Raw genomic sequence first — 108,996 nt, 5'->3', positions numbered from 1 at the left:
TACCCGTACTCGCCGCGCGCCGTGTACGACGGCGTCGCGGAGTACTCGATCTACGTCGCACCCGACGCGCACGGGCGCGGGGTCGGGTCGGCGCTGCTCGGCGCGCTGCTCGACCGCGCACGGGCCGCGGGGCTGCACAAGGTCACGAGCCGCGTCTTCCCCGAGAACGCCGCGAGCCTGGCGCTCGCCGCTCGACACGGGTTCGAGGTGGTCGGCACGCACCGCTCGCACGCGCGGCTCGACGGCGTGTGGCGCGACGTCGTCACGGTGGAGGTGCTGCTGCTCTGAGCGCGCACCTCCACGGTCCGGACGGTGACCATCGGTCGCGCGCGGACGCGCGGCGCGGCACGCTCACCCGCATGACGACACCCATGGTGCTGCCCGACGGCGAGCCGGCCGCCGGGCCCTGGACCCCCGTCCCGGTCGCGACGCTCGCGCAGCGGCTGCTCGAGGGCGCGCCGCGCGGCGACGACGGCGGCTGGGGCGACCGGCCGTGGGTCGTCGCCGTCGACGGCCGCAGCGGGAGCGGCAAGTCGACGCTCGCGCAGAGCCTGCTGCCGCACCTCGCCCCCGCCGTCGTCGTGCACACGGACGACCTCGCGTGGCACGAGCCGATGTTCGGCTGGGCGCACCTGCTGGTCGAGGGCGTGCTGGAACCTGCCCTGCGCGGGGAGGACGTGTCCTTCCGGCCCCCCGCGTGGGAGGAGCGCGGCCGCGAGGGCGTCGTCGACGTCCCCGTCGGGCTGCGCGCGGTCGTGGTTGAGGGGGCCGGGGCGAACCAGCGCCGCTTCGCGCACCTCGTCGACCGGACCGTGTGGGTCCAGTCCGACCACGCGCTCGCCGAGCAGCGCGGCATCGCGCGCGACGTCGAGCAGGGCGTGAACGGCGACGCCGAGGAGTCGCGGCGCTTCTGGCACGAGTGGATGGCGCACGAGCTGCCGTTCTTCGCCGACGAGCAGCCGTGGACGCGTGCCGACGCGGTCGTGGCCGGGACGCCCACGGTCGCGCTCGCCGAGGGCGAGGTCGCGGTGGCCGAGGGGCCGCTCGGCCGCTGAGGCCCGGCCGGCGCCGTCCCCTCAGCCCGACCGCCGCCACGGGTGCTCCGCCCAGTCGACGACGCGCAGCGGGACGACGAGCACGGGCCGGTGCTGGTGGTGGGTCAGCCGCACGGCGACCGATCCCTCGACGGCCTCCCGCAGGCGCGCACCCGCCCCGGGCGCCCTCGTGCCGATCACGAACCCCGCAGCGTCGACGGCCCGCGCGAGGTGCGTGAGGGCCCGGTCGGGTCGCCCGGCGAGGTAGCGGAAGTGCCACGGCACCCCCGAGTCGGCCAGCACGCGCGCGAGGGACGCCTCGATGTCGCGCTGGGTGTCCTCCCACAGCGTCGCGTCGCCCCCGTCGGGGTCGACGTCGTCGTGCCAGACGCTCCCGTCCGGGTACTCCTCGCGCGTGTAGCGGGCCGGGTCCACGTACGCGAGGTAGAGCTCGGTCGCCCCGGTCGCAGCGGCCCACGCGGCCGCCGTCAGCGGGACGAGCTCGGGCTGACGGGGCACGACGCCGACGACGAGCGGATGACCGCGCAGCGGGACGATCCGCTCGCGTGCGGGCTGCGGGACGACGTGCGTGGGCATCGGGGACCTCGCCCTCGTCAGGGTGCGTCCTCCGACGGTACGCCGGTCCTCAGCGACCCGTCAGCCACATGGCGCCGACGCCCGCAGATGCCGCCGCGACGCACGTCACGAGCGTGCCGAGGGCGTTGAGGACCGCCCAGCGCACCTCGCCGGCCTGGACGAGCCGGACCGTCTCGACCATCGCCGTCGAGAACGTCGTGTACCCGCCGCAGAACCCGGTCGCCGCGGCCGTGAAGGCGAGCGACCCCAGCCCGTGGAACAGGTGCGCACCCGTCAGCAGGCCCAGCAGGAGCGAGCCCGTCACGTTGACGACCACGGTCGCCACCGGCAGCGCACCGCGAGCGCGGCTGCGCACCAGGCCGTCGACGACGAACCGGGTCGCCGCACCGAGGCCGCCGAGCAGCGCGACCAGCGCGACGGTCACCGCGCACCCCCACGGGGCGTCGTCGTCCGCGGCAGGTCCGTCCGGCGGGCGTCGCGGCGTCCACCGCGTCGCGCGCCGACGACGACGCCGGCCAGCGCAGCCGAGGCGCCCGCGATCACGCTCACGACGCCGTACGCGAGCCCGAGGCCGATGCGGCCGTCCACGACGAGCCGCTCGACCTCGATCGCGAGGGTGCTGAACGTCGTGAAGCCCCCCAGCAGCCCGGTCCCGAGCGCGAGCCGCAGCCGACGCGCCCCGTCGGACTCCGGCCCCCGCCGGACGAGCGCCTCGAGCAGCACGCCGAGCAGGAACGCGCCGACCAGGTTCTCGACGAACGTCGCGGTCGGCCAGCCGTCGGTCGGCCCGACCCAGGTGCTCACGCCGTAGCGCGCCGCCGAGCCGACGGCACCGCCCGCCGCGACGAGCGCCACGAGGCCTGGCCGCAGGTGGGGCGGGCGGCGGGACGTCTCGCTGCTCATGCCGTCCTCTCCCGCGCTGACCGGGACAGGGTAGCGATCCGGGGCTCCGTTTCGGGTCGGGCCGGGGTCGGGCCGGGGTCGGGCGCGTCGCGTCAGGCGGGGCAGCACTCCGGCTGCAGGAGCTCGTCCGCCGCGCGCCGCAGCCGCGCGGCGACCGACGCGAGCGGCGCGGGGCGGACGGCGGCGGCCGACGTCCGGTGCGGCGCACGCCGCGCGGCGGGGCGTGTGGCGGCGACCTCGGCGAGGTCACGCGCGCGGACGTGGTGGAGCGGGAGGTAGGTCTCGGGGTGCATCGGTGCTCCTCGGTGGTGGCGGGGGACGGCGAGCGGTGCGCGGGCCGACCGGCTCGCCGCGGGCCTCTCGGGCGACTGATTCATCGACGTCTGTCGATGGGATGATCCTGGACCGCTCATCGACGATTGTCAATACTCTGTCGTCGGCCGTCGGTGCGGCGCCAGCGATGCACCACCGGCACCGCCCACACCATGACGAGCACGCTCGTGACGGCCCCGACGGCAGGGCCGGTCGCCTCCGTCGCCGCCGTGAGGTTGAAGGCGGTGTGCCACGCGGCGACCAGCAGGACGCTGCCCCGGCCCTCGACGTACAGGTGCGTCAGGACGACGGACCCCGCCACGAGCCCGACCAGCCACCCCAGCGCCAGCGGCCCCATCCCCCGGAAGCGGTCGACGACGAGGAAGAGCGGCGCGTGCCACCCCGCCCACACCGCCGCGACGACGAGCGCGGTGCGCGTCGGCGCGTGGTCGCGCAGCAGCCGGTCGGCCGCGAACCCGCGCCAGCCGGTCTCCTCGCCGAACCCGTTGACCACGAGCGCGACGGCGACCACCCCGAGCGGCCCGATCGCGCCGACGCCGGTGTACCGCGCCAGGTCCGACGGCGCGGGCACGTCGTCGGCGGTCAGCAGCGGGACGACGAACGCCAGGGTCGCGAGCGCGGCGGTCGCGACCACGACGAGCCACCAGCGCCACCCGACGCGCCACCGCACGACGCGCCGCCCGAGCGCCCGCAGCCCCGCGCGGCCGTCGGCGAGCCCGGTGACCGCGACCGCGGCGACGGCGGGCCCGAGCAGACCCGGCAGGTGCGTGGGCCACGGCACGCCGGGGCGCGAGACCGCGCCGACGACGACCATCGGGACCCACCACGCCCACGACACGGCGTACGCGAGCACCACGAACGCCGCGACCGGCCGACGGCGCACGAACGACCTGGTCGCGGCCGTCGTCGTCCGACCGCGGCCGACGGACGGACCACGCGTCGCCACCGGCCACCTCCTCCGGCCCCACCACCACGGTCGCCCCGCCTGGGCCCGCGGACGAGAGTCGGAGGTCCTGACGGGCGCGTGCCCGCGCCCAGGCGTGGAAGGCTGGGACGCCGGGCTCGAGCCCGGCGAGCACGCCGACGCGGAGGGATACCGGTGGACCGAGCAGCACGGGGCGCGCGATGAGCGTCCCCGACGCCGCCGTCCACATCGACGGCGGCGACCTCGGCTGCTGGCGGCTCCTGCTCATCCTCCGCGACCGCGCGGCCGAGCTGCCGGCCGGGACGGTCGTGCACCTCACGACGAGCGACCCCGTCGCACCGATCGACCTGCCGGCGTGGTGCCGGCTCACGGGGCACGAGTACCTCGGTCAGGTGGGGACCGACGGCGACCGCGCGACCTATGCCGTGCGCACCGCCGCGACCCCGGTGCCGACGCGGCCCGACGCGCCGTGGAAGGTCGACGGCTGACGCGACCGGGCCCCGGCGAGCGGCCCGTCGGTCAGCGGTCGCGGACGAGCGTCAGCCCCCAGCGCCCGCAGCGCACTCGCGGTCGGCCGACGCCTCGAACGTCGGCACGGGGCGCGCCTCGGCCTCCTCGGCGGTCGTCGCGAGCCCGTTGCGTCCGATGTCCTCGATGAGCCAGTCCATCTCGTCGATCTCACGGCGCTGCGCCTCGCTGATGGATGCGGCGAGCTCGCAGACCCGCACGTCCTGGATCGAGGCCCGCTCCGAGCGCGTGATCGCGAGCGAGTGGTGCGGGATCATCGCGCTCATCCACGACGTGTCCCCGACCGTCGTCTGGCTGCGGTCCAGGTAGACGCCGCCCGCGAGCAGCAGCAGGCTCCCGACGACGAGGGCGGCGTTCGCCTTCGCGCTCTTGTACATCGTGAGCATCCAGGCCAGCATCACGAGCCCCATGGCGCCGCCCATGGTCAGCGCCATGAACAGGCGGCTCTGGCTGAACCGGACGTGGCTCCACTCCCACGAGCCGACGAACATGGTCCAGTACATGACGACCATGCCCGTGAGGATCATCGCGACGAAGCGCAGGTACATGCCCTTCCCGTGACCGCCGCCGTGCTGGTCGCCGTGCTCACCGCCGTGCTCACCGCCGTGCTCACCGCCGTGCTCACCGCCGTGCTCACCGCCGTGCTGGTCAGCACGCTGGTCGACGCGCCCCTCGCGTCCGTCCGCCATCGGTCGGCCCTCCCCTTCGCTCGTCGCGGTCGCCGCCGGCCCGCGCCCGGGTGGGGCGCCGTGCAGTCGACCGCTCTCGACGCTAGGCACGACGTCGCGGGGGGCGCACGTCGGGAGGGGGGCCCCGGCGATGAAGGTTCGATGAAGGGGACACCCGTCCCGCGTCAGCCGTCGGCGCCGGGGACCTTGTCGGTGACGTCGTCGTACGCCGCCGCGGCCGGCAGCTCGTCGGGCGCGTACACGAGGCGCAGGACTCCGGTGGGGAACGCCTCCGAGCTCACGAGGCGCAGCGGGTAGACGTCACCCTCGTCGAAGAGCCGCTCGCCGTGCCGCGCCGCGACCGGGTGGACGAGGAGCCGCAGCTCGTCGAGGAGCCGCGCCGCGAGCAGCTGCCGGACCACGGAGATCGAGCCGGCGACGAGGATCTTGTCGACGCCCGGCTCGGCCGCGACGGCGCGCACCGCGTCGAGGAGGTCGCCCTCGACACGCTCCACGTTGCGCCACCCGAGGTCCTGGTCGCCGCGCGTCGCGACCAGCTTGCGCACGTCACCGAGCTGCGCGGCGAAGGTCGCGTCCTCACCGCCCGCGGCCTCCCGGTCGGGCCACGCCCCCGCGAAGCTGTCGTAGGTCACGCGCCCCAGGAGCAGGACGTCGACGTCCTCGTAGTCCTCGCCGACGGCGGCGCCCATGCGGTCGTCGAAGTAGGGGAAGTGCCACGCGGGGTCGATCTCGGCGACGCCGTCGAGCGAGATGAACAGGGTCGAGACGATCGTGGCCATGTCTGCCTCCGTGGTCGGGAGCCCGCGTTCCGCGGGGGGTCTGCTGCATCAGACCAGCCCGGCGCCGAGAAGTCATCGCGCGTCGACGGCAGCGGTGACGACGCCGTCGACGCGGGCTTCACGGAGCCTTCATCCGACCTCGACCCGCGCTCGACGCGGCCGCGCGACGCTGGGTGCAGGACCCCGACCGGGGTCCGGTGCGCCGCACGAGGAGGCCGACCATGTCGTGGTGCCTGGGGTACGGGACCGGCGGCTGGCTCATGATGGGCACGAGCCTCGTCGTCCTCGCGCTCGCCGTCTGGGCGGTGGCCCGCCTCTTCCCGGGCGCACCTCCGCCGCCCCTGTCGCCCGACCCGATGGCCGTGCTCGACGCACGGCTCGCGTCCGGGGACATCGACCTGGACACCCACCGCACGCTGCGGGACGAGCTCGCGGGCCGCGCCACGGGCCGGCCGGGCGGTTACGGCGCAGGTGCGGGGGCGGTCTGAGGCTCAGGCGGCAGGGAGGACGAGCGTGAAGGTCGCGCCCCGCCCGGGACCGTCGCTCGCCGCGACGAGCGTCCCGCCGTGCGCGCGCGCCAGCGCGAGGCTGATCGCCAGGCCGATCCCGGACCCGCCGCGTCCGCGGTCCCGGGCGGTGTCGGCGCGGTAGAAGCGCTCGAGCACGTGCGGGAGGTGCTCCGGCGCGATGCCCTCGCCGGTGTCGGCGACCTCGAGCGCGACGCCGTCGTCGCTCCGCCGCGCCGCGAGGGTCACGACGCCGCCCGCGGGCGTGTGCCGCAGGGCGTTCGTCAGGAGGTTGTCGAGCACCTGCGCGATGCGGGTCCGGTCGACGCGGAGGGCCGGCAGGTCGTCGTCGACCCGCACCTCGACCGTGACGCCCGCGGCCGCCGCGCGTTCGCGCACCGCACCCTCGGCCGCGGCGAGCAGCTCGGCGGGCGCGACGGGCGCGCGGTCGAGGACGATGTCCCCGGCCTCGGCGCGGGTCACGGCGGCGAGGTCCTCCGCGAGCCGCGTGAGCCGCGCGGCCTGGTCGAGCAGCACCTCGACCGTCGCCGGGTCGAGGTCCTGCACGCCGTCCTCGACCGCCTCGAGGTAGCCGACGATCGTCGCGACGGGCGTCCGCACCTCGTGCGCGACGTCGGCGAGCAGGCGCGCCCGCAGGCGGTCGGCCTCGCGGAGGCGCGCGGCCATGCCGTTGAAGGAGTCGGCGAGCTCGTCGAACTCCGAGCCGAGGCCGGGCGGCGGGACGCGGGACTCGTACGCACCGGAGCCGATGCGCGCCGCCGCGGCCGAGACCGCCCCGAGCGACCGGCCGATGCGGCGCGTGAGCACCACGCTGACCGCGGCGGAGGCGGCCGCGGCCGCGCCGAGCGCGAGAGCCAGGGACACGGTGCTCGCGTCGACGAAGGCCTGCTCGGCGTGCACGACGACGGCGTCATCCTCCTCCGCGCCCGCCCGGAGCATGTGCTCGTGGAACAGCCCCGGCCCGACGGCCGCCGCGACGAGCCACGCGGTGACGCCCCCGGTGACCAGCACGGCGCCGAGCGCCACCAGGAGGCGCGCGCCGAGCCCCCAGTCCGCCGCGGGCCGGTCCGCGCTCACGCGCCCGTGCCGATCCGGTAGCCGACCCCCCGGACGGTCCGCACGTAGCGCTGCGCGTCGACCGTGTCGCCGAGCTTCTGGCGCACGTGCAGGACGTGGACGTCGACGAGGTGCTCGTCGCCCACCCAGCCCGGTCCCCACACCGCGTCGATGAGCGCGCGTCGGCTGAACACGCGCCCCGGCCGCCCTGCGAGCGTCGCGAGCACGTCGAACTCGGTCCGCGTCAGGGGCACCGCACGGTCGCCGAGGTGCACGTCCCGCGCGTCGACGTCGATCCGCAGGTCGCCTACCTCGAGCAGCTGCGCGGCAGGGACGGCCGCCGCACCCACCGTCGGGGCCCGGCGCGGACGGCGCATGAGCGCCGCGACGCGCGCCATGAGCTCGCGCGGGCTGAACGGCTTGGTCATGTAGTCGTCGGCGCCGACCGACAGGCCGATCAGGGTGTCCACCTCCTCGGCGCGCGCGGTGAGCATCACGACGTAGCAGTCGGAGAACGTCCGCAGCCGGCGGCACACCTCGACGCCGTCCAGGCCCGGGAGCCCCAGGTCGAGCACGACGACGTCCGGGTCGACCTCGCGCAGCACCTCGACCGCCTCGGCACCGTGGTGGCAGACGGTCGTCGCGTAGCCGTCGCGCTCGAGGTAGCCGGCGACGAGTCGCGCGAGCGGCTGCTCGTCGTCGACGACGACGGCGCGACGTGCCGCCCCGTCCGTGCCGGCGGGTGGGGCTGCGGGTGCGGTGCTCACGGGTCCATCTTGGGTGACCCGGGCCGGTGCGGAGCCGGACGCCGCGGGCTTCATCGAACCTTGACCGGACGTCGGTCGTCGCTTCGGGGCGCACTGCCGAACCTGTGGTGTCAGCCCAGCCGAGGAGCGCCCGATGCCCACCCCGCCCGTCGTCACCGTCGTGCAGTCCCCCGCGTGCCACTTCTGCCACGACGCGGAGCAGGCGCTCGCCGACCTCGCCCGCGAGGTGCCGCTCAGCATCCGCCTGGTCGATGTCGGGACCGACGAGGGTCGTGCGCTCGTCGCCGAGCACCGGCCCGCGATGAACCCGCTCGTCCTGCTCGACGGCGACTTCTTCTCCTCGGGCCGGCTCCCGCGCCGCAAGCTCGCCAAGGCGCTCGCCGCCCGCACGGCGACGACGGCGGTCGGTGCCTGATGGGCAGCGAGCTGCTCGCCACCGGCAGCATCCTCGCCGCGTTCTTCGCGGGGGGTGTCGCGCTCTTCGCGCCCTGCTGCATCGTGTTCCTCGCGCCGTCGTACCTCGCGGGTGCGGTGAAGAACGCGCGCTGGCGGCTCCTGCCGCTGACGTTCGTGTTCGCCGCGGGGCTCGCGGTGGTGCTCGTCCCGATCACGCTCGGGATGGGGCTGCTGGCCGGCGCGATCGCCCGCTACCACGCGCCCCTGTACTGGGCGGGCGGGCTCCTCATGATCGCCCTCGCCGGCCTCGCGCTCTCGGGACGCATGTGGTCGCTGCCGTCGTTCGTGCGCGCGCCCGACACCACGCGCGGCGACACCGCGAGCTTCTTCGCCCTCGGCGTCTTCTCGGGCATCGCGTCGTCGTGCTGTGCGCCCGTGCTCGCCGGCGTCATGACGCTGTCGGTGCTGTCCGGCTCGGCGGTCGGCGGTCTCGCGCTGGGGCTCGCGTACGTGTTCGGCATGGTGTTCCCGCTCTTCGTCATGGCGCTCGTGTGGGACCGCGCGCGGCTCGGCGAGCGCGGCCTGCTCCGCGCCAGGCCGGTCCGTCTCGGCGTCGCCGGCCGGACGCTCGTGACCAACACGGTCAACGTGGCGGTCGCGGTGGGCTTCGCGATCATGGGCGTCGCCGTCATCGCGCTCGCCGGCAGCACCGACATGACGGGCGGCAGCGCGTTCCAGGACTCCGCGAGCCGCGCGCTGACGGACGTGTTCGCTGGCGTCCAGGACGTCCTCGCCCCCGTGCCCGAGCCGCTCCAGGCCGTGGCGCTGCTCGTGGTCGCAGCGGTCTTCGTCCTGGCGACCCTCGTCGACCGCCGCCGGCCGGGAGGTGGCGCGGCCGCGGCACGGACCACGACGGCCACGACGGCCACGACGGCCACCACCGACACGACGTCGGCTCCGACCGACGACGCACCGACCCCCTCCTGCCACGCCACCCCGCGCACGGAAGAGACGACGTCATGACCTCCGGATCCGCCACCCGCCGCCTCGCCGCGCAGGAGCCCGCCGCGCCCCCACCCGCTCCCGACGGACGGCGCCAGCGCCTCGGCGCGGTCGCGTGGCTCGTCGGCCTCGTCGTCGTCGGCGTCCTCGTCGCCGTCGGGCTCCTCACCTCACGCCCGACGACGACCGAGGCCACGGGCCGGGCCCCCGACTTCACGCTCCCCACGTCCGAGGGAGGGACCGTCTCGCTCTCGGACTTCCGCGGCGAGCCCGTCGTCCTCTACTTCAACGAGGGCGCCGGCTGCGACTCGTGCCTGGTCCAGATGGCCGAGATCGAGAAGGACCCGGCGTTCGCCGAGGCCGGGATCACCGTGCTGCCGATCGTCATGAACACCGCGGACCAGATCAACGCCGACCGCGAGCGCCTGGGCGTCGAGGCGCCGTTCCTGCTCGACGACGGCACGGTCTCCGAGGCGTACGGGACGCTCGGCACGGGCATGCACGAGGGGCTGCCGGGTCACGGCTTCGTGCTCGTCGACCCCGACGGCGACCAGCTCTGGCAGGGCAGCTACCCGTCGATGTGGCTCGCCCCGTCCGCCCTCCTCGAGGAGGTCACCAGCCGGCTCTGACCACCGACCCCACCGTTCGACCACCCCGACCGAGGAGTGCACCATGGGCTGTTGCCGCGACACGACGAGCGCGACCACGCAGACCAGCGACACCACGACGACCACGTCCGACGGCTGCTGCGGCGCAGGCGCGACGCGCACCGACGGCTGCTGCTCCACCACCGCGGCACCCTGACACCGGACCGGCCGGTGCCGTGGACTCACGGCACCGGCCGCGCACCCACCACCTCCTGGGAGAACCACATGACGACCACCACCCGCCGACGGCTCGCCGCGACCGCGAGCGCCCTGGCGCTGGCCGCCACCCTGACCGCCTGCGCGGGCGACGCCGACGAGGCGCCCGCGTCGACGTCCTCGTCGCAGGACGCGCAGGCCGGCTCGGACGCCGCGGCGACCGAGCACAACGACGCGGACACCCAGTTCGCGCAGATGATGATCATCCACCACGAGGGTGCGGTCGAGATGGCCGACCTCGCGGTCGAGCGGGCGGAGTCGCCCGACGTCGTCGCCCTGGCCGAGCGGATCTCGGCCGCGCAGGGCCCCGAGATCGAGCTCATGTCCGACTGGCTCGACGCGTGGGGCGAGGACCCGGCGGGCGACGCCGACATGTCCGGCATGGACCACGGCGGCATGGACATGGAGGGCATGGACCAGGACGAGGCCATGGGCTCCCTGTCCGAGCTCGAGGGCACCGACTTCGACCGGAGCTTCCTCGACCTCATGGCCGCGCACCACCGTGGCGCGATCGAGATGGCGGAGGAGCACCTCGAGGATGGCGTCAACCCCGAGGCGCTCGAGCTGAGCGAGACGATCATCGAGGACCAGAGGGCGGAGATCGCCGAGATGGAGGAGATGCTCGAGGGCCTGTGACCGCGCGCTCACCCGGAGCAGCACGGAGGGCCGCCGCGATCCGCGGCGGCCCTCCGTGCGTCGTCGAGCGGCGCCGTCGTCGTCGGCCTCAGCGGGCCGCGACGCGGGCGGGGTCCAGGTCGAGCCGGCGCAGGAGCTGCGCGTTGAGCGCGACGACGACGGTCGAGGCGCTCATGAGCACCGCACCCACCGCGGGCGAGAGCACGAACCCGGCCCATGCGAGGACGCCCGCCGCGAGCGGGATCGCCACGAGGTTGTAGCCCGTGGCCCAGGCGAGGTTCTGCCACATCTTGCGATAGGACGCCCGCGACAGCTCGATCGCCGCGACGACCCCGCGCGGGTCGTCCGACGCGAGCACGACGCCCGCCGACTCGACCGCGACGTCCGTGCCCGCCCCGATCGCGATGCCGACGTCGGCCGCCGCGAGGGCCGGGCTGTCGTTGAGGCCGTCGCCCACGGCGGCGACACGACGGCCGCGCGCCTGGAGCTCGGCGACCTTCGCGTGCTTGTCGGCCGGCAGGACCTGCGCGAACACCTCGTCGATCCCCAGGTCGGCCGCGACCGCCTCGGCGACGTTGCGCGCGTCGCCCGTGACCATCGCGACCTGGACGCCGCGACGACGCAGGGCCGCGACGGCCTCGCGCGACTCGGGACGGATGGCGTCCTGCACCGCGAGCGCACCGACCACCGCACCGTCGCGCACGACGTGCAGCACCGACGCGCCCCGGGCGGCCCACGGGGCGGTCACGACGTCGAGCGCCTCCGGTGCCGCGACCCCGAGCTCGGCGAGCAGGGCGGGCCCGCCGACGTGCACGGTGCGGCCCTCGACCTCGGCGCGCACACCACGCCCCGCGAGGGTCTCCAGACCCGTCGCGACCGGGTGGGCGACGCGCTCGCCGGCCCGGACGACGGCCCGCGCGACCGGGTGCTCGCTGTCCGCCTCGACCGCGGCCGCGAGACCCAGGACGACGTCGTCGTCCCAGCCGTCCGCGCCCGCGACGTCGGTGACCGTCGGGCGGCCGACCGTGAGGGTGCCGGTCTTGTCGAACAGGACCGTGTCGACCGTGCGCATGCGCTCGAGGGCGAGGCGGTCCTTGACCAGCAGCCCGGCGCGCGCGGCGCGCTCGGTCGAGATCGCGATGACGAGCGGGATGGCGAGGCCGAGCGCGTGGGGGCACGCGATCACGAGGACCGTCACGGTGCGCTCGACGGCGTCGGGCATGTCACCGAGGGCGGCCCACGCGGCGAACGTGAGCACTCCGGCCGCGAGCGCGAACCAGAACAGGAAGCCCGCAGCGCGGTCCGCGAGCGCCTGCGCGCGTGACGCCGACGCCTGCGCGTCCGCGACCAGGCGCTGGATGCCCGCGAGCGCGGTGTCGGCGCCGATCGCCGTCACGCGCACGCGCAGCGTCGAGTCGGTCGAGACGGTGCCGCCGACCACGGTGTCGCCGACCGCCCGGCGGACGGCCTTGGACTCGCCCGTGATCATCGCCTCGTCGACGTGCGCGCTGCCGTCGACGACGACGCCGTCGGCGGGGACCCGGCCACCGGCCCGGACCAGGACGACGTCGCCCGTGCGGAGCCGGTCGAGCGGCACCTCGGTCGTGCCGCCGTCGGTGACCACCTCGGCGAGGTCGGGCAGGAGGGCGGCGAGCGCGTCGAGCGCACCGGACGCGGCGCCGAGCGCACGCATCTCGAGCCAGTGCCCGAGCAGCATGATCACGACGAGGAGCGCGAGCTCCCACCAGAAGTCGAGGCCGGTGGCCGCGCCGAGCGTGGTCGCCCACGAGGCGAGGAACGCGACGGTGATCGCGAGCGAGACGAGGAGCATCATCCCGGGGCGGCGGGACCGCGCCTCGACGAGCGCGCCCGTGAGGAAGGGCCACCCGCCGTAGAGGTAGACCACGGTCCCGAGCACGGGTGACACCCACGTCGAGCCGGGGAACGCGGGCGGCACGTAGCCGAGGAGGTGGGCGAACATCTCGCTGAACAGGACGACCGGGACCGCGAGCACGAGGCTCAGCCAGAACCGGTCGCGGAAGCGCGCCGCGTGGTCCCCGTGACCCGCGTTGCCGTGACCCGCGTGCTGGACAGCGGCGCCGTGGCCTCCGTGGCCTCCGTGGTCACCGTGGTCGCCGTGGCCTCCGTGCGGCGCCGCCTCGGCGGCTCGCGGGCCGCGCTGCTCGGCCGCCCGGCCCGTGTGCTCGGTGTGGTGGCTCATCGTCCTCAGCTCCTCTCGGATACCCCGCCGGGGTATGTCGTGCTGAACACCGCCGCCCGCCCGACGCTTCCCGATCGCACGCGCCTTCATCGAGTCTTCATCGACCCGGCCCGTCGGCCGTCGGCGCCGCGGAACCACGGTGGACTCGCATGGCGGATACCCCCGGGGGTATCGTCGTACCGCAGCCGACGACACGGCGCGCACCCACCCACCCCCAGCGACCCCCGGAGGCCCGCCCCATGCCCACCCCCGACACGACCCTCCTCGGCCGCCTGCGCCGGCTCCTCGGCCGCGGTGACGACGACGGCGGCCTGCCGACGACGGTCGACGCAGCCCGCGCGATCGAGCTGGTCCGTGACGGCGCGGCGCTGATCGACGTCCGCGAGCGCAGCGAGTGGAAGACGGGGCACGCGCCGCAGGCGGTCCACGCGCCGCTCGGCGAGCTCGACAAGGCGTCGCGCCGCCTGCGCGCCGAGACGCCCGTCGTCGTCATGTGCGCGTCCGGGATGCGCTCGCGCACCGCAGCCAAGCAGCTGCGCGCCGCGGGCTTCCAGGCGACGAGCCTCTCGGGCGGCATCGGCGCCTGGCAGGCCGCCGGCGGCACCGTCCGCCGCTGACCCGCACCCCACACCACCTACCCCCGCACCCCCACCCACACCCCCACCCGCACCCCACCCGCACCCCCGCTCCGTCGAGATCAGGGTTCGCGTCGGCGAGTCGCGCGACTCGCCGACGCGAACTCTTACCTCGACCAGGGGGGACCCGAGACCCCGCGCGGAATACCGCCGCCAGCCGTACGTTGTATACCCCGGAGGGTATTCAACGACCGAGAGGAACCCATGGCCACCACCACCCTGACCGGCGCGACGTTCATGCAGACCGTCGAGGAGAACGACATCGTCCTCGTCGACTTCTGGGCCGCGTGGTGCGGCCCGTGCCGCATGTTCGCGCCCGTGTTCGAGAAGGCGTCCGAGATGCACCCCGACGTCGTCTTCGGCAAGGTCGACACCGAGGCCGAGCAGGCCCTGTCCGCGCAGGCCGGCATCTCGTCCATCCCGACCCTCATGGTCTTCCGCGAGGGCGTCATGGTCTACAACGAGCCGGGTGCGCTGCCCGCGCAGGCCCTCGAGCAGATCATCACCGCGGTCAAGGAGCTCGACATGGACGACGTCCGCCGCCAGATCGCCGAGCACGAGACGCAGCACGCGGGGCACTGACACCACCCGACGCACGCCACGGAAGGACCGACCATGACGTACGGCATCTCGACCACCGTCGACCGACCCTTCGAGGCGACCCTCGCCGCGGTGCGTGAGGCGCTCGGGACGCAGGGCTTCGGCGTCCTCACCGAGTTCGACCTCGCCGCGACGCTCAAGGCGAAGCTCGACGTGGACGTCGCTCCTCAGGTCGTGCTCGGGGCCTGCAACCCGCCGCTCGCGCACCGCGCCCTCCAGGCGGAGGCGAGCATCGGGCTGCTGCTGCCCTGCAACGTCGTCGTGCGCGCGCTGGACGACGGGCGCACGATCGTGGAGGCGCTCGACCCGGACGTCATGGTCGGCGTCACCGGCAACGACGGGCTCGCCGGCGTCGCGCAGGACGCCGGCACCCGGCTCCGCGCCGCGCTCGACCAGCTCACCGCGCACTGACGCACCACCCGTCGACGACGCAGGGAGGCAGACGATGAGCGAGCAGCACCCGCAGGCGACGACCGCGACACCCGGTGACCGGGTCCGCGCGCACACCGACGACGAGGTCCAGGCGGAGATCGACCGCACGGCGGCCGACCGCGTGGCCCACCTCGCCGGCGCCCCCCGCGCCGACCTGGACGAGCACCTCGCGCAGCTGGACCGCGAGTGGGACGTCGAGCGCGCCCTCGAGGTGAACGCCTCGACGCTCATCCTGGTGTCGACCCTCACGGCGGCGGTCCGGACGCGCAGCTGGTGGCTCGTCCCGCCGGCCGTCGTCGCCGGCTTCCTCCTCCAGCACGGCCTCCAGGGCTGGTGCCCGCCGCTGCCGGTGCTGCGCCGGCTCGGCTTCCGCACGCAGCGCGAGATCGACGCCGAGCGCACGCAGCTCCGCCTGCTCCGCGGCGACCTCCGCTCGCCGTCCGACGTCCCGACGGCCTGACGGCTTGACGGTCCTGCAGGACCCGACGCCCCGCCACCGTGCGCGCCCCCGGCGCGCGCACGGGGCGTCCCGGGCGGACGATGACGGCATGACGCACGGACCGACCGACTGGGTGAGCGGCGAGCGCGTGTTCGGACCGCCCGGCGGGACGCTCGACGTCGACTGGCTCGTGCCCGCCGTCCTCGAGGGCGTGCCGACCGCGACACCCGACCAGGCGCGCGCCGCCCTCGCGGCGGCGTGGGACGCGGCGCAGGGCGGTCCTGCCCCGCAGGCGTCCGAGGTACAGCGGCGCGCGGACGCCGTCGTGCGCGAGGCGGTCGAGGGCTACCGCCCGTAGCGGCTCCACGGCCCGCGGTCCCCCGCGGGCGTCACGCGAGCCCGTGCGCCACGGCGCTGCGTCGCTCCTGCTCGCGCCACTGGCCGAAGCGCGGCAGGTAGCGGTCCCAGTCGACCGCGTGCGCGTCCATCTCCGGGCCGTCGATGCACGCGTGCCGCCGCTCCCGGACGCCGTCGACGACGACGGGGACCATGCACGCGCCGCACATGCCCGTCCCGTCGACCATGACGGAGTTGAGGCTCGCGACGCACGGGGCGCCGTACCGCCGGGTCAGGTCGGCGACCGCACGCATCATGCGCGGCGGGCCGACCGTGACGACCTCGGCCACACGACGCCCCGAGCCGGTCCGAGCGGCCTCGAGGACGCCCTCGAGCGGGCCGGTCACGGGTCCGGCGACCCCCGCGCTCCCGTCGTCGGTCGCCCACACGACGTCGAACCGGCCCGGGGCACCCGCACCGAGCAGCGCGACGCGCTCGTCGGGCCGGTCCCAGAACACGTGCGCGGCGTCGCGGAACCCCGCGACGAGCGTGACGTGGTTGCCAGCCCGCAGGTGCTCGCGCGCGATGGGGTACGCGGGCGGCAGCCCGAGCCCGCCCGCGACGAGCACGACCGTCGTGTCGTCGTCGTGCCGCTCCACGCGGCTCGGGCACCCGAGCGGGCCGGCGACGCCCGCGAGCGCCGCGCCGACCGCCGTCGCGACGAGTCCCGCCGTGCTCGTGCCCACGCCCTGCACGACGAGGGTCACCGTCCCGGCCGTCGCGTCCCAGTCGGCGAGCGTCAGCGGGACGAGCTCGCCGTCGGGCTGCGGAAGGACCCGCACGAACTGCCCCGCCCGCGCCGCCCGCGCCACGAGCGGTGCCCGCACCTCGAGCTCGACGATGCCGGGCGCGAGGTCGGTGCGCGCGACCAGGGTCGGCGCGACGGACGCGAGGTCGGTGAACCGCCGCGCCGACGCGACCGCGCGCCGCACCGCGTCCGCGTCGAGGTCCACAGCGGCGGCGATCTCGCGCGCCGCGGCCCGCCCGTCCCCCGCGGCGTTGATCGCCGTCGACCCGCCGCGGGTCGCGTCGCCCCCGCTGTAGACGCCGGGCAGCGTCGTCTCCTGCGACCCCGCGCGGTCGAGGTCGATCGTGCCGTGACGCGACGTGTGCAGCCGCGGCTCGGAGCCCGTGAGCACCGGGTTGGCGGCGTTGCCGAGCGCCATGACGACGAGGTCCGCGGCGACCGTCTCGGTGCGGCCGGTCGGGACGGGACGACGACGGCCGGACGCGTCGGGCTCGCCGAGCTCCATGACGTCGAGCGTCGCCGCGGTCACGCGCCCCGTGGCCGGGTCGCCCACGAGCTCCGTCGGCGACCTCAGCGGCAGCAGCCGGACGCCCTCCTCGAGCGCGTGCTCGAGCTCCTCGACTCGTGCGGGCATCTCGGCGCGCGTGCGCCGGTACACGACCGTCACGTCGCCGCCCATGCGGCGCGCGGTGCGGGCGGCGTCCATCGCGGTGTTCCCGCCGCCGACGACGAGCACGTGCCGGCCGGCGACGTCGGGCACGGGTGTCTCGTGCCCGTCCCGCAGCCCCTGCATGAGGTTGACCCGCGTGAGCAGCTCGTTCGCGGACATGACGTCGAGCAGGTCCTCCCCCGGGATCCCCATGAAGCGCGGCAGGCCCGCACCCGTCCCGACGAACACGCGCCAGAACCCCGCGTCACGCAGCCCCTGCACGGTCACGGTCCGCCCGACGACGACGTCCTGCACGAACCGCCCGCCGAGCAGCCGGATCCGCTCGACGACGTCGTCGACCAGGTCCTTCGGCAGCCGGAACTCGGGGATGCCGTACCGCAGCACGCCGCCGAGCGCCGGGAACGCCTCGAGCACCGTCACGGGGAACCCGGCGGCCGCGAGCAGGTAGGCGTTGATCAGCCCCGACGGGCCCGAGCCGACTATGGCGACCGGCGGCCGGGTCGCGACCACCCACGGGTCGGGTGCGCCCGCGAGCGTCCGCGCGGCACGTCCAGGGTCGACGACGCGCGCCCGGTCGGGCAGGTAGCGCTCGACCTGACCCACCGACATCGGCGTCTTGAGCAGGCACACGCCCTGGCACTGCTTCTCCTGCGGGCACACGCGGCCCGTCACGCCGGGCAGCGGGTTGCACTCCTCGAGGAGGCCGAGCGCGTCGTCGAACCGGCCCGTGCCGACCAGCTCCAGCACCTCGGGGATGCGGACGCGCACGGGGCAGCCCCCGGTGCGCTCGTCGGTGCCCGCGACGAGCGCACCCAGCTCGCACGGCCGCTCGGCGCACTGCTTGTCGCGCAGCACCTCGAGCCAGACGAGAAGGTCCACCTCGGCGAGCGTGAACCCCTGCCCGAGGTACCCGAGGAAGCCCTGGTCGACGACGCCGAAGTCCGCCGACCGGTCCTCGGCGGCGCGGACGTACGGCGGGATGCGGCGCGCCGCGGGCCAGCCCTCCGACAGCCCCGCGAGCATCGGGTACCGGTCGGACAGGTGCCGGTCGACGCCGCGCACGAACAGCCGCTTCTTCCCCAGCGGCAGGTCCCACAGGAACCGCATGAGCACCGTGCTCGCGTCGTCCTGCCGCAGCAGACCCGCCCACAGCGCCCGGACGAACGCCTCGCTCAGCTCGGGCTGGTGGAACTCCCACGCGACGGCGTGCATCCCGTCCGCGACGAACAGGTCGCGGAACGCCCCGGGCTCCGCGGCGAGGCGCCGTCGGACGAGCTCGGCCTGGGACTCCGTCGCCGTGCTCATCGGGGTGCTCATCGGATGATCTCCGCATCGCACGTCGCCTTCACGCGCGCGATCCGCCGCGCCACGTCGGGCGTGACCTCGAGGTGGTCGAGCGCCCCGGGACGCAGGCGCGCGACCGAGCGCACCTCGCCGTCGACGACGGCGGTGACGCGCTCGAAGAGCTGCGGGAGCTCCTGGTAGCACGTGCCGCAGTCGTTGCACAGGGCCTGGTCCGCGGGGTCCAGCCGGATCGGCGCCTCGTCGACGGCGACCGCCGGCGCCGGGGCGACGAGCCCGTCGGGCGAACCGACCCCGCCCGCGTGCAGGGCGGGGCCGACGGTGGCACCGCCGGGGACGAGGCCCGGCACGACGCCGGACACCCCGCCGGACACCCCGCCCGACACCCCGCCCGACGCCGTGGGCGCACCGCTCGCGACGGCGAGGTCCGCCATGACGCGCGCCATGTCGTCGAGGGACGTCTCACGCAGGCGGGCGGCCTCCTCGTAGCGCGCGGTGAGCGCGTCGACCTCCTCGCGGTGACGCGCGGTGAGCGCGACGACGTGCCGGCCCGCGAGGTGCTGCAGCAGGTGCCAGTGCCGACGCCGGTCCTCGACGAGCGCGACGACCTGCGGCGAGCACGCGACCCGGACGAGGTGCCGCTCGGCGTCGGTCGCGAGCACGACGGGGACGCGACCCTCGCGCGCCTCGGCGGTCAGCTCGACGTACTCCTCGACCGGGACCGCCGCGTCGGCCTCGTCGGCGCGCAGCGGGCGGAACTGCTTGCGGAACCGCCCCTCACCGAGGGCGAAGTGCGCGGGCGTGAGGGTCGTCGTGAGCACCTGCGGCGCGCCCGCGTCGTCGACGTACGCGAGCGTCGTCGTCGTCCACGTGCTGTCGACGTCGGGGTTGCCGTCGAGCGAGAGGCGCTCGGCGAGCGTCTCGCCCTGGCGCGGGTCGTGCACGAGGACCGGGCTCATCCGGCTCTCGACCGCGAGCCGGGACCGCGCGTGGGACTGGTCCTCGGCGACGCCGTTCTCGGTGCCGCACGGCGTGTAGACGTCCATCACGGCGGGTCCGGGGTGCTCGATCATCCGCAGGGCGGTGCGCAGGAAGTGACCGTGCAGCGCCGTCGCGGTGACGCACGCGAAGACGTCGGGGTGCAGCGCGGCGAGCAGCGCGAGCTCCTTGCGGCGCTCGGACTTGCCGAGGTGCGCGCGCCCCACCCGCGCGAGGTCGGCGTCCTGGCCCGTGAAGCTCGCCGTCGACGCCTGGCCGCCCGTGTTCGAGTAGGCGCCCGTGTCGAGCACCAGCATCTTGACCGGCGTGCCGCCGGTGAGGACGCGCGACATCGCGCCGAAGCCGATGTCGTAGCTCGCGCCGTCGCCACCGACGGTGAGGACGGTCGGCAGCAGCCCGAGCTCGTCGTCGGTGAAGTCGCGCCACGAGAGCGTGCGCAGCGCCGGGCCGTGCACCGCGGGGTCGTACGCGTCGTCGAGCTCGAGGCGCGCCTCGCGCAGCGCGCGCACCTCGGGGACGACGTGCGCCGCGATCCCCTCGAAGAGCCCCGCGGCGAGCGGCTGCGCGTCCTGGAACAGGCTGTTGACCCACGGGTCGAGGTACGGCGTGAACGGCAGCGTCGACGCGTAGACGCTGCTGCAGCCGGTCGAGTTGGCGACCACGGTGGGCGCCGGCCCGTGGCCCGTCGGCCCGCCCTCGTCGAGGTACAGGCGGCGCTCGAGCTCGGCCGTCACCGCGGCGAGGTGCGCGCGCCGCTCGTCGTCGTCCGCGAGCGCGTCCCGCTTGGCGGCGAGGCGCGTCAGGAGGTCGGTGAGCTCGTGCGTGCGCGCGACGCGGCGCTGGTCGCCCAGCGCGCGGCTCAGCGACGTGACGAGCCGGATCGCGGTGACCTCGCCGCACCCGCGGCACGCGCCGTGCCCGCCCGTGGTCGCGTAGTAGCACGTGTGGTCGAGGACGACGCGCTTGAGGTCGCCGTCGGACGTCGTCGCGCCGTCGAGGAACCTGCGCGGCGTGTTCGGCAGGTGCGTCATGGTCTCGAAGCGGTCCTCGAGCATCGTGAGGAGGTCGGGCATCTGGTCCTGCGCGCCGAGCGCACCCGGGCCGCACACCTCGACGCACTGCAGGCAGCCCGTGCACTTCCACGGGTCGACCGTCGCGGCGAACAGCCCGCCCGTGCCCGGCGTCGTCCGCTCGGGGGCGTCGAAGAAGGGACGCGTGCGCGCGACGGGGTACGCCGCGACCGCCCCGACGACGGCACCGACGAGCCGGGCGGTGGTGGGCGACGGCGCGTCGAGCACGGACGCCGCGTCCGCGACGACGTCGGCGAACGGCCGCTCGGTCCGGTCACCGCGGTACAGCTCGCGCACGCGCGCGGACCACGTCGGCACCTGGGCGCGCAGCGCGTCGCGCTGCGGCTCGGTCGCGTCGACCCGCGCGATCGCGGTGAGCAGGAGGTCGTGGACCTCGTGCACCGTGTTCGGGATCGCGACGTCGGGGCAGACGAGCGCGCACTCGAGGCAGCCCGTGCAGCTCGTCGGGTCGAACACCGGCACGGTCCGCCGGAACACGCCCTTGTCGCGCGCGGCCCCCGTGCCGACGGGCATGAACATCCCGGTCCCGGGCAGGACCGGCGCCTCGCCGATCGTCCCCTCGCGGAACGGGCGCCCGACGACGTCGTCGAAGTACCCCGGGTCGAACAGCGCGCTCGGGCGCGGGTCGGCCACCGCCGGGCACATCGACGCCGACAACGCAGCGGTCCGCGTGCGCGGCCGCGCCGGCTCGGACTCGACCGCGAGGAACGCCGGGTCGTCGTACTCGACGGGGACCGTCGCGGCGGCGCCGTCGCGGATCACGGCCGTGTTCGCCTCGACGACCGCGTCGCCCTTCGCGCCGAACTTCGCGACGATCCGCTCGCGCACCCGCTCGAGGACCACCTCGGGGCTCGCGCCACCGGACACCCGGTCGACGTGACCGACGACGGCGCCGATGAACGCCATCCCCATCATGCGCGTCTCGAGCTCGGGCGTGGGGGCGTGCCGCGTCGCGACGGCGAACGCGTCGACGACGAGGAAGCGGATCCGGCGCTCGCGGATGGTCCGTCGCGCGTACGCCGGCAGGTCGCGCCAGACGGCGAGCGGCGGCAGGTCCGACTGGAGCAGGAACGTGCCGCCCGGGACCAGGCCCTTGAGCGGGTTCGTGTGGACGAACGCCTTGTGGTCCGGCGAGACGACGACCTCGACGTCCTCGAGCTCGGCGTTGGTCAGCAGGACCGGCTCGGGGCTCAGCGTGATCGAGAAGCTCGTCGGCGCACCGCTCTTCTCCGACCCGTACTTCGGCGCGGCCTTCGGGTGCATGCCGAGCAGCCCGGAGAGCAGCTGCGTGAGCAGCTTGCCGGTCGCGACCGTGCCGTAGCCGCCCACGGAGTGGAACCGCACGCGCAACGCCGACGGCGGCAGGAGCGGCGGGTTGGGCTCGGTCGTGAGCGCCATCGCCTCCGTCTCCGGGTAGGCGTCGCGCAGGCGCTCCTGGAGCTCGGCGACGTGCGGCGGCGGGTCGGTCGAGAAGAGCTGCGAGCCGAGGTAGAGGAGCGGCGGGGTCCCGCCCGCGGCCATGCGGCGGACCATCGCGATCGTGTGCCGCGGCTGGAGGTCGTGCCCGCCGAGCCCGAAGATCGCCGTCGTCAGGCGCGGGGAGAGGTGCGCGCGGAAGAGCGCCTGCGTGACGAGCCGCGTGAGCGCGGTGTCCTCCGAGCGCTCGAGCACCGTGACGGCGGTCGCACCGCGCAGCGCCTCGACCACCTCGTCCTCGGGGAACGGCTGGAGGAGCTTCACGGACACGACGCGCACGCGCAGGCCCCGGGCCTCGAGGTGGGGCAGCACCGCGCGGACGTCGTCGGTCACGGAGCCCATGCCGACGACGGCGAGGTCGGCGTCGTCGGGACCGTAGGTGCGGACGGGCGCGTAGGTGCGGCCGGTGAGCGCGGTGTACTCGGCCATCGCCTGCCGGACGAGCCGCGGGACCTCGCTCGCGAAGTGCGTGCGGTGGTCGACGGCACCGGCCTGGAAGTCCGGCTGGTTCTGCACGGGACCCGTGACGCCCGGGTCGTGGACGTCGACGAGCGCGGGCACGAGCTGGCGGGTCCCCTTGCGCCACGCCCCGCGCCACTGGCGACGCCAGGGCCCCCGGAGCTCCTCGGGCAGCCAGCGGCCCGTGTCGTCGGCCAGGGCGCCGTCGTCGTCGGCCTCGACCGCGTCGGCCGCAGCCGCGAGGTGCCCGCGGAGCGCGGAGAGGTCGGCGGGCGGGACGTCGTCGGCGTGCCGGTCGAGGAACCGCTCGAGCTGGAACACGCGGCCGCGCGCGCCGAGCAGGACCTCCTGCGCGACGGTCGGCGCCGGGATGCGGCCCGCGGGGTCACCCAGGTACTCCTTGAGCAGCTCGGGCTCGGGCAGGCGCACCTCGCTCATGACGTGGCTCGTCGCGAACCCGTCCATGGCGTTGGCGACGGGCACGAGCGACAGCGACGACGTGCGGTACGCGATCGCGGCGAGGTCGGCGGCCTCCTGCGGGTCGGAGCCGAAGAGGATCGTGTAGCCGGCCGGCAGGAGCGCGTACACGTCGTCGTGCCCGGCCATCACGTTGAGCGAGTGCCGCGACACGACGCGCGCCGCGACCTGCAGGACGAAGCCGCCGATCTTCTTGCCGACCGTGACGACGTGCGACTCCATCGCGTAGAGCACGCCCTGGCTCGACGACGCGTTGGACACGAAGTGCCCGCCGGTCAGCGCCGCACCGAGCGCGCCGCTCTGCGCGGAGTGCTCACCCTCGGCCTCGACGAAGAACGGGTGGCGGCCCCACACGTTCAGGGCGCCCTCGGCGCGCGCGGCCTCGAACAGCTCGGCGATCTCGGTCGACGGCGTGATCGGGTAGCCGATGACACCTCCGCAGACCTGCGTCATGACGTGCGCGACGGCGCCGTTGCCGTGCACGACGGTCGGCACGCCCGGGTAGCGCGGTGGGGCGGCTCCGGGCGCCGGTGCGGACGGCTCCGGCGCGTGCGCCGGGTCGTTGGTCAGGACCTGCGCGCGCTGTGTCATCGCCGACCTCGTCATCGCGACCACGCCCCCGAGGGACACCTGCAGGCTAGGTCCGCGATCGGCGTCGGGGATGCGGCTTTGGTCCCGGTTCGGGCGGGCTGGGGTGCGGCCGGACCCCGACGAACGACGAAGGACCCGGCCCCACGGGGTCCGGGTCCTTCGGCTCGACGTCCGTGGACGTCGGGTGGCGGTAGCGGTGGGATTTGAACCCACGGTGGACTTTCACCCACACACGCTTTCGAGGCGTGCTCCTTAGGCCGCTCGGACACGCTACCTCGCCCGTGAGGATAGCCGGTCGGCACGCCGCGCTCCCAATCGGGCAGCGCAGGGGCCCCGGTGACCCTCGTCACCGGACCCCCGCAGGGCCCGGCGACCTCCAGGATCGGGACGTACCGTGACCCGGTGACCGCCCCCTCCTCGCGTCCTCCCGCGGCGCCACCGACGGTCACCCCGCGCACGATCACCCCGCGCTTCGACCCGCCGTCGACCCCCGCCCTGGAGCTCGACGAGGGCCTTCCCGCCGCCGTGGAGCTGCTGCGCGGACGGCGGGTCGCCGTCATCACGGGTGCGGGCGTCTCGACCGACTCGGGCATCCCGGACTACCGCGGGCCGGACTCCCCGCCCCGTCGGCCGATGACCTACCAGCAGTTCGTGTCGGACCCCGACTTCCGCCGCACGTACTGGGCGCGCAACCACGTCGGCTGGCGGTACGTGCACCGCACGCAGCCCAACGCCGGGCACCGGGCGCTCGCGCGGCTCGAGCACGCGGGCGTCGTCGTCGGCGTCGTCACGCAGAACGTCGACCGGCTGCACCACCTGGCGGGGAGCCGGCGCGTCATCGACCTGCACGGCACCTACGCCGACGTGGTGTGCCTCGACTGCGGGCACCGGGTCACGCGGGACACGCTCGCGCAGCGGCTCGAGGCGCTCAACCCGGGCTTCGTCGAGGCGGTCGGCGCGGTCGCCGACGTCGAGATCGCGCCCGACGCCGACGCGGTCATCGAGTCGACGCAGGGCTTCGTCGTGGCCGACTGCGACGTGTGCGGCGGGATGCTCAAGCCCGAGATCGTCTACTTCGGCGAGTCCGTGCCGCGCGAGCGGGTCGACCGGGCGTTCGCGCTGGTCGACGACGCCGACGCGCTCCTCGTCGCCGGGTCGTCGCTCGCGGTCATGTCGGGCTTCCGGTTCGTCCGGCACGTCGCCCGGTCCGGCCGACCCGTCGTCGTCGTCAACCGCGGCGCGACGCGTGGGGACGCGCTCGCGACGCTGCGGGTCCACGCGGGCACGTCCGAGACGCTCACCGCGCTCGCCGACGCCCTCGCGCCGGCCTGACGCGACCGGTCAGCCGGGGAACCCGAAGCAGGGGAAGAACTCCTCGACCCCGGGGCGAGGCACCTCGATGCAGTGCGACCGCGTCGCTCAGTCGTCGGCGTTGCGCAGCAGGAACTCCATGTCGGGGTCCCGGCCCATCGCGGGGTCCGCGGGCGGCCCGACGACCTGGGTCGCGACGGTGTCCGCGATCTCGACACGCTCAGGGAGCTGCGTGAAGTCGCGGGTCTCGGGGTCCCTGCCCACGCGGTCGTCCATCGCGGTCTCCACTCGGCTGGTCCCTGGCCTGCTCGCGCCGTGCTCGCGCCCGTGCTCGTGCCCTGCTCGTGCCCTGCTCGTGCCCACCGTAGGCCCGGTGCGGTGCTCGCGTCACCGGTCGCCGGACCGCCCTGCACCGGCCTCGGCCATCACCTCGACGCGGTTCCCGGCGGCGTCCACGGCGTGGAACCGCTCGTACCCCGGGAAGGTGTGCCTCTCCGTGGTGTCCACGACGAAGCCGAGGTCGCGCAGCCGCCGCGCGATGTCCTCGAGCTCCTGGACGTGGTCCACGACCAGTGCCGGGTGGGCGCGGCGCCCGGGTGTGGCGGGCACGTCGACGCCGACGTGGATCTCGGCCGCGACGACGCGGCCACCCGCACGGTCGTCGGCATACGACCGGAACCAGCAGCCGCCCCGACCCGCGAGCAGTGGCGGCTTGTCGACCTCGACCATCCCGAGCCCCTCGCCGTAGAAGCGGCGGGCGTCGTCCTCACCGCCGCGCGGGCAGCCAACCTGGACGTGGTGCAGACGCATGCGCCGGAGCGTCCGGTGCCGAGCGCGACGACGTCAAGCCCGCCCCTGCGCTGACGCCCCCCAGCCGGTTCACTGGGGCGGTGACCTTCGCGCCGATGCCCGACCAGCTCGCGACCGAGCGGTTCCTCCTCACGCGCGAGCGCGCGACGGACGCCGACTGGCTTGCCGAGCTCTTCACGACGCGCGGCACGGGTGTCGTGACGCCCGCGATGGCGCAGGAACGCATCGCGGGGATGCACGCCCTCACGCGCGACCACGGGATCGGCGCGTACGTCCTGCGGCCGCGCGACGGCGGACCTCCCGCGGGGTACGCCGCGATCGTCGTCGGGCGCGGGACCGTGGAGGAGCCCGAGCTCGCGTACGAGCTCCTCCCCGAGGCGCGCGGCCGCGGCTACGCGACCGAGGCGGCCCGCTGCGTGCTCGGCGCGGCGTTCGCGACGGGCCGCGAGCGCATCTGGGCGACCGTCCGGACGTGGAACACGCCGTCGCTGCGCGTGCTCGAGAAGCTGGGCGGCTTCCGCGTCGACCGCGAGACCACGGACGACGACGGGGTCGTGCGGTGGCACGTCCGCGAGGAGCGCACCGTCAGCCCGTGATCGCGGCGCCCAGCAGCGAGAGCCCGCCCACGCCCGCGAGCGCGAGCACCATGGCGCGCACGACGGCGGGGCCGATCCGGCGGACGAACGGCCAGGCGAGCCCGCCGCCGACGACGAGGCCGACGCCCGCGCCGACGAGCGGCGCACCGCCCGCCGAGGGCAGGCCGATCACCGCGAGCGTGACGACGTTGAGCGGCAGCGAGTACGCCTGCATCGTCGCGGTGCTGACGCGCGGCGACCACGACCGGTGCGCGACGAACAGCGCGATGGGCGGCCCGCTGGTCCCGGCGAGGACGTTGAGGACGCCGCTCGCTGCACCGGCCGCGACCGGCCCCGCCGGGCCCTCGACCCACGCCGCGCGCAGGCCAGACGCGAGCAGCGCCACGCCGGCGAGGACCGCGACCCCCGCGGCGCCCGTGACCCACGCGGTACCCATGCGCCCCGTGACGAACGCGGCGGGTGCCACGAGCAGGGCGGCCGGGACGAGGAGCCGCAGCGTGTCGCCCCACCGGACCGAGGACCACGTCGCCGCGAGCAGCACGGCGTTGAGCAGCAGCCCGAGCGCGATCGTGAGTCGGACGCCCTCGGTCGGCCCGAGCACGAGCACCAGGAAGGGTCCCGCGAGCATCGCGAAGCCCATGCCGCTGAGCACCTGCGCCCCGGACGCGGCGGCCACGCCGACCGCCACGAGCACGGCCGGGCCGAGGATCTCCGTCGTCACGCCGCGCAGTCTCCCAGGCCGACCTCCGGACCCGGCCCGGCGGCGGGCAGGCGAGCCGGGCCGGTCGGGTGACGACCGGGCCTCGGGTCAGCCGTCGACGACGGGCAGCTCCAGCGGCAGCCCGAACCGCGTGAACAGCTCCTTGTCGAACCACACCGTCACCGCGGCCACGCCGTCGGGCGTGACCTCGAGGTGCTGGAGCTGGAAGGCACGGTGCACGCCGTCCACCTTGTCCCGCATGTAGAGCGCCAGGACCGGCGCCCCGTTGGCCGACGTGGCCAGAAACCGCTGGTCGCCCGCGGCCTCGGCCGGGCAGTGCCGGCGGATGAGCGCGCCCACGTCCTCCGCGCCGCGGTACCACTCCTCGAACGGCGGCATCTGCCACGTCACGTCCGCCGCGAGCAGCGAGACGATCCGGTCGACGTCGTACTCCTCGAACGCCTTGACGTACTCGGCGAGGAGCGTGCGCAGGCGCGGGTCGTCGTCGGGCAGGGTGGGCACCGCGTCGGCGTCGAGCGACGCGAGGTGCGCGCGGGCGCGCTGGAGCGCGCTGTTGACCGAGGCGACGGTCGTGCCCAGGGTCGCCGCGACCTCCGACGCCTGCCAGCACAGGACGTCCCGGAGGACGAGCACGGCGCGCTGCTGCGCGGTGAGGTGCTGGAGCGCCGCGACGAAGGCGAGGCGGACGCTGTCGCGCGACGTCGCGACGTCGCCCGGGTCGGGCGGCGCCTCGCCCCACACGACCCGGTCGGGCAGCGGCTCGAGCCACGGCACGTCGTCCCGCGTGCGGAGCTCGGCGTTCGGGTTGCCGGGAGGGGCGCCGAGCCCGGTCGGCAGGGGGCGCCGCGACCGGCCCTCGAGCGCCGTGAGGCACGCGTTGGTCGCGATGCGGTACATCCACGTCCGCACCGACGAACGTGCCTCGAAGCGGTCGAACGACCGCCATGCGCGCAGGTAGGTCTCCTGCACGAGGTCCTCGGCGTCCTGGAGCGAACCCATCATCCGGTAGCAGTGGGCGACGAGCTCACGACGCAGGGGCTGGACCAGCTCTTGAAACGTGGTCTCGGTCACAGTCGTGGTCACCCGGCGACCGTACTCCCGCGCACCGACACGGCGGGAGGGCCGGACCCGAAGACGCCCCTGACCTGCGGCGGGGCCGGCCACCGATGAGTTCCGGCGCGCCGCCGGGTCGGTACGGACGAGAGCACGAGCCGGGACCGCCCGGCCCCGACCCCGAGGAGACCACCCGTGGAGCGCATGATCTTCGTCAACCTGCCGGTCCGTGACCTGCAGGAGTCCCTCGCCTTCTACACCGGGCTCGGCTTCACGGTGAACGAGCAGTACTCCGACGAGAACGCCGCGTGCATCGTCGTGTCCGACACGATCTGCGTGATGCTCCTCGTCCACGCGCGCTTCGCCGACTTCCTCGTCGGCACCCAGATCACCGACGCGCGCACCCACACGCAGGTGCTCAACGCCCTCACCGCGTCGAGCCGTGACGAGGTCGACCGGTTCGTGGAGAACGCGGTTGCGCACGGCGGGAAGGCGCGCACGCCCATCCGTGAGGGCGGCATGTACGGCCACAGCGTGACCGACCCCGACGGCCACGTCTGGGAGATCTTCCACATGGCCGACCCCACCGCGAACTGACCCGCACCGTCCGCACACCCCGGTCCGCCCGGACCGGCCACACCACCCCTTGCCGACCGTCCGGCCGGCGACCCACCCGAGGAGTCCCGATGACGACGTTCGCCCCGTGCCTCTGGTTCGACGACCAGGCCGAGCAGGCCGCCGAGCTCTACTGCTCGCTCTTCCCCAACTCGCGCATCGTGAGCACGGTCCGCTACCCCGAGGGCACCCCGGGCCAGGCGGGCAGCGTGATGCTCGTGACCTTCGAGATCGACGGTTTCCAGGTCCAGGCGCTCAACGGCGGGCCGAGCTTCACGTTCAGCCCGGCCGTCTCGCTGGTCGCGACGGTCGCCGACCAGGAGGAGCTCGACCGCGTCTGGGACGGCCTCCTCGCCGACGGCGGCGAGCCGTCGCAGTGCGGCTGGCTCACGGACCGGTTCGGCTTCTCGTGGCAGGTCGTCCCGCAGGGGATGGAGGAGATGGCTTCCGACCCGGAGCGCTACGGACGCGCGATGCGCGCCGTGATGGGCATGGTCAAGCTCGACATCGCCGCGATCGAGGCCGCGGCCGACGGGCGCGTGCCGGCCTGACGGCGGCGCACGGCCGGAGCGGCGGCGGGGCGCTCAGTCGCCCCCGCCGCCGTCTCCCCCGTCACCGTCCCCCCAGCCGCCCGTCCCTCCCTCACCGCTCGAGTCACCCCTCTGGCGCGCGTCGAGGGCGGCACCCAGCGCGAGGCCGACCGCGATCCCCATCGCCATGAACGCCACGTTGTCGAGCGCGACCCCCAGCGCCGCGCCGACGCCGACGCCCACCGCGAGCCCGGCGCCGATCGGTGCACCCGCCTGCTGACTGCCTCGTCCACCCATGCCCTCGACGGTAGGGGCGGCGCCGTCGCGGCGGATCGGCCGCCCGACGGAACCTCCGGCTCCGCCCCGAGGACCACCCGCGCGGCGTCACCACCGTCCGTGTGCCTCCGCGTGCGGCGATGTGCCACCCGGGCGGGACCCGGGCCACGATGGGGCGGTGACCGAGCACACGCCGAGCGACGAGCTGTCCGCGGACGACCACCTCCGGGGCGGAGCACCGGTCCGGGACGACGGCGGGACGCCGCCCCCGCCGGACTGGAACCCGCGGGGGCCGCGGGTCCGGCGCGACCCCGTCGCGGCGTACGACGAGCTGCGGTCCCGGTGTCCCGTCGCGCACGGCCCGGACGGCGCGTGGACCGTCTTCTCGCACCACGACGTCATGGCCGTCGCGCTCGACCACACGACGTACTCCAACGCGGTGTCGCGCCACCTGCAGGTCCCCAACGGCATGGACGGCGCCGAGCACTCCGCGTACCGCGCCGTCGTCGACCGGTACTTCACGCCCGAGCGGGTGCGCGCGGCCGAGCCCGTGATCCGTCGCGTCGCGACCGAGCTCGTGGCCGCGGTCGACGTGCCCGGGCCGGTCGACGCCGTCACCGTGGGCGCGCGCTTCGCGGTCCGGGCGCAGAGCGCGTGGCTGGGCTGGCCGACGTCGCTCGAGGAGGAGCTGCTCGACTGGGTCGAGGACAACCGGTCCGCGACCCGCTCGCGCGACCGCGCTCGCACCGCCGCCGTCGCGCAGCGCTTCACCGCGATCATCCGGTCCCTCACGGACGCGCGCCGTGACGCGGGCGACGACGCCCCCGACGACGTGACGACCGAGCTGGTGCGCGACCGCGTCGACGGCCGGCCGCTCACGGACGAGGAGATCGTGTCGGTCCTGCGCAACTGGACCGGCGGCGACCTCGCGTCGATGGCCCTGTGCGCCGGCGTCGTGCTCACCTACCTCGCGGACCACCCGGACCTCCAGGCGCGGTTGCGCGCCGGCGTCCCGGACCGCGAGCTCGACCGCGTGCTCGACGAGATCCTGCGGATCGACGACCCCTTCGTCAGCAACCGCCGCATCGCGACCGAGCCCGTCACGCTCGGCGGGCGGCACGTCGCCGCGGGCGACCAGGTCATCGTCAACTGGACCGCCGCGAACCGGGACCCGCGCGTCTTCGGCGACCCGGACGCGTTCGACCCCGAGGCGAACGCGCCGTACAACCTGGTCTGGGGCATCGGGAAGCACGTCTGCCCGGGCCGACCGCTCGCGACGCTCGAGCTGCGTGCGCTCACGCGCGCGGTCCTCGCGGCGACGACCGCGGTCGAGCCCGACCCGGACCGTCCCCGCGAGCGCGAGCGTCCGCCCGCGGGCGGCTTCGTCTCCGCGCCCCTGCTGCTGCGCTGAGCCGGGCGTCGGCCGCCCCGCACGCGCGGCCGGGCTACGCCTCGCGCCGCTCGCCGAAGAAGTCCGTCAGCAGCGTCGCGCACTCGTCCTCGAGCACGCCGCCGACCACCTCGACGCGGTGGTTGAGGCGCCGGTCGCGCACGAGGTCGTGCACCGAGCCCGTCGCACCCGCCTTCGGGTCCCACGCCCCGAGCACCAGCCGCGGGATCCGCGCGAGCACGATCGCACCCGCGCACATCGCGCACGGCTCGAGCGTGACGACGAGCGTGCAGTCGTCGAGCCGCCACCGCCCGAGCGCCCGGGCCGCGTCGCGCAGCGCGAGCACCTCGGCGTGCGCGGTGGGGTCTGCCGTGGCCTCGCGCGCGTTGTGCCCCCGCCCGACGACGGCGCCGCCCGGCCCGACGACGACGGCGCCGACGGGCACGTCCTCGGTCGCGAGCGCGAGGCGCCCCTCGGCGATCGCCTCACGCATGAGGCGGGCGTCGTCCTCGCGCACGCGGTCCTCCAGGTCGTCGGGTGGGTCGCGCCCACGATCGCAGACCGCGAGCGGTCCGGGCGCCCGCCGTCGCGTGCCCGCCGCCTACGCGCTCGGCGGCGCGTGCCGACGCATCTCGGCCGCGAGCGCGGGGTTGCGCGCCTCGAGGTGCGCCGTGACGGTCTCGCGCACGTCGGCGGGCTTGTTCTGGCTGAGCTTGGCGCGCGCGTCGAACCGGTCGACCCGGATCCGCAGGCCGACGGTCCCCTTCGCGACGCGCCGGGTCCCGGCCTCGTCGTCGGCGAGCGAGCGACCGTGCGGGTGGTGCTGCTCGAAGTGGTCGGTCAGACGCGACAGGACGGCGTAGTTCTCCTCCTCGTCGAGGATCTCCGGCGTCCCGTACAGGTGCGCGGTCACGTGGTTCCAGGTCGGGATGACGTCGCCCGGCGCGTACCAGCTGGGCGACACGTAGTCGTGCGGTCCCTGGACAATGACGAGCACCTCGTGGCGGCCGAGCTCGTGCAGCTCGTCGTCGGGCCGACCGACGTGGCTGAGCACCACGATGCCCTCGGCCTCCTCGTCGAGCAGGACGGGGTAGTGCGAGGCGACCAGGCCGTTCGCCGTCGCGCTGACGAACGTCGCCCACGGGTGCTCGCGGACGAGCCGCTTGACCTCCTCCGGGTCCGTCATCAGGTACCGCGGCGTGTGACGCATCGGGCGCTCCTCGTGTCCGGCGCCGCGTTCGGGCGACCTCGACCAGGCTGCCACGACGCGGGCCGGGCGCGCCGACGACGTGCACGCGTCTCGTCAGCGCCACACGAGCAGTCGCAGGATGATCTCGCCCTCGGGGTCGAGGTCGCCCCGCGGCACGAACCCGAGGCGCGCGTAGAAGCCGGCCGGGCTCCCGTCTCCCGGGACGTGGCTCGTGAGGAGCTCGGTCCCGCCGTGCTCGCGCACGATCTCGACGACCTGGCGCACGACCTCCCGCCCGTAGCCGCGTCCCTGGGACCTGTGGTCGACGAGGAGCTTCCACAGGAACCAGGGACCGTTGATGTCGGGCGGCCGCGGGGCGACGTCCCAGCTGAGCATGACGAACCCGACCGGGTCGTCGTCGTCGTACACGGCGCGGTACCAGGGGTTGCCCTCGGGGTGGTCGGCCGCCTCGTCGAGCGAGTCCTCGACGGACGTGACGAAGCGCTCCTGGTCCGGCGTCGTGCGCAGCGCGAGGACCGCCGCGCGGTTGTCGTCGGTGATCTCCCGCAGGGTGACCGTCACGCCGTCACGGTAGGTCGCCGTCCGCCGCCTCGACCACCCTTTGACTTCAAGTACTTGAAGTTCGTGCTCTCGGTGCCCGAGAGCCTCGATCCGGCCGCGGCCGCGCCGCTGCTGTGCGCGGGCATCACGACCTACGCGCCCCTCCGGAAGTGGGGCGCGGGGCCGGGCCGCACGGTCGCCGTCGTCGGGCTCGGCGGGCTCGGCCACATGGCCGTCAAGATCGCCCACGCGCTGGGCGCCGAGGTCACCGTCCTGTCGCAGTCGCTCAAGAAGCAGGAGGACGGGCTGCGCCTCGGGGCTGACCACTACTTCGCGACGTCGGACCCCACGACGTTCGAGCGCCTCGCCGGCACCTTCGACCTCGTCGTCAACACCGTGAGCGCGCCGATCGACGTCGACGCGCACCTCGGCCTGCTGGCGGTGGACGGCACGCTCGTCAACGTCGGCGCCCCCGCCGAGCCGCTCAGCCTCAACGTGTTCTCGCTGATCGGCGGGCGCCGGTCGTACGCGGGCTCGATGATCGGCGGCATCGCGACGACGCAGGAGATGCTCGACTTCTGCGCCGAGCACGGCATCGGCGCAGAAGTCGAGGTCATCCCGGCCGACCGGATCAACGAGGCGTACGAGCGCGTGCTCGCCTCGGACGTGCGCTACCGGTTCGTGATCGACGCCTCGACGTTCGCGTGAGCCGGACGGTGCGGGGTCGCTGAGGCGGCCCCGCACCGTGGGTCGTCGGCACCGTGGGCACCGGCAGTGCCGTGGGCCCCGTGGGACCGGGCGCGCCCCGACCCCTCGTGCGGTGTCGGCGCCCCGCAGTAGCGTCCGGCCATGGCGGCTGACCCGATCGACCCGGCGGCCCTCACCTGGCTGCTCGACACCGACCCCGCCCTGCGCTGGCAGGTCGAGCGCGACCTCGCGGACGCGCCCGAGGACGTCTGGCGCGCGACACGGGCGCGCGTCGCGACCGAAGGCTTCGGCGCCCGCCTGCTGGCGCTGCAGGACGACGACGGCCAGTGGGCGGGCGGCGCGTACTTCCCCGTCGGGTTCACGGGTCCCGAGCCCGCCGACGGCGACGGCCAGCCGTGGACGGCGACCACGTGGTCGCTCAACGACCTGCGCGAGTGGGGCGTCGACGCGTCGGTCCTCGGCGACACGGCCGAGCGACTCGCACGGAGCAGCCGCTGGGAGTACGACGACCTGCCCTACTGGGACGGCGAGGTCGACGCGTGCATCAACGCGTACACACTCGCCAACGGCGCCTGGCTCGGCGCCGACGTGTCGGGGCTGGGCCGCTGGTTCGTCGAGCACCGCCAGCCCGACGGCGGGTGGAACTGCGAGTGGGTCGAGGGGTCGACGCGCTCGTCGTTCCACTCGACCCTCAACGCCGTCCGCGGCCTGCTCTGGCACGAGGTGGCGACCGGCGGGTCGGACGAGCTGCGCGCGGCGCGGCACGCGGGCGAGGAGTACCTGCTCGAGCGCCGTCTGCTGCACCGCCTGTCCACCGGCGATCTCGTCGGCCCGTGGGCCACGCACCTGGCGTACCCGTTCCGCTGGGTGTACAGCGCCCTCAAGGCGCTCGACCACCTGCGCGCGGCCTCGCTGCACGACGGGACACCCCCGGACCCGCGCTGCGCCGAGGCGGTCGAGTCGGTCCGCGCAGCCCGGCGCCCGGACGGCACATGGGTCCAGGAGCGACGTCACGCCGGACGGGCGTGGTTCGAGGTCGACGTCCCGCCCGGTGAGCCGTCGCCGTGGCTCACCTTCCACGCGGCGCGCGTCCTGCGCTGGTGGGACGACGCGGCGTAGGGCCCGGTCCGGCACGCCGCCCAGCCGGTACCGTGCAGCCATGCGCCTGCACGTCGCCGACCACCCGCTCGTCGCCCACAAGCTCACCGTGCTGCGGGACGTCCGCACGCAGTCGCCGACCTTCCGGCTGCTGGTCGACGAGCTCGTGACGCTCCTCGCGTACGAGGCCACGCGCGACGTGCACACCGTGCCCGTCGAGATCGACACCCCGGTCGCCCGGACGACCGGCACGCACCTCGCGGACCCGCGCCCGCTCGTCGTCCCGATCCTGCGCGCAGGACTGGGGATGCTCGAGGGCATGACGCGCCTGCTCCCGACGGCCGAGGTCGGCTTCCTCGGGCTCCAGCGCGACGAGGAGACGCTGCAGGCCATCACGTACGCGAACCGGCTCCCCGAGGACCTCTCGGGCCGCCAGTGCTTCGTCCTCGACCCGATGCTCGCGACCGGCGGCACGCTCGTGGCGAGCATCGACTACCTGTTCGAGCGCGGCGCGCGCGACGTCACGTGCATCTGCCTGCTGGCAGCGCCCGAGGGCCTCAAGGTCGTCGAGGACCACGTGGGCGACCGTGCCGACGTGACCGTCGTCGTCGCCGCCGTCGACGAGCGCCTCAACGAGAAGGCGTACATCGTCCCGGGCCTCGGCGACGCGGGCGACCGCCTCTACGGCCTGGTCTGACCCCGGCGGGTCACGGCGCCGCCCGGCCGTCCAGGGGCGCCGTCGGACCCGGGGGCACCGCCGCGCCCCCGTAGACTCGCGGCCATGGTCAAGGCGGTCGTCCCTGCTCGCGGGATGCGAGACATCCTCCCCAAGGACAAGGCGAAGCGGGACGCGATCCTCGACACGATCCGCGCGACCTACCGCCGCAACGGGTTCACCGAGATCGAGACGCCGGCCATCGAGCCGCTCTCCCGCCTGCGGTCCAACCAGGGTGGCGAGAACGAGTCGATGCTCTTCGAGATCCTGCGCCGCGGTCTCGACCCCAAGGAACCCGTCGCACCCGCGGACGCGACGGACCTCGCCCTCCGCTACGACCTGACGGTCCCCCTCACGCGCTTCTACGCGTCGCACGCCGCGGAGCTGCCCAGCGTGTTCCGGTCGCTGCAGATCGGGTCCGTCTGGCGTGCCGAGCGCCCGCAGAAGGGTCGCTTCCGCCAGTTCACGCAGTGCGACATCGACGTGATCGGCGAGGCGGGGATCCTCGCCGAGGTCGACCTGCTGGTCTCGACGCTCCAGGCCTTCGACGCGCTCGGCATGGGCGACGACGTGACGCTCCTGGTGAACGACCGACGCGTCCTGCAGGACCTGCTCGAGGCCGCGGGCGTCGAGGCGGCGTCGGTCCCCGAGACGCTCATCGCGCTCGACAAGCTCGACAAGATCGGCCCCGACGGCGTCGCGGCCGAGGTCTCGCGCAAGGGCCTCGCCGACGACGACGTCGTGCGCCGCCTGCTCGACACGATCACGGCCCTGCAGGACCAGGCGGGCCCCGAGGACGCGCCGCTGCGGACCGGTCGGGTCGACGTCGGCGGGACCGAGGTCGGCCTGTACGACCTGCCTGCCATCGTCGCGGCCGTCGTGGCGGTCCTGCCCGACGCGCGCGTGGCGTTCGACGCGTCGCTCGTGCGCGGCATGGGCTACTACACGGGCCCGATCTTCGAGATCCGCCACACCGCCGGCTCGGGCTCGGTCGCGGGCGGCGGCCGGTACGACGCCGTCGTCGGCAAGTGGCTCGGCCGCGACGTCCCGGCGTGCGGGTTCTCGATCGGGTTCGAGCGGATCATCGACCTGCTGCCCGACCCGGTCGCCGCGGCCCGCCGGATCGCCCTCCTGCACGGCGACGCCGACCCCGCCGAGCTGCTGCGCCTGCGCGAGGGCCTCCAGGCCGACGGCGCGTCGGTCACGCTCGTCCGGCCGCCGCGCAAGGTGAGCGGGACGTTCTTCGACGGGCTCGTGGCCCAGGGCTTCACCCACGTAGCGGACGCGCGGCCGGGGCAGGACCCGCACGCGCTCCGCGAGCTCTCGCGTCCCTGAGGACGGTTTCGGGAGTCGACGTCCCCGAGCCGTGCCCGATGCGTGGGTCCTGACTGTCGTCGGGCTCACGCGTGCCGACCGCTGGACCTGCGGATACCGTGATCACAACCCCGGGTGACGACGGTCAGCGCAGGTCAGCGCTCCGTCCGAGTGAATCTCGTCTCAGATGGCGAGATTCCGCGGCATTCACAGTTGGCGATCTCCACCCCGACGGTCACACTCTCACTATGACTGCTGTCCCGGTGACTGTGACTGACGCCCCGGCGTCAGCGGTGCCGCGGCAGCGCCCTGACGAGCGCCCCGGCCTGGTCGTGCACGTGGCCGCGGCGCCCGGGTCCGGCGAGGCCGGCCGCGAGGCCCTCGTCGAGCTCGCGGCCCGGATCGACCGGCTCGTCGCCGACGCCGGGCCGCTCGTCACCGCCCGACCGCTCCTCGCGGTCTCCCCGTCGAGCCGCGTCCGCGGCGCCGTCGCCCGCCTGGGCGCTGAGATCTCGTCCGTGCACGCCTCGATGACCGCCCTCGAGCGGGCCGGCGCCGTGTGGGGCCAGACGCCGGCCGTGGTCGACGACGAGTCGGCGCCGGCCGTCGTCGTCGACACGGTGGCCCGCGACGTGACGGTCGACGGAGAGTCCGTCGCGTTGACCTTCAAGGAGTTCGCCCTCCTCGAGTACCTCCTGCGCCGGCCCAACCGGGCCGTGGACCGCGCGGAGCTGCTGCACGAGGTGTGGCACAAGAACGTGACGGCAGGCACGACACGGACCATCGACGTCCACGTGCGGCGACTGCGGGAGAAGCTGGGGGGCTGCCTGCGGATCGTCACCGTCCGGGGTGTGGGGTACCGATGGGACCTCACACCCGACATCGTCCTCGTCGGCTCGGGGGATGCCGACTGAGGACGCGTGCTGCCGGGCCGCGTGAGGCCAGGGGGGCTCCGCTCCGCGGCCCGGCAGTGCCTCCCCCACCCACCCCCTCGTCGAGATGAGGGTTCGCGTCGGCGAGTCGCGCGACTCGCAGACACGAAGGCTGATCTCGGCGGAGCGCTGAGGCCGCCGCGTGGCGGGCCCAAGATGTGGGATGCGGGCGACTCGACACGCCCACATGTTGTGGTCACCTGCCCGACGAGCCACTAGGGTCGTGCTCGCCGACGGTTCACCCGGGTCGCCCCGGGTGAGGCAAGAGGGAACCCGGTGGGAATCCGGGACTGCCCCGCAGCGGTGAGTGGGAACGACAGCCGTCATGAAGCACTGGGCCTCGGCCCGGGAAGCGACGGCCGGTAGGACGCCGCACGCGAGAGCGTGCGGAGTGCCCACGAGTCCGAAGACCTGCCGTCGGTACGCGCACCGCCGGTGCGCGTCGGTTCCGGAGCCTCTCGGGAGGGCTCGGCGGCCATGCGCCCGCGCGCACCCGTCGACCCAGGGCTCCGCAGCCCTCAGGCCGACCGGGAGTCCCGCGACCATGACCCTCACCGCCCCCTCACCCACCAGCGCACCAGGCGCCGACGACGCCGTCGTCCCCGTGCGCCGCGTCCACGTCACCAAGCGCGACGGGACGCAGGAGCCGTACGACGCCGACCGCATCAACCGCGCGATCGAGCGCGCCGCCGTCGGCCTGCCGGACCAGATCTCCAAGGTCACGCAGATCGCGTCCGAGCTCGCCATCACGCTGTTCGACGGGATCACGACCGAGCAGCTCGACGAGGCCGCCGTCGCCGTCGCGGTCCAGAACGTCAAGGACGACCCCGACTTCGACACGATCGCCGCGCGCCTGCTGCGCAAGGTGATCTACAAGCGCGTGCTCGGCGGCTACGAGACCGACCTCGAGCTCGCGCTGCTGCACCAGGCGCGCTTCCCGGGGTACGTGCGCGACGCCGTCGAGGACGGGTTGCTCGACCCGCGGCTCGTGACGCACTTCGACCTCGACGCCCTCGCCGCGGCGCTCGACCACCACCACGACGAGCGGCTGCGGTACATCGGCACCGTCACCATGCGGAACCGCTACATGATCAACGACCGGCACGGCCGGCCGCTCGAGGTGCCGCAGTACTTCTGGATGCGGGTCGCGATGGGACTGTCGCTCAACGAGGAGCGACCGACCGAGCAGGCGGTCGAGTTCTACCGCCGCATCGCCCGGCTCGAGTACCTGCCGGCCGGGTCGACGCTCGTCAACGCCGGGACCTCGTACCCGCAGCTGTCGAACTGCTTCGTCATGCAGATGGACGACGACATCGAGCACATCGCGACGTCGGTGCGGAACGTCATGTGGCTCACCAAGGGGACGGGTGGGATCGGGCTGTCGGTGACGAAGCTGAGGTCCGAGGGATCCCCCATCCGCTCCAACAACACGACCTCGACCGGGCCCATCCCGTTCATGCACACCATCGACTCGACGCTGCGCGCGGTGTCCCGCGGCGGCAAGAAGTTCGGCGCGCTGTGCTTCTACATGGAGAACTGGCACCTCGACTTCCCGCAGTTCCTCGACCTGCGCCAGAACTCGGGCGACCCGTACCGCCGCACGCGCACCGCGAACACCGCGGTGTGGATCTCCGACGAGTTCATGAAGCGCGTCGCGGCCGACGACGACTGGTACCTGTTCGACCCCGCGGACACGCCCGACCTCGTCGAGCTCGTGGGCAGCGCGTTCTCCGCGCGCTACGCCGAGTACGTCGCCGACGCGCAGGCCGGCCGCATCCGCCGCTTCCGGCGCATGAAGGCGCGCGAGCAGTGGACGGCGATGCTCATCTCGCTGCAGACGACGTCGCACCCGTGGCTCACGTGGAAGGACTCGATCAACGCGCGGGCGCTCAACGACAACACGGGCACGATCCACCTGTCGAACCTCTGCACGGAGATCTGCCTGCCGCAGGACCGCGACACCATCGCCGTCTGCAACCTCGCGTCGATCAACCTCGCGGCGCACCTCGTCGACGGCGAGCTCGACTGGGACCGCATGCGCGCGTCGGTGCGCCTCGCGGTGCGGCAGCTCGACAACCTCGTCGACATCACGCTCTCCTCGGTCGACGAGTCCGAGCGCGCGAACCGGGCCAACCGTGCCGTTGGCCTGGGGGTGATGGGCTTCACGGACGTCACCGAGCGGCTCGGGTACGCCTACGAGTCCGAGGAGGCGTACGAGCTCATCGACCGCGTCGTCGAGTTCATCAGCTACCACGCGATCGACGCGAGCGCCGACCTCGCACGCGAGCGCGGCCCGTACGCGAACTTCGCGGGCTCCGGCTGGTCGAAGGGCCTCGTGCCGATCGACACGCTCGACCGCCTCGAGGCCGACCGCGGCGTGCCCGTGCAGGTCGACCGGACCGTGCGGCTCGACTGGGACGTGCTGCGCGAGAAGGTTGCGGGCGGCATGCGCAACGCGACGCTCATGGCGATCGCGCCGACGGCGTCGATCGGGCTCGTCGCGGGTACGACGCCGGGCCTCGACCCGCAGTTCTCGCAGATCTTCAGCCGCGCGACGTCGTCGGGGAAGTTCCTCGAGGTCAACCGGAACCTCGTGCACGACCTGCAGCGCCTCGGCATCTGGGAGGACGTGCGCGACGACCTGCTCGCCGCCCAGGGCGACCTCTCGGCGGTGCCCGGCGTGCCCGAGCACCTGCGGGCCGTCTACCGGACGAGCTTCGACCTGTCGCCGTACGCGTTCGTCGAGGTTGCGGCCCGTGCGCAGAAGTGGATCGACCAGGCCATCTCGCGGAACATCTACCTCGCGTCGCGCGACGTCGGCGAGATGGCGGCGCTGTACCAGGCGGCCTGGGAGCGCGGCGTCAAGACGACGTACTACCTGCACATGAAGCCCCGGCACACGGCCGAGCAGTCGACCGTGCGGGTCAACAAGGCCGAGGTGCGGCCGGGTGCGGGTGTCGGCGGGGCGGGTGGTGCGGCGAGCGCGCCCACGACGACGCCGCGGCGCGGGTTCGGGTTCGCGTCGGCCGCTCCGACGACGGCGACGCCGGTCGCGACGGTGCGACCGTCCGGGGTGGACGGGGGCCCGGCCCCTGCACTGGTGCCGACCACGTCCGGCGCGCCGGCCGCGCCCAGCGCACCGTCGGTGGGCGCCACCGCTCCCGCGCGCGGTGGCTTCGGCTTCGGACGCGTGGCGTCGCCGTCGGCGGTCGCGCAGGAGGCGGCGCCGTCGACCACCCAGCCGGATGACGCGCCGTCGTCGGCCGTCGTGCCGGACGTCGTGCTCGAGGTGACCGACGTGACCGACGTCGTCGACGGGGTCGCGTGCCCGGTCGACCCCATGGAGCGGCTGCAGTGCGAGTCCTGCCAGTGACGGCACGCGCGACCGCACCCCGCCCGACCACTCTCCCCACGACGCAGGAGGACCAGCCATGACCAGCACGACCGCACGCACGTCGATCCTCGGCACCGGCATCTCCGAGGGACTGCTCCTCAAGCCCGTCCGCTACCAGTGGGCGATGGACCTGTACGACCAGGCCGTCGCGAACACGTGGTTCCCGAACGAGATCCAGCTCGGTGAGGACCTCGCCGACTTCTCGCGCATGACGGACGAGGAGAAGCACGCCGTCACGTTCCTGATGTCGTACTTCAACCCGAACGAGCTGCTCGTCAACAAGGCGCTCGCGTTCGGCGTCTACCCGTACATCAACGCTCCCGAGGCGCACCTGTACCTCGCGAAGCAGATGTGGGAGGAGGCCAACCACTGCATGTCGTTCGAGTACGTCCTCGAGACGTTCCCGATCGACCGCGCCGAGGCGTACGACTCGCACGTGACCGTGCCGTCGATGGCCGCGAAGGAGGAGTTCGAGGTCCACTACATCCGGCGGATGACGGAGCAGACGCTCGACATCACGACCACCGAGGGGAAGCGCGACTTCGTCCGGAACCTCGTCGCGTACAACATCATCCTCGAGGGGATCTGGTTCTACTCCGGGTTCATGGTCGCGCTGAGCTTCCGGCAGCGGAACCTGCTGCGGAACTTCGGGTCGCTCATCGACTGGATCGTCCGGGACGAGTCCCTGCACCTGAAGTTCGGGATCAACCTCATCCTCACGGTGCTCGAGGAGAACGAGGACCTGCAGACGCCCGAGTTCGCCGACGAGATCCGGCAGATGGTCCTCGACGCGGTCGCGATGGAGGAGGCGTACAACCACGACCTGCTGCCGCACGGGATCCTCGGCCTCAACGCCGACTACGTGAACCAGTACGTCAGGTACCTCGCCGACCGGCGCCTGGAGGAGCTCGGCTTCGAGCCGCATTACCGGGTGAGCAACCCGGCCAAGTGGATGGCCGCGGCGAACGACACGCTCCAGCTGGTCAACTTCTTCGAGGCGACCAACACGAGCTACGAGGTCAACGCGAGCGCGTCGACGGCCCGCTGACAGGCGGGCCCGCGAAGGCGCGGGAGGCGGGGCGCGGAACCTCGGAGGCGCGGGAGGCGGGGCGCGGAACCTCGGAGGCGCGGGGCCGCGGCGCGCGGAGGCGCGGAGGCGCGGGCCCGGGCGGTCGGTCGACTGCCCGGGCCCCTGCTCGTCGGCCCGCTCGTGCGGAGCCCGTCGACCGGAACTCGACCGACGGACTCCGCAGAGCGTCGACTGGCGGCCGCGCCGGCTAGGTGAAGGGTTCGGGGCGCCACGCGGACCGAACCCTTCACACAGCGGGGGCCGCGCCGCACCTGGGTCCGGCGATCTATTGACTTTCGATAGAGAGCGAGTGAGACTCGATGGGCACGAGGTGCTCCGCCGATGCGCCGGGCACCACGGGCGGCTCGGTCCCGACCGGGGCCGCCGCCCATCGCACCGAGTCACAGGAGCCCCCATGCGTCACGCCGATCCCGAGGAGCTGCGCCGCCTCGTCGACGAGCCCGCGGCCGTCCCCGACGAGCGGCGTGCGCACGTCGCGTCCTGCGATGCGTGCCTGGACGCGCTCGCCGCCGTGCGGGCGCCGGTCAGCGGGACACGTGGCGCCGGTCCCGCGATCCGCGCCTCCGCCGCCGGATCCCCCACCGTCACGTCCGACGCCACCCGGCCGCCCGCCGCCGGATCGCCCACCGTCGCGTCCGACGCCACCCAGCCACCCGCCGCCGGGTTCCCCACCCCCACGGCGCCTGCCACCGCTGCCCACCCGTCCGACGCCGGACCCGTCATCCGCACGCCGGACGCCGCCGCCTCCCGCCCGATCGGCCCCGCCACCTCGACCGCCGCACGACCGCACCGCACCGCGCGCCGCCGACCGGCCGCCCTCCTCCGCCGTCCCGCGTTCGCCGTCGTCGCCGTCGCGGGCGTCCTCGCCGGAGCGGGCACCGCCGCCGCGAACGGGTGGGTGCCGATGTTCCGGACCGAGCAGGTCGCGCCGCTCAGCGTCACCCCCGAGGACCTGGTCGCGCTGCCGGACCTGAGCGCGTACGGCGACCTCGAGGTCACCGAGCCGGACGTGCGCGACGCCACCGACGCGTCCGCCGCCGCCGACCGGACCGGGCTGGCCGTCCCGACGGTGACCGACCTCCCGCGCGGCGTCCAGGGCGAGCCCGACCACCGCACCGTCGGCGAGGTGCGCGCGACGTTCACCTTCTCGGCCGACCACGCCGCCCGTGCGACCCGCGCCGCCACCGACGACGACGTGACGCTGCCGCCCCCTCCGCCGGGGCTCGACGGCAGCCGAGTCGAGCTCGTCGCGGGCCCCGGGTGGGCGCAGGTGTGGGCCGACGACGGCACGCCGACGCTCGTCGTCGCGCGCGCGGTGGCGCCCACGGCGTCGTCGGACGGCGTCGCGCTCGAGGTCGCGCGCGACTACCTGCTCTCCCTGCCGGGCCTGCCCGACGACGTCGCCGCCCAGCTGCGCACGTTCGCCGCGGACGGCTCGACGCTGCCGATCCCGGTGCCGGCCGACGAGGTCGTGACGTCCGCGACCGACGTCGACGGAGCACCGGCGACCCTCCTCGAGTCCCGGGACCGCACGGTCGCGGCGGTCGTCTGGGTCGACGACGGCGTGGTCACCGTCGTCGGCGGCCCGCTCGACGCGGACGAGGTCCTCGCTGTCGCGCGGGACCTCGGGTGAGCGCGGCACCGCAGAGCGCGGGGCCGCAGAGCGCGGGGCCGCAGAGCGCGGTGCCGCAGCCGGCGACGCCTCCCCCGGGCACATCGCCCGACGACGCACCCGCCGCGCGGCGGACGGCGGCCGAGCTCGTGGCGGCCCTCCCGCCGTCGCCCGCGATCTGGTGCTCGGGGCTACGCAAGTCGTTCGGCCGGCGGCCCGCGGTGCAGGACGTGTCGTTCGAGGTGGGCCGCGGCGAGGTCGTCGGCCTGCTGGGACCCAACGGCGCGGGCAAGACGACGGTGATCAAGATGCTGCTGGGGCTCGTCCGGCCCGACGGCGGCGAGTCCATGCTGCTCGGCCGACCGACGACCGACCCGGCGGCCCGCGCCCGGGTGGGCTACCTGCCCGAGCTGTTCCGCTACCAGCCGTGGCTCACGGCGGCCGAGGTCATGGCGTTCCACGTGCGGCTCGCACAGGTCGACGTCGCCGAGCGCGAGCGGCTCGACCGGCTCGCGCTCGTGGGGCTCGCCGGGCGGGCGGACGACCGCGTGGGCGGGTTCTCGAAGGGCATGCAGCAGCGCCTCGGGCTCGCCGTCGCGCTCGTCGTGCGCCCGCAGCTGGTGGTCCTCGACGAGCCGACCAGCGCGCTGGACCCGCTCGGCCGCGCGGACGTCCGCGACATCGTGCTCGACCTGAGGGCGCACGGCGTCGCGGTCCTGCTCAACTCGCACCTCATCGGTGAGGTCGAGCGCGTGTGCGACCGCGTCGTCATCCTCGACGGCGGGCGGGTCGCTGCGTCGGGCTCGCTCGCGGAGCTGCTCGGCCAGCGCGAGGTGCGGCTGCGGCTGAGCGGGGTCACGGCCGACGTCGCCGCGCGGCTCGCGGCGACGGGCTCCGTCCGAGAGGCCGACGGCTGGTACACGCTCTCGCTCCCCGCCGACGACGCCGCGGTCCCGCTCACGGACCCGGCCGACGACGCCGCGGTCCCGCTCACCGACCCCGTCCCCGACCTCGTCCGCGACCTCGTGCGTCTCGGCGCACGGGTTCACGCGGTCGAGCCGGGGCGCATCACGCTCGAGGACCGCCTGCTCGGCATCCTCCGGTCCGGCCACGGAGGCGACGCATGAACGCGCTGGGCACGACGACGGGCGGCGTCGCGGGCGACGGGGTCAGCCCGGACCTCGGCTCGCGCACCCCGAACCCCCTCCGCACGGTCGGGACGATCGCCGCCCTCACGCTCCGCGAGGCGTCCCGGCGCCGCGTCCTGCTCGCGCTCGCCGCGCTGACCGTCGTCCTGCTCGCGCTCAGCGCGTGGGGCTTCTCGCGGCTCGCGGCCGAGGCCGGCCCGGACACCCTGACCAGCGGCGAGGCACGACTGACCGCGTCGATCATGCTGAACCTGGTGATGTTCGGGTTCAGCCTCATCGCCGCGCTCGGGACGGCGTTCCTCGCGGGACCGACGCTCGCGGGTGAGACCGAGTCCGGGATCGCGCTCTCCGTGCTGGCCCGACCGGTCCGGCGGTGGGCGTTCCTGCTCGGCAAGTGGCTCGGGCTCGTCGGGTTCGGGTCCGGGTTCGTCGTCGTCGCCGGGCTCGCCCAGTGCCTCGTCGTGCAGGCGACGGTCGGCTACTGGCCGCCCCGGCCCGCCGTCGCGCTCGCGTTGCTCGCCGCGCAGACGGTCGCGCTGCTCACGCTCGCGCTGCTGCTGTCGACGCTCGTGTCGCCGATGGCGTCGGGCGTCGTCGCGGTCGGCCTGTTCGGCGCGACGTGGATCGCGGGCGTCGTCGCCGGGATCGGCGAGTCGCTCGGCAACGACGCCGTCGCGCGCGTCGGGCCGATCTCCCGGATGCTCCTGCCGACCGACGGGCTGTGGCGCGGCGCGATGCACGCGTTCCAGGACCCGTCGGCGTTCCTGCGGCTCGGGGGCGAGGAGGCCGCGGCCTTCCCGTTCCTCGGCGCAGCGCCGCTGACGTGGACCTACCTGGTCTGGGCGGCGGTGTGGGTCGCGATGATCTGGGCGCTCGCCGCGGTGTCGTTCGGGCGGCGGGACCTGTAGGAGGCGGGCCGGTGGATCGCGGTCCGTCGCGACGGGAGACGGCGGATCCGCCGAGCCGCGAGGGCCTGGACGCCGGGTCGCGCCCGCCCTACCGTCAGGAACGCACGAGCACATGACCAGCAGGGGGCCACCATGGACATGCTCAGCGGCTCGGCGATCGCCTCAGCCGAGCTCACCGACTGGCGCAAGCTCGCCCAGGGCCTGCACGCCCGGTACCTCGTCGACGACTTCGGTGCCGCCGCTCGATTCGTCGCCGCGATCGGCGAGGCGGGCGACGCGCTCGGCCACCACCCGACCGTGTCGATCGGTCGGAACCACGTCGACCTCAAGCTCGTGAGCCCCGACGCGGTCTACCGCGAGGACCAGACCACCGAGCACGTCGTCGAGTGGGTCACCCAGAAGGACGTCGACGTGGCCCGACGCATCACCGAGGTCGCCGCCGAGCACGGGCTCACCGCGGACCCGTCCTCGGTCAGCGTCGTCGAGCTCGGCCTGGACACGACCAGCTCCTCGACGATCGCTCCCGTGTGGGCGGCGCTGCTCACGGGCGACCCCGCCTCGCAGGGCCGCGGGTCCCCCAGCGACGAGGTCCGGGACGCCACCGGGCGGGTGCCGAACCTCTGGTTCGGCGACGCCGCCGACGACGACGCCGCGACCGCACGTCAGCGGTTCCACGTCGAGGTCTACGTCCCGGCAGAGGTCGCCGAGGGGCGCATCGCCGCTGCCGTCGCCGCGGGCGGGACCGTCGTCGACGACAGCGAGTCGCCGTCGCTCACCGTGATCGCGGACCAGGACGGGAACACGGGCGTCGTCTGCGTCGCCTGAGACCGCGGCGCGGCGCCTACGTGACGTCGACGTTCCTCAGCGCAGCACGGCCCAGATCAGCAGCATCGTCACGAGGAACCCGACGACGTAGTTGGCGCCGAGGAACTGCCGCCAGCCGCGGTTCGCCGTTTCGGCCGTCTCGTCGGTGATCCCGCGGAACTGCCAGACGATCGCCAGGTACGGCAGCACGAGCAGCGCCGCGAGCGGCCCGGGCCACGGGACCGCGAGCATGAGCAGGCCCCCGACGGCGTACGCCGCGAACGCGAACCACACCGTCGGCCGCGCACCGAGCACCGTCGCGACCGACCCGATGCCCGCGGCGCGGTCGGCGACGACGTCCTGCACCGCGCCGAACGCCTGGCTCGCCATGCCCCACAGGAAGAACCCGGCGAGCACCCACCACGCGCCCGCGCCGATCCCGTTCCCGGCGAGCACGAGCCCGTACAGCGCGGGCGAGACGAAGTGCGTGCTCGACGTCATCGAGTCCAGCACCGGCCGCTCCTTGAACCGGAGCCGCGGCGCGGAGTAGGCGACGACCGCGAAGAGCGAGAACGCGAGCACGAGCCACGACAGCGGGTCACCCACGGCGACGAGGTACGCCACGAACGGCACCGGCAGCAGGGTCGACGCGAGGAGCGTCGTGCGGTGCAGCCGCCGGTCGAGCAGCGCACCCTCGACGCCGCCCTTGCGCGGGTTCTTCAGGTCCGACTCGTAGTCGAAGACGTCGTTGATCCCGTACATCAGCAGGTTGTACGGGACGAGGAAGAACAGGACCCCGACGACGAACGTCAGGTCGACCTCGCGCGTGCTCATGAGGTACGCCGCGCCGAACGGGTACGCGGTGTTGACCCAGCTCAGCGGCCGCGAGCTCAGCGTGAGCTCCCGGATGACCGCCCCGGCGGACCGTCGACCCGCGCCGGCACCCGGCCCTGTGCCCGCACCCATCTCCGCCCCCGTACCCTCGCCCGTGCCGGCCGCCGTCGTCATCGTCCGCTCCGTCCGTCGTCCGGCCCCATGCTGCCGCCTCCGGCACCGCGCGGGTGCCGCATCCGCGCCGCCGCACCCGCCGAGCCCGCCGCGTCGTCGTCGGCCGCACGACGGCGCCGCCCGAGCAGCACCCACAACGCGGGCAGGAGCAGCACCGCGAGGACCGTGTACGCGAAGTCCTCGACCGGGGCGACGCCCACCTGCGGGCCGAGCCGCTGCGCGTCGTCGTACGCGACGAGCCCGACCCGGATCATCACGTTGTCGAACACCGCCGTGAGCGCGAGCATCACCGCCGCCGTCACGGCGAGGGGCCCCCACGCGGGACGCCCCGTCCGTCGGCGCGCGACGGCGAGCACCGCCACCGCGCCCAGCAGGAACGGCACGTTGAGCAGCGCGTACGTCACCGGACACCGCCCGCGGACGGCGACCCGGCCGACCCGGCCGGCCCCGCCGACGACGACGGCGAGTCCCTCCGACCCGCGTGCGCCTCGGCGACCCGCCGCGCCCCGGCCCACACGTTCATGGTCAGGTACGACAGCAGCACGAGGAAGAAGACCTCCTCGACGGGCAGCTCGGGCGCGAGCTGGACCCCCGTCATGTACCGCGTCTCGCCGCGGAAGAACACGCCGAGCCCGATCCCGAGCAGGTCCCACACGAGGAACGTCCCGACGCCGACGGCGAGGACGACCGCGGCGCGGCGCGCGTCGTCGAAGAAGAACAGCGCGAACCGCCGGTCGAGCACGACCATGCCGGTGATCGACACCGCGAGCGCGGCGAGGTAGAGCAGACCGGTCATGCGCGTCGGGCGCCCGGGGCCGCCCCTGGGCCCGTCCCCGCGCCCGTCCCCGTGCCCGGGTCAGTCCCCGCGCCCGTCCCGGCCTGCGGCTCCGGCAGCGGCCCGGCGGACGTGTCGCCGCGGAGCCGCTTGAGGACCAGCTCGGCGCTGATGAGGCACATCGGCAGCCCGATGCCGGGGATCGTCGTCCCGCCCGCGTGCAGCAGCCCGGCGACCTTGCGGGACGCGTTGCCCGCCCGGAACATCGCGCTCTGCGCGAGCGTGTGCGCGGGCCCGAGCGCGGTGCCGTGCCACGTGCGCAGGTCCTCCGCGAAGTCGGCGGGGCCGACGGTCCGCCGCACGACGACGCGCTCGGCGAGGTCGGGCACACCCGCCCACCGCGCGACCTGCCCGATCGCTGCGTCCGCGACGGCCTCGACCCACGGGTCGCCCGCACGGTCCACCGCGCCACGCCCGAGCCGCGGGTCCGCGGGCACCGGCACGAGGACGAACAGGTTCTCGTCGCCCTCGGGTGCGACGCCCGGGTCCGTCGCGCTCGGCCGGCACACGTACAGCGACGCGGGGCTCGGGAACGGCACGTCCGGCCCGCCCGACGGCGTGTGCCGCGTCCCCCTCGGGAAGATCGCGTCGAACCCGTGCTGCCAGTCCTCGGTGAAGAACAGCGAGTGGTGCTCGAGCTCGGGCAGCCGTCCGCGCACGCCGAGGTAGACGAGCACCGCGCTCGGGCCGGGCAGGCGGCGCCGCCACCAGCGCGGCGAGTGGTCCCGCAGGTGCGCGGGCAGCAGGCGCGTCTCCGCCTGGTGCAGGTCGACGGCGCTGACGACGACGTCGGCCGGGAGGGTCGTGACCGTCCCGTCGGCCTCGCGGACCCGGACGCCCGTCGCCCGCGCGACCGGTCGGCGCAGCGCCGCCCGCCCTGCGCGACGCAGCGGGCGCAGCCGGTCGGCCGAGCCCGACGACGACGCACCGGCCGCGTCGTCGTCGAGCGGCTCGGTCTCGATCCGCACGACGTCGGCGCGCGTCCGGACGTCGACCCCGTTCTTCTCCGCGAGCGCCCGGATCCGCTCGATGAGCTCGGCGAACCCGCCCTGCGGGTAGAGCACGCCGTCGGCGAGGTCGAGGTGGCTCATCAGGTGGTACATCGACGGCGTGATGCGGGGCGCCGAGCCGAGGAACACCGCGGGGTACCCGAGCACCTGGCGCAGCCGCCGGTCGGCGAACCGCTCGCCCACGTGGTCCTCGAGCGAGCGCGTGAGCAGGCGCGCGAGCCGCGGCAGACGCGCGACGACGTCCGGGCGCATCAGCGGCAGGAGCGACGCGAAGGTCGTGTAGAGGAAGTACCGCGTCGCCATGTCGTACGTGTCGGCCGCGACGCGCAGGTACTCGCGCAGCCGCTCGCCCGCACCCGGCTCGACCTCCTCGAACAGCGCCACCGACCCCTCGAGGTCCGAGCGCACGTCGAGCGGCGGCTCCGACTCGAAGAACACCCGGTAGCCGGGGTCGAGGCGCACGAGGTCGAGCTCGGCGTCGGCGCTCGTGCCGAGCAGCCGGAAGAAGTGGTCGAACACCTCGGGCATGAGGTACCAGGACGGGCCGGTGTCGAACGCGAACCCGTCGGAGCGCCACAGCCCGGCGCGCCCGCCCACCTGGTCGCGCGCCTCGAGCAGCGTGACCTCGTACCCCTCGGCGCCGAGCAGCGCGGCCGTCGCAAGCCCCGCGATCCCCCCGCCGACGACGACGGCGCGCCGCCCGTCCGAGCCGGCACGGCCCCTCGCGTCCCTCGTCGTGCCGCTCATCGCACGCCCACCCGGCCGCGCAGCGCACGTGCCGTGACGCGGACCTTCGCCGTCGTCGGGACGCTGACGCGCGTGTGCATGAGGTCCTCCGCGGGGGTCGCGCCGAGGCGGCGCGTGAGCTCGGCGAACAGCTCGCACGCGACGGCGACCGCGCGCGCCGCACCCGGCGGGAGCCGGTCGATCGCCGCACGCGCGACACGCAGGTCCGCCGCGATGTCGTCGAGCACGGCGGCCTTGTCGGCCTCGGTGACGTGGTGCGGGTCGACGCCGACGAAGTAGCTGCGCCCCAGCCGGTCGGAGTCGTCGGCGATGTCCCGCAGGAAGTTGATCTTCTGGAACGCCGCGCCGAGCGCCTGCGCCCCGGGGGCGAGCTCGGCGTAGCGCTCGTCGCGCCGTGCGGCCGGCTCGGCCCGCAGGAACACCCGCAGGCACATGAGGCCGACGACCTCGGCCGAGCCGTAGACGTACCGCCGGAAGCTGTCCTCGTCGTGCACGCTCGTGTCGAGGTCCATCCGCATCGACGCGAAGAACGGGCGCGTCAGGTCCGTCGAGATCCCGGACCGCCGGGCGGTGAGCGCGAACGCGTGCACCAGCACGTTGGTGCTGTACCCGCTCGCCATCGCGGACTCGGTCTCGCGCTCGAGCGCATCGAGGCGCTCCCGTGCCGAGGCGACGTCGCCGCCCGCCTCGTCCGTCGCGCCGTCGACGACCTCGTCGGCGAGCCGGACCAGGGCGTACACGTTGCGGATCTCGCTGCGCTGCGCGGCGGGCAGCAGCCGGGTCGCGAGGCCGAAGCTCGTCGAGTACTCGCGCACCACGAGGTCCGCGGCCCCCTCGGCGACGGCGTCGTAGAGGCTCAGGCGGCTGCGCACCGGACCGCCTCCACGTGACCGACGACGTCGTCGAGCGCGCCCGTGACGCGGTCGGCGATCGTGCGCACGAACGCGCACAGGTCCGGACCGAGGACGTCCTCGTCGCAGCGGCTCGCGACCTCGGCGAGATCGGCCCGGACGTGCTGCTCGACGAGGCCCGGGGCGGCCGATCCGGCGAGCGCCGCGCGGATCGCGTCGGCGCGGGCGCGGTCGAGCTCCGGGTCGCCGAAGCCGTCGGCGACGTCCGCCCACACGGGCAGCGCCTGCGCGTGGAGGATCAGCGCGGTGTGCTTGCCCTCGCGCAGGTCGCTGATGTTGCTCTTGCCGATGCTCTCCTCGGGCGCGAACACCCCGAGCAGGTCGTCGACGAGCTGGAACGCCCGGCCGAGCAGGCGGCCGACGTGGTCGAGCTCGGCCTGCGTGCGCTGCGACGCCCCCGCGAGGATCGCACCCGCGCGCAGCGGCGCGCGGAACGAGTACATCGCGGTCTTCGACTCGCACACGAGCAGGGCCTGGTCGAGCGTCGGGACGCGCAGCCCCAGCCCGTAGGCGGTGTCGGCGAGCTCGCCGCCCGCGGAGACGAGGAGCGTCTCGTCGAGCAGGTCGAGCAGCTGCTCCCGCCGTGCGGGGACGACGTCGACGCCCGCGACGAGGCGGTGCGCCCGGCTCAGCGCGAGGTCGCCCGCGAGGACCGCGGCCGCCTCGGACCACTCCTGAGCGGGCGCCGGCTCCGAGCCGCCCGCGACCGACGTCGCGCGCATCGTCGCGGCGAGGTTCGGCTCGCCCCGGCGCACCCAGTCGTGGTCGATCAGGTCGTCGTGGACGAGGAACGCGGTGTGCAGCAGCTCGAAGCCGGCGGCGACGGCGACCGCGGCGTCGTCGTGCGAGCCCGAGAGCGCGGCGTGCGTGCCGAGCACGATCGCCGAGCGGAACCGCTTGCCGCCGCGCACGCTGCGGGCCAGCTCGGACCACACGAGCCCGTACTCGGGGCCGAACGCGAGCGCGTGCCCACGGGCCTGCTCGAGCACGCGCGCGAGCAGCGCGTCGACCGCCCGCTGGTCCTGCGCCGCGCGCAGCCAGCGGGGCTGCTCGTCGCCGACGACGGGCGCCGGACCGGTGAACGTGAGGGTCATGCACCGACCTCCGCGAGGAGCGGGAGGCCGGCGGCGTGCTGCACGAGCCACGGGCTCAGCGCGAACGGCATCGCACGGACCGCGTCGCGCAGCTGCGCGGGCGTGACCCACGCGAGGTCCATGACCTCGTCCGGGTTGGGACGGACGGGCGAGAGAGCGCGCGCGGTGAAGACCGGGCAGATCTCGTTCTCGACGACGCCCGAGGCGTCGACGGCGCGGTAGCGGAAGTCCGGCACGACCACCTCGACGTCCGCGACCTCGACGCCGAGCTCGAACCGGCTGCGGCGGAGGATCGCGTCCTCGAACGACTCGTCGGGGCCCGGGTGCCCGCACACCGAGTTGGTCCACACGCCCGGCCAGGTCCGCTTGGCGAGCGCGCGGCGCGTCACCAGGACGCGTCCGTCGTCGCCGAGCAGGTGGCACGAGAAGGCGAGGTGCAGCGGCGTCGTGGCCGTGTGCACCGTCGCCTTGTCGGCGGTGCCCGTCCGGGTGCCGTCGTCGGCGAGGAGGACGACGGTCTCTGACGAGGTCATGGAAGGCCTTCCGGACGGATCGGGCACATGCTCAGCATGCTGAGCGTATGCGAGAGCAGGCGCGAGCGCCCTTCCCAACACTCGTACCGTGGGGACCATCGTGGGGCATCGACGCGGATCCGTCGACACCCTGCGGTCTCGGCCGCCGGCCGGGTGACCCGACCTGCCCCGTCCCGCCCCGTTCGAGGAGCACGCCACCCGATGCCGCCGCCCTCCCCCGCCCGGCCGACGCTGAGCGTCGTCGTGCCCGTGCTCGACGACGCACCCGCCCTCCGGCGGTGCCTCGCCGCGCTCGACGCCCAGTCGCTCGCGCCCCTCGAGGTCGTCGTCGTCGACAACGGGTGCCGCGACGGCAGCGTCGCGGTGGCGCTCGAGCACGGCGCACGCGTCGTCGTCGAACCGCTGCGCGGCATCCCGGCCGCGGCCGCCACGGGCTACGACGCGGCGACCGGCGACGTCGTCGTCCGGTGCGACGCGGACACCGTCGCGCCGCCGGACTGGCTCGAGCGGATCGCGGACGCGTTCGCGGACGACCCCGACCTCGACGCGCTCACGGGCGACGGCGACTTCTACGACCTCGGCGCCGCCGGACCGCTCCTCGCACGGCTTTACCTCGGCGCGTACTACGCCTCGATGCACGGCGCGCTCGCGCACCCCCCGCTCTGGGGGTCGAACATGGCCGTGCGCCGCAGCGCGTGGCTCGCCGTCCGCGACCGGGTCGTGCGCACCGACGCCGAGCTGCACGACGACGTCGACCTCGCGTTCTGCCTCGGCCCGATGGCCCGGATCCGGCGCGACCGGTCGCTGCGGGTCGGCGTGTCCGGGCGCTCGCTGCGCGGTGCCGGGCAGGTCCGACGGCGGTTCGTGCGCGGTCTGCGCACCGTCGCGGTGCACCGGCCGACGACGCCCGCGTGGCGGCGGTGGGAGGCGCGCTGGCGCGGGACAGGACCGGCCGCCGTGCGCCCGGGCCTGCCGAGCGGCGGCGAGTCCGGCTGACCGCGGGCCGGGCTCGGCCGACGGGGTGCCGTGCGGCCCGCGGCGACCTACCGTGACGGCCATGCGCATCGTCATCGCCGGCGGCCACGGCCAGATCGCCCTCCGACTCACCCGGCTCCTGCACGAGCGGGGCGACGAGGTGGTCGGCCTCGTGCGCAACCCCGCCCACATCGGCGACGTCGAGCACGCGGGCGGGCAGGCGGCGGTGATCGACCTCGAGCACGCCGACGTGGGTGAGCTCGTCCCCGTGCTCGACGGCGCCGACGCCGTGGTCTTCGCCGCCGGCGCGGGTCCGGGCTCGGGTGCGGCCCGCAAGGACTCCGTCGACCGCGGCGCCGCCGTCCTCCTCGCCGACGCGGCCGAGGGCGCGGGCGTGAGCCGCTACGTGCTCGTCTCGTCGATGGGTGCGGACGACCCGACGCAGGCCGACGACGACGTCTTCCGCGCCTACCTCGAGGCCAAGGCCGCCGCCGAGGACGACGTGCGCGCACGCGACCTCGACTGGACCGTCCTGCGTCCGGGCGGTCTCACGGACGAGCCGGGCACCGGCCTCGTGCGGCTCGAGCCGCGCGTCGAGCGGGGCAGCGTGAGCCGCGACGACGTCGCCCGGACCGTCGTCGCGCTGCTCGACGAGGCCGCGACCGTGGGGCTCACGCTCGAGCTCGTCGCGGGCGAGGACCTGATCGACGCGGCCGTGCAGGCCGCCGGGCGCGGCGAACCGGGCGACGGAGGGCTCGACGCGCTCTGACGGCCCCGGTCCGGTGGCGGCAGCGGTCGCCGCCGCAGCGGCCGGTCGCGTCGAGCGGCGCGAGCTGGTCGAGCGGCGCCAGCGGGGCGAGCGAGGCGAGCGGGCTCAGTCGCGCAGGTGGATGACCGACGCGGCGTCGCGCTGACCCGTCAGGTTGTCCGCCGTCAGGCGACCCCACGCGAGCGCGAAGCCGGCTCGCACGGTGACCGGGACCGACAGCGTCGCTGTCTCCCCCGCGTCGAGACGCGGCAGCTCGCACACCACCGACGGCCCCTGCCTGCGGCACGTCCACCCGCCGGCGGGTTGGACGCCCGTCCACGCGGCGCCGAGGTCCTGGATGCGCACCTCGAGGCCGCGGACCGGAACCGACGGGCCGGCGGTCACGACCCAGCGCAGCTGCGCGGCCGACGGGTCCTCGGCCGACACCGAGGCGCCGACGATCGCGGCGCTCGCCGCGACGACCCGCACCGACACGGTGCGCTCGACCTGCTCGACGCCCGGGCCCCGCACGGTCACGACGACCGGCACGTCCTCGAGCGCCGCGCGCGCGAGCAGCTCCATCTCGACGTCGACCGAGCCGCCCGCGGGGACGGTCCCGACCGGGCACTCGACGTCGGCGTTCGTCCCCGGACGTGCCGCGCACGAGCCGCCCTCGACGAAAGCGATGCCGGGCGGGAGGTCGACGTCGACCGTCACGTCCTCCGCGTCGGCGTCACCCGTCCCGGCGACGCGGACGTCGAGCCGGCCCGGCGTGCCGCGCTCGAGGTCCAGCGACGCGGGCACGGTGAGGTCGAGCCGCGCGACGGCGGGGTCCGTCGGGTCGGTGGGGTCCGTCGGGTCGGTCGGGTCCGGGTCGGACGGGTCAGTGGGATCGGTGGGGTCCGGGTCCGAGGGGTCGGTCGGATCGGTGGGGTCCGGGTCCGACGGGTCGGTCGGGTCGGTCGGATCGGTGGGGTCCGGGTCCGACGGGTGAGTGGGATCGGTCGGATCGGCGGGGTCCGGGTCCGACGGATCCGGGTCCGCCGGATCCGGGTCCGCCGGGTCCGGGTCCGCCGGGTCCGTCGGGTCCGTCGGGTCGGTCGGCTCCGGGTCCGGCGTGCGCGTCGGCACGGGGACGTCGGCCGTCGCGGTCGCGCGCGTCGTCGGTCCGGTGACCTCGACGCCGAGCGTCACCACGTCGTCGTCGGCGAACTGCCCCGCGGGGACACGCACCGGGAGGACGAGGTCGGTCGTGGCGCCCGGTCCCACCAGGACGGACGTGCGCACCGACCCCGGGGCGGCGTCGGACCACCCGTCCGGCAGAGGTCGCTCGGCCTGGAGCGGCGCGGGTACCGCGACGACGACCTCGAACGTCGCCGTCGTCGCCCCCGCGTTGGTGACGTGGACGCCGACCGGCCGCGAACGACCGGGCTCGACGTCGCCCGGGGTGACGGTCGTCGTGACCGCCGGGACCGAGGGTGCGGAGCGGATCGTGAGCGGTGCGCCGACGTCGGCGGCACCGAGCCGCACCCGCACGTCGGCCGCGCGGTCGACGTCGCGCAGGCCCGTCCCCGCGGTGGCGGTCACCGCCAGCGGGGCCTCGGCACCCGGGAGGAGGGCGTCGAGCTCGCACACGAGCTCGCCGAGCGTCGCCGTGCAGCGCCAGGGCTCGCCGACGGTCACGCCGACGTCCGCGGGGAGGACCCCCGTGGTGACGCTGGCGACGACGTCGCGTGCCGTGGTCGCACCGTCGTTGGCGACGTCGAAGACGAGCGTCGCGTCGACCGGTCGTGCGGTGTCGGCGACGAGCTCGGTCGCGTCCGCGGGGCCGGCGACGACGGCGGCCGGGGCCGAGCGGACGGTCACGGGGAGGTCGGTCGTCGCGGTCGACCCGGCGAGCGCGACGTGCAGCGCCGTGCTCACGTCGACGTCGACGAGGCCCGAGCCGGCCGCGACGTCGGGCGCGGCAGCGACGAGGTCGAGCACGAGCGGGACGGTCGCGCCGGGGGCGAGCCCGGGGAGCGCGCAGTCGAGCCGACCGGGCTCGGAGTCGCGGCACACCCACGCGTCGCCCGTCACGTCGCGCGCCTCGACGCCGTCGGGCAGGTCCGCCGTCACGACCTGCGCCACGACGCCGCGCGCGGTCGTGCCGCCCGCGTTGCCGACGGGGACCTCGACCCGGCGCACGACGTCGGCGCCGACCTCGCCCTGGAGGACCGCTCCCGGCGTCGTGCCGAGGGTGAGCACCGCGGGGCGCGATCGGAGCGTCCCGCCCAGGGACTGCGGAACGGACGGCTCCGTGACGCCGGGCGCCCACGTGCGCACCTGGACGGGCACATCACGCGACCCGTCGAGGTCGGCGTCGACGACGAGGCGCGCGGTCAGCGTGCTCGTGGCACCGGCGGCGAGACCGTCGAGCGTGCACGCGCCGACGACGGCGGACTCGGCCGCGCACGTCCAGCGGCCCGTGCCCGTCGCGGCCGGCGCCGAGGCACCCGGGCCCGCGGTGGGCGACGTGAGCGCCTCGAGCTCCCACTCGACGTCGTCGGCGAAGAGCAGCTCCGACCGCACCTCGCCCGCGTCGCGCGTGCCCGTGTTCGTGACCTGGACGGTCATGAGGGTCGGCACGCCGACCTCGAGCGCGAGGTCGGCCGGGGGCGTCACGACGAGCGAGACGACGCCCGGGTCCGTCGGGTCGATTGGGTCGGGGTCGGTCGGGTCCGGGTCGGTCGGGTCCGGGTCGGTCGGGTCGGTCGGGTCGGTCGGGTCGGGGTCCGTGGGGTCGGCCGGGTCGGGATCGCCGGGGTCGGCGGGGTCCGTCGGGTCCGGGTCGGTCGGGTCCGGGTCCGTCGGTCCGGGGTCCGCCGGGTCCGCCGGGTCCGCGGGCGTCGTCGGGCCGGTCGGCTCCGGGTCCGCGTCGGACACACCCGGGGCCGTCGTGCTGCCCGGCTGCGTGCGCGGCTCGTCGGTCGACGCCGACCCGGCCGCGGCGTCGTCGGCGGGCGGCTCGGGGGCCGCCACGACGGGCGGCTCGTCGGTGTCGTCGCTGCCGGGGCCGCCGTCGTCGCCCGAGCCCTCGGAGCCGCCGTCGTCGCCGGGCGAGCCCTCTGCGCCGCCGTCGTCGCCGGAGGCGTCGCCGTCGGACCCGCCAGGGACCTGCTCGGCCGTCGCCGCGGGCGGGTCGGACGTGAAGACGCCGAGCGACCCGGCCACCCCCACCGCGCCGACCACGACCACGCCTGCCGCGACCGCGGCCAGGACGCCCGCGGGCACGCTCGCGAGCGCAGCGAGCACGCCCGCGCCGGCCGAGGCGCCGGCAGCCGCCGTCGCACCCGCCGTCGCTCCCGTCGCGGCGACAGCACCGGTCGACGCCGTCGACGCCGCGCCCGCGACCTGCGCCGCGGCGGCCTCCTGGGCCGCGTGGACGCCGATCGCGGACGCACCGCCCACCGCCGCGACGCCGGCCGCCGTCGAGGCGGCGAGACCCAGGCCGGAGCCCGTCGCGGTTCCGGCCGCGCTGCCCGCGCCGACCGTCGCACCCGCACCCGAGGCACCGGCACCCGCGCCCACGGCCGAGCCGGAACCCGCGGCCGAGCCGGCGGCGCCGGCGCCCGAGCCCGCGCCCGTTCCCGATCCAGCCGCACCCGAGCCGGCGGCACCGGTCGCCCCGGCCCCCGCCGCAGCCCCTGCCGCAGCGGCGCCCACGGCACCGCCGAAGCCGACGCCGTGCAGCACCGCCCACGAGACCGCGCCGAGCACGAACGGCGCGACGACGGCGCGCATGCCGTGGCTGACGTCGCCGAGCTCGAGGACGAGCCCGCGGCACCGGCCGCACTCGTCGAGGTGGGACTCGACAAGGGCCGTCTCGCGCTTGGCGAGACCACCGCGCACGTAGGCGCCGAGCTTCGCGTTGACGATCGTGCAGGCCTCGTCGAGGGGGGCGGCGAGGTGCTGCTGGAGGTACGCCTGCCGCAGGCCCTCCCGCGCGCGGTACGCGAGCGCGGCGACGCCGTTGGCCGTGAGGCCCAGGACGGGCGCGATCTCGGCCGGGCTCATGCTCTCGACCTCGGTGTACCAGAGCACCGCCTGCCAGCGCTCCGGTAGCGACCGGTAGGCCTGGGAGACGACGCCGCGCTCGAAGTCCTCCATCGCGGGGGTCTCGGTCGACTCGCCCGCGCCGAAGGCCGCCTCGAACGTCGCGACGTCGTCGGTCGGCTGGGTGCGACGCACCGACTCGATGCGCTGCATCGCCGTGCGGCGCAGCACCGTGAACAGGTAGGCCCGGAAGGCGACGTCGGGCCCGCCGCCCGAGCGGATCGCGCCGAACACGCGTGAGAACGCGTCGGAGACCGCGTCCTCGGCGTCGGCGGCGGAGTTGCTGTACTGGCGCGCGACGGCGCGGGCAGCGGGCGCGTGGCGCTCGTAGAGCACGCCGAAGGCCGCCGTGTCCCCCGCCCGGACCGCGGTGATGATCTCCGCGTCGCTCGCGAGGTCCCAGCTGCTCCCCAGGGTGGTCATGCCACCTCCGCGTCTCCGGCCGAGCGGCGTCCCGCCCGGCACGTGCCCGTCGATCGGGCCCTGTCAGCACTCATCGGCTTTTTCACCCGCAACCTGAAGTGTCGAAGTCGCGTCATGACCTGGGGGCTGCTCCCTCTCATCGGGCATGAGGACCGAGATGCCGCTGACGCCGGCCGTCGCGCTGCGTGAGCAGTGGCGCGCGCGGACCGTCGAGCACGTGTGGCTCCGGCCCGGCGACTGGTACCACCCGGCCGTCGACGCCCTCACCGAGGCTCTCACGACCGGCTTCGCCGCGGCGCCCGCGGCGTTCCGTCTGGGCGAGATGCGCGGGTCGACGGGCGTGGGCATCGCCGAGGCGCTCGACGACCTCGCGATCGTCTACGAGCTGTCGGGCGTCGAGCCGCCGCTCGAGGTGGTCCGCGCGCTCTGCGAGGGCTGGGCGGCCGCGATCGAGAGCGTGCCGGTGTCGGCGGGCTGCATCGACCCCGAGTCGGGCCTGCCGACCGTCGACTACCTGTCCGTGCGCCTCATGGAGACGTACGGCACGGCTCGCCGGCACGCGCACCACGCGTTCACGACCCACTGCCTCGTGCTCGTCGACGTCGCCGTCGGGGACATCCACCCGTGGCGCCGCGCGGCGCGCTCGGCCGCGATGGGCCGCGCGCTCACCGCGGCGCTGCCGACGGGCCACCCGATGGCGTCCCTCGGGGGCGGCGCGTTCGCCGTGCTCATGGCGCGCGACTGGGACCTCGGCGAGACCGTGCGCGTGCTGCGCGACGAGGTCGACCTCCAGGCGGCCGAGCTGCAGATCGGCGAGCTGCTCCGGCAGCCGCCGCGGATCTGGATCGAACCCCTCCCGGAGACCCATGACCGGGCGGTGGAGCTGCTCGAGCAGCTGCGTCGCTGACCCCCCTCGCGACACGGCAGCCCCTCCACCACCCCGCGACGGCGCCGCACCGTTCCCCTGCGGCGCGGCGCCGTCGCGATCCCCCTCCTGCGGGTCCCGCGCGCCCTCTCGCGGGCCCTCTCGCGCGCCCTCCCGCACGCCCTCCCGCACGCCCTCTCGCGGGCCCTCCCCTCCCGCCCCGCGCGTCCCCGCCCGTCGAGATCAGACTTGGCGTCGGCGTGTCGCGCGACTCGCCGACGCGAACCCTGATCTCGACGTGGGGGCGGGCTCGGGTGCGGCGGTCCTCGCGGTGTCGAGTTGCCGCGTGCGGCGTCGGCGGCGAAGGATCGCCCGGTGACCACCCACGAGGACGCCCTCACCCCCGCCGACGCCGCCCCGACCGACGCCGACGTGGCGGCCGACCCGCACGTCTGGCTCGAAGACGTCGAGGGCGACGCGCAGCTCGCGTGGGTCCGCGAGCGCAACGACGAGGCGCTCGCGGCGCTCGGCGGCGACCTGCTCGACACCATCCGGGGCGAGGTCCTCGAGGTCCTCGACTCGCGCGACCGCATCCCGGTCGTGTCGCAGGCCGGGGACCGGCTCTACAACTTCTGGCAGGACGCCGATCACGAGCGCGGCGTGTGGCGCCGCACGACGCTCGAGAGCTACCGCACCGACGACCCGGAGTGGGAGGTGCTCCTCGACCTCGACGCGCTGTCCGAGGCCGAGGGCGTCCAGTGGGTGTGGCACGGCGCGAGCATCCTGCGCCCCGACCTGCGCCGCGCGCTCGTCAACCTCTCCCGCGGCGGGTCCGACGCGGACACCACGCGCGAGCTCGACCTCACGACGCTCACGTGGGTCGAGGACGGGTTCGTCCGGCCCGAGGCGAAGGGCGGCGTCTCGTGGGTCGACGAGTCGACGACGTTCGTCGCGACCGACACGGGCGAGGGCTCGACGACGTCGTCGGGGTACCCCCGTCAGGTGCGGCGCTGGCGGCGCGGGACGGCCCTGACCGACGCACCCGTCGTCTTCGAGGGCGAGGTCGAGGACCTCTCGGTGTCCGCGTTCCACGACCGGACCCCCGGCTTCGAGCGCGACCTCGTCGTGCGCGCGACGGACTTCTACCACCAGGAGGTCTTCCTCCTCGGCGCCGACGACTCGCTGACACGCATCGACGTGCCGACGAGCGCGGAGGTCGGCGTGCACCGCGAGTGGCTGCTCGTGGAGCTGCGCGAGGAGTGGGCGCCCGACGGCGGCCCCGTGCACCCCGCGGGTGCGCTGCTCGCCGTCCGGCTCGACGACTTCCTCGCGGGCGACCGGTCGTTCGAGGTGCTGTTCGCGCCGACGCCGACGTCGTCCCTCGCGGGCGCCACCTGGACCCGCTCGCACCTCGCGCTGACGGTGCTGGAGGACGTCACCGACCGCGTGCAGGTCCTCACGCCCGGGCCGGACGGGTGGACCCGCGTCGACGTCGCGCCGGCCGACCTCGGCGCACCGGACCTCACGACCGTCGCGCTGCGCGCGGTCGACGCCGACGAGTCCGACGACGTGTGGTTCACCGTCACGGGCTTCCTGACGCCGTCGACGTTCGGCCGCGCGACGCTCTCCGCCGACGGCGTCGTCGCGCAGGAGCACCTCAAGGCGGCGCCGTCGTTCTTCGACGCGTCGACGCACGAGGTCAGCCAGCACATGGTCACGTCCGACGACGGCACGCGCGTGCCGTACTTCCTCGTCCGGCCGCGCGACGCGGCGGGTCCCGTCCCGACGCTGCTGTACGGGTACGGCGGGTTCGAGATCTCGCTGCGGCCGTCGTACTCGGGGACGCTCGGGCGCGCGTGGCTCGCGCGGGGCGGGGCGTACGCGCTCGCGAACATCCGCGGCGGCGGCGAGTACGGGCCGCGCTGGCACCAGACCGCACTGCGCGAGAACCGGCACCGCGCGTACGAGGACTTCGCCGCCGTCGCGCGCGACCTCGTCGGGCGGGGCGTCACGACGCCCGAGCGGCTCGGCGCGCAGGGCGGCAGCAACGGCGGCCTGCTCATGGGCAACATGTACGTCCGGTACCCCGAGCTCTTCGGCGCGATCGTGTGCCAGGTGCCGCTGCTGGACATGCGCCGCTACAGCCGGCTGCTCGCGGGGGCCTCGTGGGTCGCGGAGTACGGCGACCCGGACGTCCCGGCCGACTGGGAGTTCCTCCGGCGGTACTCGCCCTACCAGCTCGTGCGCGACGAGGCCGACCACCCGCCGCTGCTGCTCACCACGTCGACGCGCGACGACCGCGTCCACCCCGGTCACGCGCGCAAGATGGCGGCGCTGCTGCGCGACCTGGGCAAGGACGTGACGTCGTACGAGAACATCGAGGGCGGCCACGGCGGGGCGTCGACGAACGCGCAGGCGGCGCTCATGTCGGCGCTCGCGTACACGTTCCTCTGGCAGCGGCTGCGCTGACGCCCGGGGCCGGGTCGCGGCGGCCGGGACCCGCGCCGGGTGGATCGACCCGCGCATGCCGCGGGCGGACCCACCCACCGGCGGCTGCCGCGGCCCGGCGCGTCAGTCGCGCGCGGCGGAGGGGCGCCAGACGACGAGCGCGCCCGTGCTCGTGATGCGCGCGGGGCGGTGCCCGCGGGGGACGGCGACGACGTCGCCCTGGGGGCCCGCGGTGAACACGCGGCGACCGGGCTCGGCGACGGCCCGGAGCAGGTCGACCTGCTGACGGAGCCGCTCGACCTCGTTCTCGAGCGCGAGGATCCGCTTGATGCCCTGGAGGTTGATGCCTTCGTCCTGGGACAGCCGCTGGACCTCGCGGAGCCGCGCGATGTCGCGCAGCGAGTAGCGGCGGCCGCGTCCCCGGGTGCGCTGGGGGGACACGAGGCCGAGCCGGTCGTACTGACGCAGCGTCTGGGGGTGCATGCCGGCGAGCTCGGCCGCCGCCGAGATCGTGAAGACGGGTGCGTCCTCGGGTCCTGCCACGACTGCCTCCCTCCGTGCGTCGGACCCCGCCCGGTGCCTCAGCGCCGCGCGGGGCCGTGCGTCACTGTCCGGCGCGCGCCCGCAGCTCCGAGCGGACGTCGCCGTCCTCGGTCGCCCTCGCGAAGGCCTCGACGGCCTTGCGCGCGTCGCCCGACAGCCGCTGCGGGACCGCGACCTGCACGGTGACGAGCAGGTCGCCCGTGCCCTGCGGCGTCGTGATGCCCTTGCCGCGCACGCGCAGCGTGCGGCCCGACGGCGTGCCCTCGGGCACCTTGACCTTGACCGTGCCGCCGTCGAGCGTCGGCACGTCGACCTGCGCGCCGAGCACCGCCTCGGGGAACGTCACGGGCAGCGTCATGCGCAGGTCCTTGCCGTCGGTCGCGAAGACCGGGTGCGGCTCCACGTGCACCGTGATGAGCAGGTCGCCCGCGGGACCGCCGCCCTCGCCGGGCCGCCCCTTGCCGCGCAGCCGGATCTTCTGGCCGTCGCGCACGCCCGCGGGGATGCGGGCCGTGACCTTGCGGCCCTCGACGGTGAGCGTGACGGTCGAGCCCTGGACGGCCTGGCGGAACGGGAGCGTCGTCGTCGCCGCGAGGTCCGCGCCGGCCTGCGGGCCGCGCTGGAACCCGCCGCCGAACAGCCCGCCGAGGATGTCCTCGAAGCCGCCGCCCGCACCGGCGCCCGCGCCCGGCGTCGAGTAGCGGACGCGGGGCCCGCCCGCGCGGCCGGCGCCCGCCGTGGGACCGCCCGCACCGGCGCCGAAGAGCCCGCCGAACAGGTCCTCGAACGCGGCGCCGCCCGCGGCCGACCCGGGCCCGCCCGGCGCGGAGAACCGCGCGCCGCCGCCCGCCATGGCGCGGATCGCGTCGTACTGCTGGCGCTGCTCGGGGTCCGACAGGACCGCGTAGGCCTCGCCGACCTCCTTGAAGCGCGACTCGGCGGCCGCGTCCCCGGGGTTGTGGTCGGGGTGCAGCGTGCGCGCCAGCTTCCGGTACGCCTTCTTGATCGCCGCGGCGTCGGCGTTCTTCGGGACGCCGAGGATCGCGTAGAAGTCCTTCTCGAACCAGTCCTGACCGGTCATCGCCTACCCCCTTCCCTGCTCGTCGTCGTCATGCCTGCCTGCGTGTGCGGGGCGCCCGCGCGTCGCCGGTCCGGGCGGCCGGCGGGCGCCCCGCCGCGTCACTGGGGCTCGGCGACGGCGACGCGCGCCGCGCGGACGACCCGCTCGCCCACCCGGTGCCCCGGCTGGAGCACCTGGACGACCGTCGGCTCGGTGACGTCGTCGGAGTGCGCGTGCATGAGCGCCTCGTGGACGTTCGGGTCGAACGGCTCGCCCGCCGCGCCGTAGCGCTGCCAGCCGAACCGGCCGAGCGCCGTCTCGAGCTTCTCGGCGATCGCGGCGAACGGGCCGTCGGCCAGCTCGCCGTGCTGCCGCGCGAGCTCGACGTCGTCGAGCACGCCCATGAGCGCCTCGACGACGCCGACGACCGTCTGGTCGCGCGCGACGTCGCGGTCCCGGTCGACCCGGCGGCGGTAGTTGACGTACTCCGCCTGGAGCCGCTGGAGGTCGGCGAGCCGCTCGTCGGCGAGCGCACGCGCCTGCGCGAGCTCGTCGTCGGCACCCGACGGCGCGGACGCGTCCCCGGCACCCGCTGCGCTCGGCCCGGCGGCGGGGGCGTCACCCTCCGCCGTCCCGGCCGCGGCGTCGGCACGGGCCTGGCCCTCGGTCTCCGGGTCCCGCACGGCACCCGTCAGCGGGTCGATGCGTCGCTTGTCGGTGAACCGGGGGCGGGTCTCGTCGTCGCCGCCGGACCCGGTCCCCGTACCGATGGGGTGGTCGGTCACTTGGTCTCGTCCTCGTCCACGATCTCGGCGTCGACGACGTCGTCGTCGGCGGCGGCACCCTGGGCCTGGCCGTCACCGGCCGCGCCCGCCGCGCCGGCACCGGGGGCGCCGGCGGCACCCTCGTTGTCGGCCTTGTAGATCGCCTCGCCGATCTTCTGGCTCACGGTCACGAGCGCCGACTGCTTGGCCTTGACGGCCTCGACGTCGTCGCCCTCGAGCGCCGTGCGGAGCTCGCCGAGCGCCGTGTTCACCTCGGTCTTGACGTCGTCCGGGACCTTGTCGCCGTTCTCCGCCAGGACCTTCTCGGTCGAGTAGACGAGCGCCTCGGCCTGGTTGCGCGTCTCGGCGTCCTCGCGGCGCTTCTTGTCCTCCTGCGCGTGCTCCTCGGCCTCGCGCACCATGCGCTCGATGTCCTCCTTGGGGAGGGCCGAGCCGCCGGTGATCGTCATCGACTGCTCCTTGCCCGTTCCGCGGTCCTTCGCGGACACGTGCACGATGCCGTTCGCGTCGATGTCGAACGTGACCTCGATCTGCGGGACGCCGCGCGGCGCCGGCGCGATGCCGGTCAGCTCGAACGTGCCCAGCGGCTTGTTGTCCCGCGCGAACTCTCGCTCGCCCTGGAACACCTGGATGAGGACGGACGGCTGGTTGTCCTCGGCCGTGGAGAAGATCTCGCTGCGCTTGGTCGGGATGGCCGTGTTGCGCTCGATGAGCTTGGTCATCACGCCGCCCTTGGTCTCGATGCCGAGGCTCAGCGGGGTGACGTCGATGAGCAGCACGTCCTTGCGCTCACCCTTGATGACGCCAGCCTGGAGGGCGGCGCCGACGGCGACGACCTCGTCCGGGTTGACGCCCTTGTTGGGCTCCTTGCCGCCGGTGAGCTCGCGCACGACGTCGGCCACGGCCGGCATGCGGGTCGAGCCGCCGACGAGGACGACGTGGTCGATGTCGTTCACCGAGATGCCCGCGTCGCGGATGACGGCGTGGAACGGCGCCTTGGTCCGGTCGATGAGGTCCTGCGTCATCTGCTGGAACTGGGCGCGCGTGAGCTTGGTGTCCAGGTGGACGGGGCCGTTCTCGCTCATCGAGAGGTACTGCATGGAGATCGTGGTGCTCGTCGCGGACGAGAGCTCCTTCTTCGCCTGCTCGGCGGCCTCACGGAGGCGCTGGAGCGCGATGCGGTCCTTGGCGAGGTCGACGCCCGCGGTGTTCTTGACCTCCTTGATGAGGTGCTCGACGATCCGCTGGTCCCAGTCGTCGCCGCCGAGGTGGTTGTCGCCGGAGGTCGCGCGCACCTGGATGGTCGAGAACTGGTCCTCGTCCTTGCCCACCTCGAGGAGGGACACGTCGAACGTGCCGCCGCCGAGGTCGAAGACGAGGATGAGCTCGTCCTCCTTGCCGCGCTCGAGTCCGTAGGCCAGGGCGGCCGCGGTCGGCTCGTTGACGATGCGCAGGACGTTCAGGCCCGCGATCTGGCCGGCGTCCTTGGTCGCCTGGCGCTGCGCGTCGTTGAAGTACGCGGGGACGGTGATGACCGCGTCGGTGACGGGCTCGCCCAGGTACTCCTCGGCGTCGCGCTTGAGCTTGCCGAGGACCCGCGCGGAGATCTCCTGCGCGGAGTAGGACTTGTCGTCGATCTGCTGCTTCCAGTCCGTGCCGATGTGGCGCTTGACGGAGGAGATCGTGCGGTCGACGTTGGTGACGGCCTGGCGCTTCGCGACCTCGCCGACGAGCACCTCACCCGTCTTCGAGAACGCGACGACGGACGGGGTAGTGCGAGCGCCCTCGGCGTTCGCGATGACCGTGGGCTCGCCACCCTCGAGGACGGCGACGACGGAGTTGGTGGTGCCGAGGTCGATGCCGACAGCTCGTGCCATGTGTGGGTGCCTCTTCCTTCGCTTGGTTGAGCCTGCTGCACTCAAGTCTGCGCGGCGCACCTCGACGATGCAACTTCAGACGGCCGAACTTGAGTCCACATGGCTCAACTCCCGGCCGGGGCGGGTTGTTCCTGGCCGTCGCGGCATCGCAGGCCGCACCCGGTCTACCGTGGTCGACGTGGATGGCTTCTGGGAGTTCGCGGCCTCGTACTGGTGGCTGGTCTTCCCCCTCCTCGGCGTCCTCGGTGGTGCCACCGAGGGCTTCGAGCGATGGGACAAGCGCCGCCGCAAGCACAAGCTCGAGCTCGCGCGCATCAAGTACGGCGCCGGCGCCGGTCCCGTACCTGGTGCGGGCACGACCGCGCCGACCGTCCGGGGGAGGGCCCACAGGGCCGACGTCGACCGGGTGGTCGCCGAGCACGACGCCGTCCACCGGCGATGGCTCGCGTACGAGCTGGACGTCGACAAGCTCATCGACTTCCCGATGATGAGCGACATGCGCGAGCCGCTCGTCGTCGACTTCCACCGCGCCAAGCGGCACGCCGACGGGCTGCGCCCCGCCCGCGCCGACGACGTCGAGGACCTGGTCCGCCTCGACGCGTACCGGAGCTCCGTCGAGGAGCTCGCGCTCGCCTTCGAGGTCGCCGGGCGGGAGGCCCGACGCCGCCGCGCGTCGACCTTCACCGCGTCGGAACGGCAGGCGCTCACGAAGGCCAAGCAGCTCATCGCGATCGCCGAGGACCGCGGCGCGTCCGCCAGCGAGCGCCATACCGCGTACCGCCTCGCCATGCGGGAGCTCGAAGGCCTCGTCGCCGTCCCCGAGGGGGCGACGACGGCGCTCGAGCAGCGGATCGCCGGCGAGATCGAGCAGGGCTCCCACCCTCCCGCCACGGAGCGCGACCCGGCCTGACCGCCACCGTCGGGCTCACCGCAGCAGGGCGAGGTCCCGCCGCACGTAGCGCAGGTGCGCCCACTCCTCCTCGAGGATCACGCGGACGCAGTCGCCGACGGTGGGGTGCCAGTCGCCCCCGCCCCACGGGTCGTCGCGCTCCTCCGCGAGCAGCTCCGACGTCGCCGTGGCCAGGAAGTCGGTCACCATGTGCTGGCGGTCGGCCCGGACCGCGAGGACCTCCTCGTAGGGCGGCGGGTTGTCGCGGAAGACCGGCATGTCGAAGCCCATCTCGGCCGCACCGGTGAAGATCTGGCCGATCTCGTGGAACGGCTGCTCGACCCGCAGGATCCCGCCCCGGAGCCAGGCGTCGGTGGCCAGGACGAGGTGCCGCAGCGTCTGCGCCAGGGACCACTCGTCCTCGACGTGCGCGTCGACCAGCTCCGGCGGCGTGCCCTCCACCGTCGTCGCCCATGCGTCCTGGACCGCGACCCACCCCGCGCGCAGGCCCTCGGGCGCCTCGGCCTTCTGCAGCTCGCGCCCGGGGAACTGCCGGTTCAGCTCGGCGTCGACGAGCGGCACGACGTCGACCCCGTTGACGACGAGGCTGCCGAAGAAGAGGTCGTGGCTGTCGAGGTCGAGCCCGTCGACGTCGACGCCGCGCATCGTCACGCCGCTGAGGTCGGAGAACCGCAGCGTGGCGCCCCTGAAGCTCGCCCTCACGAAGGTCGCGCCCTCGAACTCCTTGGTGCGGGAGTAGGTCGTCATCGCCGGTCTCCACCCTGTCGTCCACGCCGGCGGCAGCCGGGAGCGGGCGACGGACCCGCCGCCCCCCAACCTGCTCCTGCCGGGGCCGTGTGTGAAGTCCCGCCGGGCGACGAGCCCGGCTCACACCGTCCGACGTGCTGCACAGATGCGGTCGACGACGTCTCCCCTGCGCAGATCGCCCACGACCCGCCGGCACCGGTGACCACCACGCCTTGCCATCCAGCCCGGGAGGGCGCACGCTCGCACAGCACGGCCGGAGGCGGCATCCGCCCTCGTCGGCCGTCCAGGAGAGGCACCGCCATGACGGACTCGACCCCATCCATGATCGCCTCGGGCGTCCCCTACGAGGTGACCGACGTCGAGGGCCACACCCCGGCGTCGCTCGACGAGTTCACCGGCCAGGTCACGATGCACGCCCACGGCCCCACGGGCGACCACGAGGTCGCCGGCTCCGGGCAGGACGAGCACGACGGCACCGTCCGCGTGCACGAGAAGGACCACCACGGGACGGGCAAGGACGTCCGCGTCTGGACCGTCAGCCCCGCAGCGGACGGCGAGGGCTTCGACGCCGAGAGCTGACGGCCGGGGCCCGCGACGCTGCAGGAGGGCTACCCGACCGCCTCGAGCAGCGCGACGAGCGGCAGGGGCAACCGGTCGCGCTCGGCGGCGGCCACGACCAGCAGCCTCGCGTAGCGCAGCTTGCGGCTCCCGCCGCTGCCGAGGAACCGCCGCAGCTGCTCGTCGGCCGCCCTCCCGCGCCACGCGGGCTGGTCCTGGAGCGACCGGAACGCCCGCAGGTCGCCCTCCGCGGCGAGCAGGGGCAGGGCCTCGTGCGCCCCGACGGCACGGACGAGCTCGTCCTCGAGGTCCTCGTCGCACACGAAGAAGCCCAGACGCTCGAGGTCGGGCCGGTCCCGGACGGCACCGAGGCCCGCGGCCTCGAGCGCGCGGCCGACGACGCCCTCCTCGCGACGGTCGCACAGCCCGACCACCCGGACGGCCCGCGCGGCCGAGGGGCGGCCCGGGGCGAGCGTCCGCAGGACCCGGCCCACGGCGTGCGCGCCGCCCACCGGCACCACGACGACTCCCTCGGCGTCGAGGTCGAGACCGCGCACCTGCGCGGCCGTCTCGACGGCGATCTGGTCGCTGATGCCCTCGACGAGGACGAGCGTCGCGGCGCCGTCGGCCCGCGCGAGCGCGTGCAGCGCCGCCCGGACGGGCGCGTCCGGGCCGCTCTCGTACCCCTCCGGCACGCGCCGCGCGCGAGGGCTGCGCTCCGTCACGCCTCCGGTCTACCGCGTGGACGCCAGTGGGGGCACCCGGCCCGCCGGTCACGACGGCGCACGACCCGAGTTCCGCCGGTGCCGACCGTCTGGCATCCTGCGAGGGCTGTCCCGCCGGCCACCCGAGGTGTCATGACGTCCACCGCGATCGATCCCGACGGCGTGCTCGCGATGAGCGCCGCCACCCTGCTGGTCTCGGCGAGCCTCGACGAGGCCGCCACCGACCTCCAGCGCGAGATCGACGACGTGGCGCACCTGGTGACGGGCGCACCGTTCGTGCGGAACCAGGTGCGCGCCCGCGCCGGTGACCTGGCCGAGCTCGCGGGGTGGGCACGTGAGCTGGTCCTGCGGTTCGTGGACCACGAGCGCCCGATCAGCGAGCTGCTCACGGCCGGCTACTGGCTGCCGGACTTCTCCAAGCTGGGTTGGGACAGGTCGCAGAGCGCCGGCGACAACGTGGACCGGACCGCCAGGTCCGACGAGTTCGGGGCCTTCGTGCTCGGCACGAGCGGCGCGCTGCTCGAGCGCTACCGCCGCTTCTCGCTCGCGGTCCCCCGCCCCGGCGCGACCCTCCCGTCGCTCGACCTGCCCGCACCCGACGACATCGTGCGCGGGACGCCCGTCGTGCGGCGGCCGTCCGGTCTCCTGGTCATCCAGGGCTCGGCCGCCGACCCCCACGTGGGGCGCCTCGCGAGCGCCGCCGACAGCCCCGCGTTCTACCCGCGTGACCGACCGACGTTCGTCACCGACCCGGACCTCGGCCGCCCGCCCACGTGGGCCCGCACCGGTGGTCGGGCACTCGGCGTCCTCGGCTCAGGCCTGACCCTCTACGACTCCTACATGAGCCAGTGGGAGCACGACGCGAAGTACCACCCCGAGTGGGGCACCGGCGAGCGCGTCGCGAGCGCCGCGTACAACACCGTGACCGAGGGCGGTGGCGCGGTCGCGGGCGGGATCGTCGGCGCGCAGATCGGCGCGACCGTCGGGTCGTTCGTGCCGATCCCGGTGGTCGGCACCGTCGGCGGCGCGCTGATCGGCGGCGCGGTCGGCTCGTTCGTCGGCAGCAAGGTGGGCAAGGCGACCGGCAGGCTCCTCGAGGAGGCCGTCTCCGAGGTCGGCGACACGGTGAAGGACGCATGGAACTCGCTGTTCGGCTGAGCCTCCAGCCCCTCCCGGACCCGTCGGCGGCCCCGCCCACGGGCGGCCTCGTCGTCGGCGCGATCGCGAGCCTCGTACTGCTGGCCCTCGGCCTGGCCCACTACGCCGGACGGTTCCGCACCCTCGCCGAGGTGTGGATCCTCGGACCGACCGTCGTCCTCGCGTGCGCGTGGCTCGGGGCCGGCGGCCTGCTGGCGACGATCGGTGCCGCACTCGCGGGCCAGGACGACGCCGTGCTCGTCCTCCTCGGCGCGGTCGCCGTCGTCCTGGCGCTGGTGGCGTGGGTCGTGGGGATCGTCGGGATCTTCTGGTTGCCTCGGGCGTTGCAGCCGCGGTGGTTCGTCGAGCAGGTCGAGCGCGACCCCGCGCGGATGCGCGGCGGGCGCATGCGCGGACGGAAGGAGCAGCGGTGACCAGCACGACCGCCGAGGTCCGGGACGAGGTGACGGGGCTCGCGCTCGGCCTGCCGCCGGGCTGGGAGCGCGTCGAGGCGCCGGGGTTCCCCATCGCGATCGCCGGCCCCGCAGGGCAGGCGGCAGCCGACGGCACCACCTTCCGGCCCAACGTCACCGTGACCGTCGCGCCGGCCGACGCCGCGGCGGACATCCGCACGCTCGGCACGGAGGCGCTCGCCGCCGCGACCGCGGTGGCCGACGGCGCGCACGTGCTCGCCTACGACCTGTGGGCCGTGGGCGACGCCGAGGGCCGGCGGCTCGTCGCCGTCCACCAGCAGGGGCCGATCCCGCTCACCGTGACCCAGGTCGTCGTCCTCGCGCACGGAGCGGTCACGACCGCGACCGCCACCTGCGGGGTGGCGCAGCTCCCCGAGGCGGGTCCCCTGCTCGACCAGGCCCTGGCCGGGCTCGTCCCCGGGACGGTGAACCGATGACCGCTCAGCTCCCCCGCCTCGACCCCTACCTCGCGTCGATCGGCGAGCCGCTCGAGGACGTGTCGCGCGTCGTGGCCGCCCAGCCGTTCCGGTCGACGGGGCCCTCCCTCGACCGGGCCTCGCTCGCCGCGCTGACGACGGCGACGCCCGAGCCGACCGGCACCGAGGCCGACCCCGCCCTCGTGGACGCGGGCCTGCTCGCTCCCGACGGCACGCCCACCGCGCATGGCCGCCTCGTCGCCGGGGCACTCACCCAGCCCGACGGCCACCTCCGCGTCGAGGCGTCCGACGCCGGGCGGCCCCGGGCGTTCGACGCGTACCTCGTCGGAGGTCTCGCGGTGGTGCTGTCGGGGCCGTCGCCGGCCGGCGCCGAGTCCGCGACCGCGGACGACGACGCGTCGGCTGCCCACCCCGACGAGTCAGGGCAGTCCGACGACGGGATGCGTCTGGACCTCGTCGACGCCGCGCACGTCCCGGGGATGATCGCGGCCTGGGTCGGTCTGGGGCCCGCGTGGAGCCTCGCGACGAGCCCGGAGGCGATCCCCGAGCGCGTCGTCCTCGCGCGCGCCGACGACGCCGACGCACCGCCGCCGGCCGACGCGGACCCCCACCTGCTCCGGGCGTGGCAGCAGCCGTGGTGCCTGTGGACGTTCCAGGGGACCGGTCTGACGCACGGACGCGTCATGGTCAACGCCGGGGCGTCGGGCCACTTCGCACTCACCCGGTCCGCGGACGGCGGCACGCTGTTCCGGGCCGTCCCGTCGGCCGTCGTGTGGACCGACCTCGTGCACCTCGTCGCGGAGGTGGCGGCGGCCCGGGGCGCCGTGGCCGCACGCTGACCATGACGGTCGGGCAGGCGCCGCCGGACCGTGCTCCGGTGGTCCTCGCGCTGCCCTTCGAGGGGCGGTGGCTCGTCCGCAACAGCCCGGCCCGTCGTGTGCCGAGCCACGGTGTCGACCTGCCTGGCGAGCGCTACGCGATCGACTTCGTCGGGGTCGACGAGCGCGGCCGGCCGGCGCGCCGTCGGGACTGGCGGACGGCGTTCGCCACCGAGCCGCCCGAGCGGTTCGCCGGCTTCGGGCGGCCGATCCTGGCTCCCGTCGACGGTGAGGTCGTCGTCGCGCACGACGGCGAGCCCGACCACGAGGCGCGGCGGTCCCAGCTGGCACTCGTCCCGTACGCGCTCGGGCAGGCGTCCAGGCTCCGGCGGGGCGTCGGGGCGATCGCGGGGAACCACGTCGTCCTCGCGACCGGCGACCCACCCGTGTACGTCGCGCTGGTCCACCTGCAGGCCGGCTCGCTCGCGGTGCGCGTCCGCGAGCGGGTCGTCACCGGCCAGCCGCTCGCGCGGTGCGGCAGCTCGGGGAACTCGACGCAGCCCCACGTTCACGTCCAGGTCATGGACGACGTGGACCTCGCGGCCGCGCGCGGCGTCCCGATGGCGTTCCGGGACTTCCTCGAGCGGCGGCGAGGCGCACGCGACGCCGTCCTGCGGCGCGAGGGCGTCCCCGCCGTCGAGCCGTCGCCCTGAGCACGCGCGGGTCAGAGCTCGACGAGCCAGCGCTCCTCGCGGATCGACGGGTCACGCGGCAGCGGTATCCACTCGCCGGTGGGACGGAAGCCGCGTGCGGCGTACAGCGCCGTGCCCGCGTCGCCGGCTCTCGCGTCGCACCCACACCGAGACGACCTGGCGGGCTCGCGGCGACGCCTCGCCCGGGACGACGGCGGCCATGACGCACACCAGCCCGACGGGTGGTGTGCCGCGAGGGTCGGTCTGGTCGGCGACGCCGTCGTCGTCGGCTTCGTCGTCGAAGGAGACGAACCAGTGGCTCGTGCGCAGCCGTGCCCGCCAGTCCGCCTCGTCCATCGCGAGCTCGCGGGCGAGGCTCGAGCCGAACGCGTCCGGGTCGGCGCCGAGCGCGGCGATCCGCACGTCCCGCAGGAGCGGCCAGTCGTCCTCCACGAGGCGCCGGACGACCAGGCGCCCCTCGGCCGGAGCGCTCATCCGGCGGCACCACGGTCGATGGCGTCGAGGTCGCGGACGGCGAAGCGGTGGTGCTCCCACTCCTCCTCGAAGATCACGTGCAGGCACGAGCGCGTCGTCTCCGGGTGCCCGGGGGCCCACGGGTTGACGCGCGGCACGTCGAGCTCCTCGGGCGTGACGGTCGCGAGGAGGTCCCGCACCATCCCGACCCGCTCGGCGCGGACCGCGAGCACCTCCTCGTACGGCGGCGTGCCCGCGGAGAACACCGTCGGGTCGCCGCCGTCCGACGCGAATTCCGCGTTCGGCTGGCCGATCGGGTGGTACGGCTCCTCGACCTCGAGGACGGCGCGCCGCAGCCACGTGTCCGTCGCCATCACGAGGTGCCTGAGCGTCTGCGCGAACGACCACTCGCCGTCGACCGACACGTCGACGGTCCCCGGAGGCATCCCGGCGACCCGGTCCAGGGTCGCCGCCCAGGTGCGCTCGAGCGCCCCCCACGCCGCGCGCAGCCCGTCAGGGTCCGCTGCCCGGCGCTGCGAGCGGCCCGGGAACCGGCGGTTCAGCTCGTCCTCGACGAACCCCGCGACGTCCACGCCGTTGACGAGCAGCGTGCTCTCGCCGTCGGTGAGCCACGGTGCGTCGATGTCCGAACCCGCGAGGTCGACCCCGCGCATGACGACGCCGGACAGGTCCGACTCGACGAAGCGGGCGCCGCGCAGCCGCACGCCGTGGAACGTCGCACCGCGCAGGTCGTCCTGGCTGAACGTGGTCATGTCTTCCCCCTCGACGCTCCCGTGCCCCGATCGCCCCACCGACGCTAGCGCCCACCCCCGACACGACCAGCGCCTGGTCCTCGGCGAGCACCGGGCCGCGGGGTCGCTACGTTGCACCGGTGACGGCGAGCCGCTCCCCCGCGCGCCACGGGAACGCCGGCAGCCGTGTCGGCCTGCTCCAGGTGTCCGCGGCCGGCGTGCTGTGGGGGACCGGGGGCCTCGTGGTCACCCTCCTGCACGAGCGGACCGGCCTCGGGGCGATGACGACGAGCGCGTGGCGCATGGCGCTCGCCGCCGTCGCGCTCGTCGCGTTCGCCGCGGTCACGGGGCGGCTCGGCGCAGCGCGACGCACGGTGCGCGAGCACCTGGGCCTCACGGTCGCCCTGGGCTGCGGGACGGCGCTCTACCAGGGCCTGTACTTCGTGTCGGTGCTGCTCGTGGGCGTGAGCGTCGCGACGGTCGTCTCGCTGGGCGTCGCACCCGTGCTCGCCGCGGCGTGGGAGCACCTCGCGCGGCGGACCCGGCCCACGTGGCGGCAGGTCGGCGTCCTCGCGGCGGCGCTCGCCGGGCTCGTGCTCGTCACCGCGGCCGCACCCCACGGGACGACGGCGCCGGTTGACCGTCCGGCGCTCGGTGTCGCCCTCGCTGTCGCGTCCGGCGCGACCTACGCGGCCACGACGGTCCTCGGCCACCGGCTCGCGCAGCGCGTCGACCCCGTCGCCCTCACGACGGGCGCGACCGTCGTCGGCGCGCTTGCCCTCGCGCCGTTCCTGGTGGTCGCGGGTGCGCTCGGGGAGCCCGTGCTCGCGACGGACCCGACGTCGCTCGGGCTGCTGGTCTACCTCGGGGTCGCCACGATGGCGCTGTCCTACGGCCTCCTGTACGCGGGCCTGCGGACGACGACGGGCTCGGCGGCGACGGTCGCGACGCTCGTGGAGCCGCTCACCGCGGCCACGCTGGCCGCGGCGGTCCTCGGTGAGCGGCTCGCGTGGCCGGCGCTGGTGGGCGGGGCACTCGTCCTCGCCGCCGTCGCCGCGCTGCGCACCGAGGACGCGTCGCCCCGGCGGGCACGCCGTCGACCCGGGCGGGGGCGTCCGGCCAGGATGGCGCCATGACGACCGAGCCCACGCGTGGCACCGACGGCGACCTCGCAACCCGCGTGCGCACCCTGCTCGGCCGCCGACACCGGGAGGTGGCGGCCGCCGTCGTCACGCCGGGCGGCGTCCGGACCGCGCTGCTCGGGGTGCCGCCCGAGGCGGACCTCGAGATCGGCTCGGTCTCCAAGGGCGTCACGGGCCTGCTGTACGCCGACGCGCTCGACCGTGGTGAGGTCACCGCGACGTCGACCCTCGGCGACCACCTCGACCTGGGGGGCGCGCCGGTCGCGGGCGTGCGGCTCGCCGACCTCGCGACGCACCGATCGGGCCTGCCCCGCCTCGCCCCCGGCACGCAGGTCCTGCGCCGGACGCTCGCGCTGTGGCGGCACGGCACCAACCCGTACGGCGAGACGCTCGCCGAGCTGCTCGACCAGGCCCGTCGCGTGACGCCCGGACCGGAGCGGTCGCGCTACTCGAACTTCGGGTTCGAGCTGCTCGGGCACGCGGTCGCGAGCGCGGCCGGGACCACCTACGCCGACCTCGTCCGCGCCCGCGTCGCGGAGCCGTTGGGGCTCGAGCCCTTCTACGTGCCCGCGACGCCGGACGAGCTCCGGCCCGAGGCGCTGCTCGGCCGGGACCGACGCGGCAAGGTGCAGCAGGCGTGGACGGGCGAGGCCCTCGGCCCTGCGGGCGGGATCCGCGCGTCGCTCGACGCCGTGGTCGGCCTGACGCGCGCACTGCTCGACGGGACCGCCCCGGGCCTCCGCGCGCTGGACCCGGTGGCCCCGCTCGCCGGCGCGGCGAGGGTCGGCGCGGCGTGGGTCACGCTCGACGTCCGCGGGCGCACCGTCACGTGGCACAACGGCGGCACGGGCGGGTTCCGCTCGTGGCTCGGCCTGGACCGCGCCGCCGGCACGGGCGCGATCGTCGTCTCGGCGACCTCGTCGAGCGTGGACCGGGCGGGGTTCGCGCTGCTCGCCGACGCCCGCTGACCGAGGCGGGCGGTGCCGCGCGAGCCGGGCCCCCTCCCGCATGTCGGTGGCGTGGATCACACTGACGCGGTGGACATCGTCTCCGCACGCGGGCTCGTGAAGACCTACGGGCACGTCCGCGCGCTCGACGGGATCGACCTCACGGTCGAGGAGGGCACGGTCTTCGGCCTCCTCGGCCCCAACGGCGCGGGGAAGACGACCGCGGTCCGCGTCCTCACCACGCTCCTGCAGCCGACGGCGGGCTCGGCGACGGTCAGCGGGCTCGACGTGGTCCGCGACGCGGCCGAGCTGCGCAAGCGGATCGGCGTCTCCGGCCAGTACGCCGCGGTCGACGAGAACCTGACCGGGTTCGAGAACCTCGACATGGTGGGGCGGCTGTACCACCTGGGTCGGGCGCGCTCGCGCGAGCGCGCCTGGGAGCTGCTCGAGCGGTTCGACCTGGTCGACGCCGCCAAGCGGCCGGTGGGCCAGTACTCGGGCGGCATGCGGCGCCGGCTCGACCTCGCCGGGGCGCTCGTGGCGCAGCCGCCCGTGCTGTTCCTCGACGAGCCGACGACGGGGCTCGACCCGCGCAGCCGCCTGGGGATGTGGACCGTGATCCAGGAGTTCGTCGCGGGCGGCACGACCCTCCTGCTGACGACGCAGTACCTCGAGGAGGCGGACCGGCTCGCGGACCGGATCGCGGTGATCGACCACGGGCGCGTGATCGCCGAGGGGACGGCCGACGAGCTCAAGGGACGTGTCGGCGGCGAGCGCGTGGAGGTCACGGTCGCCCGGCCGCAGGACCTGCCGCGCACCGTCGAGGCGCTCGCGCCGGTCGCCGTCGGCGAGCTCCTCACCGAGGAGCACACGCGGACCGTCACGGCACCGGTCACCGGTGGCGCCGCCGCGCTCGTGGCCGCGCTCCGTGCGCTGGACGAGGCCGGGATCGAGGTCCAGGACGCGGGCGTGCGGCGACCCACGCTCGACGACGTGTTCCTGGCGCTCACCGGCCACGAGGCCGAGGCGCGCACGACGGAGGGGACGGACGCATGAGCGGTCTCGCCCAGGCCCTGGGTGACGGGTGGACCGTGACCCGGCGCAACCTCATCAAGGTCAAGCGCGTCCCGGACCTGCTGGTCGGGTCCACGATCGCGCCGATCATGTTCGTGCTGCTCTTCGCGTTCGTGTTCGGCGGGTCGATCTCGCTGCCCGGCGCGGAGCAGATCGACCCGGCGCTCTACCGCGAGTTCCTCATCGCCGGGATCTTCGCGCAGACGGTCGTCTTCGGCGCGACCATCACCGGCACCGGCATGGCGCAGGACGTCAAGAGCGGGATCGTCGACCGCTTCCGCTCGCTGCCCATGGCGCCCTCGGCCGTCCTGGTCGGGCGGACGACCGCGGACGTCGTGAACAACGTGCTCACCGTGGTGATCATGTCCCTCACCGGGCTCGCCGTCGGGTGGCGCATCACGACCTCGGTGGGCGAGGCGGCCCTCGGGTACGTCCTGCTGCTGTTCTTCGCCTACTGCATCAGCTGGCTCATGGCCTACGTCGGCCTGCTGGTGCGGACGCCCGAGGTCTTCAACAACGCGTCGTTCATCGTCATCTTCCCGCTGACGTTCATCGCGAACACGTTCGTCCCGTCGGAGAACCTGCCCGGGCCGCTGCGCAGCTTCGCGGAGTGGAACCCGATCTCGACCGTGACCCAGGCAGCGCGCGAGCTCTTCGGCAACATCCTCCCGGGCACACCCGAGCCGACCGCGTGGCCCCTGCAGAACCCCGTGCTCTACACGCTGCTGTGGGGCGTGGTGCTGCTCGCGGTGTTCGTCCCGCTGACCGTCCGTCAGTACCAGCGCGCCGCGGCGCGATGACGGCGGTCGGGCGTCGGCGCGCGGTCGTCTGCGGGGCCGGCATCGCGGGACTGACGACGGCGTGGTGGTTGGAGCGTGCCGGGTGGGACGTCGTCGTCGTCGAGCGCGCACCGCGGCCGCGGAGCGCGGGCTACATGATCGACTTCTTCGGTCCGGGCTTCGCGGTGGCGGACCGCATGGGACTGGTGCCCGCGCTCCGCGAGCGCGCGGCGTCGATCGCCGAGGTGCAGTACCTCGACCCGGCGGGTCGTCGCCGCGGGTCGGCGGACTACGGGGCGTTCCGACGCGCCGTCGACGGCAGGCTCCTGTCGCTGCCGCGCGGCGACCTCGCCGACGTCCTGCTGGAGGCCGCGCGCGACCGCGCCGAGACGCGGTGGGCGACGACGGTCGACGGCGTGAGCGAGGGCACGGACCACCTCGACGTCCACCTGTCCGACGGCACGACGCGCACCGCGGACCTCCTCGTCGGCGCCGACGGGCTGCACTCGCGGGTCCGCGAGCTCGTCGTCGCCCCCGGCGCCAGGGCGCTGCGCTCGCTCGGCTACCAGACGGCCGCGTTCGTGCTCGACGACGACGGGCTCCGGCGACGCGTCGGCGCGCGCATGGTCCTCGTCGCCGACCCCGACCGGCAGGTGGCGGTGTACCCCATGCGTGACGGCCTGCTCGCCGCCTGGCTCGTCCACCGCACGTCCGGGCCGCTCCCCGACGACCCGAGGGCCGCCGTCCGTTCGCACTACCGCGGGCTCGGGTCGGGGGTCGGCCGGGTGCTCTCCCACCTGACGGCCGAGACCGACCTCTACTACGACGACGTCGCGCAGACGGAGGTCGAGCACTGGGTCCGTGGTCGGACGGTGCTCGTCGGTGACGCGGCGTGCGCGCCGTCGCTGATGGCCGGGCAGGGTGCCTCGATGGCGATGGCCGGCGCGTGGGCGCTCGTCGGCCAGGTGCGTCGCCGGCCCGACGACCTCGCGACGGCACTGCGACGCTACGAGCGGACGGTCCGGCCGTTCGCCGAGGAGCGGCAGGCGTCCGGCCGCCGGACCGCGCGCTGGCTCGTGCCCTCGTCGCGCTGGGGCATCCGCGCCCGCCAGGGGTTCCTCGCACTGGCCGGCCTGCCGGGAAGCGGCCCTCTCGTGCGTCGCGCCTTCGGCACGGAGGCGGACACGACGCTCCCGGGATGAGCCCGCCTCGGCGCGCTACCCGCCCGGCACGACGACGAGCGGTCCCTCCTCGGCCGTGGGCACCTCGAAGCCGTCGACGTACGCGGCGGCGACACCCGGCGGGAGCTCGAGGTCGTGCGGCCCGCTCCCCCGGCGGGCCGCGACGCGGGACAGCGCGACCTCCCGCGGTGTCTCGACGTAGCAGGTCAGCGGGACGACGCCCTCCGTCGCGAGGAGCGCGCGGTACTCGTCACGCGACGCGCGCGACCAGGACGCCGAGTCGACGACGACGTCGCGACCCTGCCCCACCAGGTCGAGGAGCTCGGCACGGACGGCGGCCCGGACGGCCTCCGCATCGGCGTCCGCCAGCGGGTGGGACCGCAGCCCACGCGACCACGCCACGTCGTCGAACGAGAGCCGGTGCCAGCCCTCCCCCTCCAGGCGGCGCGCGACGGTCGACTTGCCGGCTCCCGCCGGTCCGCACATCAGCACGACGCGCGGTGCGGGCCGCCGCCGCGCGAGACGGGTGACCTCGCTCGTCATCGGGCGTGCGCGTCGGACCGGGCACCGCCTGCGGCCGCCGCCCGCGCATACGGCGTCGTGTCGACGAGGCCGGCGTCACCGAACGCCGCGCGACGAGTGGCGCACGCCGGGCAGCGCCCGCAGTGCACGGTCGAGCCCTCGGTGCAGCTCCACGTCGAGGCGACGTCGACACCGAGAGCGACGCCGCGCAGCAGCACCTCGGCCTTCGTCATCCCGAGGTACGGCGTCGTGATGACGAGGTGCCGTCCGACGTCGATCGACACCGACGCCGCGAGCGCGTCGAAGGCGTGCCGCTGGTTGCCGCGGAAGACGGCCTCGCCGTGGTGCACGCCGCACGCCAGCACGTGGGCACCGAGCGTCGCCGCGGTCGTCGCGGCGACGCTGAGCGCCCCGCCGAACGCGGGCTCTGCGGCACGACCGGCGCGACCCGGGACCAGTCCCGCCCGCACCTCGCGCGCGCCGCCCGGAGTGAGGTCCAGCCGGACCAGCTCGATCCCGAGCGCGGCGCTCACGGCCGTGGCGCACCGCAACGCGGCCGGGGACTCGGCGACACCCAGCTCGAGGTGGATCGCGACGACGTCGTCGCCGCGGCGCACGAGGTCGTGCACGAGGACAGCGGAGTCCGGCCCTCCGGACAGGAGCACTGCCGTCTCCATGGCCACCCCTGCGCCCTGACCGCGGACGACGTCCGCCGCGGGGACGGCCGGGACACGCCCCCCGCGCGTCCACCGGCGACCGCCCCTGCCGGGACCTCGACCGTAGTGACGCGGCGATCTTGGCGTCAACGACCGGCCCGGCCCGCACCGGTGGGCCCGGTGCGTCCCGCCCCGGGCCTGCGGCGATCAGCTCGGCAGGAACCGGCCGAGGATGCCCTTCTTGACCTGCTCGGGCCGCTGGAGCTCGCCCTGCTGCGCGCCCAGCACCACGACGGCGCCGACGAGCGCGGGCGTGATCCACTGCAGGACCTTCTGCTGACGCTGCGCGGCCGCGACGTCGTCGGGCGTACCCGGCGACGGCGTCACCGCGCTGTCCGCGGGCGCCCGGCCTGCCTGCGCGATCTTGGCACCGAGCACACCGTTGTAGGCGGTCGTGCCGAGCGCGGCGACGGTCAGCGCGGCCTTCGCGACCGTGCTGCTCGCGACACCCTCCTGGCCCGCCAGCCGGCCCTTGTTCGCGAGCAGCAGGCCGGCACCGCCGACGAGGTGGGCACCGATCGCCGCCATGTTGACGGGCGCCCACTTCGCCCAGCCGACGGATGCCGTCCGCAGGCGGTCGCTCGGGTCGCTCACCGACTCCGACGCGCCGTTGAGCCCGATCGCGCCCATGAGGTTCCCGCCGAACCAGGCGGCGGCACCGAGGTCGTGCAGCGAGCGCAGGAGCGTGTTGGTCGAGTGCATGAGGTCCTCCAGGGGTCGGGGATGAGCTGGACGGGCACCGGTTCGTGCCCGGGAGCCTTCCGGCCCACCGCGGCGACGACGGTCGTCGCCGACCGGGCCCGCTCCTCCACCGTGCGCCCGACTCCCGCGACCCGCACCCCGGGAGCACGCGGGCGCTCCGCGGGTCCGCGTCCGGTGGCGGTCGGCACGTCCCGGGCGACCGTCGTCGCACGACCGCGCGAGAACCGCGTCATAGGGGCCGGGGTGAGCGCTCTCATCCGGTGTCGAGCTCGACAACGAGCCTCCTGGAGGTCCCGATGAGCACCTGCCTCGCCACCGCGGCGGCCACGCGCGCCGCCGGCCGCGCCGGGTCGCCCGCTCCGCTGCCCGAGGTCGGCTCCGGGCCGGTCCTCGCCCTGCGTCCGGTGCCGAGCTCGACCGACGCACCGCGCGAGCTCGTCGTGGCGTGCGCACCGGGGTCGGTGTCGCGCGCACGTCGCTGGGCCACGGACCAGGCCACCGCGCTCGGTGCGACCGCCGACGAGGTGTGCGTCGTCGAGCTCCTCGCGAGCGAGGTCGTGACCAACGCGATCCGGCACGGCTCCGCGGGCGGAGACGTCGTCGTCCGCGTCACGCGGCACGCCGACGGCGTCCTCGTCGCCGTGCACGACGACGGCCGCGGGGCGCCCGTCGTGCGCGAACCCTCGCCGGAGGAGGCCGGCGGCCGCGGCATGCAGCTGGTCGACGTGCTCGCCGCGCAGTGGGGTGCGCAGAGCCTCGCGACCGGTGGCAAGTGCGTCTGGTTCGTCGTCGCGCTGGCCGCAGCGACCGCCGCCGCCTGACCGCTCGGGCCCGGCGCCCGCCACGACGAGGCCACCCCGCCCCCGCACCACCCACGCCCGCACCACCCACGCCGGCACCGGATCTCGCGGAACTCCCTCGTCCGCGCTGTCGATCCCGGCACCGTCCGCGCGTCATGCTGTCGACGGCGCCACCGGGGTGTCGTCGGGACGGGCGTCGCTCACGGCGCCCGGGAGGGAGCTGGACATGAGCGCACCGCAGGACTACGTCGTCCTCCTGTACGGCGACGAGGCCGTGTGGGAGTCCGCGACGCCCGAGGAGCGGCAGGAGGAGTTCGGTCGGCACGACGAGTTCTCGCGCCGGTGCGCCGAGGGCGGCCACGAGATCATCGGCGGCGCCGAGCTGCGGCACAGCCGGACGGCCCGCAGCGTCCGGGCCGCCGACGACGGGTCGCCCGTCGTGACCGACGGCCCGTACACCGAGCTCGTCGAGCAGCTCGGCGGCTACTACGTCGTCCGGACCGCCGACCTCGACGGGCTCACTCGGCTCGTCACGATCATCCTGAGCACCGGCACCGCCGAGATCCGGCCGCTCGCGTCCCCCGAGATCGGCGCCGACGCGGACGCGACGGTCGAGGCCGCGGCGGGCGCCGGCGCGGGCACCGGAGTGCCCTCGTGAGGTTCGTCGTGCTGATCGCGCAGGACGAGGAGGTCTGGCGCCGCGCGGACGAGGCGGAGCGCGCGGGGTACTACACCGCGCACGAGGCCTTCGAGACCGCCGTCCGCGAGGCCGGCGGCACGGTCGAGTCGTCCGAGGCGCTGCGCTCGGTGACGGCGGCCACCACGTACCGGCGCCGCGGGACCGAGGAGCTCGTCACGGACGGTCCCTTCGCGGAGCTCGCCGAGCAGCTGGGCGGCTTCTACGTCCTCGACATGCCGGACCTCGACGCGGTCGTCGCCGCGGTGCGGCACCTGCCGGAGTACACGCTCGAGATCCGGCCGGTCGCGGAGCTCTGACGTGCGGGGTGGCAGCCCGGGTGGCGGCGCGTCCGACGCCACCCGGGCGCGCGTCGAGGAGGCGATCGAGGACCTGTGGCGGTCCGACTGGTCGCGCCTCGTCGCCCTCGTCATCGGCCAGTTCGCGCGGCCGGACCTCGCCGAGGACGCCGTCGCCGACGCGTTCGCGTCCGCCGCGCGCACGTGGCCGCGCGACGGCGTGCCCACGAACCCGGTGGCGTGGGTGCTCACCGCGGCGCGGCGACGCGTCCTCGACGCGCTGCGGTCCGAGGCCGTGCACCGGCGCAAGGAGCCGCTCATGGTCGTCGACGAGGGGCTGCGTCACGACGCCGCCGCGGCCGTCGACCCCGGCGCGCACCTCGCCGACGAGACGCTGCGCCTGCTGTTCTCGTGCTGCCACCCGGCCCTCGCACCCGAGGCGCGCGTCGCCCTGACGCTGCGGTTCGTCGTGGGGCTCGACGTGCCCGAGATCGCGCGCCTCCTGCTCGTGCAGGAGACCACGCTCCAGGCGCGGATCACGCGCGCCAAGAAGCGGCTCGCCGCGGCCGGCATCCCGTTCGCCCCGCCCCCGCCCGAGCGGATGCCGGAGCGGCTCGGGACGGTCGCCGTCGTCCTGTACCTGCTGTTCACCGCCGGGTACCAGCCGACGAGGGGCGCGGCGCCCCTGCGCGTCGACGTCGCCGAGCGGGCCATCTCCCTCACGCGCGCGCTCGACGCCGCCGTCCCGGGCAGCGACCTCGTGCACGCGCTGCTCGCGCTCATGCTGCTCCAGCACTCGCGGCGCGACGCCCGGACCGACGACGACGGGCGGCTCGTGCTGCTCGCCGACCAGGACCGCACCCGCTGGCACGCCGACGAGGTCGTCGAGGCGCTCCGACTGCTCGACGCTGTGCGACCCGGCGCGGGGCAGGCCGAGGAGTACCGGCTCCAGGCGCTCGTCGCCGCCGAGCACGCGCGCGCGTCGTCGTCGGCGGACACGCGCTGGGACGTCGTCGCGGACCTCTACGGACGGCTCGAGCAGCTCACCGGGTCCGCGGTGGTCCGCCTCGCGCGGGCCGTCGCCGTCGCGGAGGCCCACGGCGCCGAGGCCGGGCTCGCGCTGCTCGACGGGCTCGACGACGCCCTGCCGCGCAGCCACCGCGTGCCCGTCGTCCGCGGCGAGCTGCTCGCGCGCACGGGTGCGGTCGCCGAGGCGCACGCCGAGCTCTCCCGCGCGCTGGACCGGGTCACCAACGAGGCCGAGCGCGAGCACCTGCGGCGACGCCTCAGCGAGCTCGACGCGCGCACCGGGTTCGACGCGGGCGCCGGGCTCGACGAGGGCGCCGGGTGACGGGCGCGGCGCGGGGAACGGCCGGTCAGGCCGCGCGACCGAGCCGGGCGAGGACGCGTCCCTGGCGGTCGGCGTGCGGTGCCGGCTCGGTGCCCGGGCGGCACACGCCGTCCCAGTACAGCGCGTCGCCGAACGCGTCGGCACCCGCCTCGACGCGGTCGAGCTCGTCGTCCGCGAGGTCGGCGTCCAGGCCGGCCGCCCGGGCGACGTCCCAGCGGTGCACGAGCATGTCCCACAGGTAGAACTGCTCGAAGGTCGCACCGACCGTCGTCGGCCCGAAGTGCCCGTCGTACGACGTGCCGACGAACGCCTCGTCGGCGAGGAGCGCGCGGACGCGGGCCGTGTGCTCGCGCCAGGCGGCGGCCGGGTCGGCGTCGACGTCGGGTTCGGGCCCGAGGTCGGCGCCGCGACCGGTCAGGAACTCGCGCTGGGTCTGCACGAGGTGGCGCACGACGTCGCGCGCGTCCCAGCCCTCGCAGGGTGACGGGTTCGACCACGCGGTGGCGGGGACGGCGTCGACCACGGCGGTCAGGGGGTTCTCGGCTGCGGCATGGAGGTCTGCTGTCGTCATGGTCAGGACGCTAGGCGCGACGGCATGCTGGGTCTTGATGAAAGCCGACAGCTCCGCCGTGGTCGACCGCGCGCACCTCGCCGACCCGCGCGACGGCACGTGGACGATCCACCGCTACGAGGTCGACCCGGGGCACGACGGCCTGGACGACCTCGCGGCCCGCCACTGGGTCCCCGTGTGGTCGGTCCCCCCGGGTGGCGAGTCGGTCCAGCGCGTCCTGCAGTACCCCGTCGCGAACCTCGTGATCGCGTCCGGGTACGCGCGCTTCTACGGCGTCGTGACGGGCCTGTCGACGACGACGCTGCGCGGTGACGGCTGGGCGGTCGGCGTGATGCTCGCCCCCGCGGGCGGCTACCTCCTCGGCGGGCCCATGCACCGGTACACCGACCGGTGGGTCGGCGTCGAGGACGTGCTCGGCGAGCGGGCCGGACCGCTCGTCGCCGCCGTGCACGCGGCGATGGCGCCGGACCCGTCGTCGGCGGCCTCGCACGCCGCTGCCGTGGGGGCGGTCGACGACGTCCTGCGCGGCCACCTGCCCGTCGACGACGAGGGCCACCTGGTCAACCGCGTGGTCGCGTACGTCGAGGGGACGCCGGACGTCACGCGCGTCGCCCAGGTGTGCGACGCGTTCGCGATGTCGGAGCGCTCGCTCCAACGGCTCCTGCACCGACGCCTCGGGCTCACGCCCCGGTGGCTCGTCCAGCGGCGCCGGCTCCAGGAGGCGGCGGAGCTCATCCGGGCGGGCACGGCCCGCACGTTCGCCGACGTCGCCGCGACGCTCGGCTACGCGGACCAGGCCCACCTGTCGCGCGACGTCGTCCGGGTGACCGGGATGACGCCGACGGCGCTCGCCCAGAGGTTCGGGATCTCGGCCGACCGCCGTGCCCAGGGACCGACCGACACACGAGCCGAACGTGCCTGAGCAGCCGGAGCTCGTCGTGCCCGACGCCGCCGCGTGGCGCACCTGGCTCGAGGAGAACCACGCGACGTCGGACGGCGTCTGGCTGGTCCTGTCCCGCAGGAAGAGCACCGCGACGACCGCGCTCACGTACGCCGAGGCGCTCGACGAGGCGCTGTGCTTCGGCTGGATCGACAGCCAGGTGCGCAGGCGCGACGAGACGTCGGGCTCGCAGCGGTTCACGCCGCGCCGGTCCCGCAGCCCGTGGTCGGCCCGCAACGTGGGGATCGTCGCGCGGCTCGAGGCCGAGGGCCGGATGACCGAGGCGGGACGTGCCGAGGTGCGACGCGCACAGGACGACGGCCGGTGGGACCGTGCCTACGGCGGACCCGCGACGCTCGCCGTCCCCGACGACCTCACCGCCGCGCTCGACGCCGAGCCCAGGGCCCGCAGGATGTTCGACGTGCTGACCTCCCAGAACAGGTTCGCGGTCGTGTACCGGGTCGAGGAGGCGGTCCGGCCCGAGACCCGCGCCCGCCGCATCGCGCAGCACGTCGAGATGCTCGCGCGCGGCGAGACCCCCTTCCCGCAGAAGGCGCGGCCGGACGGCGGGTGAGCCGCGGCCGTCAGTCGTGCGTCGGGAAGCCGAGGTCCACGCCCGCGTGGCCCGGGTCGAGCCAGCGCGAGGTCACGACCTTGCCGCGCGTGAAGAAGTGCACGCCGTCGGCGCCGTGCGCGTGCGTGTCGCCGAAGAGCGAGCTCTTCCACCCGCCGAACGAGTAGTACGCCATCGGCACGGGGATCGGTACGTTGATGCCGACCATCCCGACCTCGACCTCGTACTCGAAGCGTCGGGCCGCGCCGCCGTCGTTCGTGAAGATCGCCGTGCCGTTGCCGTACGGGTTCGCGTTGACGAGCGCGAGGCCCTCCTCGTACCCGCCGACCCGCACGACGCTCAGCACGGGACCGAAGATCTCCTCGCGGTAGATCGACATGTCGGTCGAGACGTGGTCGAAGAGCGTCGGGCCCAGCCAGAAGCCGCGCGGGTCACCATCGGCGACGACGCCGCGCCCGTCGACGACGAGCCGCGCGCCCGCGGCGACACCCGCGTCGACGAACCCCCGCACCCGGTCGCGGTGCTCGGCGGTCACGAGCGGGCCCATGTCGCAGCCGCGGCGCCCGTCGCCCGTGGTCAGGCGCGCCATGCGCTCGGCGATGCGCGCGACGAGCTCGTCCCCGACCGGGTCGACGGCCACGACGGCGGAGATCGCCATGCACCGCTCGCCGGCCGAGCCGAAGCCCGCGTTGACGGCGGCGTCGGCGGCGAGGTCGAGGTCGGCGTCGGGCAGCACGAGCATGTGGTTCTTCGCGCCGCCGAGGGCCTGGACGCGCTTGCCGTGGGCCGTACCCGTCTCGTAGACGTACCGCGCGACGGGCGTGCTGCCGACGAACGACACGGCGCGCACGTCCGGGTGCGTGAGGAGTCCGTCGACGGCCTGCTTGTCGCCGTGCAGCACGGTCAGGACGCCGTCGGGCAGTCCGGCCTCCTGCCACCAGCGCGCCATGAGCACCGACGCGGACGGGTCCTTCTCGCTGGGCTTGAGCACGACGGCGTTGCCGGCCGCCAGCGCGACCGGGACGAACCACAGCGGCACCATCGCCGGGAAGTTGAACGGCGAGATCACCGCGACGACGCCGAGCGGCTGGCGCACCGAGTGCACGTCGACGCCGGTCGACACGCCCTCCGAGTGGCCGCCCTTGAGCAGGTGCGGGATGCCGCACGCGAACTCGACGACCTCGAGCCCGCGCGTGACCTCGCCGACCGCGTCGGACAGGACCTTGCCGTGCTCGGCGGTGATGACGGCGGCGAGCTCGTCCTTGCGCGCGTCGAGGATCTGACGGAAGGCGAACATGACCCGTGTGCGCTGGGTCAGCGACGCCCGGCGCCAGGCGTCCGCCGCCTTGCTCGCCGACGCGACGGCCGCGCCCACGACGTCGTCGTCGGCCAGGTCGACGTGCGCGGTGACCTGACCCGTCGCGGGGTCGTGCACGGGCGCCGACCGGCCCGTGGGCCCCTGCCACTCGTCGCCATCGATCCAGTGGGTGATCCGCCGCATGACGACGACTATGGCAGGCACAATGGCCATCTGGCGACGGTATCCGCACATCCGGCGGCACGGCCCGGGCGGCCGCACCGTCGGCGTCTCGCAGCCCCCCCGGGCGACTCCCCGACGCGCACCTCCCGTACTGGCTCCCCCGACGCGCGCCTCCCGTACCCGGCTCCCCCGACGCGCGCCTCCCGTACCCGGCTCCCCCGACGCGCGCCTCCCGTACCCGGCTCCCCCGACGCGCGCCTCCCGTACCCGGCTGCTCCTCGCGACTTCGCGTTCCTACGCCGAGCTCGCGGTCGACAGACGCGAAGTCGGACGCCAATCCGCGAACTCGCGCAGCACGCACCCGCACACCACCGGCCGCCTCGCCGGCGTCGGCGTTCCTCCGCCCTGTCGACCCCCACGCCCGCCACTCCCTCGCCGACTTCGCGTTTCTGCGCCCAGCTCGCGGTCCTCAGACGCGAACTCGGACCCCAACCCGCGAGCTCGCGCAGCACGCGCCCGCCGGCCGTCGGTCGCCGGTTCGTCGCGACCGTCGGAGCGACGCGCCCGCTGCTCGCACCAGTGCCTGTGCACGACCGCCGTCGCGCCCGTGGGCGCGAGAGCGTCGACCCGTGCCTCGCCGCCCAGGATCTCCACGCTGCGTCCCGATCGCCGTCGACGACCTCCCCGACGTGCTCCTCGCCCGCGACCATCCCGACGACGACGCCCGGCGTCGGCTCCGCGACGGCGAATGGCGCCGGCTCCGGCCGGGTGCGTACGTCGTCGCCGACACCCTGCCCACCGACCCGTTCGAGCTGGGCACGCAGCTCGCACTCGCGCACGCCGTCGCGGTGAGCCGGCAGCATCGGCCGGGCGTGCTGAGCCACACGACGGCCGCGCTGATGTGGGGCCTCCCGCTGCCGGGCGACCCCGGCCCCACCCACGTCATCCGGCCGACGACGGTCAGCGGATCGCACGCCGACGACGTCGTACGGCACCTCGTCCGGCTCGCACCGGACGAGGTCACGACGGTCGCCGGCATGCCGGTCACGACCCTGGCACGCACTGCGGTCGACTGCGCGGCCACGCTCCCGGCGGGTCACGGGCTCGTGGTGGTCGATGCGGCGCGGCGCTCGGGCGTGACGGCGGAGGCCCTCCAGCGCGCCCTCGCCGGCCGGCCCGGCACCCGCGGGATCCGCCGGGCGCGCGCCGTGGTGGAGCACGCCGACGACGGCGCGGAGTCGCCCGGCGAGTCGTCCACCAGGGCCGCGCTGATCGGCCTGGGCCTGCCGCGGCCGGAGACGCAGGTGCTCGTGCGGACAGCGGCCGGCGACATGTGGGCGGACCTCGGGTGGCGAGGGTGGCGACTTCTCGTGGAGTACGACGGGCGGAGCAAGTACGAGGACGGCGGTGTCGACGCCCTGCTCAAGGAGAAGCGTCGGCAGGACCTCGTCGAGTCGGCGGGGTGGCGTGTCCTCCGGGTGACGGCTGCGGACCTGCGGGACCGACGCCTCCTCGTCCGCCGGCTCCGCGCGGTCCTCCCGGCGGACGTCGCGGCCACCCTGCGACCCGTCGGCCCCTTCGCGCGCTGAGGGGCGCACGGGCCCGGGTCGGGCACGGCCCGCGAGGTCGGGCCCGGTCCGCGAGTTCAGGCCCGGTCCGCCAGGTCGGGCCCGGTCCGCGAGTTCAGGCCCGGTCCGCCAGTTCGCGCTCCGTCGTCGAGCTCGCGCTCGTCGTCCGCGAAGTCGGTAGGAGAAACGCGCGGTCGCCGTGCACGAAGGGGCGGGGGCGGCCGGGAGCGGCGGGCGCCGGCCGGTGAGCGCCGGGCGGCAGCCTCGGCCGTCAGGAGGACGCGGCGCCGGCCATCTGCGCGACCTCGCCGGTGACGCGCTCGACCGTCGTCGTCATGCCCGCCACCGCGGCGCGGGTGCGGACCGCGGCGCCGTCCTGCCGGTCCGCGGCGTCGGCGATCTCCCGCTGGACGCGCACCACGTCGGCGATCGCCTCGTCGGTGCGTGACGTGCCTGCGAGGACGTCCTGCATCCCGGCGCGCACACCGGCGACCACGCCGTCGATCTCCTGGGTCGCGCGCGCCGTCTGGCCCGCGAGCTCCTTGACCTCCTGCGCGACGACGCTGAACCCCTTGCCCGCCTCGCCGGCGCGCGCTGCCTCGATCGTGGCGTTGAGCGCGAGCAGGTTGGTCTGCTCGGCGATCGTCGTGATGGTGCGGGCGATGTCGGCGATCCGGCGGGTGGAGTCCTCGAGGCGGCGCAGGGCCTCGGACGACGACGTGACGGTCGCGGCGGCGCTCACGGCCGACGACGACGCGGACTGCGCGGCGTGGCCGATCTCGGCGGCGACCGCCACGAGCGCGTCCGTGAGCTCCGCGGACTCCACCGCGCCGCCCCGAAGATCCTCCGCGGCGCCGGTCAGCGCGACCAGACGCTGCTCGAGCTCGGCGGCCCGTGCGCTGCGCGCCTCGAGCTCGGCGCGGGCGCGCTCGTCGGCACGACGCTGCTCGGCGGCCATCTCCTCCTCGACGGCCCGCTGCTCCGCCGCGGCACGTTCGGCGCGGCGCTGCTCGGCCCTGCGCTCGTCCTCGGCCTGCTCCGTGAAGCGCCAGCTCGCGGCGAGCGCGACGCACTCGGCGAGCAGCAGCACGGCGTGCAGCGCCGCGAACGCCACCGGCGACGCCTGGGCCCGCGGGTCGGAGAACACGAGCTCGGGGTCCACCAGGCTCATGCCGACGTGGTGCACGGCCACGACACCGACCGAGACCAGGAACGGTGTCCACTGCTGGTACAGCGCGACGACGGCGACCATGACGAAGAAGTGCAGGTGCATGTCGGTCATGCCGCCCGACACGTGCACGAGCGTGACGGAGGCGAGCACGAGCCCGGTCGCGACCGACGTCGCCCGCACGGCCTGCCCGCGCGCGAGCCATCCGACGACGGCGAGCGCTGCGACCAGCGCGACGCCGGTCCAGCCCATCCACGCGTGGCCCGCGACGGGGGCGCCGTGCTCGGCATGCGTGGCCGGGGTCCAGAACGCCGCCAGGCCCGCGAGCAGCGGGACGTGCCCGGCGAGCACCCACGTGAGCGCACGGTGGCGCACCGCGAAGGCGGCCTCGTCGAGGACGGCGCCGCGCGGGACCCAGGACCGGCGCGGGGCGTCGGGCGCGGTGGTGTGCGGGCGCGGGCTCGTCATGGCCGACGGATCGGCCGTCCGCGGCTCGTGCTGAGCACGACCACCGGGTGGAACCCTCGAGGTATGGGCCGTTCGGGTGCCGAAGCGCCGTGGGAGGGCGTGGGGTGAGGTGGTCGCGCGCGGACCACCCCCGGCGGACGACGCCCCGCTGCCATACTTCGCGGCGACGTCGCACGTGAGGGAGCACCGATGAGCCAGTGGCAGCCGCTCGACGACGACGCCGCGCCGCCCGCCCCACCCGCCTCCCACGTCACCCCGTCGACGCCGGGCCCGGCCGCCTACGGGGCACCCGCGTACGGCGCACCCGCCTACGGGGCACCCGCGTACGGCGCACCCGCGTACGGCGCCCCAGCCAGCTACGGCTACCAGCCGGCGTCGCAGTGGCCCCTGCAGCTTCCGCCCGGGTTCGGGCTGGTCGGCGGCGTCCCGACGCCGCTCGCCCCGTGGATCAAGCGGGTCGGCGCGAACCTGCTCGACGGGCTGCTCGCGGGCGCCCCGATCCTCGTGGGGTACGTCGTCCTGCTCGTCGCGATGACGACGACGATCGACCCCGTCACCGGTGAGCCGTCCGATGCCGGCGCGATCGTCGGCGTGCTGACGTGGTTCGCGTGCGCGGCCGTGGCGTTCGGGCTGTCGTGGTGGAACCGGTGGGTGCGCCAGGGGCGGACGGGCCAGTCGTGGGGCAAGTCGGTCACGGGCATCCGGCTCGTCGGTGAGCGGACCGGCGTGCCGATCGGGGCGGGCATGGCGTTCGTCCGGGACCTCGCGCACGTCGCCGACGGCAGCGTCTACATCGGCTACCTGTGGCCCCTGTGGGACGCCCGCCGGCAGACGTTCGCCGACAAGATCTGCAGCACCGTCGTCCTCGACGGCTGACGGCACGCGCCTCGAGGGGTCGTCAGTCGAGGTAGCGCCGCACGAGGTCGGCGGCCGCGCCCGTGTAGGTCGCGGGCGTCATCGCGGCGAGGCGCGCGGCGACGTCGTCGGGCAGGCCGAGCCCCTCGACGAAGGTCCGCAGGTCCTCGCCGGTGATGCGACGCCCGCGCGTGAGCTCCTTGAGCCGCTCGTAGGGCTGCTCCATGCCGGCCACGCCGGCGATCCCCGCGGCGCGCATCGCGGACTGGACCGCCTCGCCGAGCACCTCCCAGTTCGCGTCGAGGTCCCGCGCCATCGCGGCCGGGTCGGCGTCGAGGCCGGCCAGCCCGCGCCGCACGTTGTCGATCGCGAGCAGCGAGTGGCCGAACGCCGGCCCGATGTTGCGCTGCGTCGTGGAGTCGGTGAGGTCCCGCTGCAGCCGCGACGTCACGAGCGTCGACGCCAAGGTGTCGAGCAGCGCGCACGAGACCTCGAGGTTCGCCTCGGCGTTCTCGAACCGGATCGGGTTGACCTTGTGCGGCATGGTCGACGAGCCGACGGTGCCCTGGCCGCGCACCTGCGCGAAGTAGCCGAGCGAGATGTACGTCCAGACGTCGGTCGCGAGGTTGTGCAGCACACGGTTGAAGCGCGCGACGTCGGCGTAGAGCTCGGCCTGCCAGTCGTGCGACTCGATCTGGGTGGTGAGCGGGTTCCACGTGAGGCCGAGGTGCTCGACGAACGTGCGCGACACCGTGACCCAGTCCGCTCCGGGCACCGCGGCGAGGTGTGCGCCGTAGGTCCCGGTCGCGCCGTTGATCTTGCCGAGGTACTCGGCCGAGCCGATCCGCCGCAGCTGACGGCGCAGGCGGTGGGCGAGGACGGCGAGCTCCTTGCCGAGCGTCGTCGGCGTCGCGGGCTGGCCGTGCGTGCGTGCGAGCATCGGGACGTCGGCGTGCTCGTGCGCCATCGCCGCGAGCTCGTCGACGAGCGCCCACGCCGCAGGCAGCCAGACGTCGCGCACGGCGCCCTGCACCATGAGCGCGTACGACAGGTTGTTGACGTCCTCGCTCGTGCACGCGAAGTGGACGAGCTCGGCGACGCGCGGCAGGACGGTGTCCTCGCCGAGCAGGTCGGGCGCGGCCTCGAGCCGGCTCTTGAGCAGGTACTCGACGGCCTTGACGTCGTGCACCGTCACGCGCTCGGTCTCGGCGAGCTCGGCGACCGTCTCGGCGTCGAAGGTACGCACGACGTCGCGCAGGTACTCACGCTCCTCCGACGACAGCGTCGGCGCACCCGGCACGACGTGGTGCGACGTGAGGTGGATGAGCCACTCGACCTCGACGTGCACGCGCTCGCGGTTGAGCGCCGCCTCGGACAGGTGGTCGACGAGCGGCGCGACGGCCGCCCGGTAGCGACCGTCGAGCGGCCCCAGCGCGATCGGCGGGACGACGTCGGCGAGCACCGTGCGCTCGGCGCGCGTCGTCGGCGCACCGCTCGCACCCAGGACGACGTCGTCGGCCGGGTCGCGCTCGTCCGCGACGTCGGCCGTCGGGAGGGTGCCCGCGTCGGGGGCTCCTGCGTCGAGGTCGTGGGCGCGGCCGGGCTCGGTGTTCGGCATGCGCCGATCCTCCCACCGGGGTGGGTGCGGCCGACGACGGCGTCCGGCAGGCGAGTCGGCGACGACCGCGCGGCTCAGACGTCGGCGATGACCCTCAGGCGCGCGGCCGTGTGCTCCTCGGCGGTGATCGTGCCGTCCTCGCGCAGGCGGTCGAGCTCCGCGAGCCGCTCCGCGACGGAGCGCGCGGGTGGGGCACCGGGTGGTGCACCCGGCGGTGCGGGCGGTGCGGGCGATGCTGCGGCCGCGTCGGGGACGGCGCCCGGTGCGACGTCGGGGGCCGGAGCGAGCGCCTGGCTGCGGAGCAGCCTCGCCTGGAGGTCGACGTCCACGGTCGTCGGGTCGATCCCGTGGTGCAGGTACCGGGCACCGCGTCGGACCGCGACCACGACGCTCACCACCACGCCGACGACGACGAGCACCATGACGAGCGAGAACATCGCCTCGAAGGACTCCTGGCCGGGCACGGTCGGGCCGAGGCCGGGGTCGAGACCCGGCTCGACGTCAGGACCGAACCCGTCCTGGATGGCGAGCACGGTGCTCAACCGGTCGGCGCTGAGCAGGACGGAGCGCACCATCGGGACCCCCTCGTCGTCGGACGTGCCGACACGCTATCGACGGCCACCGACGTGCGGAACGGCCTCCTGTCCCGGTTCCCCCGTCCGGCTCCGAGATCCGTCGGCCCAGCGGGCGACGGACCGAGGCCGCCTCGACCGAGGCCGCCTCGACCGTGCCGACGCGTCGGACCCCGGCCGTAGGCTCGCCCGCGTGGAGCTGAGGGTCGCGTCGTACGCCGTCGTCGTGCGCGAGGGGCAGCTGCTGCTGTCGCGCTTCGTCCTGCACGGCGAGCCCCGCTGGACCATGCCGGGCGGCGGGCTCGACCCCGGCGAGACCCCGCAGCAGGCGGCGGTGCGCGAGGTCGAGGAGGAGACCGGCTACGTCGTCGAGCTCGACGCGCTGATCGGCACCGACGCGGTCGTCGTCCCGGCCGAGCGGCGGCCCGTCGACGTCCCGCTGCACGCTGTGCGCATCGTGTTCCGGGCGCACGTCGTCGGGGGTGAGCTCCGGCACGAGGTCGGGGGCTCGACCGACCGGGCCGAGTGGTTCCCGCTCGCCGCGGTCGCCGACCTCCCGCGGCAGGGTCTGGTGGACGTCGCGCTGGGGCACGCCGGTCTCCTCTGACCCGGCCGTGGCGGGCCCGCCGGACCCCGTGGGCCACCGCGCGCGCCGTCGTCCGGCCGCTGCTCGCGACCAGCGGGCCGCGTCAGTCGCGGTAGGGGTCGGGGTCCCCGATGTGGCCGGGGGCGTTGACCGCGAGGACGCGCTCGACGAAGGCGCAGTACTCCTCCATGTAGTGCCGCAGGAACCCCGCCGTCGACTCGTCACGGACCTCGCCGTCGTCGCCGAAGACGTCCGCGTCGAAGTGGATGTAGGCCTCGGGCGAGTTGAGCTGCGGCGCGTCGAGGAAGCTGAGGACGCTGCGCATCGAGGCCTGCATGACGGCCGTGCCGATCTGCCCGATCGAGGCGCCGATGATCCCCGTCGGCTTGCGCGCGAACGAGTTCTGGCCCCACGGCCGCGAGCCCCAGTCGATCGCGTTCTTCAGGGCACCCGGGATGGACCGGTTGTACTCGGGCGACACGATGAGGATGCCGTCGCTCGCCTCGATCGCGTCCTTGAGCGCACGGCCCGCCGCCGGGTAGTCGCCGTCGAAGTCGGGGCTGTAGAGCGGGAGGTCGCCGATGGGGATCTCGGTGAACTCCAGCGTGTCGGGGGCGAGCCGGATCAGCGCCGTGGAGAGCGTCCGGTTGATCGACGTGCTGGACAGGCTGCCGACGAGGTAGCCGATGCGGTGCGTCATGGTCCTCCCTCCGGGACGCGCCACGGTGACGCGCCGGTCGACCCGGTGGCCGGGCACACCCCATCGTGCGTCGGACGGCGTCGGGTCGCGCGTCGGTGTCGGCGGCGCGCGCCATGATGGGCCGGTGAGCGAGTGGGGGGACCGCGCGGGCCGCGGTGCGGCCGGGGCCGCCGAGGATGCGCGCGCGGCTGTGCTCCCGCCCGTGCCCGACCCGCGGCGTGCGGCGGTGCGCCTCGCGGTCGTGGTCGCGCTGCTCGCGCTCGTCGTCCTCGCGACCGCCCTCAGCGGGCCCTGGCGTCCGACGGTCACGCCGTTCCGCGGCGCGGAGACGGTCCTGCCCGAGGTTCCCGACGTCGTGTCCCCGACGCTGCCGCCCGAGGCGCGCGAGGACGTGGCTGCGCTCGACCGGCTCCCGGAGCTCCCGGTCGAGCTCGGCTGGCTCTGGTCCCTCGTCGCGGTCGCGCTGTCGATCGCGCTGGGCCTCGCCGTGCTCCAGGTGATCCGCAGGCACCAGCTACGCGACCCGGCGTCGGACCCCGCGCACGGGGACCAGGAGGCGGGCGACGCCGTGCTGGCCGACGGGTTCCTGCCGGACCTCGACGAGCTCCGCACGGGCGTCGCGGGCGCAGCCGAGCACCTGCGCAGCCACGCCCGGCCGGCCGACGCCGTGGTCGCCGCGTGGGTCGCGCTCGAGGAGGCCGCGGAGCGGTCGGGCGTGCCGCGGCACCCCGCCGCGACACCCACCGAGTTCACGGTCGACGTCCTGGACCGCACCTCCGCGGACCCGCGCGCGGTCCGCACGCTGCTCGGCCTCTACCTGCGGGCGCGCTTCGGCGACGAGTACCTCACCGCCGACGACGTCGCAGCGGCCACCACCGCGCTCGGCACGCTCGCCTCGACCCTGGGTCCGCGCACATGACCCCGGCCGACGACGACGCACGCGACCCCGCGCCGCGCGCCCCCGGTCGCGCGCGCTCCCTGGCACGGGGCGTCGTCCGGCCGCTGATCGCGGGGGTCGCCGTCGCGGTCGTCGCGGACGTGCTGCTGCTCCGCACGCCCGACGCCGTCGTGGCCGGCGTCGCGGCTGCCCTCGCGGTCACCCTCGCCGCGAGCCTCGGTGCCGGCGACGAGTACCTGTGGCCCGAGACCGGGCCCGACGACGCGCACGGCAGCCGGCGCGACGTCACGCTCCTGAGCTGGACGCTCGTGGGCCGCGACGGCCGCGTCACCGAGTCCGCGGTGCGCCGGGTCCGCGTCAACGCCGAGCGCCGGCTCGCCCGCCGTGGCGCCCGGCTCGCGGCCGGGCTCGGCGCCGTGGGGACCGGTGCGAACGACGCCGACGCCGAGGCCCGCGCCCGCTCGCTCTTCGGCGACCGCGCGTGGACCGCGCTCACCGGCCGGGGCGGGTGGCTGCCGTCGCTCGGTGACCTCCAGCACTGCGTCGACGTCGTCGAGCGCCTCGGCGGGGTCGCCGCGTCGTCGGCAGGCACCCGAGCCGCTCCCCCCGTGTCGTCGGCAGGCGCCCTCCCCCCCACCGCGACGGGCCTGCCGGCACCCGCGTCGGCACCGACCCCCGCACCACCCACAGGACCGACGGGCCCGTCCCGCACCGCCCGAGGAGGCACCACGCCGTGACCACCACGCCGCCCCAGCCGGCCGCCCAGCTGTCCCCCGGGGACGTCGCGCGCGCCGCGCACGCCGTGCTCGCCGAGGTCGGCACCGTCGTCGTCGGCATGCGCGGGCCGCTGCGCACCGCGCTCGCCGCGATCCTCGCGGGCGGGCACGTGCTGTTCGAGGACGTCCCGGGGCTCGGCAAGACGCTCGCGGCACGCAGCCTCGCGACGGCCCTGGGCCTGGAGTTCCGGCGCATCCAGTGCACGCCCGACCTGCTGCCGGCCGACATCACCGGCTCGTCGGTGTGGGACCCGGCCACGGGCGCGTTCACGTTCCGCCCGGGGCCGGTCTTCGCCGGCCTGCTCCTGGCGGACGAGATCAACCGGACCGCGCCCAAGACGCAGTCGGCGCTGCTCGAGGCGATGGCCGAGCGCCAGGTCACCGTCGACGGCACCACGTACCCGATGCGTCGGCCGTTCCACGTCATGGCTACCTCGAACCCCGTCGAGTACGAGGGCACGTACCCGTTGCCCGAGGCCCAGCTCGACCGGTTCATGGTGCGGCTCGCGGTCGGCTACCCGGACGCCGAGGCCGAGGTCGACGTCCTCACGCGCCGCCTCGAGCGCCGCCAGGAGGACGCGACGGTGCGGCGCGTCGTCGACGACCGCACCCTGCTCGCGATGCAGGCGGGCGTCGAGCAGGTCCGGGTCGACCCCGACGTCGTCCGCTACTGCGTCGACCTCGCCGCCGCGACGCGCGCGCACGACGCCGTCGAGGTCGGGGCGTCGCCGCGCGGGTCGCAGGCCCTCCTGCTCGTCGCGCGCGCGCTCGCGATCATCGAGGCCCGACGCTTCGTCGCGCCCGAGGACGTCAAGGCCGTCGCCGTCCCCGCACTCGCGCACCGGATCACCCTCACGCCGGCCGCGTGGGCATCCGGCCGGGCAGCGGAGGACGTCGTCCGCGAGGTGCTGAGCCGGGTGCCCGGCCCCTCGACCGTCTCGGCGGCGGGCTGACGTGAGCGGGATGCAGCCGCAGCTGGGGTGGGGCGACGACCCACCCGCGCGCGGCGCCGACCGCGGTGACGGTGGAGCCGAGCCGCCGCCCGTCGGCGCGCCGTGGCTGCCGGGACGCCACCTCGTGTGGACGCTCGCCGCGTCACTCGCCGTGGTGGGCCTCGGGGCGGTCGCGGGCCGCGCGGACGTCGTCCTCGTCGGCGTCGGTCCGCTCGTCGCGGCGACGTGGGCGCTCCTGCTGCGTCCACGCGGCGAGGTGTGGGTCGACGTCGAGCCCGCGACGACGACGGCGGGCCGGATCGGGGCGCGGGTGCACCTCGCCGCGCCGCCCGGGACCGAGGCGGTCCGGCTGCGCGTCGCGCGCCCCTCGCACGGGCACGTCGAGGCGCTCGTCGCCGTGCCGCTCACGCGCACGCTCGACGTGACGGCGCCGTCGGTGCGCACCGGACCGCAGGACCTGGTCCGCGTCGACGGGCAGGGGCTCGGTACGGGCGGCCACCTCACGGGACCCGCGACGCGGACGACGGTCCCGCCCGTGACGGTGCTGCCACGTGCGGGCACGATGCCGGGGCTGCCGCTCCCGTTCCGGCTGCGCGGGCTCACCGGCCAGCACGCCTCCCGGCGTCCCGGTGAGGGCGGCGACCTGCGCGACGTGCACCCGTTCCAGCCCGGCGACTCGCTGCGCCGGGTCGACTGGCGCGTCACGGCGCGCCGCTCGCCGCGCGGTGAGCAGCTCTACACGCGACGCACCTTCGCGCTCGCGGAGGCGCACGTGACGCTCGTCGTGGACTCGCGCGACGACGTCGGCCCCGACCCGGCGACGTGGAGCGGGCACGTCCCCGTGCGGCCCGACGACGCGACCTCGCTCGACGTCGCGCGCCGTGCGGCCGCGACGGTCGCCCGGGCCTACCTCACCGCGGGCGACCGGGTGGGCGTCGAGGACCTCGGCGTCCGGCAGCGCACGCTGCGGCCCGGCGGCGGGCGGAGCCAGCTCGACCGCGTCGTCCACCAGCTCGCCGTCCTGCGCCCCCAGGGCGACCCCGCCCCGCGCGTCCGCCCGCCCCAGCTGCCGTCGGGCACGCTCGTGTACCTGTTCTCGACCTTCCTCGACGCCGAGCCCGCGACGCTGGCCGCGCTGTGGCGGCGGTCGGGGCACCGCGTGGTCGTCGTCGACGTGCTGCCGACGCTGCGTCGAGGGGCCCTCGACGGTCGCGGCCGGCTCGCGCTGCGGATCGTCGAGATGGAGCGGCGGGACCGCGTCGCGGACCTCGCTGCCGCGGGCTGCGAGGTCGTGCGCTGGACCGACGACGACGCCGCGGCGCGGGTCCAGCTCATGGCTCGCCAGTCCCACCGCCGGCCGGGCGTGGGGGTCGGCCGGTGAGCGGGCGGGTCCGCACCGCCGTGCACACGCGACGGGCACGCACGGACGACCGCCCGGGCGCACCCACGCTGCGGGTCGAGCTCGCGAACGCCGCGCCGGGGTGGGCCGTGCGTCTCCTGCCGGCCGCCGCGCTCGCGCTCACGACGCTCGCGTCAGGCGGCGGGGCCGTGGTGTGGCTGGTCGCTGCCGCGGTCGGCGTCCTCGTGACGTGGCGTCCGGACTGGCCCTCGGCCGGGGCCGTGCCCGCGCTCGTCGGCACGTGGGTGCTGTCGCGCGACGACCTCCTCGCGCAGGGTGCGACCGGTGCCCTGCAGCTCGCCGCGCTCGTCGTCGGTGCCCACCTCGTCGTGCGGCTCGGCGGGCTCGCCGCGCACGTGGCGTGGCGTGCGCGGGTCGAGCTCGGGGTCCTGCGGCGGTCGCTGCTGCCCGCCGTCGTCGTGCAGGCGGGCGTGCTCGTCCTGGTCGCGGTGGTGGCGACGGTCCGGGCCGGTGCGGGCACCGCGGACGCGGGCCAGGGCTGGCTGCGCGCGGTGGCCCTCGTCGCCGCCGTCACGCTCGTCGTCGTGCTCGTGCCGCGGCACTGGCTCTCGTGGGGCCGACGCTGACGGTCGGCGAGCCCAGCACCCGGGCCGAGGGATGGGAGGGGATCCGCCGCGGCTACGTGCTCACCACGGCGTCCGGCGCGGGCCGGGCGGCGTGGGTCGACCGGGCGGTCTCGGCCGCGGTGACCCCCGCGAGGACGACCGCGCCGCCGAGGAGCTGGACGGGCGTCATGGACTCGCCGAGCACGAGCCACGCGGTCGCCGCCGCCGCCACGGGCTCGAGCATCCCGATGACGCCCGTGCGCGCCGCGCCGAGCCGCGCGACGCCGGCCAGCACGAGCACGTAGGGCACCACCGTCCCGAGGAGCACGATCCAGGCGACGAGCGCCCACAGCGGCAGCACGACGCCCTCGGCGGCACCGGGGAGCGCCACGTCGTCGCGGAGCACCGCGGCGTCGAACGTCCACAGCGGCTGGAGGACCACCCAGAAGACAGCCGCGAAGACCATCGACCACGCCTGCGTCGAGAGCGGGTCCCGACGGCGGACCAGGCGGTCGCCGAGCAGGTAGTAGGTCGCGAGGGACACCGCCGCGGCACCCGCGGCGAGCAGACCGACCGCGTCGAGCGTGACGCCGCGGCCGACCTGCGCGACGAGCGCAAGACCCGCGAGGCACGCCGCGAGCGCCCACCACAGCCGCGCGCGGACGTCCTCGCGCAGCACGAACCGCGCCCACAGCGCCACGAGGACGGGCGCGGTGTACTCGACGAGCAGCGCGAGGCCGACCGGGAGCCGTGAGATGGCCACGAAGTAGAGCCACTGCACCATCGCCATGCCGACGACGCCGAGCACCGCGAGCCCGGCGAGCTCGCGCCGTCCCGGTAGCCGCGTGCGCGGCGCGACGACGAGGACCGCCGCGACGAGGACCACCGCGGAGCCCAGGGACCGCAGCTCCACGAGCCGGGTCGGGCTCAGGCCGGACTGCATCGCGATCTTCGACACCGTCCCGTTGACGGCGAAGAGCAGCGACGCGACGACGACGGCCGCGACGCCGACGGCGGCACGACCGGCGCTGCCCGCGCCCTCCTGCGCGCCGGGAGCCGTCGACGAGGGGGCGGTGGTCACAGGGGCGAGCGTAGGCGCGCGTCCACAGTCGCAGCGGTCCGAACCGTGGCGCCCCACTCGCGCTCCCTAGCGTCACCTGCGGTCGAGGGGCGTCAGGCGGGCCGGCCGGCCGTGCGGCCGCCGCCCGAGGGAGAGGAGCGGCACATGAGCACGTGGGGGCACGAGGCGAGGACGACGACGGGACGCGTCGCCGACCACGTGGAGGCGGCGCGGGCACGGCTCCTCGGCGCGGTCCAGGTCGACTGGGTGTCCCCTGCTGCCGCGATCTACCTCGACCGCCTGTCCGAGATCGCCGCCGGGGTCGACACGCTCGCGCGCCGCGCGGACGCGTGCCGGGACGACGTGCTGCGGCACGTGCACGCGGCCGACGCAGCGGTCGCGGGAGCGCTCCGCGTCGACCAGGACGCCGTCGTCGGCTGGGCGCCCGAGGTCGCGGCGAGGCTCAGCCGATGACCGCGACTTTCACCGGCCCGGCGTCGGTCTGCCCGGACCCCGGGGCCGGCGTCGAGGTGACCGTCCACGGCGGTGCGGGCGGGACCCGCGCGACGCTCGAGGACCTGCGTCGCGCGGCAGACGCCCTCCGCCGGACGGCCGAGGAGCTCGCGAGCGCGGACCGCTGCGTGCCGGCGGTAATCGGGGTCGTCGACGACGCCCGCCGCTGGTCGCCGGCGACGGCACCCGCCGCCGAGGACGCGTGCGCCGCGCTCCTGTCCCGCCGCGACGGCCTCGGGGCGACCGCGACCCGCGCCCGGGCGGCCGCCGACGCCCTCGACCGTGCCGCCGACGCGTACGCCGACGCGGACGGGCGCGTCGCCGCCGCCCTACGGGCCGGCGTCATGACGTCGGCGCACGCGTTCGGCGAAGCGGGCCCGTTCGCGTGGGGAGCCCTCGGCGGCGTGGCGCTGCTGCTCGCAGGCAGGTCCGTGGTGTCGGGGCTGCTGAGCCGCGTGCCGACGCCCTTGGGGATGGCGCACCGCGGGATCGGCGCCGCGACGCAGTCCCGCAACCCGGCCGTGCGGGCTCTCGCGTGGGCGTTCGGCGGCGGCGGGCGGATGCCGGGTGTGCCCGATGCGCGAGGGCTCGAGAGGTCGGTCGACCCGTTCGCCGCGTGGCTCCTCGGCGCCCTGCCGGGGCCGAGCGACGTGCGCCCGCTCATCCACGGTGAAGGGCTCGGCTCGGCTCCCACGTCGCGCGTCGCCGCTCTGCTGCTCGGCGGGTCGCGGCTCGTCGCCGCCGCGGCCGGCCACCAGCGCGGCGACCTCGTGGTCACGCCGTCGCTGCGGCGACATCCCGCCCCGGGTCCGGGCACCACGGCGACCCCCGACGGTCGGCCGCGACGCGCGGTGATGGAGGATGCGGTGGGCGGGGCCGCGTCCTGGGGTGCGTCCGGCGGCGCGGCCGGCGGTGCGTCCCGTGGTGCGTCCGATGGTGCGTCCGGGGCCGGGTCGGGAGCCGGGTCCTCGGCCGGTCCGGTGACGTCGGCGGGCGCCGCGCCGCCGTCCGGCGCCGCCGCGTCCGCGGGCACGTGGACCGCGGCCGACATCGTCGCCCGCATCGCCGACCTCTACCCGGACGGGTCCACCCACGGCGCGCTGGGTGACGTCGAGGTCACGCGGGTCGAGCGGCCCGACGGCACCGTCTCGTGGATCGCCGTCACGCCCGGGACCAGTGACTGGTCCCTCCTGCCCGGCTCCGACCCGAACGACACGACGTCGTCGCTCGAGCTCTTCACCCGCGGCGCGGCCCTGTCGCCGGAGGACGCGGCGGCGGCCCGCGCGGACGCCACGGGCACGCTGGTGCAGGCCCTCGAGCTGGCCGGCGTCGAGCCTGGCGAGCCGGTGGTCGTCGTCGGGCACAGCCTCGGCGGTCTCGCCGCGATGGACCTCGCGAGCGACCCGTCCCTCGCCCGGTTCGACGTCCAGGCGGTCATCACGGTCGGTTCACCCGTCGCCGGGATCGACATCCCGGACCACGTACAGGCCCTGCACGTGGAGACGTCGCACGACGTCGTGCCGGTCCTCGACGGCCGCCCGAACCCCGACGTGCCCAACCGGACGACCGTCACGGTCGACCTCACGGCAGGACGCTTCGCCGGGACACCGCTCGACCCGGTGTCCGCCCACTCGGTCGACACCTACACCGACGCCCTCGGCGCGCTCGGCGAGGTGGCCGACCCGTCCGTGCAGCACTTCGAGCAGCAGCTGTCGGAGATCCTCGGTGGCCCCGACAGCACCTCCACCACCTCCTGGTACACGGGCGCCCGGGTGCGCGACGTGGCGGGTGGCGTCCGGTGAGACGGCGCTGGCCGGGACCGCCGGGTCAGTCCTTCTTCTTGCGGGCCCCTGGGATGACGATGCTGAGCAGGAAGCTCACGACGGCGATCATGAGGCCGGCGACGAGCGCGGTGCCGAAGCCGTCGACGCGCAGCCCGATGTCCGTCTGCTCCGACAGCCAGCCCGTCAGCATGATCATCAGGGCGTTGACGACGAGGGTGAACAACCCGAGCGTGAGGATGTACAGGGGGAACGAGAAGAAGGCGACGATCGGCCGGACGACCGCGTTCACCACGCCGAACAGCAGGGCGACACCGAGGAAGATCAGCAGTCGCTCGGTCGTCGTCGCGCCGCCGACCACCTCGAGCCCCGAGAGCACCTCGGTCGCGAGCCAGATCGCGGCCGCGTTGATGAGCACCCGCAGGAGGAATCTCATGGTGACCATGGTGTCACGCGGACGGGTGGCATCCTGACCCGGTGACTAGTCCCGTGCCGTTCCGCGCCGTCGTCGACTCGCTGCCCGCGTACGTGCCGGGCGCCCGCGGAGCCGATCCCGACGCGCACAAGCTCTCCTCGAACGAGAACCCGTTCCCGCCGCTCGCCTCGGTGCGCGCGGCCGTGGAGCGCGCAGCGAGCGAGCTGCACCGCTACCCCGACATGTTCGCGACGGCCCTCGGCGAGGCGCTCGCGGCACGGCACGGGGTCGACCCGTCGGGGATCGTCGCGAGCACCGGCTCGGTCGCGGTGCTCGGTCACGTCCTCCAGGCGTTCTGCGACGCGGGAGACGAGGTCGTCCACGCCTGGCGCTCGTTCGAGGCGTACCCGATCCTCGTCCAGCTCCAGGGCGCCGTGTCCGTCCGCGTGCCGGTCACGGCCGACGGGCGGCACGACCTCGACGCGATGGCCGCCGCGATCTCGCCGCGCACGCGCGTCGTCCTGCTCTGCACGCCCAACAACCCGACGGGCCCCGCGCTGACGCACACCGAGGTGCTCTCGTTCCTCGACCGGGTCCCCCCGACGGTGCTCGTGGTGCTCGACGAGGCGTACGTCGAGTTCGTCCGGCAGGACGACCCGCTGCGCAGCGGTGCGGTGCTCGCGGCGTACCCGAACGTCGTCGTCCTGCGCACGTTCTCCAAGGCGTACGGGCTCGCGGCGCTCCGCGTCGGCTACGCCGTCACGTCGCCCGACATCGCGCGGGGCATCCGCACCGCGTCGACGCCCTTCGGCGTCAACCACCTCGCGCAGGTCGGCGCGCTCGCGAGCCTCGACGCCGAGGACGAGCTGCTCGAGCGCGTCGACGCCGTCGTCGCGGAGCGCACCCGGGTGCTCGCGGGGCTGCGCGCCCAGGGCTGGACGGTGCCGGAGAGCCAGGGCAACTTCGTGTGGCTCGAGACGGGCGCGCGGACCACCGAGATCGCCGTCGAGGCGGCGGCCGCAGGCGTGCTCGTCCGGCCGTTCGCTGGCGAGGGGATCCGGATCACGATCGGCACGCCCGAGGCGGACGACCGGGTCCTCGAGCTCGCCGCCGGCTGGCTCTGACCGCAACCGGTTCGGGCTGAGACCCCCGGCTCGGGCACGTCGCGGAGCCGGCCGCCCCGACGCCCCCCGCCGGCCGGAGGCCGTGGGTGACGAGCGGGCACCTGTCGCCGGACGGGGTCTCACCGACCGAGAAGATCCGCCGGACGGGTGACGCGTCGTCGTCGGACCCCGCTACGGTCGCGCCATGACCCACGGCACCCCGGCGACCGGCGCGCGACTGCGCGCCCGCACCGCCGTGCCGTGCGCCGCAGCCGGTGAGGGCCTCCTGGCCCGCCGCGCCTGCCGAATGCCCAGCTGAGTCCCGCGTCCTCGCGGGCCGCGTCCAGGGCTGCTGAGCCCGACGCGCCGGGGCCCACCGCGCCGACCGCGCGTCGCTGCGCCCACCACCGGTCCATGCCGGACCGTCCCTCGCCGGGCACGACCCGTCGACCCCGCCGGCCCCACCCGTCCGCCGGTCCCCACACGCCACGCGCGCCTCCATCACGAACGAGACGGAACCACCATGACCACGCTGGACGTCCGCCCCACGACCCCGCTCGAGCCCGTCGAGCTCGACCCCGTCGCGCTCGGCCTCCCGCCGACCAACGTCGACCAGATCCCGCCGCTGCCCGCGCACTGGGCCGGCCTCGACCTGCGGGAGGTGCTGTCGCGCCCCGCGGCCTTCCTCTCCGTCAGCCAGTCCAACTCGCTCTACCGCCCCGGCGGCGTCCAGTACGCCGAGGGCCATGCCTTCCGCGGCAGCCTGCCCGCGACCGTCCGGTCCGTCCGGGCAGCCCGGGCCGCGGGCAACTTCGTGTCCTTCAACTGGATCGGGTACTCGGTCTTCCGCGACGGCTACCCCGGCACCGACTTCGACCGTGCGCAGTACGCGTCGTGGACCGGTCACCTCGACGCGACGCCCGAGCAGGTCGCGTGGGACGACGCCCTCGTCGACGAGCTGCGCGAGCTGGTCGAGCCCGGCGACAACGAGCTCTACGAGAAGGCGCTCCAGACGGCGTTCGTCGGGACCGACCTGCCGCTCGAGCTCGCACGCAAGCGTGTCGAGGTCGTCGTCATCACCGGCATCCACCTCGACTGGTGCATCGAGGGCAACGCGCGCGCCGCCCGCGACCACGGGCTGCTGCCGATCGTCATCGGCGACGCGACGGGTGCGCAGCGCCCCGACCAGGAGGCCGCCGCGTTCGAGCGCATCACGAACTTCTTCGCACCCGTGATCTCGGCGGAGACCTTCGAGGGCCTGGTGACGCGCTGATGGGCAACGTCGGTCTGCTGCTCGTCGGCGCGGTCCTCTTCGTCAACGGGCTCGCGAGCCTCGGCGTCGTCCGGGGCCGGAGCGTCGCACCGCTCAACTTCTTCGTCGGCGGGGCGCAGGTCGTGCTCCCGCTGCTCGTCCTGGTCCAGGGGTCGTCGGACCCCGCCGTCGTGCAGGGCACGTGGCCGAGCCTGCTCTTCGGCTTCACGTACCTCTGGTACGGGCTCATCGTCCAGCGCGGCCTCGAGACCGAGGGCTTCGGCTGGTACAGCGTCTTCGTGGCGGGGATCGCCGCGCTGTACGCGGTACAGTCGGTCGGCACCGACCCCGTGTTCGCGGTGATCTGGGCGACGTGGTCGTCGATGTGGCTGCTGTTCTTCGTGCTGCTCGCGCTCGGCCGGTCGCACGTGGGGACGCTCGACCTCGGGCGCTTCACGGGGTGGTACCTCGTTCTGCTCGGCATCCCGACCTGCACGGTCCCGGCGCTGCTCCTCATGGACGGCCGGTGGAGCACGAGCCCGACCGCGGGCTGGGGGGCGCTCGCCGTCCTCGCAGCCGCAGCCGTCGCGTCGGTCGCCCTGGCGCGCCGGCCGCAGACGGCCCCCGCCGCCGACGACGCCGTGGGACTCGCGTCCGACGACGAGTTGGGTCAGCGGGTGGTGGCGACCGCCTGATCGGAGGCCTCAGGGGCCGGTCCGCAGCGTGCGGACCGGCCCTGGCGGCTACCCGCGCCGAGTCGCCCCAATGAAGGCTCTGGCGTCTCGCGCCTGCCTGGCCGGTCAGCGCGCGAGGAAGCTGGCAGCCGGGCTGATCCGCACTTCGAGCCCGGGACCAGGCTGGCGTTTCGGGAGGTCACGACCCGGTGTCCGCAAACAACCGCCCAGTGAAGGTGCGGATCCAGGATCTACCTTGGGAATCGGTGAATCCGAGCGCTAGGTCGAGCGGGTACAGGTCGGGGTGCGAGTACGGCACACGCAGCAAGTATTCCCCAGGAGGCAAGGAGTCCCGGTGGAATCCGTACCGGTGGTTCTCGGTGCGCTCGATGAACCCCCTGCGACGGACGCTGTGTGAGTGCGGAATGGGCACCTGCAGGTCCCACGGAGACTGCACGAAAGCCAAGCTCACGGGGCCGTTGCTCCCGTTGCGGATCAGCACGTCGACATAGTTGGCACCTGGGGGCGCATCGGCCCAGTTCAAGCGTCGGGCGGCACTAAGAGCCCGTGCGACAGGATGGAGCCCAGGGTTCTGCGACTCCTCCGCCAAACTGAGCGTCACCTGCTCGGCTTGAGCGCGGGAGTCACGCTCCAGGGCGGCGATCCGGGCAGCGCTCTCGGCTCGGTACTGCCGAAGGCCGATCACGAGCGCGACGATCGCGGCCACGACGGTGAGGGCGCCCGCCGCCGCACTCACTGAGTCCGGGTCCCAACCCCACTGATTCATTGCCGCACACTAGGTCACGTATGGGCCACGGGAAACTGGCGAGGTGATGTCGGATAGACCGACCGCCCACCTAGTGTCTTGTGTGCTGGGAGCGAGTGTCCCCCGAAGGGCAAGGCCTCTCCTGAGGAGCCAGACGCTCGTGCCATCGCGATCCCCTGGCGTTCCGCAAAGGGGTCTGCTGCACGAGTAGGTGACAGTCGGTCTCAGGCGGCGAGTGCGACCTGAGTGGTCATGATGGTCTCGAACTCCACGGGTGTGAGGCGACCGAGCCTCTGCTGGCGTCGGCGGCGGTGGTAGGTGCGCTCGATCCAGGTGATGATCGCGATGCGCAGGTCCTCGCGGGTGGCCCAGCGGCGCCGGTTCAGGACGTTCTTCTGCAGCAGCGAGAAGAAGCTCTCCATGGCGGCGTTGTCGCCGGCGGAAGCGACCTGACCCATGGAGCCGACCAGGTCGTGGCGGGCCAGGACGCGGGCCACCTTCCGGCTTCGGAACTGGCTGCCTCGGTCGCTGTGAACCACGCAGCCGGACACCTCTCGTCGTCGCTGCACGGCGCTGAGCAGGGCGTCCACGGCGATCTGGGAGGTCATGCGGTCGCTGATCGAGTAGCCGACGATCCGGTTCGAATACACGTCCTTGATCGCGCAGAGGTAGATCTTGCCCTCGCTGGTGGGGTGCTCGGTGATGTCCCAGAGCCACAGCCGGTTCGGCGCGTCGGCGGTGAAGACCCGTCGCACGAGGTCGTGGTGGGCCGGCGGGCCGACCTGCTTGCCGTTCCTCGTGCGCTTCTTGCCGAACACCGACCACCAGCCGTTCCGAGAGCAGATCCGCCACACCCGTCGGTCACAGGCGACCAAGCCGGCCCTCGCGGCCTCGTCGGCCAGGAGCCGGTAGCCGAACTCCGGGTCGTCGCGATGGGCATCGAACAGCGCGTTCGCGAGGTATGCCTCCTCCAGGTCACGGGCGGTGATCGGTGCGGCGAGCCAGCGGTAGTAGGGCTGGCGGGCGAGCTTGAGGACCCGGCACGTCACCGCGACGGGGATCCCGTCGTCGGCGAGCTCAGTCACGAGCGGGTAGATCATTTTCCCGGCAGGTGCGCCTGAGACAGGTAGGCCGCGGCGCGGCGCAGGACCTCGACCTCCTGCTCCAGCAGCCGGTTGCGGCGGCGCAGCTCACGCAGCTCCGCAGACTCGCTCGCGGTCGCGCCGGGGCGGTTACCGTCCTCGACGTCGGCGTCACGCAGCCAGTTCCGCAGGCACGACTCGGCGATCCCGAAGTCGGCCGCGACCTGCTTGATCGGCGCATCCCCGCAGCGAGCGACCGCCACGACGTCGCGCCGGAACTCCATCGGATAGGGCTTAGGCACGGTGCTCATCCTTCCAGCGGCACCCTTCGGCACCACAGGTCAGATGACCTGCCCCACGGCTCGGTTACCAGATCGGGTCTGGTGGTCCGGCTTCTCGAGAGAGAAGGTCTGGACCATGCCGAAGCCGTATCCGGCCGAGTT

112 protein-coding genes, 1 tRNA gene, 1 pseudogene and 1 riboswitch (1 of these 115 only partly in view) are annotated in these 108,996 nt (G+C 75.1%); of the genes and pseudogenes, 64 read left to right on the top strand and 50 right to left on the bottom strand.

Annotated elements, in window-relative coordinates:
* On the top strand, positions 1-288 hold the 3' portion of the coding sequence (locus IEV86_RS10495) for an arsinothricin resistance N-acetyltransferase ArsN1 family A (protein ID WP_052426417.1). It extends 210 nt beyond the left edge of the window; only the last 288 of its 498 coding nucleotides appear in the window; its start codon lies off the left edge, out of view; the stop codon is at positions 286-288.
* 71 nt (positions 289-359) lie between these two features.
* The gene (locus IEV86_RS10490; protein WP_202595192.1) at positions 360-1,055 is read left to right on the top strand and encodes a uridine kinase family protein; all 696 of its coding nucleotides are present in this window, start codon (positions 360-362) and stop codon (positions 1,053-1,055) included.
* Between the two features lie 21 nt (positions 1,056-1,076).
* Here the strand turns inward: IEV86_RS10490 and IEV86_RS10485 are convergent, their stop codons facing one another.
* The 5 genes from IEV86_RS10485 to IEV86_RS10465 all read right to left on the bottom strand — a co-directional run bounded on the left by IEV86_RS10485 (position 1,077) and on the right by IEV86_RS10465 (position 3,813).
* Positions 1,077-1,631, bottom strand: a complete 555-nt coding sequence (locus IEV86_RS10485; protein ID WP_043608417.1) for a universal stress protein — start codon at positions 1,629-1,631, stop codon at positions 1,077-1,079.
* A gap of 49 nt (positions 1,632-1,680) precedes the next feature.
* Positions 1,681-2,055: a fluoride efflux transporter FluC gene (locus IEV86_RS10480; RefSeq protein WP_043608416.1), complete on the bottom strand. Its 375-nt coding sequence runs from the start codon at positions 2,053-2,055 to the stop codon at positions 1,681-1,683.
* Positions 2,052-2,534 carry a fluoride efflux transporter FluC gene (locus IEV86_RS10475; RefSeq protein WP_052426416.1) on the bottom strand — a complete coding sequence of 161 codons (483 nt, stop codon included), beginning with the start codon at positions 2,532-2,534 and terminating at the stop codon, positions 2,052-2,054. Before IEV86_RS10475 ends, IEV86_RS10480 begins: the two co-directional genes overlap by 4 nt.
* A gap of 92 nt (positions 2,535-2,626) precedes the next feature.
* Entirely contained in the window at positions 2,627-2,827 is a 201-nt protein-coding gene (locus tag IEV86_RS10470) for a hypothetical protein (RefSeq protein WP_043608413.1), read from the bottom strand.
* A gap of 116 nt (positions 2,828-2,943) precedes the next feature.
* Entirely contained in the window at positions 2,944-3,813 is an 870-nt protein-coding gene (locus IEV86_RS10465; RefSeq protein WP_043608410.1) for a CPBP family intramembrane glutamic endopeptidase, read from the bottom strand.
* A 179-nt stretch (positions 3,814-3,992) separates the two neighbouring features.
* Between IEV86_RS10465 and IEV86_RS10460 the strand changes: the two genes are divergently transcribed.
* On the top strand, positions 3,993-4,280 hold the full coding sequence (locus tag IEV86_RS10460) for a sulfurtransferase TusA family protein (RefSeq protein ID WP_043608408.1): 288 nt from the start codon (positions 3,993-3,995) through the stop codon (positions 4,278-4,280).
* 51 nt (positions 4,281-4,331) lie between these two features.
* On the opposite strand, the gene IEV86_RS10455 is transcribed toward IEV86_RS10460, so the two are convergent.
* Positions 4,332-5,009 carry a DUF305 domain-containing protein gene (locus IEV86_RS10455; protein WP_229734607.1) on the bottom strand — a complete coding sequence of 226 codons (678 nt, stop codon included), beginning with the start codon at positions 5,007-5,009 and terminating at the stop codon, positions 4,332-4,334.
* A gap of 164 nt (positions 5,010-5,173) precedes the next feature.
* Complete coding sequence (locus IEV86_RS10450) at positions 5,174-5,788, bottom strand: dihydrofolate reductase family protein (protein ID WP_043608407.1); 615 nt, start codon at positions 5,786-5,788, stop codon at positions 5,174-5,176.
* 221 nt (positions 5,789-6,009) lie between these two features.
* On the opposite strand from IEV86_RS10450, the gene IEV86_RS10445 reads away from it, so the two are divergent.
* Positions 6,010-6,276 (top strand): hypothetical protein, encoded by a 267-nt coding sequence (locus IEV86_RS10445; protein ID WP_052426415.1) that lies wholly within the window; start codon positions 6,010-6,012, stop codon positions 6,274-6,276.
* Positions 6,277-6,279: 3 nt separating this feature from the next.
* On the opposite strand, the gene IEV86_RS10440 is transcribed toward IEV86_RS10445, so the two are convergent.
* Positions 6,280-7,392, bottom strand: a complete 1,113-nt coding sequence (locus tag IEV86_RS10440; protein ID WP_043608405.1) for a HAMP domain-containing sensor histidine kinase — start codon at positions 7,390-7,392, stop codon at positions 6,280-6,282.
* Entirely contained in the window at positions 7,389-8,138 is a 750-nt protein-coding gene (locus tag IEV86_RS10435; RefSeq protein WP_043608404.1) for a response regulator, read from the bottom strand. The genes IEV86_RS10440 and IEV86_RS10435 overlap by 4 nt, the downstream gene beginning before the upstream one ends.
* A gap of 133 nt (positions 8,139-8,271) precedes the next feature.
* Between IEV86_RS10435 and IEV86_RS10430 the strand changes: the two genes are divergently transcribed.
* From IEV86_RS10430 to IEV86_RS10415, 4 genes are all read left to right on the top strand, one after another.
* Positions 8,272-8,553 (top strand): thioredoxin domain-containing protein, encoded by a 282-nt coding sequence (locus IEV86_RS10430; RefSeq protein ID WP_043608403.1) that lies wholly within the window; start codon positions 8,272-8,274, stop codon positions 8,551-8,553.
* Positions 8,553-9,557 carry a cytochrome c biogenesis CcdA family protein gene (locus tag IEV86_RS10425; RefSeq protein ID WP_043608401.1) on the top strand — a complete coding sequence of 335 codons (1,005 nt, stop codon included), beginning with the start codon at positions 8,553-8,555 and terminating at the stop codon, positions 9,555-9,557. Before IEV86_RS10430 ends, IEV86_RS10425 begins: the two co-directional genes overlap by 1 nt.
* A complete protein-coding gene (locus IEV86_RS10420; RefSeq protein ID WP_043608398.1) occupies positions 9,554-10,165 on the top strand; it encodes a peroxiredoxin family protein in 612 nt (203 codons plus the stop codon). Before IEV86_RS10425 ends, IEV86_RS10420 begins: the two co-directional genes overlap by 4 nt.
* Before the next feature lie 243 nt (positions 10,166-10,408).
* Positions 10,409-11,035: a DUF305 domain-containing protein gene (locus IEV86_RS10415; protein WP_043608421.1), complete on the top strand. Its 627-nt coding sequence runs from the start codon at positions 10,409-10,411 to the stop codon at positions 11,033-11,035.
* Positions 11,036-11,123: 88 nt separating this feature from the next.
* On the opposite strand, the gene IEV86_RS10410 is transcribed toward IEV86_RS10415, so the two are convergent.
* Complete coding sequence (locus IEV86_RS10410; RefSeq protein WP_043608396.1) at positions 11,124-13,256, bottom strand: copper-translocating P-type ATPase; 2,133 nt, start codon at positions 13,254-13,256, stop codon at positions 11,124-11,126.
* 239 nt (positions 13,257-13,495) lie between these two features.
* On the opposite strand from IEV86_RS10410, the gene IEV86_RS10405 reads away from it, so the two are divergent.
* The 5 genes from IEV86_RS10405 to IEV86_RS10385 all read left to right on the top strand — a co-directional run bounded on the left by IEV86_RS10405 (position 13,496) and on the right by IEV86_RS10385 (position 15,720).
* Positions 13,496-13,873: a rhodanese-like domain-containing protein gene (locus IEV86_RS10405; RefSeq protein ID WP_188484660.1), complete on the top strand. Its 378-nt coding sequence runs from the start codon at positions 13,496-13,498 to the stop codon at positions 13,871-13,873.
* 222 nt (positions 13,874-14,095) lie between these two features.
* Positions 14,096-14,473, top strand: coding sequence for a thioredoxin (gene trxA / locus IEV86_RS10400; RefSeq protein WP_043606736.1), 378 nt, complete (start codon positions 14,096-14,098; stop codon positions 14,471-14,473).
* 33 nt (positions 14,474-14,506) lie between these two features.
* Entirely contained in the window at positions 14,507-14,902 is a 396-nt protein-coding gene (locus IEV86_RS10395) for a DUF302 domain-containing protein (RefSeq protein ID WP_043606734.1), read from the top strand.
* A 34-nt stretch (positions 14,903-14,936) separates the two neighbouring features.
* Positions 14,937-15,383 (top strand): YgaP family membrane protein, encoded by a 447-nt coding sequence (locus tag IEV86_RS10390; RefSeq protein WP_043606731.1) that lies wholly within the window; start codon positions 14,937-14,939, stop codon positions 15,381-15,383.
* Between the two features lie 88 nt (positions 15,384-15,471).
* Complete coding sequence (locus IEV86_RS10385; protein WP_043606729.1) at positions 15,472-15,720, top strand: hypothetical protein; 249 nt, start codon at positions 15,472-15,474, stop codon at positions 15,718-15,720.
* A gap of 31 nt (positions 15,721-15,751) precedes the next feature.
* Here the strand turns inward: IEV86_RS10385 and IEV86_RS10380 are convergent, their stop codons facing one another.
* The 3 genes from IEV86_RS10380 to IEV86_RS10370 form a co-directional block, all read right to left on the bottom strand.
* On the bottom strand, positions 15,752-18,493 hold the full coding sequence (locus tag IEV86_RS10380; protein WP_152605653.1) for a sulfide/dihydroorotate dehydrogenase-like FAD/NAD-binding protein: 2,742 nt from the start codon (positions 18,491-18,493) through the stop codon (positions 15,752-15,754).
* Positions 18,490-23,571 (bottom strand): 2-oxoacid:acceptor oxidoreductase family protein, encoded by a 5,082-nt coding sequence (locus tag IEV86_RS10375; protein ID WP_081978736.1) that lies wholly within the window; start codon positions 23,569-23,571, stop codon positions 18,490-18,492. Before IEV86_RS10375 ends, IEV86_RS10380 begins: the two co-directional genes overlap by 4 nt.
* A gap of 185 nt (positions 23,572-23,756) precedes the next feature.
* Positions 23,757-23,846, bottom strand: a tRNA-Ser gene (locus IEV86_RS10370).
* A 220-nt stretch (positions 23,847-24,066) separates the two neighbouring features.
* Here IEV86_RS10370 and IEV86_RS10365 point away from each other — a divergent pair.
* Complete coding sequence (locus IEV86_RS10365; RefSeq protein WP_043606750.1) at positions 24,067-24,903, top strand: NAD-dependent protein deacetylase; 837 nt, start codon at positions 24,067-24,069, stop codon at positions 24,901-24,903.
* An 87-nt stretch (positions 24,904-24,990) separates the two neighbouring features.
* On the opposite strand, the gene IEV86_RS10360 is transcribed toward IEV86_RS10365, so the two are convergent.
* Both IEV86_RS10360 and IEV86_RS10355 read right to left on the bottom strand, forming a co-directional pair.
* Positions 24,991-25,158 carry a heme biosynthesis protein HemY gene (locus IEV86_RS10360; protein WP_152605652.1) on the bottom strand — a complete coding sequence of 56 codons (168 nt, stop codon included), beginning with the start codon at positions 25,156-25,158 and terminating at the stop codon, positions 24,991-24,993.
* Positions 25,159-25,269: 111 nt separating this feature from the next.
* Positions 25,270-25,692 (bottom strand): VOC family protein, encoded by a 423-nt coding sequence (locus tag IEV86_RS10355; protein ID WP_043606724.1) that lies wholly within the window; start codon positions 25,690-25,692, stop codon positions 25,270-25,272.
* An 80-nt stretch (positions 25,693-25,772) separates the two neighbouring features.
* On the opposite strand from IEV86_RS10355, the gene IEV86_RS10350 reads away from it, so the two are divergent.
* A complete protein-coding gene (locus tag IEV86_RS10350; protein WP_202595166.1) occupies positions 25,773-26,288 on the top strand; it encodes a GNAT family N-acetyltransferase in 516 nt (171 codons plus the stop codon).
* Here IEV86_RS10350 and IEV86_RS10345 read toward each other — a convergent pair.
* Positions 26,278-27,009 carry a TSUP family transporter gene (locus tag IEV86_RS10345; RefSeq protein ID WP_052426218.1) on the bottom strand — a complete coding sequence of 244 codons (732 nt, stop codon included), beginning with the start codon at positions 27,007-27,009 and terminating at the stop codon, positions 26,278-26,280. The two genes, IEV86_RS10350 and IEV86_RS10345, sit on opposite strands and share 11 nt — an antisense overlap.
* A gap of 87 nt (positions 27,010-27,096) precedes the next feature.
* Positions 27,097-28,092 (bottom strand): sigma-70 family RNA polymerase sigma factor, encoded by a 996-nt coding sequence (locus tag IEV86_RS10340; RefSeq protein WP_052426217.1) that lies wholly within the window; start codon positions 28,090-28,092, stop codon positions 27,097-27,099.
* Between the two features lie 174 nt (positions 28,093-28,266).
* Between IEV86_RS10340 and IEV86_RS10335 the strand changes: the two genes are divergently transcribed.
* Together IEV86_RS10335 and IEV86_RS10330 are read left to right on the top strand one after the other, a co-directional pair.
* Complete coding sequence (locus IEV86_RS10335; protein ID WP_043606745.1) at positions 28,267-28,659, top strand: VOC family protein; 393 nt, start codon at positions 28,267-28,269, stop codon at positions 28,657-28,659.
* Positions 28,660-28,748: 89 nt separating this feature from the next.
* Positions 28,749-29,228, top strand: coding sequence for a VOC family protein (locus IEV86_RS10330; protein WP_043606720.1), 480 nt, complete (start codon positions 28,749-28,751; stop codon positions 29,226-29,228).
* A 33-nt stretch (positions 29,229-29,261) separates the two neighbouring features.
* Here the strand turns inward: IEV86_RS10330 and IEV86_RS10325 are convergent, their stop codons facing one another.
* Positions 29,262-29,504: a hypothetical protein gene (locus tag IEV86_RS10325; RefSeq protein ID WP_043606718.1), complete on the bottom strand. Its 243-nt coding sequence runs from the start codon at positions 29,502-29,504 to the stop codon at positions 29,262-29,264.
* 157 nt (positions 29,505-29,661) lie between these two features.
* Here IEV86_RS10325 and IEV86_RS10320 point away from each other — a divergent pair, with 157 nt between their 5' ends.
* Positions 29,662-30,894, top strand: coding sequence for a cytochrome P450 (locus tag IEV86_RS10320; protein WP_043606716.1), 1,233 nt, complete (start codon positions 29,662-29,664; stop codon positions 30,892-30,894).
* Positions 30,895-30,928: 34 nt separating this feature from the next.
* On the opposite strand, the gene tadA is transcribed toward IEV86_RS10320, so the two are convergent.
* From tadA to IEV86_RS10305, 3 genes are all read right to left on the bottom strand, one after another.
* Positions 30,929-31,366 (bottom strand): tRNA adenosine(34) deaminase TadA, encoded by a 438-nt coding sequence (tadA, locus tag IEV86_RS10315; RefSeq protein WP_043606743.1) that lies wholly within the window; start codon positions 31,364-31,366, stop codon positions 30,929-30,931.
* Between the two features lie 108 nt (positions 31,367-31,474).
* A complete protein-coding gene (locus IEV86_RS10310) occupies positions 31,475-32,083 on the bottom strand; it encodes an FMN-binding negative transcriptional regulator (RefSeq protein WP_043606714.1) in 609 nt (202 codons plus the stop codon).
* Positions 32,084-32,176: 93 nt separating this feature from the next.
* The gene (locus IEV86_RS10305; RefSeq protein ID WP_043606712.1) at positions 32,177-32,644 is read right to left on the bottom strand and encodes a GNAT family N-acetyltransferase; all 468 of its coding nucleotides are present in this window, start codon (positions 32,642-32,644) and stop codon (positions 32,177-32,179) included.
* A 60-nt stretch (positions 32,645-32,704) separates the two neighbouring features.
* Here IEV86_RS10305 and IEV86_RS10300 point away from each other — a divergent pair.
* The 11 genes and pseudogenes from IEV86_RS10300 to IEV86_RS10250 form a co-directional block, all read left to right on the top strand.
* Positions 32,705-33,331, top strand: a pseudogene (locus IEV86_RS10300) (NAD(P)-dependent alcohol dehydrogenase); the annotation flags it as partial.
* A 141-nt stretch (positions 33,332-33,472) separates the two neighbouring features.
* Positions 33,473-34,450: a hypothetical protein gene (locus tag IEV86_RS10295; protein ID WP_043606710.1), complete on the top strand. Its 978-nt coding sequence runs from the start codon at positions 33,473-33,475 to the stop codon at positions 34,448-34,450.
* Between the two features lie 40 nt (positions 34,451-34,490).
* Entirely contained in the window at positions 34,491-35,126 is a 636-nt protein-coding gene (gene upp / locus IEV86_RS10290; protein ID WP_043606708.1) for a uracil phosphoribosyltransferase, read from the top strand.
* 84 nt (positions 35,127-35,210) lie between these two features.
* Positions 35,211-36,479, top strand: coding sequence for a histidine--tRNA ligase (locus tag IEV86_RS10285; protein ID WP_043606706.1), 1,269 nt, complete (start codon positions 35,211-35,213; stop codon positions 36,477-36,479).
* 227 nt (positions 36,480-36,706) lie between these two features.
* Positions 36,707-37,372, top strand: coding sequence for a winged helix-turn-helix domain-containing protein (locus IEV86_RS10280; RefSeq protein ID WP_152605650.1), 666 nt, complete (start codon positions 36,707-36,709; stop codon positions 37,370-37,372).
* 235 nt (positions 37,373-37,607) lie between these two features.
* Positions 37,608-37,823, top strand: a riboswitch (cobalamin riboswitch).
* Positions 37,824-37,934: 111 nt separating this feature from the next.
* Positions 37,935-40,763: a ribonucleoside-diphosphate reductase subunit alpha gene (locus tag IEV86_RS10275; RefSeq protein WP_081978732.1), complete on the top strand. Its 2,829-nt coding sequence runs from the start codon at positions 37,935-37,937 to the stop codon at positions 40,761-40,763.
* A 58-nt stretch (positions 40,764-40,821) separates the two neighbouring features.
* Positions 40,822-41,832, top strand: coding sequence for a ribonucleotide-diphosphate reductase subunit beta (locus tag IEV86_RS10270; RefSeq protein WP_043606704.1), 1,011 nt, complete (start codon positions 40,822-40,824; stop codon positions 41,830-41,832).
* 436 nt (positions 41,833-42,268) lie between these two features.
* Complete coding sequence (locus tag IEV86_RS10265; RefSeq protein ID WP_043608293.1) at positions 42,269-43,507, top strand: hypothetical protein; 1,239 nt, start codon at positions 42,269-42,271, stop codon at positions 43,505-43,507.
* Entirely contained in the window at positions 43,504-44,613 is a 1,110-nt protein-coding gene (locus IEV86_RS10260; protein ID WP_202595188.1) for an ABC transporter ATP-binding protein, read from the top strand. Before IEV86_RS10265 ends, IEV86_RS10260 begins: the two co-directional genes overlap by 4 nt.
* A complete protein-coding gene (locus tag IEV86_RS10255; protein WP_081978858.1) occupies positions 44,610-45,542 on the top strand; it encodes an ABC transporter permease in 933 nt (310 codons plus the stop codon). Before IEV86_RS10260 ends, IEV86_RS10255 begins: the two co-directional genes overlap by 4 nt.
* A 132-nt stretch (positions 45,543-45,674) precedes the next feature.
* Positions 45,675-46,367: a 4a-hydroxytetrahydrobiopterin dehydratase gene (locus IEV86_RS10250; RefSeq protein ID WP_043608295.1), complete on the top strand. Its 693-nt coding sequence runs from the start codon at positions 45,675-45,677 to the stop codon at positions 46,365-46,367.
* 36 nt (positions 46,368-46,403) lie between these two features.
* Here IEV86_RS10250 and IEV86_RS10245 read toward each other — a convergent pair whose 3' ends face one another.
* Genes IEV86_RS10245 through idi form a run of 7 tightly spaced genes read right to left on the bottom strand, consistent with a single transcriptional unit; the run spans position 46,404 to position 52,484 of the window.
* Complete coding sequence (locus IEV86_RS10245) at positions 46,404-47,312, bottom strand: prenyltransferase (protein WP_052426405.1); 909 nt, start codon at positions 47,310-47,312, stop codon at positions 46,404-46,406.
* A 38-nt stretch (positions 47,313-47,350) separates the two neighbouring features.
* The gene (locus IEV86_RS10240) at positions 47,351-47,758 is read right to left on the bottom strand and encodes a lycopene cyclase domain-containing protein (protein WP_081978859.1); all 408 of its coding nucleotides are present in this window, start codon (positions 47,756-47,758) and stop codon (positions 47,351-47,353) included.
* Entirely contained in the window at positions 47,755-48,150 is a 396-nt protein-coding gene (locus IEV86_RS10235; RefSeq protein WP_052426401.1) for a lycopene cyclase domain-containing protein, read from the bottom strand. Before IEV86_RS10235 ends, IEV86_RS10240 begins: the two co-directional genes overlap by 4 nt.
* Entirely contained in the window at positions 48,147-49,946 is a 1,800-nt protein-coding gene (gene crtI, locus IEV86_RS10230; RefSeq protein ID WP_081978860.1) for a phytoene desaturase family protein, read from the bottom strand. The genes IEV86_RS10235 and crtI overlap by 4 nt, the downstream gene beginning before the upstream one ends.
* The gene (locus IEV86_RS10225) at positions 49,943-50,818 is read right to left on the bottom strand and encodes a phytoene/squalene synthase family protein (protein ID WP_043608300.1); all 876 of its coding nucleotides are present in this window, start codon (positions 50,816-50,818) and stop codon (positions 49,943-49,945) included. Before IEV86_RS10225 ends, crtI begins: the two co-directional genes overlap by 4 nt.
* Positions 50,803-51,951 (bottom strand): polyprenyl synthetase family protein, encoded by a 1,149-nt coding sequence (locus IEV86_RS10220; RefSeq protein WP_052426402.1) that lies wholly within the window; start codon positions 51,949-51,951, stop codon positions 50,803-50,805. The genes IEV86_RS10225 and IEV86_RS10220 overlap by 16 nt, the downstream gene beginning before the upstream one ends.
* Positions 51,948-52,484 (bottom strand): isopentenyl-diphosphate Delta-isomerase, encoded by a 537-nt coding sequence (gene idi / locus IEV86_RS10215; RefSeq protein WP_043608301.1) that lies wholly within the window; start codon positions 52,482-52,484, stop codon positions 51,948-51,950. Before idi ends, IEV86_RS10220 begins: the two co-directional genes overlap by 4 nt.
* Before the next feature lie 201 nt (positions 52,485-52,685).
* Here idi and IEV86_RS10210 point away from each other — a divergent pair, with 201 nt between their 5' ends.
* A complete protein-coding gene (locus IEV86_RS10210; RefSeq protein WP_052426403.1) occupies positions 52,686-53,480 on the top strand; it encodes a glycosyltransferase family 2 protein in 795 nt (264 codons plus the stop codon).
* Between the two features lie 61 nt (positions 53,481-53,541).
* Entirely contained in the window at positions 53,542-54,228 is a 687-nt protein-coding gene (locus IEV86_RS10205) for an SDR family oxidoreductase (RefSeq protein WP_052426406.1), read from the top strand.
* Between the two features lie 105 nt (positions 54,229-54,333).
* Here IEV86_RS10205 and IEV86_RS18120 read toward each other — a convergent pair whose 3' ends face one another.
* Positions 54,334-58,725: a sigma-70 family RNA polymerase sigma factor gene (locus IEV86_RS18120; protein WP_188484659.1), complete on the bottom strand. Its 4,392-nt coding sequence runs from the start codon at positions 58,723-58,725 to the stop codon at positions 54,334-54,336.
* Positions 58,726-58,882: 157 nt separating this feature from the next.
* Here IEV86_RS18120 and IEV86_RS10195 point away from each other — a divergent pair, with 157 nt between their 5' ends.
* The gene (locus IEV86_RS10195) at positions 58,883-59,632 is read left to right on the top strand and encodes a hypothetical protein (RefSeq protein ID WP_081978938.1); all 750 of its coding nucleotides are present in this window, start codon (positions 58,883-58,885) and stop codon (positions 59,630-59,632) included.
* Between the two features lie 333 nt (positions 59,633-59,965).
* On the top strand, positions 59,966-62,059 hold the full coding sequence (locus IEV86_RS10190) for a prolyl oligopeptidase family serine peptidase (protein WP_188484658.1): 2,094 nt from the start codon (positions 59,966-59,968) through the stop codon (positions 62,057-62,059).
* Positions 62,060-62,161: 102 nt separating this feature from the next.
* On the opposite strand, the gene IEV86_RS10185 is transcribed toward IEV86_RS10190, so the two are convergent.
* The 4 genes from IEV86_RS10185 to dnaK form a co-directional block, all read right to left on the bottom strand.
* A complete protein-coding gene (locus IEV86_RS10185) occupies positions 62,162-62,581 on the bottom strand; it encodes a heat shock protein transcriptional repressor HspR (RefSeq protein ID WP_043609980.1) in 420 nt (139 codons plus the stop codon).
* A gap of 61 nt (positions 62,582-62,642) precedes the next feature.
* Positions 62,643-63,662: a DnaJ C-terminal domain-containing protein gene (locus IEV86_RS10180; RefSeq protein WP_188484657.1), complete on the bottom strand. Its 1,020-nt coding sequence runs from the start codon at positions 63,660-63,662 to the stop codon at positions 62,643-62,645.
* 98 nt (positions 63,663-63,760) lie between these two features.
* The gene (gene grpE / locus IEV86_RS10175; RefSeq protein ID WP_052426023.1) at positions 63,761-64,426 is read right to left on the bottom strand and encodes a nucleotide exchange factor GrpE; all 666 of its coding nucleotides are present in this window, start codon (positions 64,424-64,426) and stop codon (positions 63,761-63,763) included.
* A complete protein-coding gene (gene dnaK / locus IEV86_RS10170) occupies positions 64,423-66,303 on the bottom strand; it encodes a molecular chaperone DnaK (protein WP_043604470.1) in 1,881 nt (626 codons plus the stop codon). Before dnaK ends, grpE begins: the two co-directional genes overlap by 4 nt.
* A 178-nt stretch (positions 66,304-66,481) precedes the next feature.
* Here dnaK and IEV86_RS10165 point away from each other — a divergent pair, with 178 nt between their 5' ends.
* Positions 66,482-67,213: a hypothetical protein gene (locus tag IEV86_RS10165; RefSeq protein WP_043604520.1), complete on the top strand. Its 732-nt coding sequence runs from the start codon at positions 66,482-66,484 to the stop codon at positions 67,211-67,213.
* Positions 67,214-67,228: 15 nt separating this feature from the next.
* On the opposite strand, the gene IEV86_RS10160 is transcribed toward IEV86_RS10165, so the two are convergent.
* The gene (locus IEV86_RS10160) at positions 67,229-67,960 is read right to left on the bottom strand and encodes a DinB family protein (protein WP_043604467.1); all 732 of its coding nucleotides are present in this window, start codon (positions 67,958-67,960) and stop codon (positions 67,229-67,231) included.
* Positions 67,961-68,260: 300 nt separating this feature from the next.
* Here IEV86_RS10160 and IEV86_RS10155 point away from each other — a divergent pair, with 300 nt between their 5' ends.
* Positions 68,261-68,539 carry a hypothetical protein gene (locus IEV86_RS10155; RefSeq protein WP_152605593.1) on the top strand — a complete coding sequence of 93 codons (279 nt, stop codon included), beginning with the start codon at positions 68,261-68,263 and terminating at the stop codon, positions 68,537-68,539.
* Between the two features lie 29 nt (positions 68,540-68,568).
* On the opposite strand, the gene IEV86_RS10150 is transcribed toward IEV86_RS10155, so the two are convergent.
* Positions 68,569-69,243, bottom strand: a complete 675-nt coding sequence (locus IEV86_RS10150) for a TOPRIM nucleotidyl transferase/hydrolase domain-containing protein (RefSeq protein WP_188484656.1) — start codon at positions 69,241-69,243, stop codon at positions 68,569-68,571.
* A gap of 132 nt (positions 69,244-69,375) precedes the next feature.
* Here IEV86_RS10150 and IEV86_RS10145 point away from each other — a divergent pair, with 132 nt between their 5' ends.
* The 5 genes from IEV86_RS10145 to IEV86_RS10125 are packed head-to-tail and all read left to right on the top strand — an operon-like array spanning position 69,376 to position 72,821.
* Positions 69,376-70,401 carry a glycine zipper 2TM domain-containing protein gene (locus tag IEV86_RS10145; RefSeq protein WP_043604462.1) on the top strand — a complete coding sequence of 342 codons (1,026 nt, stop codon included), beginning with the start codon at positions 69,376-69,378 and terminating at the stop codon, positions 70,399-70,401.
* On the top strand, positions 70,380-70,814 hold the full coding sequence (locus tag IEV86_RS10140) for a hypothetical protein (protein ID WP_043604459.1): 435 nt from the start codon (positions 70,380-70,382) through the stop codon (positions 70,812-70,814). The genes IEV86_RS10145 and IEV86_RS10140 overlap by 22 nt, the downstream gene beginning before the upstream one ends.
* Positions 70,811-71,290 (top strand): hypothetical protein, encoded by a 480-nt coding sequence (locus IEV86_RS10135; RefSeq protein ID WP_043604457.1) that lies wholly within the window; start codon positions 70,811-70,813, stop codon positions 71,288-71,290. The genes IEV86_RS10140 and IEV86_RS10135 overlap by 4 nt, the downstream gene beginning before the upstream one ends.
* Entirely contained in the window at positions 71,287-72,129 is an 843-nt protein-coding gene (locus tag IEV86_RS10130) for a hypothetical protein (RefSeq protein WP_043604455.1), read from the top strand. The genes IEV86_RS10135 and IEV86_RS10130 overlap by 4 nt, the downstream gene beginning before the upstream one ends.
* 2 nt (positions 72,130-72,131) lie before the next feature.
* Complete coding sequence (locus tag IEV86_RS10125; RefSeq protein WP_043604452.1) at positions 72,132-72,821, top strand: M23 family metallopeptidase; 690 nt, start codon at positions 72,132-72,134, stop codon at positions 72,819-72,821.
* 51 nt (positions 72,822-72,872) lie between these two features.
* Here the strand turns inward: IEV86_RS10125 and IEV86_RS10120 are convergent, their stop codons facing one another.
* Together IEV86_RS10120 and IEV86_RS10115 are read right to left on the bottom strand one after the other, a co-directional pair.
* A complete protein-coding gene (locus IEV86_RS10120; RefSeq protein ID WP_052426021.1) occupies positions 72,873-73,295 on the bottom strand; it encodes a hypothetical protein in 423 nt (140 codons plus the stop codon).
* Positions 73,292-74,047 carry a DinB family protein gene (locus tag IEV86_RS10115; RefSeq protein WP_043604451.1) on the bottom strand — a complete coding sequence of 252 codons (756 nt, stop codon included), beginning with the start codon at positions 74,045-74,047 and terminating at the stop codon, positions 73,292-73,294. The genes IEV86_RS10120 and IEV86_RS10115 overlap by 4 nt, the downstream gene beginning before the upstream one ends.
* Positions 74,048-74,166: 119 nt before the next feature.
* Between IEV86_RS10115 and IEV86_RS10110 the strand changes: the two genes are divergently transcribed.
* The 5 genes from IEV86_RS10110 (at position 74,167) to IEV86_RS10090 (ending at position 79,170) form a co-directional block, all read left to right on the top strand.
* On the top strand, positions 74,167-75,162 hold the full coding sequence (locus IEV86_RS10110) for a DMT family transporter (RefSeq protein ID WP_052426020.1): 996 nt from the start codon (positions 74,167-74,169) through the stop codon (positions 75,160-75,162).
* Positions 75,159-76,136: a serine hydrolase domain-containing protein gene (locus IEV86_RS10105; protein ID WP_043604450.1), complete on the top strand. Its 978-nt coding sequence runs from the start codon at positions 75,159-75,161 to the stop codon at positions 76,134-76,136. The genes IEV86_RS10110 and IEV86_RS10105 overlap by 4 nt, the downstream gene beginning before the upstream one ends.
* A gap of 69 nt (positions 76,137-76,205) precedes the next feature.
* Entirely contained in the window at positions 76,206-77,171 is a 966-nt protein-coding gene (locus IEV86_RS10100) for a daunorubicin resistance protein DrrA family ABC transporter ATP-binding protein (protein ID WP_043604444.1), read from the top strand.
* Positions 77,168-77,989: an ABC transporter permease gene (locus IEV86_RS10095; RefSeq protein ID WP_043604441.1), complete on the top strand. Its 822-nt coding sequence runs from the start codon at positions 77,168-77,170 to the stop codon at positions 77,987-77,989. The genes IEV86_RS10100 and IEV86_RS10095 overlap by 4 nt, the downstream gene beginning before the upstream one ends.
* A complete protein-coding gene (locus tag IEV86_RS10090; protein WP_052426019.1) occupies positions 77,986-79,170 on the top strand; it encodes an FAD-dependent oxidoreductase in 1,185 nt (394 codons plus the stop codon). The genes IEV86_RS10095 and IEV86_RS10090 overlap by 4 nt, the downstream gene beginning before the upstream one ends.
* A 15-nt stretch (positions 79,171-79,185) precedes the next feature.
* Here IEV86_RS10090 and IEV86_RS10085 read toward each other — a convergent pair whose 3' ends face one another.
* From IEV86_RS10085 to IEV86_RS10075, 3 genes are all read right to left on the bottom strand, one after another.
* Complete coding sequence (locus tag IEV86_RS10085) at positions 79,186-79,692, bottom strand: P-loop nucleotide/nucleoside kinase family protein (RefSeq protein ID WP_202595145.1); 507 nt, start codon at positions 79,690-79,692, stop codon at positions 79,186-79,188.
* Positions 79,689-80,348 (bottom strand): 7-cyano-7-deazaguanine synthase, encoded by a 660-nt coding sequence (locus IEV86_RS10080; RefSeq protein WP_043604435.1) that lies wholly within the window; start codon positions 80,346-80,348, stop codon positions 79,689-79,691. The genes IEV86_RS10085 and IEV86_RS10080 overlap by 4 nt, the downstream gene beginning before the upstream one ends.
* A 186-nt stretch (positions 80,349-80,534) precedes the next feature.
* Positions 80,535-81,089: a hypothetical protein gene (locus IEV86_RS10075; protein WP_043604432.1), complete on the bottom strand. Its 555-nt coding sequence runs from the start codon at positions 81,087-81,089 to the stop codon at positions 80,535-80,537.
* A 296-nt stretch (positions 81,090-81,385) separates the two neighbouring features.
* Here IEV86_RS10075 and IEV86_RS10070 point away from each other — a divergent pair, with 296 nt between their 5' ends.
* The 4 genes from IEV86_RS10070 to IEV86_RS10055 all read left to right on the top strand — a co-directional run bounded on the left by IEV86_RS10070 (position 81,386) and on the right by IEV86_RS10055 (position 84,215).
* Positions 81,386-81,910 carry an ATP-binding protein gene (locus IEV86_RS10070; protein ID WP_052426018.1) on the top strand — a complete coding sequence of 175 codons (525 nt, stop codon included), beginning with the start codon at positions 81,386-81,388 and terminating at the stop codon, positions 81,908-81,910.
* Between the two features lie 205 nt (positions 81,911-82,115).
* Entirely contained in the window at positions 82,116-82,547 is a 432-nt protein-coding gene (locus IEV86_RS10065; protein WP_081978594.1) for a YciI family protein, read from the top strand.
* On the top strand, positions 82,544-82,885 hold the full coding sequence (locus IEV86_RS10060) for a YciI family protein (RefSeq protein WP_043604425.1): 342 nt from the start codon (positions 82,544-82,546) through the stop codon (positions 82,883-82,885). Before IEV86_RS10065 ends, IEV86_RS10060 begins: the two co-directional genes overlap by 4 nt.
* Before the next feature lies 1 nt (position 82,886).
* Positions 82,887-84,215: an RNA polymerase sigma factor gene (locus IEV86_RS10055; RefSeq protein WP_081978592.1), complete on the top strand. Its 1,329-nt coding sequence runs from the start codon at positions 82,887-82,889 to the stop codon at positions 84,213-84,215.
* Positions 84,216-84,240: 25 nt separating this feature from the next.
* Here the strand turns inward: IEV86_RS10055 and IEV86_RS10050 are convergent, their stop codons facing one another.
* Positions 84,241-84,786 (bottom strand): maleylpyruvate isomerase family mycothiol-dependent enzyme, encoded by a 546-nt coding sequence (locus IEV86_RS10050; RefSeq protein WP_043604423.1) that lies wholly within the window; start codon positions 84,784-84,786, stop codon positions 84,241-84,243.
* Positions 84,787-84,823: 37 nt separating this feature from the next.
* Here IEV86_RS10050 and IEV86_RS10045 point away from each other — a divergent pair, with 37 nt between their 5' ends.
* Positions 84,824-85,708, top strand: a complete 885-nt coding sequence (locus IEV86_RS10045) for an AraC family transcriptional regulator (RefSeq protein ID WP_043604420.1) — start codon at positions 84,824-84,826, stop codon at positions 85,706-85,708.
* Positions 85,701-86,300 carry a YdeI/OmpD-associated family protein gene (locus IEV86_RS10040; RefSeq protein ID WP_043604413.1) on the top strand — a complete coding sequence of 200 codons (600 nt, stop codon included), beginning with the start codon at positions 85,701-85,703 and terminating at the stop codon, positions 86,298-86,300. Before IEV86_RS10045 ends, IEV86_RS10040 begins: the two co-directional genes overlap by 8 nt.
* A 10-nt stretch (positions 86,301-86,310) precedes the next feature.
* Here IEV86_RS10040 and IEV86_RS10035 read toward each other — a convergent pair whose 3' ends face one another.
* Complete coding sequence (locus IEV86_RS10035; protein WP_043604411.1) at positions 86,311-87,801, bottom strand: CoA-acylating methylmalonate-semialdehyde dehydrogenase; 1,491 nt, start codon at positions 87,799-87,801, stop codon at positions 86,311-86,313.
* A gap of 608 nt (positions 87,802-88,409) precedes the next feature.
* Here IEV86_RS10035 and IEV86_RS10030 point away from each other — a divergent pair.
* Complete coding sequence (locus IEV86_RS10030) at positions 88,410-89,369, top strand: type IV toxin-antitoxin system AbiEi family antitoxin (RefSeq protein WP_152605592.1); 960 nt, start codon at positions 88,410-88,412, stop codon at positions 89,367-89,369.
* A 250-nt stretch (positions 89,370-89,619) separates the two neighbouring features.
* Here IEV86_RS10030 and IEV86_RS18195 read toward each other — a convergent pair whose 3' ends face one another.
* The gene (locus IEV86_RS18195) at positions 89,620-90,984 is read right to left on the bottom strand and encodes a methyl-accepting chemotaxis protein (RefSeq protein ID WP_043604408.1); all 1,365 of its coding nucleotides are present in this window, start codon (positions 90,982-90,984) and stop codon (positions 89,620-89,622) included.
* A 189-nt stretch (positions 90,985-91,173) separates the two neighbouring features.
* On the opposite strand from IEV86_RS18195, the gene IEV86_RS10020 reads away from it, so the two are divergent.
* Positions 91,174-91,860, top strand: a complete 687-nt coding sequence (locus IEV86_RS10020) for an RDD family protein (protein WP_052426015.1) — start codon at positions 91,174-91,176, stop codon at positions 91,858-91,860.
* A 22-nt stretch (positions 91,861-91,882) separates the two neighbouring features.
* On the opposite strand, the gene purB is transcribed toward IEV86_RS10020, so the two are convergent.
* Entirely contained in the window at positions 91,883-93,457 is a 1,575-nt protein-coding gene (gene purB / locus IEV86_RS10015; protein WP_081978589.1) for an adenylosuccinate lyase, read from the bottom strand.
* A gap of 74 nt (positions 93,458-93,531) precedes the next feature.
* Positions 93,532-94,032 carry a hypothetical protein gene (locus tag IEV86_RS10010; RefSeq protein ID WP_043604406.1) on the bottom strand — a complete coding sequence of 167 codons (501 nt, stop codon included), beginning with the start codon at positions 94,030-94,032 and terminating at the stop codon, positions 93,532-93,534.
* 190 nt (positions 94,033-94,222) lie between these two features.
* Between IEV86_RS10010 and IEV86_RS10005 the strand changes: the two genes are divergently transcribed.
* Positions 94,223-94,636: an NUDIX hydrolase gene (locus IEV86_RS10005; RefSeq protein WP_043604399.1), complete on the top strand. Its 414-nt coding sequence runs from the start codon at positions 94,223-94,225 to the stop codon at positions 94,634-94,636.
* Between the two features lie 82 nt (positions 94,637-94,718).
* On the opposite strand, the gene IEV86_RS10000 is transcribed toward IEV86_RS10005, so the two are convergent.
* Positions 94,719-95,315 carry an NADPH-dependent FMN reductase gene (locus IEV86_RS10000; RefSeq protein WP_043604491.1) on the bottom strand — a complete coding sequence of 199 codons (597 nt, stop codon included), beginning with the start codon at positions 95,313-95,315 and terminating at the stop codon, positions 94,719-94,721.
* 124 nt (positions 95,316-95,439) lie between these two features.
* Here IEV86_RS10000 and IEV86_RS09995 point away from each other — a divergent pair, with 124 nt between their 5' ends.
* From IEV86_RS09995 to IEV86_RS09975, 5 genes are read left to right on the top strand one after another with little or no spacing between them, the layout of a single operon-like run.
* The gene (locus IEV86_RS09995) at positions 95,440-96,234 is read left to right on the top strand and encodes a DUF4129 domain-containing protein (protein WP_152605591.1); all 795 of its coding nucleotides are present in this window, start codon (positions 95,440-95,442) and stop codon (positions 96,232-96,234) included.
* Complete coding sequence (locus IEV86_RS09990) at positions 96,231-96,950, top strand: hypothetical protein (RefSeq protein ID WP_043604391.1); 720 nt, start codon at positions 96,231-96,233, stop codon at positions 96,948-96,950. Before IEV86_RS09995 ends, IEV86_RS09990 begins: the two co-directional genes overlap by 4 nt.
* Positions 96,947-97,942 carry an AAA family ATPase gene (locus tag IEV86_RS09985; RefSeq protein ID WP_052426013.1) on the top strand — a complete coding sequence of 332 codons (996 nt, stop codon included), beginning with the start codon at positions 96,947-96,949 and terminating at the stop codon, positions 97,940-97,942. Before IEV86_RS09990 ends, IEV86_RS09985 begins: the two co-directional genes overlap by 4 nt.
* A 10-nt stretch (positions 97,943-97,952) precedes the next feature.
* Entirely contained in the window at positions 97,953-99,323 is a 1,371-nt protein-coding gene (locus IEV86_RS09980; RefSeq protein ID WP_152605590.1) for a DUF58 domain-containing protein, read from the top strand.
* On the top strand, positions 99,320-99,928 hold the full coding sequence (locus IEV86_RS09975; RefSeq protein ID WP_043604390.1) for a hypothetical protein: 609 nt from the start codon (positions 99,320-99,322) through the stop codon (positions 99,926-99,928). The genes IEV86_RS09980 and IEV86_RS09975 overlap by 4 nt, the downstream gene beginning before the upstream one ends.
* A 52-nt stretch (positions 99,929-99,980) precedes the next feature.
* Here IEV86_RS09975 and IEV86_RS09970 read toward each other — a convergent pair whose 3' ends face one another.
* Positions 99,981-100,988, bottom strand: a complete 1,008-nt coding sequence (locus IEV86_RS09970) for an EamA family transporter (RefSeq protein WP_052426011.1) — start codon at positions 100,986-100,988, stop codon at positions 99,981-99,983.
* Between the two features lie 144 nt (positions 100,989-101,132).
* Between IEV86_RS09970 and IEV86_RS09965 the strand changes: the two genes are divergently transcribed.
* Both IEV86_RS09965 and IEV86_RS09960 read left to right on the top strand, forming a co-directional pair.
* Complete coding sequence (locus IEV86_RS09965) at positions 101,133-101,441, top strand: hypothetical protein (protein WP_043604388.1); 309 nt, start codon at positions 101,133-101,135, stop codon at positions 101,439-101,441.
* Positions 101,438-103,282 carry a hypothetical protein gene (locus tag IEV86_RS09960; protein ID WP_052426010.1) on the top strand — a complete coding sequence of 615 codons (1,845 nt, stop codon included), beginning with the start codon at positions 101,438-101,440 and terminating at the stop codon, positions 103,280-103,282. Before IEV86_RS09965 ends, IEV86_RS09960 begins: the two co-directional genes overlap by 4 nt.
* A gap of 25 nt (positions 103,283-103,307) precedes the next feature.
* Here the strand turns inward: IEV86_RS09960 and IEV86_RS09955 are convergent, their stop codons facing one another.
* The gene (locus tag IEV86_RS09955; protein WP_043604475.1) at positions 103,308-103,697 is read right to left on the bottom strand and encodes a phage holin family protein; all 390 of its coding nucleotides are present in this window, start codon (positions 103,695-103,697) and stop codon (positions 103,308-103,310) included.
* A gap of 41 nt (positions 103,698-103,738) precedes the next feature.
* On the opposite strand from IEV86_RS09955, the gene hisC reads away from it, so the two are divergent.
* The 3 genes from hisC (at position 103,739) to IEV86_RS09940 (ending at position 106,726) form a co-directional block, all read left to right on the top strand.
* Entirely contained in the window at positions 103,739-104,800 is a 1,062-nt protein-coding gene (hisC, locus tag IEV86_RS09950) for a histidinol-phosphate transaminase (RefSeq protein ID WP_043604386.1), read from the top strand.
* A 502-nt stretch (positions 104,801-105,302) separates the two neighbouring features.
* Positions 105,303-106,052, top strand: a complete 750-nt coding sequence (locus tag IEV86_RS09945; protein ID WP_043604379.1) for a cysteine hydrolase family protein — start codon at positions 105,303-105,305, stop codon at positions 106,050-106,052.
* On the top strand, positions 106,052-106,726 hold the full coding sequence (locus tag IEV86_RS09940; protein WP_043604376.1) for an AmiS/UreI family transporter: 675 nt from the start codon (positions 106,052-106,054) through the stop codon (positions 106,724-106,726). The genes IEV86_RS09945 and IEV86_RS09940 overlap by 1 nt, the downstream gene beginning before the upstream one ends.
* Positions 106,727-106,904: 178 nt before the next feature.
* Here IEV86_RS09940 and IEV86_RS09935 read toward each other — a convergent pair whose 3' ends face one another.
* Both IEV86_RS09935 and IEV86_RS09930 read right to left on the bottom strand, forming a co-directional pair.
* A complete protein-coding gene (locus tag IEV86_RS09935; protein WP_043604373.1) occupies positions 106,905-107,492 on the bottom strand; it encodes a hypothetical protein in 588 nt (195 codons plus the stop codon).
* A gap of 203 nt (positions 107,493-107,695) precedes the next feature.
* Positions 107,696-108,855, bottom strand: a protein-coding gene (locus tag IEV86_RS09930; protein ID WP_188484684.1) for an IS3 family transposase whose coding sequence is annotated in 2 segments (ribosomal slippage) — positions 107,696-108,574 and positions 108,577-108,855 — 1,158 coding nt in all. Because the reading frame shifts where the segments join, the coding sequence is not laid out codon by codon here.
* Between the last annotated feature and the right edge of the window lie 141 nt (positions 108,856-108,996).

The organism is Cellulomonas carbonis (genome assembly GCF_014636275.1).
Lineage (GTDB): Bacteria > Actinomycetota > Actinomycetes > Actinomycetales > Cellulomonadaceae > Actinotalea > Actinotalea carbonis.
Note: the sequence above shows the minus strand (reverse complement) of the source record. Positions and strands in the feature narration are given on the sequence as shown.

What these genes read in the sequence shown, in the direction of transcription:
- IEV86_RS10490 (WP_202595192.1), top strand. Translation starts at nt 360, where the DNA reads ATGACGACACCCATGGTGCTGCCCGACGGCGAGCCGGCCGCCGGGCCC.
- IEV86_RS10485 (WP_043608417.1), bottom strand. Translation starts at nt 1,631, where the DNA reads ATGCCCACGCACGTCGTCCCGCAGCCCGCACGCGAGCGGATCGTCCCG.
- IEV86_RS10475 (WP_052426416.1), bottom strand. Translation starts at nt 2,534, where the DNA reads ATGAGCAGCGAGACGTCCCGCCGCCCGCCCCACCTGCGGCCAGGCCTC.
- IEV86_RS10470 (WP_043608413.1), bottom strand. Translation starts at nt 2,827, where the DNA reads ATGCACCCCGAGACCTACCTCCCGCTCCACCACGTCCGCGCGCGTGAC.
- IEV86_RS10460 (WP_043608408.1), top strand. Translation starts at nt 3,993, where the DNA reads ATGAGCGTCCCCGACGCCGCCGTCCACATCGACGGCGGCGACCTCGGC.
- IEV86_RS10455 (WP_229734607.1), bottom strand. Translation starts at nt 5,009, where the DNA reads ATGGCGGACGGACGCGAGGGGCGCGTCGACCAGCGTGCTGACCAGCAC.
- IEV86_RS10450 (WP_043608407.1), bottom strand. Translation starts at nt 5,788, where the DNA reads ATGGCCACGATCGTCTCGACCCTGTTCATCTCGCTCGACGGCGTCGCC.
- IEV86_RS10445 (WP_052426415.1), top strand. Translation starts at nt 6,010, where the DNA reads ATGTCGTGGTGCCTGGGGTACGGGACCGGCGGCTGGCTCATGATGGGC.
- IEV86_RS10430 (WP_043608403.1), top strand. Translation starts at nt 8,272, where the DNA reads ATGCCCACCCCGCCCGTCGTCACCGTCGTGCAGTCCCCCGCGTGCCAC.
- IEV86_RS10425 (WP_043608401.1), top strand. Translation starts at nt 8,553, where the DNA reads ATGGGCAGCGAGCTGCTCGCCACCGGCAGCATCCTCGCCGCGTTCTTC.
- IEV86_RS10420 (WP_043608398.1), top strand. Translation starts at nt 9,554, where the DNA reads ATGACCTCCGGATCCGCCACCCGCCGCCTCGCCGCGCAGGAGCCCGCC.
- IEV86_RS10415 (WP_043608421.1), top strand. Translation starts at nt 10,409, where the DNA reads ATGACGACCACCACCCGCCGACGGCTCGCCGCGACCGCGAGCGCCCTG.
- IEV86_RS10410 (WP_043608396.1), bottom strand. Translation starts at nt 13,256, where the DNA reads ATGAGCCACCACACCGAGCACACGGGCCGGGCGGCCGAGCAGCGCGGC.
- IEV86_RS10405 (WP_188484660.1), top strand. Translation starts at nt 13,496, where the DNA reads ATGCCCACCCCCGACACGACCCTCCTCGGCCGCCTGCGCCGGCTCCTC.
- trxA (WP_043606736.1), top strand. Translation starts at nt 14,096, where the DNA reads ATGGCCACCACCACCCTGACCGGCGCGACGTTCATGCAGACCGTCGAG.
- IEV86_RS10395 (WP_043606734.1), top strand. Translation starts at nt 14,507, where the DNA reads ATGACGTACGGCATCTCGACCACCGTCGACCGACCCTTCGAGGCGACC.
- IEV86_RS10390 (WP_043606731.1), top strand. Translation starts at nt 14,937, where the DNA reads ATGAGCGAGCAGCACCCGCAGGCGACGACCGCGACACCCGGTGACCGG.
- IEV86_RS10385 (WP_043606729.1), top strand. Translation starts at nt 15,472, where the DNA reads ATGACGCACGGACCGACCGACTGGGTGAGCGGCGAGCGCGTGTTCGGA.
- IEV86_RS10380 (WP_152605653.1), bottom strand. Translation starts at nt 18,493, where the DNA reads ATGAGCACCCCGATGAGCACGGCGACGGAGTCCCAGGCCGAGCTCGTC.
- IEV86_RS10375 (WP_081978736.1), bottom strand. Translation starts at nt 23,571, where the DNA reads ATGACACAGCGCGCGCAGGTCCTGACCAACGACCCGGCGCACGCGCCG.
- IEV86_RS10360 (WP_152605652.1), bottom strand. Translation starts at nt 25,158, where the DNA reads ATGGACGACCGCGTGGGCAGGGACCCCGAGACCCGCGACTTCACGCAG.
- IEV86_RS10355 (WP_043606724.1), bottom strand. Translation starts at nt 25,692, where the DNA reads ATGCGTCTGCACCACGTCCAGGTTGGCTGCCCGCGCGGCGGTGAGGAC.
- IEV86_RS10335 (WP_043606745.1), top strand. Translation starts at nt 28,267, where the DNA reads ATGATCTTCGTCAACCTGCCGGTCCGTGACCTGCAGGAGTCCCTCGCC.
- IEV86_RS10330 (WP_043606720.1), top strand. Translation starts at nt 28,749, where the DNA reads ATGACGACGTTCGCCCCGTGCCTCTGGTTCGACGACCAGGCCGAGCAG.
- IEV86_RS10325 (WP_043606718.1), bottom strand. Translation starts at nt 29,504, where the DNA reads ATGGGTGGACGAGGCAGTCAGCAGGCGGGTGCACCGATCGGCGCCGGG.
- tadA (WP_043606743.1), bottom strand. Translation starts at nt 31,366, where the DNA reads ATGCGTGAGGCGATCGCCGAGGGGCGCCTCGCGCTCGCGACCGAGGAC.
- IEV86_RS10310 (WP_043606714.1), bottom strand. Translation starts at nt 32,083, where the DNA reads ATGCGTCACACGCCGCGGTACCTGATGACGGACCCGGAGGAGGTCAAG.
- IEV86_RS10295 (WP_043606710.1), top strand. Translation starts at nt 33,473, where the DNA reads ATGGCGGCTGACCCGATCGACCCGGCGGCCCTCACCTGGCTGCTCGAC.
- upp (WP_043606708.1), top strand. Translation starts at nt 34,491, where the DNA reads ATGCGCCTGCACGTCGCCGACCACCCGCTCGTCGCCCACAAGCTCACC.
- IEV86_RS10285 (WP_043606706.1), top strand. Translation starts at nt 35,211, where the DNA reads ATGGTCAAGGCGGTCGTCCCTGCTCGCGGGATGCGAGACATCCTCCCC.
- IEV86_RS10280 (WP_152605650.1), top strand. Translation starts at nt 36,707, where the DNA reads ATGACTGCTGTCCCGGTGACTGTGACTGACGCCCCGGCGTCAGCGGTG.
- IEV86_RS10275 (WP_081978732.1), top strand. Translation starts at nt 37,935, where the DNA reads ATGACCCTCACCGCCCCCTCACCCACCAGCGCACCAGGCGCCGACGAC.
- IEV86_RS10270 (WP_043606704.1), top strand. Translation starts at nt 40,822, where the DNA reads ATGACCAGCACGACCGCACGCACGTCGATCCTCGGCACCGGCATCTCC.
- IEV86_RS10265 (WP_043608293.1), top strand. Translation starts at nt 42,269, where the DNA reads ATGCGTCACGCCGATCCCGAGGAGCTGCGCCGCCTCGTCGACGAGCCC.
- IEV86_RS10255 (WP_081978858.1), top strand. Translation starts at nt 44,610, where the DNA reads ATGAACGCGCTGGGCACGACGACGGGCGGCGTCGCGGGCGACGGGGTC.
- IEV86_RS10250 (WP_043608295.1), top strand. Translation starts at nt 45,675, where the DNA reads ATGGACATGCTCAGCGGCTCGGCGATCGCCTCAGCCGAGCTCACCGAC.
- IEV86_RS10245 (WP_052426405.1), bottom strand. Translation starts at nt 47,312, where the DNA reads ATGGGTGCGGGCACAGGGCCGGGTGCCGGCGCGGGTCGACGGTCCGCC.
- IEV86_RS10235 (WP_052426401.1), bottom strand. Translation starts at nt 48,150, where the DNA reads ATGACCGGTCTGCTCTACCTCGCCGCGCTCGCGGTGTCGATCACCGGC.
- crtI (WP_081978860.1), bottom strand. Translation starts at nt 49,946, where the DNA reads ATGAGCGGCACGACGAGGGACGCGAGGGGCCGTGCCGGCTCGGACGGG.
- IEV86_RS10220 (WP_052426402.1), bottom strand. Translation starts at nt 51,951, where the DNA reads ATGACCCTCACGTTCACCGGTCCGGCGCCCGTCGTCGGCGACGAGCAG.
- idi (WP_043608301.1), bottom strand. Translation starts at nt 52,484, where the DNA reads ATGACCTCGTCAGAGACCGTCGTCCTCCTCGCCGACGACGGCACCCGG.
- IEV86_RS10210 (WP_052426403.1), top strand. Translation starts at nt 52,686, where the DNA reads ATGCCGCCGCCCTCCCCCGCCCGGCCGACGCTGAGCGTCGTCGTGCCC.
- IEV86_RS10205 (WP_052426406.1), top strand. Translation starts at nt 53,542, where the DNA reads ATGCGCATCGTCATCGCCGGCGGCCACGGCCAGATCGCCCTCCGACTC.
- IEV86_RS18120 (WP_188484659.1), bottom strand. Translation starts at nt 58,725, where the DNA reads ATGACCACCCTGGGGAGCAGCTGGGACCTCGCGAGCGACGCGGAGATC.
- IEV86_RS10195 (WP_081978938.1), top strand. Translation starts at nt 58,883, where the DNA reads ATGCCGCTGACGCCGGCCGTCGCGCTGCGTGAGCAGTGGCGCGCGCGG.
- IEV86_RS10180 (WP_188484657.1), bottom strand. Translation starts at nt 63,662, where the DNA reads ATGACCGGTCAGGACTGGTTCGAGAAGGACTTCTACGCGATCCTCGGC.
- dnaK (WP_043604470.1), bottom strand. Translation starts at nt 66,303, where the DNA reads ATGGCACGAGCTGTCGGCATCGACCTCGGCACCACCAACTCCGTCGTC.
- IEV86_RS10160 (WP_043604467.1), bottom strand. Translation starts at nt 67,960, where the DNA reads ATGACGACCTACTCCCGCACCAAGGAGTTCGAGGGCGCGACCTTCGTG.
- IEV86_RS10155 (WP_152605593.1), top strand. Translation starts at nt 68,261, where the DNA reads ATGACGGACTCGACCCCATCCATGATCGCCTCGGGCGTCCCCTACGAG.
- IEV86_RS10145 (WP_043604462.1), top strand. Translation starts at nt 69,376, where the DNA reads ATGACGTCCACCGCGATCGATCCCGACGGCGTGCTCGCGATGAGCGCC.
- IEV86_RS10140 (WP_043604459.1), top strand. Translation starts at nt 70,380, where the DNA reads ATGGAACTCGCTGTTCGGCTGAGCCTCCAGCCCCTCCCGGACCCGTCG.
- IEV86_RS10130 (WP_043604455.1), top strand. Translation starts at nt 71,287, where the DNA reads ATGACCGCTCAGCTCCCCCGCCTCGACCCCTACCTCGCGTCGATCGGC.
- IEV86_RS10125 (WP_043604452.1), top strand. Translation starts at nt 72,132, where the DNA reads ATGACGGTCGGGCAGGCGCCGCCGGACCGTGCTCCGGTGGTCCTCGCG.
- IEV86_RS10120 (WP_052426021.1), bottom strand. Translation starts at nt 73,295, where the DNA reads ATGAGCGCTCCGGCCGAGGGGCGCCTGGTCGTCCGGCGCCTCGTGGAG.
- IEV86_RS10115 (WP_043604451.1), bottom strand. Translation starts at nt 74,047, where the DNA reads ATGACCACGTTCAGCCAGGACGACCTGCGCGGTGCGACGTTCCACGGC.
- IEV86_RS10105 (WP_043604450.1), top strand. Translation starts at nt 75,159, where the DNA reads ATGACGACCGAGCCCACGCGTGGCACCGACGGCGACCTCGCAACCCGC.
- IEV86_RS10095 (WP_043604441.1), top strand. Translation starts at nt 77,168, where the DNA reads ATGAGCGGTCTCGCCCAGGCCCTGGGTGACGGGTGGACCGTGACCCGG.
- IEV86_RS10090 (WP_052426019.1), top strand. Translation starts at nt 77,986, where the DNA reads ATGACGGCGGTCGGGCGTCGGCGCGCGGTCGTCTGCGGGGCCGGCATC.
- IEV86_RS10085 (WP_202595145.1), bottom strand. Translation starts at nt 79,692, where the DNA reads ATGACGAGCGAGGTCACCCGTCTCGCGCGGCGGCGGCCCGCACCGCGC.
- IEV86_RS10080 (WP_043604435.1), bottom strand. Translation starts at nt 80,348, where the DNA reads ATGGAGACGGCAGTGCTCCTGTCCGGAGGGCCGGACTCCGCTGTCCTC.
- IEV86_RS10075 (WP_043604432.1), bottom strand. Translation starts at nt 81,089, where the DNA reads ATGCACTCGACCAACACGCTCCTGCGCTCGCTGCACGACCTCGGTGCC.
- IEV86_RS10070 (WP_052426018.1), top strand. Translation starts at nt 81,386, where the DNA reads ATGAGCACCTGCCTCGCCACCGCGGCGGCCACGCGCGCCGCCGGCCGC.
- IEV86_RS10065 (WP_081978594.1), top strand. Translation starts at nt 82,116, where the DNA reads ATGAGCGCACCGCAGGACTACGTCGTCCTCCTGTACGGCGACGAGGCC.
- IEV86_RS10050 (WP_043604423.1), bottom strand. Translation starts at nt 84,786, where the DNA reads ATGACGACAGCAGACCTCCATGCCGCAGCCGAGAACCCCCTGACCGCC.
- IEV86_RS10045 (WP_043604420.1), top strand. Translation starts at nt 84,824, where the DNA reads ATGAAAGCCGACAGCTCCGCCGTGGTCGACCGCGCGCACCTCGCCGAC.
- IEV86_RS10035 (WP_043604411.1), bottom strand. Translation starts at nt 87,801, where the DNA reads ATGCGGCGGATCACCCACTGGATCGATGGCGACGAGTGGCAGGGGCCC.
- IEV86_RS18195 (WP_043604408.1), bottom strand. Translation starts at nt 90,984, where the DNA reads ATGACGAGCCCGCGCCCGCACACCACCGCGCCCGACGCCCCGCGCCGG.
- IEV86_RS10020 (WP_052426015.1), top strand. Translation starts at nt 91,174, where the DNA reads ATGAGCCAGTGGCAGCCGCTCGACGACGACGCCGCGCCGCCCGCCCCA.
- purB (WP_081978589.1), bottom strand. Translation starts at nt 93,457, where the DNA reads ATGCCGAACACCGAGCCCGGCCGCGCCCACGACCTCGACGCAGGAGCC.
- IEV86_RS10010 (WP_043604406.1), bottom strand. Translation starts at nt 94,032, where the DNA reads ATGGTGCGCTCCGTCCTGCTCAGCGCCGACCGGTTGAGCACCGTGCTC.
- IEV86_RS10000 (WP_043604491.1), bottom strand. Translation starts at nt 95,315, where the DNA reads ATGACGCACCGCATCGGCTACCTCGTCGGCAGCCTGTCCAGCACGTCG.
- IEV86_RS09990 (WP_043604391.1), top strand. Translation starts at nt 96,231, where the DNA reads ATGACCCCGGCCGACGACGACGCACGCGACCCCGCGCCGCGCGCCCCC.
- IEV86_RS09980 (WP_152605590.1), top strand. Translation starts at nt 97,953, where the DNA reads ATGCAGCCGCAGCTGGGGTGGGGCGACGACCCACCCGCGCGCGGCGCC.
- IEV86_RS09965 (WP_043604388.1), top strand. Translation starts at nt 101,133, where the DNA reads ATGAGCACGTGGGGGCACGAGGCGAGGACGACGACGGGACGCGTCGCC.
- IEV86_RS09960 (WP_052426010.1), top strand. Translation starts at nt 101,438, where the DNA reads ATGACCGCGACTTTCACCGGCCCGGCGTCGGTCTGCCCGGACCCCGGG.
- IEV86_RS09955 (WP_043604475.1), bottom strand. Translation starts at nt 103,697, where the DNA reads ATGAGATTCCTCCTGCGGGTGCTCATCAACGCGGCCGCGATCTGGCTC.
- IEV86_RS09945 (WP_043604379.1), top strand. Translation starts at nt 105,303, where the DNA reads ATGACCACGCTGGACGTCCGCCCCACGACCCCGCTCGAGCCCGTCGAG.
- IEV86_RS09940 (WP_043604376.1), top strand. Translation starts at nt 106,052, where the DNA reads ATGGGCAACGTCGGTCTGCTGCTCGTCGGCGCGGTCCTCTTCGTCAAC.
- IEV86_RS09935 (WP_043604373.1), bottom strand. Translation starts at nt 107,492, where the DNA reads ATGAATCAGTGGGGTTGGGACCCGGACTCAGTGAGTGCGGCGGCGGGC.